General features: G+C 70.5%; 95 protein-coding genes, 1 tRNA gene, 4 pseudogenes and 1 riboswitch (2 of these 101 cut by a window edge). Of the genes and pseudogenes, 45 read left to right on the top strand and 55 right to left on the bottom strand.

Annotated elements, in window-relative coordinates; translation table 11 throughout:
• The 4 genes in view from OG978_RS35435 to OG978_RS35420 are tightly spaced (each overlapping or abutting the next) and all read left to right on the top strand, a layout consistent with a single transcriptional unit that may run on beyond the window.
• A protein-coding gene (locus OG978_RS35435; RefSeq protein WP_326769142.1) for an ATP-binding protein crosses the window boundary here: on the top strand, positions 1–846 show its 3' portion. It extends 291 nt beyond the left edge of the window; 846 of the gene's 1,137 nt are visible here — the last part of the coding sequence; its start codon lies off the left edge, out of view; its stop codon occupies positions 844–846.
• A complete protein-coding gene (locus OG978_RS35430) occupies positions 846–3,215 on the top strand; it encodes a DUF5682 family protein (RefSeq protein WP_326769141.1) in 2,370 nt (789 codons plus the stop codon). Before OG978_RS35435 ends, OG978_RS35430 begins: the two co-directional genes overlap by 1 nt.
• Complete coding sequence (locus OG978_RS35425; RefSeq protein WP_326769140.1) at positions 3,212–4,405, top strand: VWA domain-containing protein; 1,194 nt, start codon at positions 3,212–3,214, stop codon at positions 4,403–4,405. The genes OG978_RS35430 and OG978_RS35425 overlap by 4 nt, the downstream gene beginning before the upstream one ends.
• Positions 4,402–6,423, top strand: a complete 2,022-nt coding sequence (locus OG978_RS35420; protein WP_326769139.1) for a hypothetical protein — start codon at positions 4,402–4,404, stop codon at positions 6,421–6,423. Before OG978_RS35425 ends, OG978_RS35420 begins: the two co-directional genes overlap by 4 nt.
• Before the next feature lie 5 nt (positions 6,424–6,428).
• On the opposite strand, the gene OG978_RS35415 is transcribed toward OG978_RS35420, so the two are convergent.
• The 6 genes from OG978_RS35415 to OG978_RS35390 form a co-directional block, all read right to left on the bottom strand.
• Positions 6,429–7,775 carry a 6-phospho-beta-glucosidase gene (locus OG978_RS35415; protein WP_326769138.1) on the bottom strand — a complete coding sequence of 449 codons (1,347 nt, stop codon included), beginning with the start codon at positions 7,773–7,775 and terminating at the stop codon, positions 6,429–6,431.
• 167 nt (positions 7,776–7,942) lie between these two features.
• The gene (locus OG978_RS35410) at positions 7,943–9,496 is read right to left on the bottom strand and encodes a cytochrome P450 (RefSeq protein ID WP_326769137.1); all 1,554 of its coding nucleotides are present in this window, start codon (positions 9,494–9,496) and stop codon (positions 7,943–7,945) included.
• A 69-nt stretch (positions 9,497–9,565) separates the two neighbouring features.
• Positions 9,566–10,180 (bottom strand): GTP-binding protein, encoded by a 615-nt coding sequence (locus tag OG978_RS35405; protein WP_326769136.1) that lies wholly within the window; start codon positions 10,178–10,180, stop codon positions 9,566–9,568.
• Entirely contained in the window at positions 10,161–10,532 is a 372-nt protein-coding gene (locus OG978_RS35400) for a DUF742 domain-containing protein (RefSeq protein WP_326769135.1), read from the bottom strand. Before OG978_RS35400 ends, OG978_RS35405 begins: the two co-directional genes overlap by 20 nt.
• A complete protein-coding gene (locus OG978_RS35395; protein ID WP_093896207.1) occupies positions 10,529–10,936 on the bottom strand; it encodes a roadblock/LC7 domain-containing protein in 408 nt (135 codons plus the stop codon). Before OG978_RS35395 ends, OG978_RS35400 begins: the two co-directional genes overlap by 4 nt.
• Positions 10,933–12,555 (bottom strand): sensor histidine kinase, encoded by a 1,623-nt coding sequence (locus OG978_RS35390; protein WP_326769134.1) that lies wholly within the window; start codon positions 12,553–12,555, stop codon positions 10,933–10,935. Before OG978_RS35390 ends, OG978_RS35395 begins: the two co-directional genes overlap by 4 nt.
• A 430-nt stretch (positions 12,556–12,985) precedes the next feature.
• Between OG978_RS35390 and OG978_RS35385 the strand changes: the two genes are divergently transcribed.
• Positions 12,986–13,810 (top strand): IclR family transcriptional regulator, encoded by an 825-nt coding sequence (locus OG978_RS35385; RefSeq protein ID WP_326769133.1) that lies wholly within the window; start codon positions 12,986–12,988, stop codon positions 13,808–13,810.
• A 94-nt stretch (positions 13,811–13,904) separates the two neighbouring features.
• Here OG978_RS35385 and thrS read toward each other — a convergent pair whose 3' ends face one another.
• From thrS to OG978_RS35370, 3 genes are all read right to left on the bottom strand, one after another.
• Complete coding sequence (gene thrS, locus OG978_RS35380; RefSeq protein ID WP_326769132.1) at positions 13,905–15,119, bottom strand: threonine--tRNA ligase; 1,215 nt, start codon at positions 15,117–15,119, stop codon at positions 13,905–13,907.
• Between the two features lie 219 nt (positions 15,120–15,338).
• A complete protein-coding gene (locus OG978_RS35375; RefSeq protein ID WP_326769131.1) occupies positions 15,339–15,845 on the bottom strand; it encodes a MarR family winged helix-turn-helix transcriptional regulator in 507 nt (168 codons plus the stop codon).
• Positions 15,842–17,554 (bottom strand): FUSC family protein, encoded by a 1,713-nt coding sequence (locus OG978_RS35370; protein ID WP_326769130.1) that lies wholly within the window; start codon positions 17,552–17,554, stop codon positions 15,842–15,844. The genes OG978_RS35375 and OG978_RS35370 overlap by 4 nt, the downstream gene beginning before the upstream one ends.
• Positions 17,555–17,703: 149 nt before the next feature.
• On the opposite strand from OG978_RS35370, the gene OG978_RS35365 reads away from it, so the two are divergent.
• Together OG978_RS35365 and pcaB are read left to right on the top strand one after the other, a co-directional pair.
• Entirely contained in the window at positions 17,704–18,471 is a 768-nt protein-coding gene (locus OG978_RS35365; protein ID WP_326769129.1) for a VOC family protein, read from the top strand.
• 60 nt (positions 18,472–18,531) lie between these two features.
• The gene (pcaB, locus tag OG978_RS35360) at positions 18,532–19,893 is read left to right on the top strand and encodes a 3-carboxy-cis,cis-muconate cycloisomerase (RefSeq protein WP_326769128.1); all 1,362 of its coding nucleotides are present in this window, start codon (positions 18,532–18,534) and stop codon (positions 19,891–19,893) included.
• Positions 19,894–19,953: 60 nt separating this feature from the next.
• Here the strand turns inward: pcaB and OG978_RS35355 are convergent, their stop codons facing one another.
• On the bottom strand, positions 19,954–20,292 hold the full coding sequence (locus OG978_RS35355) for a hypothetical protein (RefSeq protein ID WP_326769127.1): 339 nt from the start codon (positions 20,290–20,292) through the stop codon (positions 19,954–19,956).
• A gap of 314 nt (positions 20,293–20,606) precedes the next feature.
• On the opposite strand from OG978_RS35355, the gene OG978_RS35350 reads away from it, so the two are divergent.
• Positions 20,607–20,903 (top strand): hypothetical protein, encoded by a 297-nt coding sequence (locus OG978_RS35350; protein ID WP_326769126.1) that lies wholly within the window; start codon positions 20,607–20,609, stop codon positions 20,901–20,903.
• Positions 20,904–20,953: 50 nt separating this feature from the next.
• Here OG978_RS35350 and OG978_RS35345 read toward each other — a convergent pair whose 3' ends face one another.
• Together OG978_RS35345 and OG978_RS35340 are read right to left on the bottom strand one after the other, a co-directional pair.
• Positions 20,954–21,559, bottom strand: coding sequence for a GNAT family N-acetyltransferase (locus tag OG978_RS35345; RefSeq protein WP_326769125.1), 606 nt, complete (start codon positions 21,557–21,559; stop codon positions 20,954–20,956).
• A gap of 7 nt (positions 21,560–21,566) precedes the next feature.
• Positions 21,567–22,049 (bottom strand): cupin domain-containing protein, encoded by a 483-nt coding sequence (locus OG978_RS35340; protein ID WP_326769124.1) that lies wholly within the window; start codon positions 22,047–22,049, stop codon positions 21,567–21,569.
• Between OG978_RS35340 and OG978_RS35335 the strand changes: the two genes are divergently transcribed.
• The 5 genes from OG978_RS35335 (at position 22,024) to OG978_RS35315 (ending at position 25,729) form a co-directional block, all read left to right on the top strand.
• Complete coding sequence (locus OG978_RS35335; RefSeq protein ID WP_326769123.1) at positions 22,024–22,365, top strand: hypothetical protein; 342 nt, start codon at positions 22,024–22,026, stop codon at positions 22,363–22,365. The genes OG978_RS35340 and OG978_RS35335 overlap by 26 nt on opposite strands.
• Before the next feature lie 123 nt (positions 22,366–22,488).
• Positions 22,489–22,911, top strand: a complete 423-nt coding sequence (locus OG978_RS35330) for a hypothetical protein (protein WP_326769122.1) — start codon at positions 22,489–22,491, stop codon at positions 22,909–22,911.
• An 85-nt stretch (positions 22,912–22,996) separates the two neighbouring features.
• Positions 22,997–23,647 carry a DUF3105 domain-containing protein gene (locus tag OG978_RS35325; RefSeq protein ID WP_326769121.1) on the top strand — a complete coding sequence of 217 codons (651 nt, stop codon included), beginning with the start codon at positions 22,997–22,999 and terminating at the stop codon, positions 23,645–23,647.
• Entirely contained in the window at positions 23,644–24,306 is a 663-nt protein-coding gene (locus OG978_RS35320; RefSeq protein ID WP_326769120.1) for a DUF305 domain-containing protein, read from the top strand. Before OG978_RS35325 ends, OG978_RS35320 begins: the two co-directional genes overlap by 4 nt.
• A 169-nt stretch (positions 24,307–24,475) precedes the next feature.
• Positions 24,476–25,729 carry an ROK family protein gene (locus tag OG978_RS35315; RefSeq protein WP_326769119.1) on the top strand — a complete coding sequence of 418 codons (1,254 nt, stop codon included), beginning with the start codon at positions 24,476–24,478 and terminating at the stop codon, positions 25,727–25,729.
• An 82-nt stretch (positions 25,730–25,811) separates the two neighbouring features.
• Here OG978_RS35315 and xylA read toward each other — a convergent pair whose 3' ends face one another.
• Entirely contained in the window at positions 25,812–26,981 is a 1,170-nt protein-coding gene (gene xylA / locus OG978_RS35310) for a xylose isomerase (protein WP_326769118.1), read from the bottom strand.
• A 223-nt stretch (positions 26,982–27,204) separates the two neighbouring features.
• Here xylA and xylB point away from each other — a divergent pair, with 223 nt between their 5' ends.
• From xylB to OG978_RS35280, 6 genes are all read left to right on the top strand, one after another.
• Complete coding sequence (gene xylB, locus OG978_RS35305) at positions 27,205–28,686, top strand: xylulokinase (protein ID WP_326769117.1); 1,482 nt, start codon at positions 27,205–27,207, stop codon at positions 28,684–28,686.
• Positions 28,687–28,749: 63 nt separating this feature from the next.
• The gene (locus OG978_RS35300) at positions 28,750–30,027 is read left to right on the top strand and encodes a VWA domain-containing protein (RefSeq protein WP_326769116.1); all 1,278 of its coding nucleotides are present in this window, start codon (positions 28,750–28,752) and stop codon (positions 30,025–30,027) included.
• Positions 30,028–30,029: 2 nt separating this feature from the next.
• Entirely contained in the window at positions 30,030–30,875 is an 846-nt protein-coding gene (locus tag OG978_RS35295; protein ID WP_326770257.1) for a hypothetical protein, read from the top strand.
• Between the two features lie 264 nt (positions 30,876–31,139).
• A complete protein-coding gene (locus OG978_RS35290) occupies positions 31,140–32,507 on the top strand; it encodes a cytochrome P450 (RefSeq protein WP_326769115.1) in 1,368 nt (455 codons plus the stop codon).
• 242 nt (positions 32,508–32,749) lie between these two features.
• Positions 32,750–33,424 (top strand): hypothetical protein, encoded by a 675-nt coding sequence (locus tag OG978_RS35285; protein ID WP_326769114.1) that lies wholly within the window; start codon positions 32,750–32,752, stop codon positions 33,422–33,424.
• Positions 33,373–33,909 carry a DUF4232 domain-containing protein gene (locus OG978_RS35280; protein WP_326769113.1) on the top strand — a complete coding sequence of 179 codons (537 nt, stop codon included), beginning with the start codon at positions 33,373–33,375 and terminating at the stop codon, positions 33,907–33,909. Before OG978_RS35285 ends, OG978_RS35280 begins: the two co-directional genes overlap by 52 nt.
• Before the next feature lie 50 nt (positions 33,910–33,959).
• On the opposite strand, the gene OG978_RS35275 is transcribed toward OG978_RS35280, so the two are convergent.
• From OG978_RS35275 to OG978_RS35265, 3 genes are all read right to left on the bottom strand, one after another.
• A complete protein-coding gene (locus tag OG978_RS35275) occupies positions 33,960–34,367 on the bottom strand; it encodes a hypothetical protein (protein WP_326769112.1) in 408 nt (135 codons plus the stop codon).
• A gap of 48 nt (positions 34,368–34,415) precedes the next feature.
• Positions 34,416–34,525, bottom strand: a riboswitch (SAM riboswitch).
• 49 nt (positions 34,526–34,574) lie between these two features.
• On the bottom strand, positions 34,575–35,837 hold the full coding sequence (locus OG978_RS35270) for a cytochrome P450 family protein (RefSeq protein ID WP_326769111.1): 1,263 nt from the start codon (positions 35,835–35,837) through the stop codon (positions 34,575–34,577).
• Positions 35,834–37,147, bottom strand: a complete 1,314-nt coding sequence (locus tag OG978_RS35265) for a cytochrome P450 (RefSeq protein WP_326769110.1) — start codon at positions 37,145–37,147, stop codon at positions 35,834–35,836. Before OG978_RS35265 ends, OG978_RS35270 begins: the two co-directional genes overlap by 4 nt.
• Before the next feature lie 241 nt (positions 37,148–37,388).
• On the opposite strand from OG978_RS35265, the gene OG978_RS35260 reads away from it, so the two are divergent.
• A complete protein-coding gene (locus tag OG978_RS35260; protein WP_326769109.1) occupies positions 37,389–37,622 on the top strand; it encodes a hypothetical protein in 234 nt (77 codons plus the stop codon).
• Between the two features lie 69 nt (positions 37,623–37,691).
• On the opposite strand, the gene OG978_RS35255 is transcribed toward OG978_RS35260, so the two are convergent.
• Together OG978_RS35255 and OG978_RS35250 are read right to left on the bottom strand one after the other, a co-directional pair.
• The gene (locus OG978_RS35255; protein WP_326769108.1) at positions 37,692–38,525 is read right to left on the bottom strand and encodes an SAM-dependent methyltransferase; all 834 of its coding nucleotides are present in this window, start codon (positions 38,523–38,525) and stop codon (positions 37,692–37,694) included.
• A 121-nt stretch (positions 38,526–38,646) separates the two neighbouring features.
• Positions 38,647–39,471: an SAM-dependent methyltransferase gene (locus tag OG978_RS35250; protein ID WP_326769107.1), complete on the bottom strand. Its 825-nt coding sequence runs from the start codon at positions 39,469–39,471 to the stop codon at positions 38,647–38,649.
• 235 nt (positions 39,472–39,706) lie between these two features.
• Here OG978_RS35250 and OG978_RS35245 point away from each other — a divergent pair, with 235 nt between their 5' ends.
• Both OG978_RS35245 and OG978_RS35240 read left to right on the top strand, forming a co-directional pair.
• Complete coding sequence (locus tag OG978_RS35245; RefSeq protein ID WP_326769106.1) at positions 39,707–40,210, top strand: GtrA family protein; 504 nt, start codon at positions 39,707–39,709, stop codon at positions 40,208–40,210.
• A gap of 106 nt (positions 40,211–40,316) precedes the next feature.
• Positions 40,317–42,155, top strand: a complete 1,839-nt coding sequence (locus OG978_RS35240; RefSeq protein ID WP_326769105.1) for a hypothetical protein — start codon at positions 40,317–40,319, stop codon at positions 42,153–42,155.
• Positions 42,156–42,175: 20 nt separating this feature from the next.
• Here the strand turns inward: OG978_RS35240 and OG978_RS35235 are convergent, their stop codons facing one another.
• A complete protein-coding gene (locus OG978_RS35235) occupies positions 42,176–44,299 on the bottom strand; it encodes a tetratricopeptide repeat protein (RefSeq protein WP_326769104.1) in 2,124 nt (707 codons plus the stop codon).
• 379 nt (positions 44,300–44,678) lie between these two features.
• Between OG978_RS35235 and OG978_RS35230 the strand changes: the two genes are divergently transcribed.
• A complete protein-coding gene (locus tag OG978_RS35230) occupies positions 44,679–46,511 on the top strand; it encodes an AAA family ATPase (protein WP_326769103.1) in 1,833 nt (610 codons plus the stop codon).
• Between the two features lie 15 nt (positions 46,512–46,526).
• On the opposite strand, the gene OG978_RS35225 is transcribed toward OG978_RS35230, so the two are convergent.
• Positions 46,527–47,363, bottom strand: coding sequence for a maleylpyruvate isomerase family mycothiol-dependent enzyme (locus tag OG978_RS35225; protein ID WP_326769102.1), 837 nt, complete (start codon positions 47,361–47,363; stop codon positions 46,527–46,529).
• Between the two features lie 111 nt (positions 47,364–47,474).
• On the opposite strand from OG978_RS35225, the pseudogene OG978_RS35220 reads away from it, so the two are divergent.
• The 7 genes and pseudogenes from OG978_RS35220 to OG978_RS35190 form a co-directional block, all read left to right on the top strand.
• A pseudogene (locus OG978_RS35220) lies at positions 47,475–47,774 on the top strand (sphingomyelin phosphodiesterase); the annotation flags it as partial.
• A 117-nt stretch (positions 47,775–47,891) separates the two neighbouring features.
• A complete protein-coding gene (locus OG978_RS35215; RefSeq protein WP_326769101.1) occupies positions 47,892–48,089 on the top strand; it encodes a hypothetical protein in 198 nt (65 codons plus the stop codon).
• 80 nt (positions 48,090–48,169) lie between these two features.
• Positions 48,170–48,895 carry a response regulator transcription factor gene (locus tag OG978_RS35210; protein ID WP_326769100.1) on the top strand — a complete coding sequence of 242 codons (726 nt, stop codon included), beginning with the start codon at positions 48,170–48,172 and terminating at the stop codon, positions 48,893–48,895.
• Positions 48,885–50,915, top strand: coding sequence for a sensor histidine kinase (locus tag OG978_RS35205; RefSeq protein WP_326769099.1), 2,031 nt, complete (start codon positions 48,885–48,887; stop codon positions 50,913–50,915). The genes OG978_RS35210 and OG978_RS35205 overlap by 11 nt, the downstream gene beginning before the upstream one ends.
• 131 nt (positions 50,916–51,046) lie before the next feature.
• Positions 51,047–51,484, top strand: coding sequence for a hypothetical protein (locus tag OG978_RS35200; protein WP_326769098.1), 438 nt, complete (start codon positions 51,047–51,049; stop codon positions 51,482–51,484).
• Between the two features lie 134 nt (positions 51,485–51,618).
• A complete protein-coding gene (locus OG978_RS35195; protein ID WP_326769097.1) occupies positions 51,619–52,257 on the top strand; it encodes a class F sortase in 639 nt (212 codons plus the stop codon).
• A gap of 232 nt (positions 52,258–52,489) precedes the next feature.
• Positions 52,490–52,786: a hypothetical protein gene (locus OG978_RS35190; RefSeq protein ID WP_326769096.1), complete on the top strand. Its 297-nt coding sequence runs from the start codon at positions 52,490–52,492 to the stop codon at positions 52,784–52,786.
• 66 nt (positions 52,787–52,852) lie between these two features.
• Here the strand turns inward: OG978_RS35190 and OG978_RS35185 are convergent, their stop codons facing one another.
• Positions 52,853–54,079, bottom strand: coding sequence for a DNA sulfur modification protein DndB (locus OG978_RS35185; protein ID WP_326769095.1), 1,227 nt, complete (start codon positions 54,077–54,079; stop codon positions 52,853–52,855).
• 195 nt (positions 54,080–54,274) lie between these two features.
• Here OG978_RS35185 and OG978_RS35180 point away from each other — a divergent pair, with 195 nt between their 5' ends.
• The 4 genes from OG978_RS35180 to OG978_RS35165 all read left to right on the top strand — a co-directional run bounded on the left by OG978_RS35180 (position 54,275) and on the right by OG978_RS35165 (position 63,127).
• Positions 54,275–56,458, top strand: coding sequence for an N-6 DNA methylase (locus OG978_RS35180; protein WP_326769094.1), 2,184 nt, complete (start codon positions 54,275–54,277; stop codon positions 56,456–56,458).
• 89 nt (positions 56,459–56,547) lie between these two features.
• The gene (locus OG978_RS35175; RefSeq protein ID WP_326769093.1) at positions 56,548–58,662 is read left to right on the top strand and encodes a type I restriction-modification system subunit M; all 2,115 of its coding nucleotides are present in this window, start codon (positions 56,548–56,550) and stop codon (positions 58,660–58,662) included.
• The gene (locus OG978_RS35170) at positions 58,659–59,951 is read left to right on the top strand and encodes a restriction endonuclease subunit S (RefSeq protein WP_326769092.1); all 1,293 of its coding nucleotides are present in this window, start codon (positions 58,659–58,661) and stop codon (positions 59,949–59,951) included. The genes OG978_RS35175 and OG978_RS35170 overlap by 4 nt, the downstream gene beginning before the upstream one ends.
• Positions 59,948–63,127, top strand: coding sequence for a type I restriction endonuclease subunit R (locus OG978_RS35165; RefSeq protein WP_326769091.1), 3,180 nt, complete (start codon positions 59,948–59,950; stop codon positions 63,125–63,127). The genes OG978_RS35170 and OG978_RS35165 overlap by 4 nt, the downstream gene beginning before the upstream one ends.
• Positions 63,128–63,203: 76 nt before the next feature.
• On the opposite strand, the gene OG978_RS35160 is transcribed toward OG978_RS35165, so the two are convergent.
• Together OG978_RS35160 and OG978_RS35155 are read right to left on the bottom strand one after the other, a co-directional pair.
• Positions 63,204–63,410 carry a DUF397 domain-containing protein gene (locus OG978_RS35160; protein WP_326769090.1) on the bottom strand — a complete coding sequence of 69 codons (207 nt, stop codon included), beginning with the start codon at positions 63,408–63,410 and terminating at the stop codon, positions 63,204–63,206.
• Positions 63,407–64,264 carry a helix-turn-helix domain-containing protein gene (locus tag OG978_RS35155; RefSeq protein WP_442817860.1) on the bottom strand — a complete coding sequence of 286 codons (858 nt, stop codon included), beginning with the start codon at positions 64,262–64,264 and terminating at the stop codon, positions 63,407–63,409. The genes OG978_RS35160 and OG978_RS35155 overlap by 4 nt, the downstream gene beginning before the upstream one ends.
• Before the next feature lie 143 nt (positions 64,265–64,407).
• On the opposite strand from OG978_RS35155, the gene OG978_RS35150 reads away from it, so the two are divergent.
• From OG978_RS35150 to OG978_RS35140, 3 genes are all read left to right on the top strand, one after another.
• Positions 64,408–64,887 carry an ATP-binding protein gene (locus OG978_RS35150; protein ID WP_326769089.1) on the top strand — a complete coding sequence of 160 codons (480 nt, stop codon included), beginning with the start codon at positions 64,408–64,410 and terminating at the stop codon, positions 64,885–64,887.
• Between the two features lie 174 nt (positions 64,888–65,061).
• A complete protein-coding gene (locus tag OG978_RS35145; protein WP_326769088.1) occupies positions 65,062–66,660 on the top strand; it encodes a serine/threonine-protein kinase in 1,599 nt (532 codons plus the stop codon).
• Positions 66,661–66,705: 45 nt separating this feature from the next.
• On the top strand, positions 66,706–68,853 hold the full coding sequence (locus tag OG978_RS35140) for a UvrD-helicase domain-containing protein (protein ID WP_326769087.1): 2,148 nt from the start codon (positions 66,706–66,708) through the stop codon (positions 68,851–68,853).
• Here OG978_RS35140 and OG978_RS35135 read toward each other — a convergent pair.
• Together OG978_RS35135 and OG978_RS35130 are read right to left on the bottom strand one after the other, a co-directional pair.
• The gene (locus OG978_RS35135; protein ID WP_326769086.1) at positions 68,841–69,680 is read right to left on the bottom strand and encodes an ATP-grasp domain-containing protein; all 840 of its coding nucleotides are present in this window, start codon (positions 69,678–69,680) and stop codon (positions 68,841–68,843) included. The two genes, OG978_RS35140 and OG978_RS35135, sit on opposite strands and share 13 nt — an antisense overlap.
• Positions 69,677–70,636 (bottom strand): ATP-grasp domain-containing protein, encoded by a 960-nt coding sequence (locus OG978_RS35130; RefSeq protein ID WP_326769085.1) that lies wholly within the window; start codon positions 70,634–70,636, stop codon positions 69,677–69,679. Before OG978_RS35130 ends, OG978_RS35135 begins: the two co-directional genes overlap by 4 nt.
• A gap of 217 nt (positions 70,637–70,853) precedes the next feature.
• On the opposite strand from OG978_RS35130, the pseudogene OG978_RS35125 reads away from it, so the two are divergent.
• Positions 70,854–70,955, top strand: a pseudogene (locus OG978_RS35125) (class F sortase); the annotation flags it as partial.
• Positions 70,952–71,080: an SMI1/KNR4 family protein gene (locus OG978_RS48420; protein WP_442817859.1), complete on the top strand. Its 129-nt coding sequence runs from the start codon at positions 70,952–70,954 to the stop codon at positions 71,078–71,080. The pseudogene OG978_RS35125 and the gene OG978_RS48420, both read left to right, overlap by 4 nt.
• 15 nt (positions 71,081–71,095) lie before the next feature.
• Here the strand turns inward: OG978_RS48420 and rbsD are convergent, their stop codons facing one another.
• Genes rbsD through OG978_RS35100 form a run of 5 tightly spaced genes read right to left on the bottom strand, consistent with a single transcriptional unit; the run spans position 71,096 to position 77,033 of the window.
• Positions 71,096–71,485, bottom strand: coding sequence for a D-ribose pyranase (rbsD, locus tag OG978_RS35120; RefSeq protein WP_326769084.1), 390 nt, complete (start codon positions 71,483–71,485; stop codon positions 71,096–71,098).
• Entirely contained in the window at positions 71,482–72,438 is a 957-nt protein-coding gene (locus OG978_RS35115) for a ribokinase (RefSeq protein ID WP_326769083.1), read from the bottom strand. The genes rbsD and OG978_RS35115 overlap by 4 nt, the downstream gene beginning before the upstream one ends.
• Before the next feature lie 44 nt (positions 72,439–72,482).
• The gene (locus tag OG978_RS35110; RefSeq protein ID WP_326769082.1) at positions 72,483–74,456 is read right to left on the bottom strand and encodes an ABC transporter permease/substrate-binding protein; all 1,974 of its coding nucleotides are present in this window, start codon (positions 74,454–74,456) and stop codon (positions 72,483–72,485) included.
• Positions 74,446–76,020 carry a sugar ABC transporter ATP-binding protein gene (locus OG978_RS35105; protein WP_326769081.1) on the bottom strand — a complete coding sequence of 525 codons (1,575 nt, stop codon included), beginning with the start codon at positions 76,018–76,020 and terminating at the stop codon, positions 74,446–74,448. Before OG978_RS35105 ends, OG978_RS35110 begins: the two co-directional genes overlap by 11 nt.
• On the bottom strand, positions 76,017–77,033 hold the full coding sequence (locus tag OG978_RS35100; protein ID WP_326769080.1) for a LacI family DNA-binding transcriptional regulator: 1,017 nt from the start codon (positions 77,031–77,033) through the stop codon (positions 76,017–76,019). The genes OG978_RS35105 and OG978_RS35100 overlap by 4 nt, the downstream gene beginning before the upstream one ends.
• A 222-nt stretch (positions 77,034–77,255) precedes the next feature.
• On the opposite strand from OG978_RS35100, the pseudogene OG978_RS35095 reads away from it, so the two are divergent.
• The 3 genes and pseudogenes from OG978_RS35095 to OG978_RS35085 form a co-directional block, all read left to right on the top strand.
• Positions 77,256–77,579, top strand: a pseudogene (locus OG978_RS35095) (sphingomyelin phosphodiesterase); the annotation flags it as partial.
• Positions 77,580–77,842: 263 nt separating this feature from the next.
• Positions 77,843–79,315, top strand: coding sequence for an amino acid permease (locus tag OG978_RS35090; RefSeq protein ID WP_326769079.1), 1,473 nt, complete (start codon positions 77,843–77,845; stop codon positions 79,313–79,315).
• A 674-nt stretch (positions 79,316–79,989) separates the two neighbouring features.
• Positions 79,990–80,892 (top strand): RNA repair domain-containing protein, encoded by a 903-nt coding sequence (locus OG978_RS35085; RefSeq protein ID WP_442817790.1) that lies wholly within the window; start codon positions 79,990–79,992, stop codon positions 80,890–80,892.
• A gap of 127 nt (positions 80,893–81,019) precedes the next feature.
• Here OG978_RS35085 and OG978_RS35080 read toward each other — a convergent pair whose 3' ends face one another.
• The 21 genes and pseudogenes from OG978_RS35080 to OG978_RS34980 all read right to left on the bottom strand — a co-directional run bounded on the left by OG978_RS35080 (position 81,020) and on the right by OG978_RS34980 (position 105,620).
• Positions 81,020–81,298 carry a hypothetical protein gene (locus OG978_RS35080; RefSeq protein WP_326769078.1) on the bottom strand — a complete coding sequence of 93 codons (279 nt, stop codon included), beginning with the start codon at positions 81,296–81,298 and terminating at the stop codon, positions 81,020–81,022.
• Between the two features lie 279 nt (positions 81,299–81,577).
• A tRNA-Leu gene (locus tag OG978_RS35075) sits at positions 81,578–81,662 on the bottom strand.
• Positions 81,663–81,977: 315 nt separating this feature from the next.
• A pseudogene (locus tag OG978_RS35070) lies at positions 81,978–82,193 on the bottom strand (succinate--CoA ligase subunit alpha); the annotation flags it as partial.
• A gap of 188 nt (positions 82,194–82,381) precedes the next feature.
• Positions 82,382–83,533 (bottom strand): sugar phosphate isomerase/epimerase family protein, encoded by a 1,152-nt coding sequence (locus tag OG978_RS35065; protein ID WP_326769077.1) that lies wholly within the window; start codon positions 83,531–83,533, stop codon positions 82,382–82,384.
• Positions 83,534–83,582: 49 nt separating this feature from the next.
• Positions 83,583–84,989 (bottom strand): nucleotide pyrophosphatase/phosphodiesterase family protein, encoded by a 1,407-nt coding sequence (locus OG978_RS35060; protein WP_326769076.1) that lies wholly within the window; start codon positions 84,987–84,989, stop codon positions 83,583–83,585.
• Complete coding sequence (gene eboE / locus OG978_RS35055; RefSeq protein WP_326769075.1) at positions 84,986–86,161, bottom strand: metabolite traffic protein EboE; 1,176 nt, start codon at positions 86,159–86,161, stop codon at positions 84,986–84,988. Before eboE ends, OG978_RS35060 begins: the two co-directional genes overlap by 4 nt.
• A gap of 4 nt (positions 86,162–86,165) precedes the next feature.
• On the bottom strand, positions 86,166–87,014 hold the full coding sequence (locus OG978_RS35050) for a TatD family hydrolase (protein ID WP_326769074.1): 849 nt from the start codon (positions 87,012–87,014) through the stop codon (positions 86,166–86,168).
• Positions 87,014–87,679 carry an EboA domain-containing protein gene (locus tag OG978_RS35045; protein WP_326769073.1) on the bottom strand — a complete coding sequence of 222 codons (666 nt, stop codon included), beginning with the start codon at positions 87,677–87,679 and terminating at the stop codon, positions 87,014–87,016. Before OG978_RS35045 ends, OG978_RS35050 begins: the two co-directional genes overlap by 1 nt.
• Positions 87,680–87,700: 21 nt before the next feature.
• A complete protein-coding gene (locus OG978_RS35040; protein ID WP_326769072.1) occupies positions 87,701–88,573 on the bottom strand; it encodes a sugar phosphate isomerase/epimerase family protein in 873 nt (290 codons plus the stop codon).
• On the bottom strand, positions 88,570–89,634 hold the full coding sequence (locus OG978_RS35035) for an SCO3242 family prenyltransferase (protein ID WP_326769071.1): 1,065 nt from the start codon (positions 89,632–89,634) through the stop codon (positions 88,570–88,572). The genes OG978_RS35040 and OG978_RS35035 overlap by 4 nt, the downstream gene beginning before the upstream one ends.
• The gene (locus OG978_RS35030; protein WP_326769070.1) at positions 89,631–90,749 is read right to left on the bottom strand and encodes an inositol-3-phosphate synthase; all 1,119 of its coding nucleotides are present in this window, start codon (positions 90,747–90,749) and stop codon (positions 89,631–89,633) included. Before OG978_RS35030 ends, OG978_RS35035 begins: the two co-directional genes overlap by 4 nt.
• Before the next feature lie 150 nt (positions 90,750–90,899).
• Complete coding sequence (locus tag OG978_RS35025; protein ID WP_326769069.1) at positions 90,900–94,628, bottom strand: ThuA domain-containing protein; 3,729 nt, start codon at positions 94,626–94,628, stop codon at positions 90,900–90,902.
• A gap of 323 nt (positions 94,629–94,951) precedes the next feature.
• On the bottom strand, positions 94,952–95,956 hold the full coding sequence (locus OG978_RS35020; protein WP_326769068.1) for a sugar phosphate isomerase/epimerase family protein: 1,005 nt from the start codon (positions 95,954–95,956) through the stop codon (positions 94,952–94,954).
• 12 nt (positions 95,957–95,968) lie between these two features.
• Positions 95,969–97,207 carry a Gfo/Idh/MocA family protein gene (locus tag OG978_RS35015; RefSeq protein WP_326769067.1) on the bottom strand — a complete coding sequence of 413 codons (1,239 nt, stop codon included), beginning with the start codon at positions 97,205–97,207 and terminating at the stop codon, positions 95,969–95,971.
• A gap of 68 nt (positions 97,208–97,275) precedes the next feature.
• Entirely contained in the window at positions 97,276–98,313 is a 1,038-nt protein-coding gene (locus OG978_RS35010) for a substrate-binding domain-containing protein (protein ID WP_326769066.1), read from the bottom strand.
• A 69-nt stretch (positions 98,314–98,382) separates the two neighbouring features.
• The gene (locus OG978_RS35005; protein ID WP_326769065.1) at positions 98,383–99,432 is read right to left on the bottom strand and encodes an ABC transporter permease; all 1,050 of its coding nucleotides are present in this window, start codon (positions 99,430–99,432) and stop codon (positions 98,383–98,385) included.
• Positions 99,429–100,955: a sugar ABC transporter ATP-binding protein gene (locus tag OG978_RS35000; protein ID WP_326769064.1), complete on the bottom strand. Its 1,527-nt coding sequence runs from the start codon at positions 100,953–100,955 to the stop codon at positions 99,429–99,431. The genes OG978_RS35005 and OG978_RS35000 overlap by 4 nt, the downstream gene beginning before the upstream one ends.
• A 120-nt stretch (positions 100,956–101,075) precedes the next feature.
• Complete coding sequence (locus tag OG978_RS34995) at positions 101,076–102,257, bottom strand: ROK family transcriptional regulator (RefSeq protein ID WP_326769063.1); 1,182 nt, start codon at positions 102,255–102,257, stop codon at positions 101,076–101,078.
• 183 nt (positions 102,258–102,440) lie between these two features.
• Entirely contained in the window at positions 102,441–103,814 is a 1,374-nt protein-coding gene (locus tag OG978_RS34990) for a VWA domain-containing protein (protein WP_326769062.1), read from the bottom strand.
• A gap of 108 nt (positions 103,815–103,922) precedes the next feature.
• Entirely contained in the window at positions 103,923–104,600 is a 678-nt protein-coding gene (locus OG978_RS34985) for a GntR family transcriptional regulator (RefSeq protein WP_326769061.1), read from the bottom strand.
• 69 nt (positions 104,601–104,669) lie between these two features.
• A complete protein-coding gene (locus tag OG978_RS34980) occupies positions 104,670–105,620 on the bottom strand; it encodes a beta-ketoacyl-ACP synthase III (protein WP_326769060.1) in 951 nt (316 codons plus the stop codon).
• Between the two features lie 262 nt (positions 105,621–105,882).
• On the opposite strand from OG978_RS34980, the gene fdhD reads away from it, so the two are divergent.
• On the top strand, positions 105,883–106,731 hold the full coding sequence (gene fdhD / locus OG978_RS34975; RefSeq protein WP_326769059.1) for a formate dehydrogenase accessory sulfurtransferase FdhD: 849 nt from the start codon (positions 105,883–105,885) through the stop codon (positions 106,729–106,731).
• A 75-nt stretch (positions 106,732–106,806) separates the two neighbouring features.
• On the opposite strand, the gene OG978_RS34970 is transcribed toward fdhD, so the two are convergent.
• Positions 106,807–107,835: a bile acid:sodium symporter family protein gene (locus OG978_RS34970; protein WP_326769058.1), complete on the bottom strand. Its 1,029-nt coding sequence runs from the start codon at positions 107,833–107,835 to the stop codon at positions 106,807–106,809.
• 118 nt (positions 107,836–107,953) lie between these two features.
• Here OG978_RS34970 and OG978_RS34965 point away from each other — a divergent pair, with 118 nt between their 5' ends.
• Entirely contained in the window at positions 107,954–108,856 is a 903-nt protein-coding gene (locus tag OG978_RS34965; RefSeq protein ID WP_326769057.1) for a LysR substrate-binding domain-containing protein, read from the top strand.
• Positions 108,857–109,190: 334 nt separating this feature from the next.
• Complete coding sequence (locus OG978_RS34960) at positions 109,191–110,990, top strand: AMP-dependent synthetase/ligase (protein ID WP_326769056.1); 1,800 nt, start codon at positions 109,191–109,193, stop codon at positions 110,988–110,990.
• Between the two features lie 43 nt (positions 110,991–111,033).
• Here OG978_RS34960 and OG978_RS34955 read toward each other — a convergent pair whose 3' ends face one another.
• From OG978_RS34955 to OG978_RS34945, 3 genes are all read right to left on the bottom strand, one after another.
• Positions 111,034–113,097: a PQQ-dependent sugar dehydrogenase gene (locus OG978_RS34955; RefSeq protein WP_326769055.1), complete on the bottom strand. Its 2,064-nt coding sequence runs from the start codon at positions 113,095–113,097 to the stop codon at positions 111,034–111,036.
• A gap of 11 nt (positions 113,098–113,108) precedes the next feature.
• Positions 113,109–114,722 carry a glycosyl hydrolase family 8 gene (locus OG978_RS34950; protein ID WP_326769054.1) on the bottom strand — a complete coding sequence of 538 codons (1,614 nt, stop codon included), beginning with the start codon at positions 114,720–114,722 and terminating at the stop codon, positions 113,109–113,111.
• A 232-nt stretch (positions 114,723–114,954) separates the two neighbouring features.
• Positions 114,955–114,989 carry the final stretch of a Tat pathway signal sequence domain protein gene (locus OG978_RS34945; RefSeq protein ID WP_326769053.1) on the bottom strand. 751 nt of this gene lie beyond the right edge of the window, so the window shows 35 of its 786 coding nt (coding positions 752–786); its start codon lies beyond the right edge, outside the window — the gene reads right to left on this strand; the stop codon is at positions 114,955–114,957.

The raw sequence follows: 114,989 nt of genomic DNA, 5'->3' as shown, positions 1-114,989 counted from the left end.
ACCGCCAAGTCGCTGCTCTCCGAACTGATCGCGGCCGCGGTCAGCGGCGACTCGACGCTGACGGTGCAGGGCGGCGCGGCCACCACCGAGGACCAGATCAAGTACGGCTGGAATTACGCGCTGCTGGTCGCCGAGGGACCCTCCACCCGGTCGCTCGTCCCGGCCCCGATGCTGCGCGGCATGGCGGAGGGCAGGCTCGTCCGGTTCGAGGAGATCACCCGCTGTCCGCTGGAGGTGCAGGACTCGTTGCTGTCGCTGCTCTCCGAGCGGGTGGTGGCCATCCCCGAGCTGACCGGGCCCGACGGCATGGTCTTCGCCAGGCAGGGCTTCAATGTGATCGCCACGGCCAACACCCGGGACCGGGGCGTCAACGAGATGAGTGCGGCGCTCAAGCGGCGGTTCAACTTCGAGACCGTCTTCCCGATCCCCGACCTGGACACCGAACTGGCCCTGGTCGAGGCCGAGGTGACGACCCTGCTGCGGCGCTCCGGCGTGGAGCCTCCGCCGGACCGGGATGTGCTGGAGGTCCTGGTCGGTACGTTCCGGGAGCTGCGTGCGGGGGCCGGTGAGAAGGGCGGGTCCGGTGCCGGTCCGGACCGCCCCTCGGCGGTGATGAGTACGGCGGAGGCCGTGTCCGTCGCCCACGCCGTGGGAGTGCGCGGCTGGTTCCTGCGCGGCGAGCCGGGCAGCGCCGCCGATGTGGTGGCGTGCCTGGCGGGTACGGCGGCGAAGGACAGCCCGGAGGACCTGGCCCGGTTGCGCCGCTATCTGGAGCAGCAGGTGCCGCGCCGTCGCGGACCGCAGTGGAAGGCCCTGCACGACGCACGCCATCTGCTGGCCGACTGATGTCCGCGGTGTTCCTGGGGGTGCGTCACCACTCCCCCGCCTGCGCACGCCTGGTCGAGCGGACCATCGCGGAGCTCCGGCCCGCCCAGGTGCTGATCGAGGGCCCTGCCGAGATGAACGGGCGGCTGGACGAACTGCTGCTCGGGCACGAGCTGCCGGTCGCGGTGTTCAGTCACTACCGCGACGGGCAGCGGGCCGCGACGTCCTGGGCCCCGCTGTGCGACTACTCGCCGGAGTGGGTCGCGCTGCGGGCGGGGCGGGCGGCCGGGGCGGAGGTCCGCTTCATCGATCTGCCGGCCTGGCACCCGGCGTTCGCCGAACGCACCAACCGCTATGCCGACGCGGAGGCCCGCTACGCGGAGGCGACGGAGCGGCTGTGCCGGCACTTCGCGGTGGACTCCTCCGACGCCCTGTGGGACCGCCTGTTCGAGGTCGAGCCGGACGGCGGTCTCGCCGAGCGGCTCGATGCGTACTTCGCGCTGGTACGCGGTGACGCGGAGGCCGACGCGGGCGACCGCGCGCGGGAGACGTACATGGCCGCGTGGGTGCGGGCGGCGGTGGACGCTGCCGGGGACCGGCCGGTGCTGGTGGTCACCGGTGGCTTCCACCAGCCGGCGCTCCGTGCGCTCACCGGACCCGGTGAGCGGAGCGGGGCGGACGGAGACGGCTGGGAGCGAGGCGCGGACGGGTGGCCCCTGGTGCCCGCCCCGCCGGACGACGCCATGGCCGGGAGCTTCCTCGTGCCGTACTCCTTCCGGAAGTTGGACGCCTTCGCCGGGTACCAGTCGGGGATGCCATCGCCCGGCTACTACCAGCAGGTGTGGGAGTCTGGCCCGGAGGCCGCGGCGGACGGCTTGCTGCGCATGGTCGTCGAGCGGCTGCGGGAACGGAAGTTCCCGGTGTCCACCGCCGATCTGATCGCCGCCCGGAGCCTGGCCCAAGGGCTCACGGCGCTGCGCGGCCATCCGAGCCCCGCCCGGATCGATGTGCTGGACGGCCTGGCGGGCGCCCTGATCACGGATGACCTGGACCGCCCGCTGCCGTGGACGAGCCGGGGCACGCTGACGACGGGTTCCCACCCCGCGGTCGTCGAGATGGTGGCGGCCTGCGGTGGCGACCGCACCGGGCGGCTCCATCCCGACACTCCGGCGCCGCCCCTGGTGCACGACGTGGCGGCGCAGCTGGCCGGGCTGGGGCTGGACGGCGGCCCGGAGGCCACGTACCGCCTCGATCTCACGGACGCCGCCGACCTGGAACGCAGCCGGGTGCTTCACCGGCTGCGGGTGCTGGGGATTCCCGGCCCGGTGCGGACCGCCGGTCCCGCGCACGGCGTCGACCCGGTGTTCACCGAACGCTGGGAGGCACAGCCCGTCGTGGGCCGCGAGGCAGCGCTGGTGGAGGCGGGGGCGTACGGAGCCACTCTGGCCGAGGCGGCAGCTGTCGCGCTCACCGGGCGGACGCAGGCTGCCGCGGCGGAGGCGGATGACCTGGCGGGGGCACTGTTCGACGCCGTGCTGTGCGGAATGGGGGGTTTCTCGGAGCAGCTGCTCGGAGACCTCGCCTCCTTTGCACGGGAGTTGAAGGTCACCGGCCCGCTCGGGGACATCCTCGCCACGGCTCTTGGGCTCTGGCGGCACGACCGGGTGTTCGGCATGGCGCGCGGTCCGCTGCTCGCCTCCGTGATCGACGGGGCGACGGAACGGCTGCTGTGGCTCCTGGAGGGTGCGCGCGGCTCATCGGGGGTGGACTTCCCCCGTCTGCGGGCCGTGGTCGCGGTGCGCGACGCGGTGCTGCACGCACCGGAGTTGCTCTCCGTCACCCGGGAGACCGCGGCCGGGATCGCCCTGCGGATCGCCGGCGACCCGGAGGCGCCGATCGATCTGCGCGGGGCCGCCTTCGGGCTGCACCGCTCCCTCGGGCAGGTCCCTGGAGACCCGGGCGCGTCCGGCGATCCGGCCGAGGCAGTGCGTACGGTGGCAAAGGCCGGTACGGATGCGCTCGGCGACTGGCTGGCCGGGCTTTTCGCGCTCGCCCGCGACGAGGTGACGGGCGCGGTGGGGAACGACGACGGCGACGGGACGGGCGGCGGGGCCGAGTCGCTGATCGATGTGCTGGACAGCCTGGTCCGTGCGCTGTCCGACGACGAGTTCCTGTCCGGGCTGCCCGCTCTGCGTCAGGCCTTCGCGTTCTTCCCGCCGCGCGAACGGGACCGGATCGCCGGCCGTCTGCTGGAACGGCGCGGGGTGCGCGGCTCCTCGCGTTCCCTGCTGCGGACCACCGCGGACCCCTTGCTGATCGCACGGGCCCGCGCCCTGGAGGCGTCCGTGTCCCGACTGCTGGCCCGCTATGAACTGGAACCCACCCCATGACCACGCCCGAACAAGCACCCGGCCGGGCACCCCTGCCCGAGGAAGGGCCCGGCACGGCTCCCGACGCGGGGCTGGAACGCTGGCGGCTGATCCTCGGGGCCGCCGCCGAACGGCACACCGGACCGCTTGGCCCGGGAAACACCGGCCGGGACGCCGCCCTCGACTGGCTCTACGGCCGCGACCCCGAGCTCGCCCGCCGAGGGGTGCGCCGATCCGGCACCGGCCCCCGGGAGGGCGGCGACGGCCCGTCCGTGGTGACCGCGGTCGACTGGCTCGACGACATCCACCGGCTCTTCCCGAAGGAGACCATCGAGCGCCTGGAGCGGGACGCCGTCGAGAAGTACGGCATCCAGGAGATCGTCACCGACCCCGCGGTGCTGGAGCGGGTCGAGCCGAGCCAGACGCTGCTGCGCGCCGTGCTGCGCACCAAGCATCTGATGAACCCGCAGGTGCTGCGGCTGGCCCGGCGCATTGTCGAGTCCGTGGTGAAACAGCTCCTGGCCAGGCTCCAGCCGGAGATCCGCCGGGCATTCCATGGCACCCGCTCCCGCAAGCCCAGCCGGGTCCCACTGGCGAGGGACTTCGACTTCCGGCAGACCGTGAAGGCCAATCTCGCCCACTACCAGCCGGCCGAACGGCGCCTTCTCATCGAGCGCGCCCACTTCCACTCCCGCACCCGGCGCCATGTGACGCAGTGGCAGCTGATCCTGCTGGTCGACCAGTCGGGCTCGATGGCCGGATCGGTCATCCACTCCGCGGTGACCGCCGCGTGTCTGTGGGGTCTGCCCGGCCTCAAGACGCACCTGGTCGCCTTCGACACCCAGGTGGTGGACCTGACCTCCGATGTGACCGATCCGGTGGAGCTGCTGATGCGGGTCCAGCTGGGCGGTGGCACCGACATCGCACGGGCCGTGGAGTTCGGCGCAGGTCTCGTGGAGAACCCGAGGCGCACCATCGTCGCGCTGATCACCGACTTCTACGAGGGCGGCGACCCCTACCGGCTGGTGCGGACGGTGCGGGGGCTGGTGGAGCAGGGCTCGACCGTGCTGGGGCTGGCCGCGCTCGACGAGGACGCCAACCCGGATTACGACCGCGCGATGGCTGGGCAGCTCGCCTCGGCCGGGGCGCACGTCGGGGCGATGACACCGGGCCGTCTCGCCGAGTTCGTCGCCGAGAGGCTGGGCCGATGACCGGCACGAGGACCGGCGCGGCCGCGCGCCCCGATCTGCTCGCCCTCACTCCGGAGACGCTCGCGGCACTCGCCAACCGCGGCCTGGTCAAACGCGCCACGAAGGAGCTGGACGCGGGGACGGTGCCCGCGCTCACGACCGATCCGGACACCACGGTGCGGGCCAGGTTCGACGACGGCACCACCACGGCGCTGCCGCCCGGCACCGGTCTGGACGAGGGCAACTGCAGCTGCGCCGCACCGGGTGTGTGCCGCCATCTCATCGCCCTGGTGCTGGCCCATCAGCGCGGCGCCGAGGCCGATCCGGACAGCGCGCCCGCCGCATTCACCGACTGGTCCCCCGGCAGCACCGACGACGCGGCTCTCACCGACGCCGTCGGCGCCCGTCCGGTCGCCGCCGCGCGACGCGCCTTCGAGCGGGGTTATGCCGCCGTTGTGCATCGCCCGTCCCCCGATCACCCCGAGCCCCGGGTCGAACTCCCCACCTGCATGGTGCGTTTCCCGGTCCCCGACGAGATCGCGTACGCGTTGACGGACGCGGCCGCCGCGCTGCGCGGTGAGGTGGTCGCGCTCGCGGTCTGGGCGTTCCGGGCCGCCGACGCCGCGGGTACCGACGAGCGCTCCGTACCTGTCCAGGTCGGCGGCCGGACCACCGCACCGGCCACGGCCCCGCCCGCGCTCGACGCGGCCGTCGGGCTGGTGGACGAGCTGCTGGCGGAGGGCGTGGCCCATGTCGGACCGGTGCACGGCGGAGCCCTGGCGCGTGCCGGTGCCGCGCTGACCGCCGGAGCGATGCACTGGCCCGCGGGCGCGATCGCCGAGCTGACGGACCAGCTCACGGCGTACGCCGACCGCAGCGCCCACTACCGCCCGGAGTCGGTCGCCGCCCTGCTCACCGAGGTGCACGCCCGGCGGCGGGCCGCCGACCATCCCGGCGTGCTCGGCACCCGCGAGGCCGGGGACACCCCGCTGCGCCGGGTCCGGCTCGTCTCGCTCGGCTGCCGCGTCCACGGCACCGGACAGTCCCTGGTCTCCGACGTGTACTTCGCCCACCCCGGCGCGGGCACCGTCCTCGTGCTGCGCAAGACCTGGACGGCGCCCGAGGGCAAGGAGCTCTCCGCCCACCAATTGGCCACCCGTCGTGTCCTCGCCACGCCGCTGGGCTCGCTGGCCACCGGAAGCCTGGTCAGCGAAAGCGTCCGGCGCACCCCGAGCCATGCGCTGACGGTCGCCCGGGGCAGGCTGGGCACGACGACCATCACCCCGGTCGGCGCCGCCTGGACGGAACTTCCCGAACCGTTGCTCGTACGGGATCTGACCGCCCTGACGGCAGGCTGGGACGGCAGGCCGCCCCGGCTGATCCGGCCACGGGTCGAGGCGGAGGCGGTCCATGTCGTCGCGCTGTCGGAGGTGGAGAGCATCGGTTACGACCCCGCGGAGCAGCGCCTCGAAGCCGTGGTGCGCGATGCCGCGGGGACCCGGGCGCTGGTGGCGTCGGAGTACCGGCCGGAGTGCCCCGGTGCGCTGGATGCCCTGGCCGATGCGCTGGAGGACGGCGCCACACACATCAGCGGTTCGCTGCACCGGTCCGGCGGCGGGGTGCGGATCGATCCGCTCGGGGTGCTCACCCCGGCGGGGACGGTCGTGCCGGATCTCGCCGCCGGTGACGGCTCCACGGCCCTGGCGGCGGTGGTGCGACGGCCGTCCGATCCGCTGACGACGGTGCTGGACGAGGCGATATCCGCCATGTCGGCGGTTCCGCACAGCGGGCTGCGCCATCTGAACGTCCCCGCCCGCGCCCGTATCGACGAAGCGGCGACAGCGCTCTCCCGCACCGGCCTGACCCGTGCCGCGACGCTGCTGCGCGCCTTCGTCGAGGCACTGGACGACGGAACCCTGCCGAACGAGGACGCCCTCGCCACCCGTTCCCGGGCATGGCTGGACGCCCAGCTCCACCTCCTGGTCAGCAGCGAACTCCGCTCCTCCGGAGCGGGGTCCGGGACGGACGAAGAACCCTAGGACCTCTACGGGCTGCTCAGATAGGCGAGTTGGGGATGGACCTTGGTGTACCCGTCGACGAGGCGTCCGGCCACGGTCACCGAGTCGACCAGCGGGTGCAGTGCGAACGCCTTCACGGCGGCGGCGCGGGAGCCGCTCTCCGCCGCGTCCAGTACCGCGCGCTCGACGGCCTTGACCGCGGTGACCAGTCCGACGGCGTGGTACGGAAGCGGGTCGGCAGCGACGGGATGGGCGCCGTTGGCGTCGACCAGGCAGGGCACCTCGATGACGGCGTCCGCGTCGAGCACCGAAAGCGTGGTGCGGTTGCGGACGTTGAGGATGAGCGAGGTCCGTTCGTTGCGGGCGACGGCCCGCATGAGGGCGAGCGCCACCTTCTCGTAGCCGCCGGACTCCAGATCGCTCTCGTCCCGCTCGCCGACCCCGGCGACCTCCCTGTTCTCCGACATATAGGTGGCTTCGCGCTCGGCGCGGGTGCGGTCCCAGGCGGACAGGGCGGAGGTGGCGGGGTCCTTCATCCGGGCGTAGAAGCCTTCCTGCTGCTCGCGGAGGAAGGCGCCGCGAGTCTGCTCGGCGTCCTGGTAGGCGCGGACGGCCTCCCGGTTGAAGTAGTAGTAGTGCAGGTACTCGTTGGGGATGGCGCCCAGCGACCGCAGCCAGTTGGTGCCGAAGAGTCTGCCCTCCTCGAAGGAGCCGAGGAGTTCCGGGTCCGCGAGCAGCCTCGGGAGTTCGTCCCGGCCGTCGACGTGCAGTCCCCGGACCCAGCCCAGATGGTTGAGCCCGACGTAGTCGATCCGGGCGCGGTCGGGGTCGGCGCCGAGCACCCGGGCGATGCGCCGGCCGAGACCCACCGGGGAGTCGCAGATGCCGATGACCCGGTCGCCCAGGTAGCGGGACATGGCCTCGGTGACCAGGCCGGCCGGGTTGGTGAAGTTGATGACCCAGGCCTCGGGGGCGAGTCGCGCGATGCGCTGTGCGAGGTCGACGGCGACGGGCACGGTGCGCAGCCCGTACGCGATGCCGCCCGCGCCGACCGTCTCCTGGCCGAGTACGCCTTCGTCGAGGGCCACCCGTTCGTCGGCCGCCCGGCCTTCGAGGCCGCCGACGCGGATCGCCGAGAAGACGAAGTCGGCGCCACGCAGTGCTTCGTCGAGCTCGGTGGTGGCGGTGACGGTGGGGGCGTCCGGGGCGTCGGCGGCCTGTTCGCGGAGCACCCGGGCCACGGCGGTGAGCCGGTCGGCGTCGGTGTCGTAGAGGGTGACCGCCGATACGCGGCCTTCGGCGTGATCGGCGAGCAGCGCCCCGTACACAAGTGGAACCCGGAATCCGCCGCCGCCCAGAATTGTCAGCTTCACGCTTCCGCATGGTACGGGGGCGGGCCCGGTCCGGAGCCGAGCGACCCCGGACGACGGCTGCCGCCCGGTGGCCGGGGACGGCACCCGGCCCGGTGGGCGGGGACCTGCGGGTCCGCGGCCACCGGGCCGGATGCCGGTGCTGCCTTCGCCCCGAGGGGCGTGTCGGGTCAGTTGCCGCTCCACCACCGCGAGACGGCCCGCCACAGCCTCACGGGTGCGGATCCGCCGCGCTGCTGCGGGATCCGGCCCACGGCGGACGGTCCGGGGGCCGTGCTCCCGGAATCGTCGACGGCCGTGGCCGTGGCCGTCGTACCCATCGGGGCGGCGGCCGGGGCGCGTCCGGGTGTGGGTGCGGTGTGCCGGACCGCGGACTGCGCCTCCCAGTCCTGGCGCTGCGGGTTGGGCCTGCCCATGGACGGCGGTTCCTTGTCGTCCTGCGGCGGGCGCGAGGCGAAGTCGGCCGGAAGCTCCACCAGGTGCCGGCCCATGATGTTCCCGATCCAGCTCAGCTCGCTCTCCTCGACGGCGAGCTCGAGGTCGGGCAGTCGCATCAGCAGGGCATCGACACCGACGTCGGCGATGGCCCGTCCGATGTCCTGACCGGGGCATTCGTGGGGGCCGCCGCTGAACGCGAGGTGGGCACGGTTGCCCGCCATGTCGGCGTTCAGATCGGGCCGGACCACCGGGTCGGTGTTGGCCGGTGCGATTCCGACGATCAATGCGTCGCCCGCCTTGATCTGCTTACCGCCGAGCTCGGTGTCACCGACTGCCCAGCGGCCGAAGACCGCGGTGAACGGCGGCTCGTCCCACAGCGTCTGCTCCACCGCTTCGGGGACCGTCATGTGACCGCCGCTGAGCCTGGCCCGGAACCGCGGGTCGGTGAGCACCATGCGCAGGACGTTGGCGATCAGGTTGGCGGTCGCCTCGTAGGAGGCGATGAGGATCAGCCGGAGGTGCTCGCTGACCTCCTGGTCGTTCAGCCCGGCGGGGTGCTCGGTGAGCCAGGTGGCGAAGTCGTCCGCTGGTTCGCGCCTGCGGCGCTGGACGAGCCGGGTCAGCGCGTCGAGCACATAGGCGTTGCTCGCGACGGCGGTCGCCGTGCCCCGGGTCATGTCGCGGGCGGCCTGGACCATCCGGTCGTTGTACTCCTCGGGCATGCCGATGATCGCGCACATCACCATCATCGGCAGCCGCTCGGCGAACTGGCTGACCAGGTCGACACGGCCTTGCTGGCAGAAGTCGTTGACGAGCCGGTTGCTGTAGCGGTTGACGTGGCGGCGAACACCGCGGGTGTCGATCCGGCCCATGCTGTCGGTGACCGCGCCGCGCAGGCGCTCATGGGTGGCCCCGTCGGCGAACACACACATCGGCTGCCAAGTGAAGATCGGGGCCAGCGGGTGGTCCGGGGCGACGCTGCCGTCCTGCAGGGCCCGCCACCGCCGGGAGTCTCGGGAGAACTGCGAGGGCGTACGGGTCATGTGCAGGTTCTCGCTGTGCCCGAGGACCAGCCATGCGGGTACGTCTCCGTGCAGCAGCACGGGGGCCACGGTGCCGTGTTCGGCACGCAGCTTGTCGTAGAGCCCGTGAGGGTCGCGCTCGGCCTCCGGGCCGTAGAACCGGCGCAGTCCGCCGGGGCCGACGCCGAGGCCGTGGGCCGGGCACTCGGGGGGCGGAACCGGCCCCTGGGCCGCGCCGGGCTCGTAGTGGAATGGGGTTGTCACGATCGCTCCAGGGATCAGGATTCCAAGTACCGGACGGATGACAGTGCGCGAGGGGGGTGGGTACTGCGGTCAGGCGCGCGGGAGGGCCAGACTGTGCAGATAGCGCATCAGGGTCATCAGCACGTCGCGGCTGGAGTCGCGCAGTCGGGCGTCGCAGTCGATCATCGGGACCTCTTCGGGGAGGTCCAGGGCGCTCCGCAGCGCCTCGACGGGGTGCTTCGGGGCGTCGGGGAAGGTGTTGATGGCGACGACGAACGGCACGCCGCGCTCCTCCAGCCTCCCGATGACGTCGAAGCTGACTTCGAGTCGTCGGGTGTCGATGAGGACCACCGCGCCGAGGGCACCTTCGAACAGGCCGTTCCACAGGAACCAGAAGCGTTCCTGGCCCGGGGTACCGAACAGATAGAGGATCAGCTCCTCACTGATGGAGATCCGGCCGAAGTCCATGGCGACGGTGGTGGCGGTCTTGCTCTCCACCCCGAAGTTGTCGTCCACGCCGACACCGGCCTGGGTCATGGTCTCCTCGGTGGTCAGCGGCCGGATCTCGCTGACGGAACCGACCATGGTCGTCTTGCCGACCCCGAACCCGCCGACGATCACGACCTTCACCGCGGCTGTCGCCGTGGTGGGAAGGACGTCCTCGCGCCGGGGGCCAGTGATCGTGTCAGAGCTTCTGAAGTCCATGCATCACCGCTTCGAGAAGGGACCTGTCCGGGAGAGTGGCGCGGACGATGGGCGCGCGCGATTCGATCAGTCCGGCAGCGAGGAGTTCGGTGAGGAGCGAGGTCACCACGCTGAAGGGCAGACCGAGGTATGCCGAGATCTCGGCGACGGATAACGGTGCCTGACAGAGCCGCAGGATCACGGCCTGCTCGGGCTGGACCGTCGGCGACGGCTGTGCCTGCGCGACGATCATCGTGACCAGGTCGAGCTGCGCCCGCTCACCGCCTTCAAGATCGCCGGTGATCACGTACAGCCGTTCCGGATCGCTCAGTGTCGGATCGGCCTTTCGGCGTTCTCGTCGGGGAGAATTCATCCGGCCTGCCCGTCGTGGCGCGGCGGACTCGTCAGATGGGCACCGATCCTGACGACCATGTCGCGCATCCGCGATCCGACGAGTCCCGCGTCGACCGTCTCACCGGCGAGCACCGCTAGGTACGCGCCCGTTCCGGCGGCCATCAGGTAGAAGAACCCGCCGGTGACCTCGATGACGACCAGGCGCATGAGCCCGTCGCTGTAAGGGATTTCGGAGGCGACGGCGGCGGCCAGGCTCTGCAGTCCGGCACAGGCAGCCGCCAGGCGGTCGGCAACATCGGGGTCGCCGCCGTGCCGGGCGATGCGCAGACCGTCGGCGGAGAGCACCACGATCTGGTGGATGTCCGGTACGTCGTCGGCCAGTTCCTTGAGCATCCAGTCCATGTTTCCCCGCTGCTGGATCACTTCAGGTCTCCCTTGTCCCACGCATCGTCAGAGTCTTCGTCGGTCTTCGGGTCCTGCGGCACGCCGTTGACCGCGTTGGTGAAGGCCTCCAGCCAGAGTCCGGGTGGCTGCTCCTTGCCGCCGGAGCCGCCGGGTCCGTGACCGTTGGCATGGCCATTGGTGTGGCCGTTGCGCTGGCCTGCGGTGGGGTCGACGGGCTGGGCCGGGAGGTTGTGCGAGCCCAGGGGCGCCCGGCCGCGACTGCGGCGTTGCGGGAGCCCGCCCGCGGTCCACTCGGTCACCACGGGGACGTCGTCCTCCATGGCGGCCGGGGGGAGGACCGGCCGGGTGACGGGTGCGACCGGCCCGGTGGCGGGTCGCTGGGCCACGGGGGTACGGGGCTTGCGGCGGGCCGGCACGACGTGCTTCATGGCCTCCTGATCGATGTCGCTGGTGGGCCTCGACGTGGCGCCGATGCCGTGGGCGATGCCGGGAGCGGGTCCGGTGGTGATCATGGCGCGGGGCACGATGAGCACGGCGCGGACACCGCCGTACGCGGACTGCCGCAGCGAGACCTGGAGGTCGTACATCCGCGCGAGCCGGCCGACGACGGCCATGCCGAGCCGCGGGGACTCGCCGAGGTCGTTCATGTTGGAGCCGGCCTGGGCCCTGGCGAGCATGTTCTCGGCCCGCGAACGGGCCTCCTCGCTGAGCGAGACGCCGCCGTCCTCGATCTCGATGGCGATGCCGGTCTGCACCTCGACGGCGGTGACGTGCACCCGGGTCTGCGGGGGCGAGTAGCGGGTGGCGTTGTCGAGGAGTTCGGCGCAGGCGTGGATGAGCGGCTCGACGGCGGTGCCGATGATGGCGACCTTGGCGATCGAGTGCAGATCGACGCGGGGGTATTCCAGGATCCGCGACATGGCGCCGCGCAACACGCTGAACAGCGGTACGGGCTTGGGCCACTGGCGGCTGGGCCGGGCGCCGCCGAGTACCGCGATGGAGTCGGCGAGGCGGCCGATCAGTGCGGTGCCGTGGTCGATGCGGAGCAGGTCGTCGAAGACGTCGGGGTTGCGCCCGTGGTGCTCCTCCATCTCGCGCAGTTCACTCGCCTGACGGTGGACGATCGCCTGGACGCGCCGGGCGACGTTGACGAAGGCGCGCTGCGCGGAGTCACGCATCGCCTCTTCGTTGTCGATGATGTTCAGCACCGTGTAGACGAGGGTGCGCTGGGCGTCGGGCAGGTCGCGGTACAGCTCGTCCGCGTCGACGACGTCGCGGAGCACCTCTTCGGGCGAATTGCCCACGCGCAGCCGGTGGATGGCGGCCGGCAGGAGCTCCTTGCTGATCCGTACGGTCTCGTCGTCGTGGGTGGCGATGCGCCGCTCCAGGTCGGCGAAGCGCCGTTCGTACACCGCGCGCTGGGTACGCAGATCGCGCGCCCGGCGGGCGAGTTGGACGCTCAGCGCGGCGACCACGACGGTGGCGACGGCACCGCACCAGACGACTGGTATCCGCGCGGCCGTGGAAGCCAGCGCCACCGCGGCGGCGGTGGCGCCGCCCATCAGGAGCACGGGCAGCAACACGGCGCGAGCGACTGGGGTTTCTCGGTCGATCGGCGGTGATTCAACACGAACCATCTAGGACCTCTGGCGGTTGATTCGGGAGGTATGCACGCTTGCAGGACAGTCGCGAACAAGCGCTCGAATTCATATCAACTCGACTTCACTGCGCGTGAGCTTAGTCAGATCGAATCAGTGCTTCGGCACATTCACCCAACCCCCTGCGCGAGCGCTCCAGCGGTAATACACTCACGAGTTTTTGCACGGAACGCCGTCACGCGTGCACATGGAGTGACATCCGACCCGATCCGGCGAAGAGAGGAGCCGTTCGTACCGGAGAGCGGGACAGCATCCGAGGGCGAGCGGAGTGTCGAGCCGGACCATCTGTGGAGCACGTACGGTGAAAGCGGGGGCAGTTGAGCGATTCGACCCGGTCGACTGCTTCACTTCGTCCCGCAGTACGGGACAGACGCACATGTGATCGAACTGGATCGAAAGGAGCACATTCATGACTCATGGGCGGGTGGACGGCCCGGTCACCGAACTGACACCGGAACCGGAAGGGAACGGACACACCATCGGGCCCGGTCGGGGCTACACCATCGAATCGCTGGACACCGGGCTCCGGCTGATGCAGCTCTTCCTCACCCATGACACGCTCACCGTCTCCGGGGCCGCCGAGCTGCTCTCCGTGGGCCGGTCCACCGCGCACCGGGTGCTCAGGACCCTGGAGGGACGCGGCTTCGCGATCCGGGACTTCTCCGGCCGCGGCTACTCGGCCGGCCCGGAGCTGGTCCGGCTCGGCCGCCCGGCGGGATTCGGCCCGGCCGTCCGCGAACAGCTCGGAGCGGTACTGGAGGACGCGGTGCATCGCACCGGCGAGACGGTGCAGAGCACTGCGCTGATCGGCGATCAGATCATCGTCATCGACGGCCGCGAGTCCTCGCAGCCGGTGCGGGTGATGCCGGAAGTCGGCAGTACGCACCCCGCCCACGCCACGTCGGGCGGCAAGCTGCTGCTCTCCCTGATGACGACGGAACAGGTCTGCGCCCTCTACCCGCAGGAGAAGCTGCCCGCGGCCACGCCGGGCACCGTCACCTCGCGCTCCGCGCTGCTCGCCGAGCTCCAGGAGATCCGCTCCCTCGGGTACGCGCTCAGCCGCGGGGAGTCGGTCCGGGGCATGAACACCGTGGCCGTACCGCTGGCCGGATCGAGCTGGCGGGACCGGCTCGCCCTGATGGCAGCGGCTCCCGCCGACCGCGGCGACGACGCAGCGCTCGTCCGCCGCGCCGGAGAACTCCGCCTGTCCGCCGCGCTGTTGAACACAGTCTGAGTGGTCCCGGCCGTGCGGCCACGGACGAGCGTGCGCCGGAGCGGACCGCCGGAGCGCGTCGTCCCGCTCCGGTGGTCCACTTCCCGCGCGGTGCCTACGCCCGGAGTTCGATGCCGTGTGCGTCCACCAGGGCGACGATCCGGGCGAGGGCCTCGTCCGCGGGCTGCGGATCGAGCCGGGTTCCGTCGCGCAGCCGCAGGGCCACCTGCCCCTCGGCCGCCTCCCTGGCCCCGATGACCGCCTGGCACGGCACGAGGCGGGCTTCCCGGACGCGGGCGCCCAGGGTGCCGCGTTCCGGTCCGGCGATCTCGGCCCGCAGTCCCAGGTCGGCGCATTGCCGGGCGAGCGCCTCGGCGTCCGGCAGTTCGGCGTCGGAGATCGGGAGGATCGCCAGCTGGGTGGGGGCGAGCCAGGCGGGGAAGGCCCCGCCATGTGCCTCGATCAGATGGGCGACGGCCCGCTCCACGCTGCCGATGATGCTGCGGTGGATCATGACCGGCCGGTGTTTCGCACCGTCGGCGCCGATGTAGTGCAGGTCGAACCGGCCCGGCTGGTGGAAGTCGATCTGGACGGTGGAGAGGGTGGACTCCCGGCCGGCGCCGTCGGCGACCTGGACATCGATCTTGGGACCGTAGAACGCGGCCTCGCCCTCGGCCGCTTCGTAGGGCACGCCCGAGCGGTCGAGGACTTCGGTCAGCAGAGCGGTGGACTTCCGCCACATCCCGGGGTCGTCGACGTACTTCCCTCCCGGGCCCGGGAGGGAGAGCCGGTAGCGGGCCGCACTGATGCCCAGCGCCCGGTACGCCCCGCCGATCAGCTCCAGAGCGGCCCGCGCCTCCTCGGCCACCTGGTCCGGGGTGCAGAAGATGTGCGCGTCGTTCAGCTGGATGGAGCGCACACGGGTCAGTCCGCCGAGCACCCCGGAGAGCTCGGAGCGGTACATGCCGCCCAGCTCGGCCATGCGCAGCGGCAGTTCGCGGTAGCTGTGCGAGCGGGAGCGGTAGATGACGGCGTGGTGCGGACACAGGCTCGGCCGCAGCACGACCTGTTCCCCGCCCAGGTCCATCGGCGGGAACATGTCGTCGCTGTAGTGCGACCAGTGCCCGGAGATCTCGTACAGCTCCCGCTTGCCGAGCACCGGCGAGTACACATGCCGGTAGCCGGCCCGCCGTTCGGCGGTGCGGATGTACTCCTCCAGGGTGTGGCGCACGGCGGCGCCGTCGGGCAGCCAGTAGGGCAGTCCCGCGCCGATCAGCGGGTCGGTGTCGAACAGGCCCAGCTCGCGGCCGAGCTTGCGGTGGTCGTGCATGGCGGTCTCCTCGCGGTCGTCGGGCGGGTGACCGCAGGACGAAGCCCCGGGGCACTCGCCCCGGGGCTTCTCACTGCACAGCTGTCAGCGCGCCGGGACACTCTCCGGCGTCGTCGTCATGGCAGCGCGTTTCATGCGGTGGACGCTAGCAGCGGCGCACCTGCGTCCGCGCGGCATTTTCCCGGTGCCGTCGGCACGGACCCGCGTGCCCGCCCCGGTTCAGCGTCGGCCGCCGCCGATCCGCCCCTCCAGCTGCACCAGCAGTTCACTGAGCTGGGCGCTGAGCCGGGTACGGGACTGCTCGTCGAGACCGGACAGCACCGTGCGTTCGTACGCGAGCTGCCGGGGCAACAGCATGTCCACCAGTTCGCGGCCCTCCTCGGTGAGGCGGATGTGGTTGACCCGGCGGTCGCGGTCGTCGCTGCGGCGGTCGACGAGACCGCGTTCCTGGAGGACCCGCAGCCGCTTGGTGACCGCTGCGCCGGACGAGAAGGTCTCCCTGGCCAGCTCGCCGGGGGTGAGTTCGCGGTCGGTGCGGCGTACGGCACCGAGCAGGTCGAACTCGGCGCGGGTCAGACCGGCGGCGCGCAGCGGGGCGTCCTCGGCCTGCTGGAGCAGGGCCGCGCAGCGGTTGATACGGCCGATGAGTTCCATCGGTCCGGTGTCCAGTTCCGGGTTGACGGCCTGCCACTGCCGTACCACCGAGGCGACGATGTCGTCGGTCACACCGCTCCGTTCTCCGGGGCGCGGGCGATCGACCCCCGCCGTGTTGCTGTAGCGGCGAGCGTACGGTGTCCGGCCTGCTCGGCCGCGAGGACCTGCTCCTGGGGCAGGGCGCGCTGCCACCATTCGCCCGCCGCCGTTTCGTCCGCCTCGCGCAGTTCGACGAGCGATCCGGTCAGCCTGCGGCGGGCGGCGTCGAGCGCGGCGGGTGTGGGCTGCGGGGCGGCAAGCGCGTGTACGGCGTGGGCGCGGGCCAGGTCGGTGGCGGCCAGTGCCTTCTCCAGGCGGCCGGCGGCGCGGCGGTTGGTCACCAGCATGGCGGCGAGCAGGCCCACCCCGGCGCCGATGACGGTGTCCAGGACCCGGTCGCCGATGAGTTCACCGGCGGCCGGGTGGGTGCCGCCGAACTCCAGGACCAGCAGCGCCATCGGGGTGACGGCTACGGAGCCGAGCCAGTAGTTGCGGGTGATCAGGGCCTCGGCCGCGAAGCCGAAGAACAGGCAGAAGCCGATGAGGGCCAGCGGTCCGGTGCGGCTGACCGGGAGGACGGCGGCGAAGACGAGGACGCCGAGCAGATTACCGAGGGTGCGCTGGAGGGCCCGGTTCCAGGACAGGGTCACATTTGCCTGGTACAGGGAGGCGGCGGTGACGATCGCCCAGTAGGGGCGGCCGACACCGGCCGCCTGGGAGACGTATCCGGCCAGAGCGCAGCCGACGAGCGCGCGGGCGCCGATGGGCAGCAGCGGGGAGCCCGGGGCGAGGCTGCGCAGCAGCGCGCGGCGGGCCTCGCGACGGCTTCCGCCGCGCCGGGCGGCCCGTTCGGCCTCGATGCCCAACAGTTCCTCGGATGCGCCCCGAGCGGACGGCGGAGTGGGGACGGGGCCGCGGGCGCGGGCCTGCCGGGCCCAGGCGCGGAGCCGGTCGGGGGCCGGGACGGGAGCGGAAGCCGGAGCGGGGACGTCCGGGAAGGCGCCGAGGGCGGCTTCGGCGTGGACGACAAGGCGTTCGAGAGCCTGGCGTACGGGCGTGGGGCGTCCGGCGGCGAGCAGGGTCTGCCAGGCCCCGTGCACGGCGGCGGCCGCGGCATGCCGGGTGCGGTGGCCGGGGTCGGCGAGGTATGCCGCGGCCGCGTCGAGGGCGCGGGCCGTCGCCCGGCGCTCCGGGCCCTCCCGGCGGACGAGCGCGGGGCCGGCCGTGACCAGCCAGGCGATCGCGCCCGCGGCAAGGGTCAGCGCGAGATGGCCGGGCACCTGGCTGAGACGCTGTGGAGCGAAGAGCGCGGCGGAGGTGACGAACGTGAAGATCACCGGTCCGGGCGGCCCGATGCGGGTGGCGTCGCAGAGCGTCTTCTGCGCCGCCGCGAGCACGGCCCCCACCGCGATCAGCACGGCGGTCGACCCGGTGAGAGAGGCCGCGACCAGGGATATCGCCAGGCCGATGACCATGGAGACGACGACTCCGGCGACGGCACGGGCGCGACGGGTGTACGGCAGGTTGTGGCCGTACAGCGCACAGAGCGAGCCGGCCATCGTGTACATCACGAGGTCGAGCCGGTCGACGGCGAACAGCACCAGATCCGGTACGGCGGTGGCGACGACCACGCTCAGTGCCGGCTTGAACCACATGTCCGAGGGCCGGGCGAGACGCAGCGGGGCCGCCAGCGGGAGTCTGCGGACGGAGGGCTGCCGGGATCGGATAGTTGCATCGCTCACCAAAATACTTTAGCAGGTATTACACCCGTAAAACATTTTTCCCCGATGGCCGCGCCCCGCGCGAGGTCATAGCGTTCAACTGCGCAAGGACAGGCAGGTACAGGCACAGGTACGCATCCATGCGCCCACCCATCCACGGAGGAACCCGAATGAAGCTCACCGAACCGGTGCCCAGCGGCCCCTGCTGGATCGAGCTGAGCACCCCCGACATCCCGGCCGCCAAGTCGTTCTACGCGGCACTCTTCGGCTGGCGCTCCGAGACCGATCCGCGCGAGGAGGCGGGGGGCTACACGATGGCGCGCCTCGGCGACGCACGGGTGGCCGCGCTCAGCCCGGTCTATCAGCCGGGTCAGCCGACCGCCTGGACGGTTTCGTTCGCCACCGAGGACACGGACGCCACGGTCGAGCAGGTGAAGTCGGCGGGCGGTTCGCTCCTGGTCGACCCGATGGACGTGTTCGACCAGGGCAGGTTCGCGGTCGTTGCCGATCCGTCCGGTGCGGTGTTCTCCCTGTGGCAGGGGCGTGCCTTCGCCGGTGCCGAGCGGCTGAACGACCCCGGTGCGCTCGGCTGGGTCGAACTCGTCACCCGTGAGGCCGACTCGGCGCTCGCTTTCTACCCCGCGGTCTTCGGGTGGACGGTGAATGCCGCATCGGATCGGTACACGCAGTGGGGTGTGGCCGGTGAGGACTTCGGCGGGATGCTGATCATGGACGACAGGTTTCCGCCGGAGGCAGCGCCGAGCTGGCTGCCATACTTCGCCGTGACGGATGTCGACGCGACGGCTGCCACGGCTCAGGGGGCCGGCGGCGAACTGCTGATGCCGCCGACCGATATCCCGGACGGGCCGCGGATCGCGGTCGTACGGGACCCGCAGGGTGCGGTGTTCGGCATCCACCGGGCACGCGGCGAGGGCTAGGTCGCGTCGCGGCAGACGGTAGTTCGACGACACGACCTAGGGTCTCCTGGAGTTCAGCCGATGTACGAGAGCGATGCCGGACTGCTCGCCCCCGGGCGGGCCGGCTCCCCCGCCGAGGCGGCCACCGGCGACGGTGCCTTTCTGCAGGCGATGCTCGACGCCGAGGCGGCGCTCACCCGTGCCCAGTCCGGCTGCGGACTCGCCCCCGCCAAGGCGGGGCGGGCGGTGACCGCGGCGGCGGCCGACGCGGGCCGGTTCGACGTACGGGACCTGGCGCTGCGGGCACGCGCGGGCGGCGATCCGGTCATCCCGCTGGCCATGGACCTCGTCGTCGCGGTGGAGCAGGACGTCCGCCCGTATGTGCACCGGGGCGCGACCAGCCAGGACATCCTCGACACGGCCGCCATGCTGGTCGCCGCGCGGACCCTCGCGCTGGTGCTCGACGATCTGGCGCGGGCCGCGGACGCGGTGGCGCGGCTCGCCACCGCTCATCGCAACACCCCGATGGCCGGCCGGACGCTCACCCAGCACGCCGTGCCGACCACCTTCGGACTCAAGGCGGCGGGGTGGCGGGCGCTGATCCTCGACGCGAGAGACCGGCTCTCGGCCGTACGGGAATCGCTTCCCGCACAACTCGGCGGTGCGGCAGGAACGTTGGCCGCCTTCGAGGCGTACGCGCCCACCGAGGACATCGACGGGATCGATCCGGGGCTGCCGCTGATCCAGGCGTTCGCAAACGAACTCGGTCTGGCCGAACCGCTGTTGCCGTGGCACACCCTGCGTACCCCGGTCGCCGATCTGGCGGGCGCGCTCGCCTTCACGGCAGGTGCGCTCGGCAAGATGGCGGCCGATGTGCTCAACCTGTCCCGTACCGAGATCGGCGAGGTCATCGAGGGGCAGGGCGACGGTTCGTCCGCCATGGCGCACAAGGCCGATCCGGTGCACGCCACACTGATCGCGGCGGCGGCCCGCCGCGCCCCCGGTCTGGCGGCGACACTGTACGGCTCGCTCGCCGCCGAGGACGAGCGGCCGGCCGGGGCGTGGCACGCCGAGTGGGAGCCGCTGCGCGAACTGCTGCGGCTCGTCGGCGGGGCCGCGCACGGCGCCGCCGAACTCACCGGCACACTGCGTGTCGTCCCGTACGCCATGCGGGAGAACCTCCAGCTCACCGACGGGCTGATCGTCTCCGAGCGGCTGGCCGCCGTGTTCGCCGAACGGATCGGCCGCAAACGCGCCAAGGAGGTCCTGCTGAGCGCCGCCGACCGGGCCCGCGCGGAGACCACCGACCTGGCCGACGTACTCGCCGATGTGCTCGACGAGGAACCCGAACTCGCCGGTCTCGACCTGGGCGAACTGACCGACCCCGCCCGGTACACGGGCTGCGCGGGCCCCCTCACCGACCGCGCGCTCGACCGCGGCTGACCGGCCCCGCCATGTCGCGCGGACCCGGCGCGCCCAGGCGCCGGCCCCGCCCCGTACGCCTCAGGTCAGCCGGCCCTCGCGGGCGATGACCCGGCCCGCGCGTACGACCATGGGCGGGACCGGGCGGTCCACGACTGCCTCGGGCAGCGAACCGACGGCCACCACAACGAAGTCGGCCGGGTCGCCGGTCTCCAGCCGGGAGGCGGGCAACCCGAGCAGGGAGGCACCGCCCTGGGCCACCGCCTCGTAGCAGGCGGCGAGTTCGGCATCGGTGCGGGCATCCGTGTGGGCATCCGTGCGGTACGCGAGCAGATGCGCCCGGGCGAGCATGTCGCCGTCACCGAACGGCGTGGCGGCCGCGCCGCTGACCGTGCTGGCCGGTGTCGCGCCGTTCGCCATCGGTATCGGCGGTCCGGGCACCCCGCTCGGCTATCTGGCAATGAGCCGCTACGTACGCAATGCCGGAGCCTTCTACGCGTACGTCGCCCGAAGCCCCGGCCGTACGCTCGGTGTCGCCACGGCCTACCTGGCGACACTCTCGTACAACCTCGTCGCCCCCGGTGTCGCCGCCGGGTTCGGCTACTTCGCCTCGACGACCCTGAGCGATCTCACCTGCGCGGAACTGCCCTGGCGGCCGCTGTCGACCCTCTGCGTGCTGGGTACCAGGGGTACTGGGCCGGCTGCGGGTCACGCTGAGCGCGAAGGTGCTGGGGGTGGCACTGGTCCTGGAGGTCCTGGTGCTGCTGGTGATGGATGCCGGGGTGCTGGCGGACCGGGGGACCACCGCCCTGGACATCACGTCCTTCGATCCGTCCGTGCTGGCCTCCTCAGGCGGTATGGCGGGGATGTTCGTCCTGGTCATCGCCGGGCGCACGGGTGCGGTCAATGCGGCACTGCTGGTGCCGCTGCCGGTGGTGCTCGTGGCCGGGGTCGTGGTGGCTCTGCGCATCCGTCGCACCGACCCCGGGCGTTATGCGCGGCTCACCGAGGTGGACGTCGAACGGGACTGAGCGTCGCGCCTCCCGGACGACGCGAACGGCCGGCACCGCCTCCGTCGCGGTCAGCCGTTCGCGTCGTCGCGGAGCCGCGCGTGCAGGTGCATGTCGTGCCAGCCGTCGGCATGCAGATGGGAGTGGCGGCGGGTGCCTTCCAGGGCGAAGCCCGTCTTGGCAGCCACCCGGCAGGACGCCTCGTTCAGCACGGAGTGCGCGAGTTCGAGCCGCTCGAACCCGATCTCGTCGAAGGCCCAGTGTGTGAGCGCCGAGACGGCCCGGGGTGCCACGCCCCGTCCGCGGGCGGCCGGCAGCACCCAGTAGGCGCATTCCGCCAGACCGATCTCCGGCACCAGGGAACGGAGCGAGACCCGGCCGAGCACTTTCCCGATCCCGTCGCTCGTTCCCTCGGGGCGTACGACGGCCCAATGGGCCGCGGTCTCGCTGTACCAGGCGTTCTGCCACTGCTCGATCCAGTCGCGCGCCTCGTCCTCGCTGTCGGCCCGGCGCAGATGCCAGTGCTGGATCGCCGGATCGGAGAAGGCGGCGACGACCGCCGGTGCGTCCTCCTGCCGCCACGGCCGCAGAAGCAGGTCGTCGGAGACGGTCAGAGCCGGTTGGGCGGAGTCCGCGAGGCGACCCGGAGGAAGGTGGGGCGGCACCAAGTACGGCATGGGCGCATCATCGCACGGGGACGGAGCCCATCGAGGCCGCTTCTCGCACCGGGCGCACACGCCGGTCGGCCGACCCGCCCGTCGGGCGACCGGTCCGTCGGCCCACCTGCTCGTCGGTCGCCTGGACGTGGTCGGCGATACCGAAGACGAGGACCCGGGTGTTCGGTTCGACGGGCCGCCACCGGTGCACCAGGCCGCCCGCGCAGTAGAGCGTGTCGCCCTGTTCGAGACGGTAGAAGTTGCCGTCCGCCTCGACCTCCGCCGAGCCGTCGGCCACGTACAGAATCTCGTCGTTGCGGTGCCGGAACTCGCGTCCCCAGTCATGCGCACCGGTGAACTCCAGGGCGTGCAGCCGTTGATGGCCCCGGACCAGCGGGCGCATCCGGCCGTCGCTCTCGCCCTCCGCCCCGGTCTCGCTTCTGATCACGCCGCTCACCCGGCTGCTCGCCGCCATTCCGGAGCCGGTGGTCGGCGCCGCGGGGCTGATCATCTACGCGGTGATCGCGACGATGGGGTTCGGCATGCTCAGCCGCGAGAACCTCAGCCACGGCACCAACGGCATCGTGGTCGCGCTGGCGCTCCGTGTCGGTCTGCTGCCGGTCCTCGCGCCGGAGATGTACGCGGGCCTGCCGGTGCGGGCCCGCACGATCTTCGGCAGCGGCGTCGCTGCCGGGGCGCTGGCCGCGGTGATCCTCGCGGCCGTTTTCGGCCGACTCGGCCCGAGCGAGGAAAAGCCGGAGGAGAAGCCCGAGACGAAGTCCGAGGCGAATCCCGCGGTGAAGTCCGAGGTCGGCTCCGCCCCGTAGGGACCGGCTGCCGCAGACCCGGGTGCCCCCTTGCACGGTCGATCGTGCAAGGGGGCACCACTTGTACGGCATCCACCCCATCCACCCCTCATTGAAACTTCACACACCGCGTACGATGACGGGATGAGCGGGCTGAACGAACGGACACACCGACGAAGGCAGGGCATCTGCGCGTCGGCCGTGCTCGGCTGGCTGGTCGTGCTGCTCGCCATGGTCTCGTGCTGCTCGATCACAGCCCCCGCCGCGCACGCCTCCGGCGCCCGGCCGGCGACCGTCGCCCGGACCATCACACCCACGCACCAGGCACTCGCGCGGATCGTGGTGGTCGACTCCCCCGAGGACCGGGGCATGGGCAGCTCCTGCCACGGAACCTCCGAGCACTCGACCCCGGTCGTGCTGCCGGGCCAGAGCGCACCCGCGGCCGTTCCCGGCACGACCGTGACCGCTCCTGTCGCCCCGCTGACCGGCGCGGCCGCGATCCGCGGCCCGTCCAACGACGCCGTGCGGGAAGTCGACCATCTCCGTCTGCAGGTTCAACGGATCTAGAGGCAGGACCCGTTCCCCGGGACACCGAGGAACGGACTCCGCATGCCCTCCGCTCCATCAACTCTGTTGAACCGAAGGACTCTCCATGGCATCCGCCAAGCAGCAGAACACCCCTGCCTCCGCACGTCGCGCCAAGCTGGAGGAGGCCCGCCGCAAGGAGCGGGCCCGCGAGCGGCGCAGCCGCGTCATCACCATCACCGCGTCCGTCGCCGTGGTCGCCGCGCTCGTCGCGGGCGGCGGCTATCTGATGTCCGCCGCCGACGGCAAGGAGAAGGCAGAGGTCGAGGCCAAGTCCTCGCCGGTGAAGGGCGAGCAGACCTGGGACAAGCTCGCCCAGAACCATGTTCAGACGAAGGTCGACTACCCGATGAACCCGCCGGTCGGCGGCGATCACAACCCGATCTGGATGAACTGCAACACCGACGTCTACACCAAGGCGATACCGAAGGAGAACGCCGTCCACTCCCTGGAGCACGGCGCGGTCTGGGTCACGTACACGAGCAAGGCGAAGCCGGCCGACATCCAGAAGCTCCGTGACCGGGTCGAGTCGACGCCCTACTCCCTGATGAGCCCGGTCGAGGACCAGGCCGCCCCGCTGATGCTCAGCGCCTGGGGCAAGCAGGTGACGGTGACCGGCGCCGCCGACGCACGCGTCGGGCAGTTCTTCACCAAGTACGTGCAGGGCCCGCAGACCCCGGAGCCGGGCGCGGCCTGCACGGGCGGGGTCGCCCAGTGACGTCCGCGTCCCGCTCCTCGCGCCCGATGGTGCTGGCCGGCGGTGTGGTGCTGCTGCTGGCGCTGGGCCTGGTCGTGCTCATGCTCGTACGACCGTCCTCGTCCGCGGGCTCGGCCTCCGCTGCGGACTCCGCCTCCGCCGCGGCCGCACCATCGGACACATCGGTCGATGTCGGGTTCGCCCGCGACATGTCGATCCACCATCAGCAGGCGGTCGAGATGTCGTTCATCGTCCGGGACCGCACGTCCGACGAGGCGGTGCGCCGGCTCGCGTACGACATCATCAACACGCAGGCCAATCAGCGCGGCATGATGCTCGGCTGGCTGGAGATGTGGGGTCGGGCGAAGTCCTCCTCGGCCGTGCCCATGAAGTGGATGAATCATCCCTTCACACCGAGGGGCGACGGTTCGCTGATGCCCGGCATGGCGACCGACACCGAGCTCGACGCGCTGCGGGCGGCAAAGGGCAAGGAAGCCGAAGTGCTGTTCCTGAAGCTGATGACCCCGCACCACCAGGCCGGCGTGGAGATGGCCGCGGCCGCGGCCGACTCGGCGGACACGGATGTGATCAGGAACCTGGCGGCGGGCATGGTGCGGGGCCAGCAGCCGGAGATCGCGCTCATGGCGGACATGCTCAAGGAGCGCGGCTCGACGGCCTGAGCATCGGACGCCCCCGCAGTACGCGCAGGCGTTCCCGGGTTCACCGGCGGTCCGTTCGCGGCGGGCACTCCCCCGCGAACGGGCCGTCGCCCGACCGGCCCCGGTCCCCGCACGGGCAGAAGTCCGGCACGCCGGGTCGCACAAGGGATCGCATAGGCTCGGCTCCGACATGAAGAGCAACGTCACACCGCTGGGGCCCAAGGCCGACAAGGACACCGTGCGCCGGAGCAACCTCAGCCTGGTGCTGCGGGCCGTCCGCGACGAGGCCGAGGGCGGGGCGACCAGGGCCACGGTCGCCGCACGGGTGGGACTGACCCGGGCCGCGGTCTCCTCACTCGTCGAGCAGTTGCTCGGCATCGGTTTCCTCACAGAGTCCGGCAAGACCTTCAGCGGGCAGGCGGGCCGTCCCGGGACCGCGCTCAAGGTGGCACGCACCGGGCCTGCCGGGCTCGGCGTGGAGGTCAACATCGACTACGTGTCGGTGTGCGTCGTCGACCTGGCGGGCACCGGACGGGTGCGGCTCACCGAGCACCTCGACAACCGCGGCGCACCGCCCGCGGAGGTCCTGGCGCGGGCGGCCGGGGTCGCCGCGCGCACCCTGGAGTCGGCGCGCGAGCAGGAACTCTTCCCGGTCGGGGTGGCGCTCGCGCTGCCCGGACTGGTTTCCGGCGGTGCGGTGCGCCAGGCGCCCAACCTGGGCTGGAACCGGGTTCCGGCCGATGAGCTCTTCGCCGCCGCGCTCGCCGCCGAGCGTCCCGGCCGTGCGGTACTGGCGGTGACTTCGGAGAACGAGGCCAACCTGGCGGCGCTGGCCGAGCTGTGGTTCGGCGGACTCGGCGCTCTGCGCAGCTTCCTCTATCTGACGGGCGAGATCGGTGTCGGCGGCGCGCTGGTCATCGACGGTGAACTGCTGCGCGGGGCGCACGGATTCGCCGGGGAGATCGGGCATGTGGTGGTGGACGCCGAGGGACCGGAGTGCCGGTGCGGCTCGCGCGGCTGTCTGGAGCAGTACGCGGGACAGGCGGCGCTCCTGCGGGCCGCCGGCATCGAGGAGTCCGGCGGCGGAGCCGGAGTGGCCGAGCTGGAGCGGCGCGCCCGGTCGGGGGACGAGCGGGCGGTGGCCGCGGTCGCGGAGGCCGGCCGGATGCTGGGGCGGGTGCTGTCCGGGGCGGTGAATCTGCTGGACCCGGACGCGGTGGTGCTCGGCGGGATCTACCGGAACCTGATGCCGTGGCTCTCGCCGTTGGCCGACGAGGAGCTGACCGGCCGTGTGGTGTCGGGGCTCTGGTCCCCGGGGAGCGGGCGGCTGCGCGCCTCGCACGTCGCGGGTGACGCGGCACGGGGCGCCGCGGCGCTGGTGTTGACGGGGGTGCTGGCCGACCCGGTGGCGTATGCGGGCCACGCGGCCGGCGGACCCGGGTGAACGGGCACGGGCGACCGGAACATCCGGCCGCCCTCTCGCACACCCCCGTGGCGCTGCGGCCCCGCGATCCTGTGACCCGGGTTCAGTGGACCCCGAGCAGGTGGTCCATCGCCAGCTGGTCCAGGGCCTCGAACGCCATCCCCCGTTCCGCCGCCGCGTTCACATCGAACTCCTCGTACGCCGACCGGTCGGCCAGCAGCCCGGTCACGCCGTCCTCGGCGGTGGGGCGGGCCAGCTCGTCGAGCCGGGACGCGCGCAGCGCCTCCTGCACGGCGGGGTCGGCGCGGAACGCCGCGGCGCGCTCCTTGAGGATCAGATAGTTGCGCATGCAGCCCGCGGCCGAGGCCCAGACCCCGTCGTGGTCCTCGGTCCGCGGCGGCTTGAAGTCGAAGTGCCTCGGGCCCGCGTAACCGGCCGTCTCCAACAGGTCGACGAGCCAGAACGCCTGGCGCAGATCGCCCGCGCCGAAGCGCAGGTCCTGGTCGTACTTGATGCCGGACTGACCGTTCAGGTCGATGTGGAAGAGCTTGCCCGCCCACAGCGCCTGCGCGATGCCGTGCGGGAAGTTCAGCCCGGCCATCTGCTCGTGCCCGGTCTCCGGGTTGACGCCGACCAGCTCCGGGCGTTCCAGGCGCTCGATGAAGGCGAGGGCATGGCCGATGGTCGGGAGCAGGATGTCTCCGCGCGGCTCGTTCGGTTTGGGCTCGATGGCGAACTTCAGGTCGTAGCCCTGCTCGGTGACGTAATCGCCGAGCAGGTCGAAGGCTTCCTTCATACGGTCGAGGGCGACCTGGATGTCCTTGGCCGCGCCGGACTCGGAGCCCTCGCGGCCGCCCCAGGCCACATAGGTGGTGGCGCCCAGTTCGACGGCGAGGTCGATGTTGCGGAGGGTCTTGCGCAGCGCGTAGCGGCGTACGTCACGGTCGTTGGCGGTGAACGCGCCGTCCTTGAACACCGGGTGGGTGAACAGGTTCGTCGTCGCCATGGGGACGACGAGTCCGGCCGCGTCCAGCGCCTGCCGGAACCGCTTCACGATCCCTTCGCGCTCGGTGTCCGTCGAGCCGAACGGAATCAGGTCGTCGTCGTGGAACGTCACACCGTACGCACCCAGCTCCGCGAGCCGCCGCACGGAGTCGGCCGGGTCGATCGCCGCGCGGGTCGCATCGCCGAACGGGTCGCGCCCCTGCCATCCCACCGTCCAGAGTCCGAAGGTGAACCTGTCGTCGGGGGTGGGCGTGAAGCGTTCCGTCATCGTCTGGCCGCCTTCGGTGCAGTCGGGCCCAGGACCTGTCGAGGTGCCCGTAGCTCATTTGTTCACTGTCATGACTAATCATGCACGGACCACCGCCGACAGGTAAACCCCTCCGTCACACAACCCATCACCACGGGACTCTGTTCGACACGGACTCGGTCACGTAATTTGTTTTGCGCACGACTAAATCCTGCACCGCACCCAGCACAGGAATGAGGGCGCCATGCCGCCGCGTACCGTCGTCATCGGCGTGGACAGTTCCACCCAGTCCACCAAGGCTGCCTTCGTCGACGCCGCGAGCGGCCGGCTGCTCGCCGTCGGTCGCGCGCTGCATGTCGTCCGTGGTGAGGCGGGGGCCCGCGAGAGCGACCCGGAGATGTGGTGGCAGGCACTGCGCGACGCCGTCGCCGCCGGCCTGAAGGAGTCCGGGGTCGCCGCGTCGGCCGTGACCGGCATCGCGATCGCCGGTCAGCAGCACGGACTGGTCGTCCTCGACCGGTCGGGCCGCCCGCTGCGCCCCGCGATGCTGTGGAACGACACCCGCTCAGCCCCGCAGGCCGCCGCACTCACCGAGGCGCTCGGCGGCCCGGACGCCTGGACCGCGCGGACCGGATCGGTTCCGGTGGCCGCCGTCACCGCGTCGAAATGGCGGTGGCTGCGGGAGAACGAGCCGGACCACGCCGCCGCGACGGCGGCCGTACGCCTTCCCCATGACTTCCTGACCGAGCGGCTCGCGGGCACCGCCGCCACCGACCCCGGCGACGCGTCGGGCACCGGCTGGTACTCCACCGCGACCGGCGCCTACGACCCCGGGCTCCTCGAACTCCTCGGCCTGGACGCCGCATTGCTGCCCGAGGTGGCCCGGACCGGCGCGACCCGCGTCGGCTCGCTGACCGCCGAAGCGGCCGACACGCTCGGCCTGTCCACCATGACCGCCGTGGCCGCGGGCACCGGGGACAACATGAGCGCCGCCGTCGGCCTCGGGCTGGGCGGCGCCGGGCTCCTCGACCACCCCGTCCTCAGCCTCGGCACCTCGGGCACGGTCTTCGCGGCCTCCCGGACCCGGCCCGCGTCACCGGCACTCTCCGGCTTCGCCGCGACGGACGGCACGTACCTCCCGCTGGCCTGCACCCTCAACTGCACGCTCGCCGTGGACAAGGTGGCCGCACTGCTCGGCCTGGACCGCGACGACACGTCCCCCGGCGGCGAGGCCGTGCTCCTCCCCTACCTGGACGGCGAACGCACCCCCGATCTGCCCACTGCCGCCGGACTGCTCACCGGGCTCCGCCACGACACCACGCCCCGGCAGCTCCTCGGCGCCGCCTACGAGGGCGCCGTCTTCACCGTGCTGCGCGCCCTCGACGAACTGCTGCGGGCCTGTGGCCTCGACCCGGCCGATCCGGACGTGGCCGCCCGGCCGCTGCGCCTGATCGGCGGCGGCGCTCGGGGGCGGGCCTGGTTGGAGACCGTACGGCGGCTCTCCGGCCGTCCCGTGATCGTGCCCGGGAGCAACGAGCATGTGGCTCTGGGCGCCGCGGCACTGGCCGCAGCCGCGGCCACCGGCGCCGACCCGGTCGCGATCGCCACCGGCTGGAGCACCGGCGAGGACACCCGACTGCCGCCCGTCCAGCGGGACTCGGCCGCCTGGGAGCGGGTCGGATCGGTACTGGAGCGGGCCTCGGGCCCATTGCTCGGGGGTTTCTGACGGTCCCCCAATCACCTACGGACCGGTTTGGGGAAGCGAAGCGATCTTCACTAGTATCCGGCGATGATCATAAGAAAAAGGCTGACGGCCGGGGTGGCCATCCTGCTCGCCACCCTGACCGCCGGGCTCGGTTCGGCGCTTCCCGCCGCCGCCGGCGAAGCCCCCGCCAAAGCCTCCCCCAAGGTCGAGCTGGTGCTCGACGTCAGCGGCTCCATGCGGACCCGTGACATCGACGGCCAGTCCCGGATGACAGCCGCCAAGCAAGCGTTCAACGAGGTCCTGGACGCGGTGCCCGAGCAGGTGCAGCTCGGCATCCGGACGCTCGGCGCCGACTATCCGGGCGACGACCGCAAGGTCGGCTGCAAGGACACCAAGCAGCTCTACCCGGTCGGCCCGCTGGACCGCACCGAGGCGAAGACCGCGGTCGCCACCCTGGCCCCCACCGGCTGGACCCCGATCGGCCCGGCCCTGCTGGGCGCCGCCGACGACCTCGAAGGCGGTGACTCCACCCGCCGGATCGTACTGATCAGTGACGGCGAGGACACCTGCGGCCCGCTCGACCCGTGCGAGGTGGCCCGTGACATCGCGGCCCGCGGCATCCACCTCGTCATCGACACCCTGGGCCTGGTGCCGAACGCGAAGATCCGTGAGCAGCTGACCTGCATCGCCGAGGCCACCGGCGGCACCTACACCGCGGTCCAGCACACCGATGAACTGTCCGGCCGCGTCAAGCAGTTGGTCGACCGGGCCGCCGAGCCCGTCGTCACCCCCGTGGCGACGAAGGGCGCGGACAGCTGCTCCACGGCGCCGCAGCTCAAGGCCGGCCTGTACACCGACCGCGAGAAGTTCGGGGAGCACCGCTGGTACCGGGTGGATGTGCCGCCCGGTCAGGAACTGCGCGCCTCGGTGAGCGTCTTCGCCGACCGCGCCGTGAACAACGACTACGGCGTGCTGCTGCGGGCGCTGACCGTGCACGGCCGGGAAATCGTGCGGGGATCGGAGTCGGGCACCGGCCGCACGGATGCGATCTCCTCCGGCCTGCGCTACCCGAAGGCCGAGGAGGACGACACGGACAGCGGTGACAAGCCGGCCGCCGAGACCGTGTGCCTCCAGGTCAGCAACTCCTTCTCGGCCCCCGCCTCGGTGAAGACCTCGCCCGGCATGCCGGTCGAGCTGACCGTGGACCTGGTGGACGCCCCGGACGAGGCCGCCGACGCCGCCGCGTTCGGTCTCGGCCGCGGCTGGTGGCTGCTGGGCGTTCTGGTCCTCACCGGACTGGTCGCGGGCCTGCTCTTCGGCTGGATCTCGCGCTGGCGCGTCGCCGTCTGGAGGACGAACTGATGATGCGTACGACACGTGTACTCGCGGGCGCCCTGCTCGCCGGGATCGCCCTGCTGACGTCGGCGGGCGCTGCGGTGGCCGACGACCCGTCGGCGAGCCCGAGCCCGAGCGCCTCCGAGGACGGGTCCGGCCCCACCGAGGCCGGCACCACCTTCCGTACGGCAACGGCCGTCCAGCAGAACCAGCGCGCCACCGCCGGCGCGTCCACGGGTGACTACCTGTACTGGGTGTTCCCCGCCGACGCGGGCCAGCGGGCCACCGTGAAGGCGAAGATCACCCTGCCCGAGAGCGCCGCACGGCATGGTGCGTCGACCTGGCAGGTCGATGTGTACGACGGGCTGCGGCGCCGACAGGCCTGCATGTACGGCCGCCAGACCGGCAAGGCCGGGGCCGACGCGTCGGCGGTCGAGCTGACCTGTGTCCTGCGGACCGTCCGCGCCTGGTCCGAGCCGTGGGCCAACGACCCGCTGCCGGGCAGCTACTACGTACGCCTCACGGTCGTCGATCTGCCGTCGGCAGACCTCGGTCTTCCGGTGCAGACCGAGGTCGAGGTCACGGCGGCCGACAAGGGCGGCGCCGGCGATGTGGACGGCACGCTCGCCGAGCCGCTGGTCCCTGGTGTGTCCTCCGTCGAGCAGGCCTCGGACGGCTCGTCCGCCGGTGACGACAGCGCCTCGCCCGCGGTCTCGCTCGGCAGTGAGCCCGAGGACGGCTGGGCCTCCGGCTGGTGGACCGATCGCTGGCTGTGGACGGTCGGCGGCGGCGTGCTCGGGGCGCTCGCGGCCGTCTTCGGCTACTCCCTGACGCGCGGCAGCGGCCGTCCGTCCCGGGTCCCACCGGGCGTCTGACCCGCGCACTTCGCGGGACGGGCTCCGGACCAGGGGCCCGGCACACCGCAGGACGGGGCCCGAGCCCCCGGGCCCGTCCTGCGGTGGCGGACAGCATCTCCTCCGCCACTGGCCGCCCGCATGCTCCTTGGGCGGCTCCGCGCGACTACATTCGACAACTCACGTACCGTGCAAGGCCGATGACATGTTCCAGGGCGTGCGGTACCGCTGAAGTCAGGTCGCCGCGCACCGAATCGGGTGCGCCACAAGGGAGCGGAGACTTTCATGTCCACGGAGACCGGCCCGGCCATCGATGCCGAGCCGCGGAGCCACCGGATCGTGCCGGGCCCGAAGGGGCTGCCGTTTCTCGGGAACCTGCCGCAGTTCGGAAAGAACCCCCTCGCCTTCTTCGAGCGACTGAGCTCCCACGGGGACATGGTGGGCTGGCGGTTCGGCCCCAACTCATGTGTGTACATAGCTGATCCGGACTGCATAGGCGAGCTGCTCACCGAGACGGAACGCTCCTTCGACCAGCCGGCACTGGGCATCGCCTTCCGAACGGTGATGGGCAACGGCGTGGTGGTCGCCCGCGGCAGGGACTGGCGGCGGAAGCGCTCGCTGGTGCAGCCCTCAGTACGGCCCAAGCAGGTGCGGTCGTACGCGGCGACGATGGCGAGCAGCACGGTGGAGCTGGCGGACACCTGGTCGGGCGGTGAACGCATCGACGTCAAAAGGGAGATGGCGGCGCTGACCCAGCGCATCGCCGTGCGCACCATCTTCGGCGTCGACACGGCGGCCGACGCCGAGGCGATGGGCCGGGCGATGGATGTGGCGCAGCAGGAGATCGGCAAGGAGTTCGCCGGCATAGGCGCGTTGTTGCCGGACTGGGTGCCGACTCCGGGACGGGCCAGGATCAAGAAGGCCGCCGCGGTCATCGACGCCGAGGTGGGCCGGGTCGTCGCTCGTCATCGCGACGGCGGGAACGAGCGCCCCGACCTGCTGAGCCGGCTGTTGACCGCGGTCGACGAGACGGGCGCGCACCTCACCGACCAGGAGATACGCGACGAGACGGTCACGCTGTACATCGGCGGGCACGAGACGACCAGTTCCACGCTGGTGTGGGCCTGGTATCTGCTGGCCCGCAATCCGCGGGCGCGTGCCGCGCTCACCGAGGAACTGGACCGGGTCCTCGGTGACCGGGAGGCGGGGTTCGACGACTACGCGCGGCTGACGTACACCCAGTCCGTGGTCAAGGAGACCCTGCGCCTCTACCCGACGATCTGGCTCGTGACCGGTGTCGCGAAGGAGGGCGCGCGGATCGGCGGTGTTCCGATGCCGGAGGGCACCCGGGTGTGGACCAGCCAGTGGGTGACGCAACGCGATGCGCGGTGGTTCCCCGAGCCGGAGGAGTTCCGCCCCGAACGCTGGGATCCGGAGGCGGGCGACGACATCGCGGAGTACGCCTGGTTCCCGTTCGGCGGCGGCCCACGGGTCTGCCTGGGCACCCGGTTCGCGATGGTCGAGGCGGTGCTGATCCTGGCCGTGCTGGCACGCCGCTTCGAGCTGGACGTGGACCCGGGCGTCATCGAGCCGGTCCCGTCGCTCACGCTGCAACCGGACCGGGAAGTGAGGGCGACGATCCGCACGCGGTGAGGCCGGTGACCGCTTCGGCCCCCCTCTCCCCCGCCCCGTAAGCTGCGCTGCGATCCGAAACGCCGCACGCCGTCCGCGTCGGCCCGGTCCCCGGCCGAGGAGGCTGAAACCTGTGGGCGGTTTCCAGGAAGCCCGGTCGGCGCAGGGCCGCGTCCGGCTCGCCGGCGTACACCGCACGCCCACCGCGCGGGTCCGCCGCTCCGTCCGGCCGCCGCCGGGACACCGTGCTCGGCTGCGGCTGCATGGTGGCCGTGGTGATCGGCCTCGTCGTCCCGGCCGTCGGATCCACACTCGGCGGCACCGTTCTGTGGAGGTGGGCGCGGGACAGCTTCCCTGGTGGGGGTTACGGCTTCGCCGTGGCTGTCGGCGCGCTGATACCGGTGACGTTCATGGCCGGGGCGATATCGGTCGGCACGATGAACCGGGCGGCCGGCAGAGCCCGTTCGGTGCTCAGGGCCGTCGCGGCGGTCCTGAGCTTCGCACTGCTGATGCTGCTCGGCACGGCCTGCGTGGAGATGATGGGCCCGAGCCCCAAACACCATGACCGGACAGGCGGCTGGGCCTATGAGCACTACGCATGGATCTGGGCCGTGGCGCTCCTGGCGGCACTCGTCACGGGAGCGCTGCTGGTGACCGCTCTCGTCCTGCGGACCCGCGGTCGCGCGAAGCGGGACGGCTCGACAGCAACCGGGGAGCGCGTCCTGGTCCAGATGCGCGGCCCGTCCCAGCACCAGACATACCGAACCGATATGTCCGATCTGTCGCGGAGATCAGGTCATGCGGTTCACACTGTCCATGTCGGCCGCCCCGGCCGACGGGCCGTCCGGCCGCACCCGCAGGCTGTCGATCCAACGGGAGAAACACCATGCGTCTCCGCTCCGCTCTCACCGCCGCGCTCTCCGCCGCAGCCGCCCTGACACTGACCGGCACCGCGGCATCGGCACCGGCCGACGCCGCGTCCGCCGGCACCGCGAGCCGCCTCGGAACCTGCCAGGAGAAGGCCCTCGAAGTGCACGCCGCACCCGGCGGACAGCGGAACGTCGCCCATATCGACGTCATCAACAACGGCGCCAGGGCCTGCATGATGGACCGGATCCCCACGATCACCTTCAGGGGCCTCGACGGCTCCGCCGAGACCGTACCGCCCGCCGAGAGCGGTCCCTACGTACTGTCCCCGGGCGAGCGGGCCTACGCCGCCGTACGCACCGCGGACCCGGCGGCCGCCGAGGGCCACGTCGTCGGCAGCCTGTCCGTGGCGGCAGACCCCTCCCATCTGGGTGTCACCTTCGGCGCGGCCACCGTAGGCATGCCCGAGGGAGTCCATGTGTGGGTGCCGGTGACCACGCTGTGGCAGGAGTCGCGCGCCGCGGCGGACCGCGCACTGGCGGACACGCTGGGCTGACGGGCGGCTACGGAACGTAGGCCGCGCCCCGCAGGTCCGCCGGACAGGCCCTACAGGCCGTAGGTCGTCCCGTCGGCGGTCCGCCGCGGGTCGGGAGCCGTCGTCGCGCAGAGCGGACCGCCCTCGAAACCGGCGTTGACCAGGGCAGTCGCACGGCCGGCCGAGTCCACCAGCTTCAGGGCGTGCCACCGTGGCAGCCAGAACACACGTCCGCGGTGCTCCGTGAGCAGTTCCGTGAGGGCTGCCGGAGCATGCGTCCACACCTTCGGCAGGTCGTCGGCGTGGTCGAAGGCGGGACGCAGCTCGATCCAGCCGTCGGCGCCGACGTCACCGGAGGTGAGCAGGAGCTCCACGGCCTGGCCGGGCTCCTGGTGGCACTTCTTGGCATGGATCCAGTGCACGTGGTGACCGGGGCCGTGGCTGGGGCAGTCGTCGTTCTGGATGAGATGGGGGAGCATGGTTCTTCGCCTTCCCGAGGTCATGGACCCCAGGTGCTCTGCCCCGATGGTCCGCTGTTCCCCATACGCCGCGTACGGGGCCGGTCGTCACCCGGAGCACCCGCAGCGGAGCGGGGTGCCGTCCAGTCAGCCGGGGCTGTGCACTGGAACTCATGACCTGCGAGAACCGTATCCCACGGACGACGTTGCCCGACGGGTGGTCAGGTCTCAGCCGTGCAGCAGGACCGGGAAGGCCTCCATGTCGTTCTGCGTCATCACCGGCAGCTTGCGGACCTCCTCGTCCGCGATGGCCGCCCGCAGCCGGGGGAAGCGCGCGAACAGTGCGGGCAGGGCGATGGCGGCCTCGACGCGGGAGAGTGCCGCTCCGGGGCAGATGTGGGGGCCGTGACCGAAGGTCATGTGACGGATCGGGGTCGGCCGGGTGATGTCGAAGGCGTCGGCGTCCGTCCCGTGCTGCTCGATGTCACGGCCGATGGCGCGATAGGAGATCACCACTCCTTCGCCCTTCGCGATCACGTCGTCGCCCACGTGGATGTCCTCCGTGGCGAACCGCATCAGCAGATGGGTGGTGGGGGTGTCCCAGCGCAGGGTCTCCTCGATCACCGTATCCCACGGGATCTCACCGTCGAGGACCCTGTTCAGCTGGTCGGGGTGGGTGAGCAGGGCCCGTACGGCGTTCAGGATCAGCCCGATGGTGGTCTCGTGCCCGGCGGCCACCATCGCCTTGAGATTGCCCACCACCTCTTCCTCGGTGAGGGGTTCGCCGCCTTCCTCGGCAAGGATGAGCGCGCTGGTGAGGTCGTCGGTGGGATGCGCGGTCTTCTCGCGTACGAGAGCGGCGTAGAACACGTCCAACTCGGCGAGCAGCGCCAGGCGTTCCTCATGCGGCGTGAGCATGGAGAAGAACGCCTTGTACCGCTTCATCAGCATGGGGTGCTCGGCCTCGTCCACGCCCATCAGCATGCCGACGACCCGCATCGGCAGCGGCTGGGCGAACACGGACTTGAGGTCGACCACACCGTTCTCGCTCCTCTCGCCCTGTTCGGCGAGGGCATCGAGTAACTCCGCGGTGAACTTCTCGATCTCCGGGCGTATTTCCTCCAGCCGACGCGGCGTGAGCGCCTGGGAGGTCTTGGTACGCAGTCGTCGGTGCTCGGCACCGTCCACGGTGAACATGGAACGCCCGGCGTCGATCATGCCGATCAGTGGCCACTCGTACGTGACCTCGCCGCTCTGCCAGAGCCCCCAGACATCGATGTCCTTGACCAGGCGGGGATCGACGAGCAGTCGGCGGGCCAGGGCGTGCCGGGTGACGGTCAGAGCGGGGACGCCGAGCAGTTCGATCCTGGCGAGCGGACCGGCGTCACGCAGGCATGCCGTCTCTCCGTCCAGGTCCTGGACCAGCGGGTCGATGACGACGACCCCGCCACTCGAAGCGGCTTCCCGGGCGGCGGCGTGCGGGCAGTTCAAGACGGGGCTCCTGTCGGACGGACGGGGGCGAAGCGGACGGGCAATGCGGTCATCCCCCGCAGGAAGGCGGACTGCCGCCGGACCAACTCGGATACGGGAACGGACAGTTCCAGGTCGGGGAGCCGGTCGAGCAGCACCTCGATCCCGGTGCGGGCGATGATTTCGGCGATCTCCTGCGCGGGGAAGGGGCAGCGGTATTCGCCATGGCTGAACGCCAGGTGGGCGCTGTTGCCGCGCTGGCCGGACGGTCCTCCCGAGGCCGAGAGGTGCTGCCGGATGTGCGGATCGGCGTTGGCGGCGCCCAGGCCCAGCAGCAGCATGTCCCCGGCACGGATGCTCCGGCCTCCGAGCCGGGTGTCGCGGGCCGCCCAGCGACCGGCGAGGATCTGCGTCGGGCCTTCCTCCCAGAGCACCTCGTTCATGGCTTCGGCGACGCTGTGCCGGCCACCGGTGAGCGCGACGGCGAACTGGTCGTCGGTGAGCATCAGCCGGAGCGAGTTCCCGATCCAGTCGGCGGTGGTGAGGTGCCCCGCGGCCGTGATGGCCATCAGGTCGAGTACGTACTCCTCGTCGGTGAACTCCCCGGCGTACGCCAGCATGCGCGAGGTCACGTCGTTTCCGGGCGCGCCCCGCCGGGCCGCCAGCAGCCGCTGCATGTGTTCGCCGAACCGCAGATGGGCCTCCTGCGCGCCCGGTCCGCCGTCGGCCAGATCCCTGAGCACCTCGGCGATCCGCGGCCCGTCCGCATCGGGGAATCCGACCAGCCGGGCAAGGACGAGCACCGGCAGCGGAATGGCGAAATCGGCGATCAGGTCCGCCGTGCCGCGGTCACAGAACCCGTCGACTAGGCGATCGGCCAACTCCTCGCAGTCCCGGCGGAGTTCGGAGTGCTCGACCTCCTCCAGCGCCTGCCCGACCATCGCGGCGTGACGCCGGTGCTCGGCCCCGGCGGTGAAGTAGATGGACGGCATCGGGCGGCCGACCATCGGTAACAGCGGCCAGTCCTCGGGGATTTTCCCCCACTGGTTCCACAGCCCGACGTCCCTGGGGAACAACCCGCCGTCGCTGGTGACCTGGTGGAGTTCGCGGTAGCCGATGACCAGCCAGGCCGGAACCCCGCCGGGCAGCTCGACGGGCACGACAGGTCCGTGTTCGCTCCGCATGGCGCGGTAGACGGCATGGGGTTCGGTGTGGAACTCGGGTCCGCTGAGTGGCACGGCGGACACACCGGCACCTGCCGGACAGCGTCCGGCGGTGGTCGCCGGGGACACGGACGGGCGTTCGGGCACCGCGGATGCGGGCGTCGTCATCGTACGGAATCTCCTGTGACGAAGGCTTCGCTCGTTGCGGTGGTCGGTTGATCAACGCGGCTTCACTATAGGGAAATTCGGTGAGCCTTCAGGCACTATTCGCGACCGTTCTCGCCACTTTTCCGATCCGGATGGCCCGATTTCTGATCACGATTGATCAAAAGGGCGGGGATGCGCCACACCCGGCCGCGAAGCGCCACCGAACACTGCCCGTAGCGCTGCCTTCAAGATCGGTGCGAGCGTGGGCAGTTACGAGGGCAAGGTGTCCGCCCGTTCGTACGATCTCACCGTGCACGGCAAGAACGCACCGTCGCAGGTCGTCATGGACCACAGCCGCCTGCACCGGCTGAACTCGGCGGCGGAGTTCGCCGCGGCCGGTTCCGGCTGGTTCACCGACCCCGCGACCGGGATCACGGAGATCAAGACACCGCCCGTCTCCACCGGGCGCGGCTTCACGGTCGAGCTGCGGAAGTAGCCGACGACCCCGGCAGTGCAGGGGCCGGGGGCCGTCTCCGGACGGTCCTCGGCCCCTGCGCCCGCCCCGCTACGGCTTGCGGGCGACCGCACCGTAGATCGGCACCGGCTGCGTCTCCACCGGAAGCCCGCCGAGGCTGAGCTCCGGATGCCAGTCGACGACCTGGACGAGGCCCGGCTCCATCACTTCCAGCCCGTCGAAGAACCGGCTGACACCGCGATGCGATCTCGGTACGAGCGTCACACCGCCCGCCGCGTACGAGGCCACACCCTTTTCCACATTCTCTGGGTCGAAGTCACCGGTGAGCTGTGACAGCACAAGAAAACTCCCGGCAGGGAGCTGCTCCACCAGCCGCTCCACCAGGGCGTACGCCCCCTCGCGGTTCCCCTCCCCCTCGCCGCCGTCGCCGACGAAGTGCAGCAGAGCGATGAGGGAGAGCGCGACGGGCCGGTCGAAGTCGATCACGTCGGCGGCGAGTTCGAGGATCCTCTCCGGCTCCCGCACATCGGCGTCGAGGTACGCCGTCACTCCTTCGGCGGTCCCGCTCAACAGTGCTTCGGCGTGGGCCAGGACGATGGGGTCGTTGTCCACGTACACGACCCGTGCGTCGGGAGCCGCGCTCTGGACGATCTGGTGCAGGTTGGGCTCGGTGGGAATGCCGGAGCCGATATCGAGGAACTGCCGTATCCCCGCCTCCCCCGTGAGCCAGCGCATCGCACGGTGCATGAACCACCGGTTGTGGCGTGCGATGCGCTTCGTGTCCGGCGAGAGCCCGGCGATCTGTCTGCCGAGCTCCTCGTCGACGGGATAGTTGTCCTTCCCGCCGAGGAACCAGTCGTACACCCGCGCGGGATGCGGCCTGGTGGTGTCGATGCGGTCCGCACCGGATCCGTACCCTGTCATACGGCACTCCCCCCTGGTACTGATCGGCTTCCTGCCTCAGCATCTTGCAGCATCGCCCGGCCGGCCGCGCGGGCATCCATGATCCCGGCGGCCCGCAACAGGCATCAGGCTCGGGAGCGCTTCACTCCTTGACGCCGATCCCCCCGAAGGCGTCCACATCCGCGGGAACGGTCGCGCTGTCGGCGTCGGGCATCCACTCACTGAGCCGGACGAAGCCGGGGTCGAGGATCCGCAGCCCGTCGAAGAGCGTGACGATCTCGTCCGGCTCGCGCACGTAGTACGGCACCGCGCCGCTCTCGATGTACGCCTTCTCCGCGGCGATCATGCCCTCGCTGGTACGCGTTCCGTCGTATATCACGAGGTAGCTGCCGACCGGCAGCCCCGCCATCAGTCGGCCGACCACCTCGCGGGCCTTGGCGAAGTCGCCCGCGTGACCGAGTATGCCGAGCAGCATCAGGGCCACGGGCCGGTCGAAGTCGAGTGTCTTCGCCGCCTCGGCCAGGATGGCGTCCGGATCGTAGAGGTCGGCGTCGATGTAATCGGTGACACCCTCGGGCGAACTGGTCAGCAGCGCACGGGCATGCGTCAGCACGAGCGGGTCGTTGTCCACATACACGATGCGCGACTCGGGCGCGATGTCCTGGGCCACCTGGTGGGTGTTGTCCGCGGTGGGCAGACCTGTCCCGATGTCCAGGAACTGCCGTACCCCCCGCTCCTCCACGAGGTGGCTCACCGAACGCCGCAGGAACTGCCGCCCCGCCACCGCCACGTCGACGAGCCCCGGGAAGAAGGTCTTGATCTGGTCACCGATCTCACGGTCGACCTCGTAGTTGTCCTTGCCGCCCACGAAGTAGTTCCAGAAGCGGGCGGAATGAGGCCTCGTGGTGTCGATCCGGTCCGACACCGGCTGGGCGGGAGGGGTGACGGACGACTGATGCTCACTCATGGAGACCTCCGGACGCGAAAGTGATCAAGCTATGGCCTTAACCTACCTGGGCGTCACGAGAGTTATGGCCGTATACGTCACAGAGCGCGTCTCCCGTGGTCGGCCCAGGGTTGTTTCCGGGTTGTCCCCCACTCAAGTCGGGGTTTATCGGGTCGCTCGAACGACGCCGACTCCGTAGGTTCTGGGGTGGAATCGAATCACCGTTCCCCACCCTCACTTTCCCGGAGGCCCACCAGTGACCGCCCCAACGCGTCGGCAGACGCGCGCCATTCGCCCTCTCGTCGCGGCCTTCGTACGGTTCGTCGTGTGTGGTGGCGGGGTCGGACTGGCGTCGAGCGCGGCGGTCGTGCTGCTCAGCGCGCGAATACCGATGGCCGTCGCGAACGCGCTGGTCACCGTCGTCTCCACGGTCGTCGCGACCGAATTGCACCGACGGATCTCCTTCCAGAGCGAACGCAAGGGGTGGGGGGTCCACCTCCGGTCGGGGGTGACGGTCGCCGTGAGCTATGCGTTCACCACGGGGGCGCTGCTCTGTCTGTTCGCCGTGCGACCCGATCCCTCGCCCCTGATCGCGCAGACGGTCTATCTGTCGGCTTCCGCTCTGGCGGGGGTCGGACGGTTCGTGTTGCTGCGGGTCGTCGTCTTCGGGAACCGGGACCGGGGCCGGGGCCGGGTTCGGAACCGGAACGCTTCGCACGAGGACGCGCTCAACAAGACCTCGGTGGCGATGGCTGTGTGACGCCCCCTCGGTGATCGGCGCGGCGATCGTGCTGGTTGACTGGCGTGGCCGGTCGTGTGGGCGGCACGGAGCCGGCGGGTGGCCGGAGCGGACGAGGGGCGTGCGGATGGAGTTCAGGCGGGCCGGGTGGGTGCGGGTGCCGGTGGGGGACGATGCGGCGCGGTGGGCGACCCGGGGGAAGTGCCTGCGGGTGCTGGTCGTCGTGCACAACGTGACCGCCGCGACGCGGCTGCTCGATGTGCTGCCGCTGTTCGATGACGACCTGCGGGTCCAGCTGCTGGTGACCTGCACGGGCTCCTCGGCGTTCGCGGCCGGCACTGCCGAATTGCTGGCCGACACGGGGGTGCCGGTGCTGCCGTGGGAGCAGGCGGCCGAGACGGAGGTGGACCTGGTTGTCTCCGCCAGCTTCGGCGGTCAACTGGACGTATTTTCCGGGAAGTTGGCCATCCTCTCGCACGGTGTTGGATACACTAAGAGGCTGGCGACACCGGACACCGGACACCGGACACCGGACACCGGATCGGGGGCGGGGGCTGCGGCGCCTGCGCCCGTGTTCGGGCTCGCGCCTCCGTGGCTGCTGTCGCCCCGGGGCACTCCCATCGCGGACGCCCTCGTGCTCTCCCACCCCGAACAGTACGAACGGTTGCGCATCGCCTGCCCCGAGGCCGCGCCGACCGCCGTTCTCGCGGGGGATCCCTGCTACGACCGGATCCTCGCCGCACGGCCCTACCGCGAACGTTTCCGCCGCGCATTGGGGGTCCGGCCGGGTCAGCGGCTCGTCCTGCTCAACTCGACCTGGAACTCCGAATCGCTCTTCGGTGACGGCGGGGAGGGCCCGTCCGGCGGCGGGGGCGATGTCGTCGCCGCCCTGCTGAACCGGGTCGCCGACGAGTTCCCCGTGGACGAGTACCGGTTCGCGGCCGTACTGCACCCCAACATCTGGCACGGGCACGGCCCCGGTCAGATCCGTGCCTGGCTCGATCGCGCGCGGCGCGGCGGGATGGCGCTGATCGATCCGCTGACGGGGTGGCGGCAGGCCCTGCTGGCAGCCGATGCCGTGATCGGTGACCACGGATCCGTCACCTATTACGCGGCCGCCCTCGGCACCCCGGTGCTCCTGGGCGCCGTGCCGCTCCACGCCCTGGACCCCGACGCGCCGATCTCGGCGTTCATGCGGGAGGCGCCGAGGCTCGACCCCGACGCGTCCCTGGCGGCACAGATCGATGAAGTCATCCGCTGCCACCGGCCGTTGCCCGGCCCCGCCGAGTTCACCACCTCCGTGCCGGGCGAATCCGCGGTCCGGCTCCGGAAGCTCTTCTACTCGATGATGGGGGTGTCGGAGCCCGGCGGGCCTGCCTCGCTTGAGCCGCTCCCGCTGCCCGGGTACGAGGCCGGAACGGTCACCGTGCCGTTGCGGGTTCTGACCCGGGTGCTCGGGCCGGGAGAGGTCGCGGTCAGCCGCTGGGCGGGCACGGGGCCGGGGGCCGGCTCGGATCCCGACGGCGAACTGCACGTCGCCGTGCACGAGGACACCCGCGAGGTGGACCGGTTGGAGCTGGCCGACGTCATCTTCCGGGACGGCGAACCCGACGATCCGCGCTTCGGCTCGCCGTCGATCTGGACCGCCGAGGTGCTCCGCCGCCATCGGGGCTGCTCCCTGGCGGCCTATGTGACCGGCCCGTCCGAGTGCGTGGTCCGGGTACGTGGCGAGGAGCCGCTCCGGATGATGGCGGTGCCCGACGCCGATCCGGAAGACGTGTCCGGCGCGGACCCCGCCGCGTACGCCTCCGCCCTGCACGCCTGGCTGGCCACGGACAGCCGGGAGGCGGTCACTGCCCGGGCGCGGCTGGCGCGGGCAGTGACCGACGGACTCGTCCTGCGGACGGGCGACCGGCTCCACCGCGTACGCGTCGATCCTCTGACGCCGCCTGACTCGGCCGGCTGAGGAGGACCGCGACTACGCGGTCAGGGGGCCACGCAGCGCTCCTGCATGCTTCGCAGATGCGCCAGGTGGTACGTCGCGCGCTGGCCGTCGAGGGTCGTGATCGCCGCCTCGACCAGCGGGAGCGCCGCCTCGGTGTCCCCCTCGTCCAGCCAGGTCTCGGCGAGATCCGTGAGGGTCCGGGCCGTGTTGTACGTGTCGCCGCTCGACCGGAAGTACGACAGCGCGGTCTCCAGCTTCTGCCGGGCCTCCTCGCGTCGCCCCAGCCCGCGCAGCGCCCGCCCGCGATGGCGCTCCAGCAGGGCATCGGCACGCGGCACGTCGCGAGTCCCCTCGTCCTGCCCGCCCATGGTGCCCAGGATGGCGCCGGCCTCCTCGTAGCAGTCGTACGCCTCCTGGTACCGCCACTGCCGCAGTCTCAGCAGCCCCAGGAACTCGACGGCCGAGGCATGGCCCCGCTTGTGGCCCGCCGCCTCCTCGGCCCCCGCCGCTGCCCGCGCCTCCGCCCCCGCCTCCTGCCAGCGCTTCAACTCGGTCAGTGAGTGGGCGAGTTGTGCGTGCAGCGCTCCGGCGTCGGGACTCGTGGGCCGATGGGTGTCGACAAGGCGCGTGCCGATGCGGAGCGCCGGCAGCAGCATCTCGTGGTGGCCGGCCTTGAGCTGTAGTGGCCACAGGGCACGGCACAGGCGTACGGCGGTGTCCGGGTCGCCGGACTCCTCGGCGCAGCGCACCGCCTCGACCAGGTTGCCCGACTCCGCGAGCAGCGCGTCGAGGGCGGCGCCCCGGTCCGCGTACGTCTGCCCGGCGCGGTCCTCGGCGGGTGCGGGGACACGCCAGCTCTCCGGGAGCGCCTGGTGGGCGGCCGATGCGGCCAGGTCGGCGTAGGCGCTCAGGGTGCGGGCGAGCGCCGCGGAGCACGCCGCGATCCCGTCGTCCCGGATCGCCGCCGCCTCGGCGTGCGCACGGACCGCGTGGCGGTAGTGGTAACGACCGCTGCCCGAGCCGCGTTCCAGGAGCATCCGGTCGGCCAGGTCTTCCAGGAGTTCGGCCGTTGCGTCGGGGTCCTGGCCGGTGGTCCGGGCGGCCGTGGCGGCGTCGAAGGCGGGCCAGTCGCGCAGTGCCATCAGTCGGTACAGCCTGGCGGATTCCGGGGCCAGGAGCCGGTAGTTGTCCTCGGCGGCGCCCCGGACCGGGTCGCCGTCCGCCTCGGCGCGGCGTGGCGGAAGCGTGGGCGCGGAGAGCTGGTACGCCGCGGCACGCAGGGCGTACGGCGACCCGCCGCAGCGCTGGAGCAGCGACGGCAGGGTGGCACGGGCGGCGGCGACCGTGGACTTGTCGGTGATGTCGGTGAGCAGCCGCACCGCGTCCCGGTCCGAGAGCGGGCCGACGGGCACCCGCACGGCGTCGATGCCGGGGAAGGGAGCGCGGGCGACCAGGATCGTGAACACCCCGGGTGCCGAGGTGAGGAACGGCCGCACCTGCGAGGCGGAGTACGCGTGGTCGAGCACGATCAGGAGTCTCAGGTCTGCCGCGCGGTGGCGGAAGAACTCGCCGAGTTCATCGGTCCCGGTCGGCATCTCTTCGTCCGGCACCCGCAGTTGACGCAGCAGGGCACGCAGTACGGTTCCGACGTCGCGCGCGCCACCGGCGCCACGTCCCCCGAGGTCGGCGTAGATCTGGCCGTCCGGGAAGAGGCGGGTCGGCTGTGCGCCGAAGTGCACGGCGAGGGTGCTGGAACCCATGCCGTCCGGACCGTGCACCAGGGCGAGCCGGGGCCGCCCGTCCGCGCGGCGGGACGCCTCCCGCTGGAGTTGCTTCATCGCCTCCTTGCGATCCGTGAAGAACCTTATGGAGGCGGGGAGGTTCGACCGCGCGGCCCGGACCGGGGCAGGGTCGCGGCGCAGCCGGGTGGCGAACGCGGTCCAGGAGGCGGCGAGTTGCGGATCGGTGCGGATCCGGTCGTGAACCATGCGGGCCACGTCGTCCCGTTCGTCCGGGGCCACGGGCGCGGGGACCTCGCGGCCGACGATTCTCCGCACGACACCACCGGTGGATTCCCAGGCCCATTTGCCGGCCTCGTTGGCCATCCCCGAGCCGACCGCACCGAGTACCGCCGAAATCGCCGCCACCGAAGTGGGATCGAGCATGTCGCGCACTCCTCGTTCCCGGTGTTCCGCGCGGTGCGCCCTCCCCGGCACCGTCGCTGTCACCGTGCGGATCAACGTTAGCGTCAGACGGGCCGATCTCCCCCGGACATCGCGGGGTGATCGCCCGGTCCTGGCGTGTGCCGACCGCCCAACCGTCCGGAAAGCGACCTTTTCATCGACGTCCGGCCGGATCAGGCACATCGGCATCACTGCCTTGTCGCCGCCCTTCCTGCTCCTTTCACCGACGCGGTCGAAGGGGCGTCGAGTGTGTTCACCGGCCGACACGTCATGTTGGATATCCTGACGGTTGTTCCAGGTCGTCACGGCGAGCCCCGTCGGCCGTCGGCGCGCGGGCCGGGGCCCGTCGAGGGGAGTAACTGTGCAGGGAACAGCCGCAGGCCGGGGTTCGCCCAGGAGGGCCGAGCAGGCTTGGCAGCAGGCAGTGGCCCTGCTGAACCAGGGGAACAATGCGGCCGCCGCCGAACAGTTCTCGTTCGCCGCCGCACACGATCCCCTGGCCGCAGACGCATGGCTGGGCCTGCATGCGACCGGACAGCGTCAGAAGGAGGCGCTGGACGGCATGGTCCGGGCTTCCGGCTCCTTCGGCGCGTTGCGTTCGAAGTTCGGGATGCCGCTCCGTTCCCGGTTCCAGCTCGGCCACTACGTCACGTTCCGGCTCGAGAACGCCCGTGACCTCTGGGTGGCGGCCATGACCTCGCTGCTGGACGCCGGGAAGCTCGACGAGGCCTGGGCCGGGTTGTCCACGGCCCAACTGGATTGCGACGAGACCCGGTTCGTCTGTACGCGGTATGCCTTCCTCAAGGAGGACTGGGCCCTCGTGCTCCGTTTCGCCCCGAACATCCGTGACGCCTTCCTGCACGACGAGGCACAGCTGTACGTGGGGGCGGCGCTGTTCGCGCAGGGGGTCTGTCACGAGGCCCTGAACGTGCTGGCGGAGCTGCCGAAGAAGCTGGAGCCGGGGAGCCGTTTCGACGCGGAGGTCAAGTACTTCATGGGCCGGTCCCTGGAGTCGCTGGGCCGGCCGGAGGAGGCGCTGAGGCGGTACCAGTACGCGTTCCGGTGTGCGCCAAACCTCTTGGACGTGAACGTACGGGCGCAGGCACGTTCCACGGCGCCGACGGCTTCGTCCGTGGCCGGGGAGGCTCCCGCGTCCTCCCCCACCCCTTCCTCCCCGTCCCCTTCCCCGGCGGGGCCCCCGCCGCCCCGCACGGCCGCGCCTCCCTCCGCACCCTCTGCCCCGGTGGCCGCTCCGGGCGCCGGGCCGGACTCGGGGTCGGCGGAGACGGACGGGACGGACGGGCTGTCGCGGGAGGAGATGGCGCGCCTGCTCGCGGAGGCTCAGCAGGCACTGGACGGCATGATCGGTCTGGAGCCGGTGAAGCGCCAGGTGCTCACGCTGATCGCGCAGCTGCGCATGGCGGCGCTCCGCGAGGAGCAGGGCCTGCCCAGCGGCGCCCGGCCCCGGCACTTCGTCTTCGCGGGACCGCCCGGCACCGGCAAGACCACCGTTGCCCGCATCATCGGCAAGGTCTTCGCCGGTCTGGGGCTGCTGCGTTCCGGCCATGTCATCGAGGCCCAGCGCGTCGACCTCGTCGGGCAGCACCTCGGCTCCACCGCGATCAAGACCAGCAAGGTCATCGACTCCGCCTTGAACGGCGTGCTGTTCATCGACGAGGCGTACGCCCTGTCCAACAGCGGGTACAGCGGTGGCGACGCGTTCGGTGACGAGGCGCTCCAGGTACTCCTGAAGCGGGCCGAGGACGACCGGGACCGGCTCGTCGTCGTACTCGCCGGATACCGCGAGGAGATGACCGGTCTGCTCGCCGCCAACCCGGGCCTGGTGTCCCGGTTCAACACCCGCGTCGACTTCCCCTCGTACTCCGCACAGGAACTGCTCCTGATCGCCCGGTCCGTCCTGTCCGGTCAGGGCGACGAACCCGACGAGGAGGCGGCGGCCGCACTCGGCGCCTTCTTCGCCTCGGCCGTGGACGAAGGTATGGCCGACACCCTGGGCAATGCCCGCTTCGCCCGCGAGCTCTGCCAGAAGGCCTCCGCGCAACGGGATCTGCGTCTGTACGCCGAACACTCGGGCGGGACGACGCCCACCAGGCAGGAGATCGTCACCGTACTCGCCCAGGACGTGATGGAGGCCCACCAGGAGCTCATGGAGTCCCACGGGAATCCGGTGTAGGGCCTGTCCGGCGGATCAGGGTGCCTTGAACAGCCCGGGGAATCGGGGGGCGAGCCAGGGCTTGCGGCCCCAGGCGAACACCCGGCCCCGGGCCATGGCGCCACGTGGGTCGATGCGGCCGAGCGCCATCAGGAAGAAGGTGACCGGCTCGATGAGGATGGTGCAGTCCGGGCGGGCCGGCGGTCGGGGGGTGACGGTCACGGCGCCGTCGGTGAACGTGACGCCGAATCGGGCGCCGCCCCACAGACGGATCGTGTAGCCAGCAGTGAGCCCGGCGGTGGTGGTGGCGTCGGTGACCCTGGGCATCGCCGTGATCAGGAACGGCAGGGACAGTTCGACGCGCGTGCGGTCGATCATGTGGCTGCGCCCCCGCGCACGGGCGAGGTCGTAGCCGTGGCCGAGCATGTGCGTCAGCAGGTACGAGCCCAACACCGCCCGGCTCATCGGCCCCAGCGGCGTGACCACGGTCCCGGCCGCGCCATCGGCCCCGGTGCTGTCCGTCGCGCACCGCTCGACGGCGGCGAGGTAGCCGTCCGTGTGCGCCACGATCAGGTCCGCCAGCGGCTCGGCAGCCCGCTCGTCGAACTCCGCGAGCGCACGCTCGTTGGCGGCGGCCAGACCCTGCGGCGTCCCGTCCCCGTAGCGACGTTCCCGTCCGGCCGCGAGGTCGGCCATCAGCTCGTTGGCCTGCGCCAGATGTGCCGCGGCCTCCCCGACGGTCCACTCCGAGCAGGGCACCGGAACGCTGGTGTCGGCGAACCCGCGCAGCACCGCCGCGATCTCCTCGGCGGTGGACCGCAGGGCGTCGCCGAGCCCTTCTGGCAGCGTGTCCCGTGCGTCGCGTCCGGTCACTGATTCCACGTTTCTCCCCGCTTCGGCCGAGCCTGCCCGCCCCGGATGTGAACAGCCCACCCGTGGGCTCCGTTCCGGGTCGCCCCACGGCGCTCGTGGTACAGAAGACCACACTCCTCCGAGTACGCCTCGATGCTCTCCGACGCAGGACTGACCGCGGCCGCCGCCCGTACCGGGCACCCGTACTCGTTCGACACCCAGGACAACTCGATCGCCGCCGACCGCTACCCCGACGACCCCCGCGAGGACCTCGACCACGTGCTGCACCGCGCCGGACACGCGAAGCCGTCCGGGTGGACGAACGACGTGGTCAAGGAGGAGAGCGCACCCTGGACCGTGTCCAGTTGGGGCACGAGCTACACGTACACCAACCTCTCCGACCACTACCCGGTGGTCGCGTCGGTGCGGTAGCGCTCCGGAGCAAGGTCGATCTCGGCCGCGATGCGGACTCCCCGCACCGCGTTCGTCCGGTGTTCCGCCCCAGGACGCCGGACGAGCGTTGTCAGTGCCCCGCCATACGGTGCATTCATGGACATGAAAGACCCGCAGGAGGTGGGCATCGCGTTCGGCGCGATGATCCTGGGCGCCACCGTCAGCACCGATCCGCCCGACCCGTCGTCCCCGCTCGGGCGCATTCGGGCGTTCACCGCCGAGCACGGCGAGGAGGCGCTCAGGCCCGAGCATTTCGATGCCGCCCGCGCCGGACTCCCACTGCCGCCCCCATGAGCGGCGCGAGCAGGCATGAGGCCGGACCGCGCCATCCGGTGCCATGAGTGGTCTCCGTGTGGTCATCTACGATCAACCGCGTGTGCGCAAACGTCATAGTCGCGGAAGACGACGAGAAGCAGGCCGAACTCGTACGCCGCTACCTCGAACACGAGGGCCACGCGGTCACGGTCGTCGGTGACGGCCTCGCGGCGCTCGCCGAGGTCCGGCACCGGGAGCCCGATCTGCTGGTGCTCGATGTGATGATGCCGCGCGCGGACGGTCTGGACGTGGTACGGGTGCTGCGCGCCGAGCGCCGGGAGGTGCCGGTGCTGATGCTGACGGCCCGCAGCACCGAGGACGACCTGCTGCTGGGTCTGGATCTCGGCGCGGACGACTACATGACGAAGCCGTACAGCCCGCGTGAGTTGATGGCCCGCGTGCGGACCCTGCTGCGGCGCAGCCGGCGGGGCACGCAGGGCGCCGAGCCTGTCGCGGATCAGGCGCTGCGAGTCGGTGCGCTCGTCGTCGACCCGGACCGGCACGAGGTGTCCGTGGAGGGCCGGCCGGTTGATTGCACACCCGGTGAGTTCCGGATCCTCGCCGCCATGGCGACCGAGCCCGATCGGGTCTTCACCCGGCAGCGGCTCCTTGAGGAGTTGCACGGCTTCGACCGGTACATCAGCTTCCGCACGGTCGACGTGCACATCATGAACCTGCGCAAGAAGATCGAACCCGCACCGCGTCGGCCGGCCCGCCTGCTCACCGTTTTCGGTGTCGGCTACAAACTGACGGACCCGGCGAGGAACGCTCCGCGTGCGTCGTGAGCAGCAGCGGACCCGGCCGCCGCTCCGCAAGAGCCTGTTCGGTCGTCTGCTGGCGGTGTCCGCGCTGGTGGCCGCCTGCTCGGTGGCCGCCACCGCCTGGCTCGCCGTACAGACCACTTCCGGTGCCATCAAGCAGGAGCAGGGCCAGAATCTGACCGCTGACGCCCGGATCTACAACACCCTGCTCGGATATGCGGCGGGCCACCCCACCTGGGACGGCGTCGAAAGCACCGTGCGCGACCTGGCACGGCAGTCCGGACGGCGGATCGCGCTCACCACCGAGCAGCGCCGGCCCCTCGCGGATTCCGCTTCCCTGCCGTCACCGCCCGCGCTGCCGCCCCGGTCGTCGGCGATCGTCGACCCGCTGTCCGTGGACACGGCCCTTTCCCGGACGGTCGATCGGGCGGGTGCCGCAGCCGACCGTGTCGACCCGCGCGCGGTCGGTCCCTTCCGCTTGCCCAACGCCGAACGTACGGCGTTGCAGCGCGCTGCCGACCGGAACGCGGAGTGCCTGAGCCGGGTCGGGGTCGCGGCGGATGTGGTCCGCGGTCCGAGTGGACGCCCGCGCGTGCAAGTCGTGGGCAATGACCCGGACCGCGTTCAGGACACGCGGTGCACGTCCGACGACCTGGACTCCCCGACCTCGACCGAACGGAAGGCTCTGGACACACTCAATGAACTCGCCAATGCCTGCCTGAAACGTCAGGGCCGCTCGGCCGTACAACTCAATCTGGACCTGTCCTGGGGAGACGGCTCCGTACCGAAGGTCCCCGCCGAGGTCGGCGCCGGGGCTTCCACACCCGCGCCGGCACCGAGCATCCGCACCGGCGAGGACGACCGGGCCACCGCCTCCTGCGTGGACACGGCCCGCCGGGAACAGCTCAGCTCCTATGTCGCCTCGCCCGCGCTGCTGTTCATCGGCGACGAGGGTGGCACGACCGTTCCCGGTTTCGACCTCTCACCCGCGAACACCGCGAAGATCGCGGGCGCCGCGGCGCTCGTCCTGGCGCTCACCGTCGGAGCCACGGTGCTCGCCGGATCCCGGCTCGTACGGCCGCTGCACGCCCTGACGGGCGCGGCACAGCGGATGCGGGACGGGGAGGACTCCGCGCCCGTGCTGGTCACCGACGACAACGAGATCGGCCGGCTCGCCGCGGCCTTCAACGACATGGCCGACCACCGCGCGCGTCTGGAGGCGCAGCGCAAGGACATGGTCAGCGACGTCGCCCACGAACTGCGCACCCCGCTGAGCAATATCCGGGGCTGGCTGGAGGCGGCGCAGGACGGCCTCGCGGAGCCCGACCCGGTGTTCATCGCCTCGCTGCACACGGAGGCCGTGCAGTTGCAGCACATCATCGACGACCTCCAGGATCTCGCCGCGGCGGACGCGGGTGCGTTGCGCCTGCACCCCGAGCCGGTACGTATCGAGGACGTGCTCGCACAAGTCACCGCGGCACACCAGGCACGGGCCGAGACCGCGGGGGTCGCGCTCGCGGCGCTTCCGGCGATGGCCAAGGCCCCCTCCCCCGTGTTGTGGGCCGACCCGGTCCGGCTGCGCCAGGCCATCGGCAACCTGGTCTCCAACGCCGTACGTCACACCCCGTCAGGTGGACGTGTGACGGTGCGCGCGTACGGCGCAGGGGCATCGGCGGACGAGGCGGCGGCCGACGGAGAAGTCGTGGTCGAGGTCGCCGATACGGGCAGCGGCATCTCCGCGGAGAACCTGCCGCATGTCTTCGACCGCTTCTGGCGCGCCGAGAAGTCGCGCAGCCGCCGCACCGGGGGCAGCGGACTGGGGCTGGCGATCGTCCGGAAACTCGTGGAGGCACACGGGGGCTCGGTGAACGCGGTCAGCGTCGAGGGGAAGGGGTCGGTGTTCACGCTCCGGCTGCCGGCGGGTCAGGTCGGCCCGCAGGGACCCACCGGCCCGGCACGAGCCCGGCCGGAAGGGGCGGGCGACGGGGCTCCGAACGGCGCGGACCAGGGCCTGTCCCGCGGATCAGGGTCGGACAGGTCCTAGGCCTGATGCGATGACCACAACGTTCTGACAGCTTCTTCATAACTTCACGCCAGCCTGTCGGCATGCCTCATGCCCCGGTGCGAACCGGCACCCGGGCATTACCGAGGCCGACCTGGAATGGAGCGATGTCCATGCCCCACCGACTGTCCCTGCGTACCGCCGTCCTCGCCGCTGTCGCGGCGGGCGCGGTGCTCGTACCGTCCGCCGCGGCCTTCGCCGACTCCGCGCCCTCGCCTTCGGCCCCGTCCGTGAGGAAGTCCGCCGCGGCAGCCCGGGCGGACGGCGGCGCCACCGCCGTGCCCAAGGAGCGCGCACAGCCGTCGGTGGCACCCCGTGGCGGTGTCGCCGCGGGCGACAGCCCGGCTCCGGCTCCGGCCAAGACCGCGGCCACCGTCAAGCGTCCGGGTGCCGCCGCTCCGCGCGGTGGTGTAGCCGCCGGTGAGCGACCGGTCGGGACCGCCGGTGACCGGACCACCGCCGTTGCCGGATCGGCCGCGGCCGCCCTGCTGGTCGCCGGAGCGGGAACGATCGTGCTGCGCCGCCGCTCCGCCGCGCAGCGCAACGGCTGACCGGCCGGCAGCAACCGCACCAAGTCGACTGACGCCGCGCACCAGTTGATCCCAGGCGACCGTTGACGCCCTTTCGTGGCGCCGTCCGTCCCCGGGCGGCGCCACTGCCGATTCCGCCCAGACCTGGAGCCCCAATGTTCCGCACATCACCCTCGCTCCGCCGCGCCGCGCTGCCGCTGCTCGCCTGCCTCTTCCTCGTCGGCTGCTCGTCCGACGCCACAAACAACGCGTCCGCCGCCGCGCCCGGCAGCAGCGCGACCGCCACGATCGACGCTCCGGAACAGACCGGTTCGACGGGGACCGGAAAGTCCGAGGGTTCCCGCCCCCTGGCAGCCTCCCCCGTCCGCGTCAGCATCCCGTCGCTCGGGATCGACAGCGAGCTGATGCGCCTCGGCCTCAACCAGGACGGCACCGTCGAGGTCCCGCCCGCCGAGAAGGGCATGACCGCCGGCTGGTACACCGGCGGCGCCACTCCCGGCGAGCGCGGCGCCGCGGTCATCATCGGACACAACGACACCCGCTTCGGGAAGGCCGTCTTCCACGACCTGAAGAAGATCGGCAAGGGAGCGGACATCGCCGTCCACAACGACCGCGGCGCGGAACTCCACTTCCGGGTCACCGCCACCGAGACGGTCAGCAAAAAGGCATTCCCGACCGAGAAGGTCTACGGCGCCACCGATGCACGCACCCTGCGCCTCATCACCTGCGACGGCGCCTTCGACGCCCAGGGCCACCCGGTGGACAATCTCATCGTCTACGCGAACCGGAGCTGACGGCGGCGGCGAGAACCCCGTATGGGCGCAGCCCCACAATCACGCACGGCAACCCCCGGGGGCATCCGGAGCGGGCCCGCGCAGGCCTTCCAGGCCGCCCGCCGCGCGCTGCTGGCCGATGCTGCCAACAATTTTCTCCAGGCTCTCCACGACGGCCCCTCGCCGGTCGAGCTCCAGGTGCCGACCGCTCTCGCCACCACGCGAACGGCCGTGTCGGTGGCCGACTCGGACGATGACGAGGACATCCCGGGCCTGGCCGCTCTGTTCGGAACTCACGGAGGCGGACCTGGCGGCACCGGAGCTGGACAGCGAGGTGAGCGACCCCCGTACGGGAGCCGCCATCACCGTCGCCGCCGCCTACTGGCCCCAGGGCCTTCATGGAGAGGTCGGCGTACCCGTGGTCCAAGCCCCGGACACCACGCCCCAGGAGCAGGCTGCGCTGGAAGCCGGCGACTACCGCGTGTTCCACAGTACGGACGCCTTGCGCCGCTTCATCTACAACGCGCGCGTGGAACAGGCGGCGGTCTGAACGGACACGGGTGTATGCACGAACACCCGATTCCGCCGCAGGAACGGGGCGGGCGTGGTCCGGCGTCTACTGGCCGCGGATCCGGCGCCCGGCTTCGGTACCGGGGTAGAGGATCGCGTCGGCGACCCGGCCGCCGGAGTCCTTCACGCCGCCGCTGAAGTTGAGGCGTCCGGAGGCACCCGACTTCGCTGCCACGCCGTCCCAGTAGCGGGCCTCGCGCTCCCACCGGATGTCGGAGAGCAGCCGCTGCAGTTCGTCGGCGCCCAGGGCGTTCACCGGGTCGGCCCACGGCGCGGTGTGGTGCACGGCGATGCCGAGCCCGGCGAGCACGGCCGGTGCGGTGAGGGCGCTGCGTGATACGAAGTGCTCGCTGCGGTCGGCAATCAGGCGGGCCAGCAGCGGCACCACGCTCTGCTCGACCTGCTCGGCGCTCGTCCCCGCGGGCAGTTCGTCCTCGTGGACCGTCTCCGCCGAGCGGGACAGCCCACCGCGGCCATAGATCGCCGTGATCACGAGCGCCCGGAGCGCGGACAGGGTGATGACCTCGGCATCGGTCTTCCCCACCTGCCGCTTGCTGGCGTTGACGAGCTTGGTGAACGGTACGAACCTGCCGTCGACATCGACCTTGACGGCTTCGGCGACGCGGTGCGCGAGACGGGTGGCGAAGTCCCGCTGGTCCATGGACATGGCCAGGTTCTTCGCGACGACGACGCCCTGTACGTTGCGGTCGTAGAAGATCTGCCGCGCATCGGCCACGGTCAGGTCCACGTACAGCTCGAACGGCACACGTACCTGGGCGAGTTCGGCGTAGGTCAGCCCGAACCTCTCGGGGTCGTCGTACAGCTCGTGCCATGCGGTCGTCTGCGTCTCGCCGTCGATGGCGACCACGCACGTGCCGGGTGTGATGGTCAGGGTCCGCAGGCCGGTGCCGGGCAGCAGTTCGTCGCTGAGTGCGGCGAGCGGTCCGGCATGCCAGAAGGTGATCGGCGGAGTGGACCAGCCTGCGCCCAGCTCGCCCTTCACCCCGTCGGCGATGTACTCGGCGTACGAGCCGACGTTCTTCCCCTTCTGCGTGGACTTCAGCGCCCGCTGCACGAGGGCTCGCAGTTCGGCGTGGCGACGCACGGCGCCGGACGCGGCCTTGAGCGTCTTCGCATCCTCCTCGCGGCGGGGCGAGGGCACGAGCTGGACGAGCGTGGGTACGGACATGGTCCCGATCACGGCGTCCGCACGGAACGGCATGACGGTGAGCTGGGTTCCCTCGACGACGGCGGTCGGCATGGTGAGGCGCATGGCAGTTCCCCCAAAGGATCGGTGAGGCGGCGGACAGGCAGGCCGCAGGGATCGCTTGTCGTTCGGATGGCGGTCACCATCCGGAAGCAACGACAGATAAGCACTACCGTGAAAGCACTGTCAAACAGCTTGCGGGATTTGACGGCTGGTGTAGCTTGTTAACAGCTCCCTACCGAGAGGCTCAGGACTCGCGCCATGCCCCAGCCATCCGCACAGGTGACAGCCGCCGAGATCTCACGCATCGCGGGGGTCACACGCGCCACTGTCAGCAACTGGCGCCGACGTCACGACGACTTCCCCGCCCCTTCGGGAGGCACCGAGAGCAGCCCCCTGTACGACCTACCGGCCGTGCGCGCCTGGCTGGACGCCCGGGGGCATACCGCGGCAGTCAGCCCGCTGGAGGAATTGCGCACCTCGCTGCGGCTGCACCCGCAGAGCAGTGGCGCAGCAGCACACCTCCTCCCCCTCGTCCTCACCACCGCCCGTCGCACGCCGGACGAGCTGACGGCCCTGACCGAGTTGCCGGACGCCGATCTCGCCGCCCACGCGAACGGCGCGGTCTCGGCGCTCGCGGAGACCGTCCCCGGCGCGGAGGCCGCCCGCTTCTCGGCCGGTGACGCCCCGGCGCTGCGGGCTCTGGTCCGGTGCGTGCGTGACGAGGGCGGCGAAGCGGCGCTGAGTGTGCTGGCGGAGCGGGAGCTGGAGGACAGTGCCACCAGCGGCACCTATCGGACCCCCGTCCCGCTCACGGATCTCGCGGCCCGGCTCGTGCCAGGTCCGCTGTCCCGCGTTCTCGACCCGGCCTGCGGCAGTGGAACGCTGCTCACGGCGGCCGCCAGGCGGGGCGCGACGGAGCTGTACGGCCAGGACAGCGTGCCGGTCCAGGCCCGGCGCAGCGCGGTGGCCCTGATGCTGACCGCCCCGGACGCCACGGTGACCGTCCGCACCGGCGACAGCCTCCGCGCCGACGCCTTCGGGGGGCTCGCCGTCGACGCCGTACTGTGCAACCCGCCCTACGGCGACCGGGACTGGGGCCACGACGAGCTGGCCTATGACCCCCGCTGGGCATACGGTGTGCCGGCGCGCGCCGAGTCCGAGCTGGCCTGGGTCCAGCACGCACTCGCCCACCTCGTCCCGGGCGGTCACGCCGTCCTGATCCTGCCGCCCGCCACCGCTTCCCGTGCGTCGGGCCGCCGCGTACGGATGGAACTGGTACGCAGCGGAGCCCTGCGCGCGGTCATCGCCCTGCCGGCCGGAGCAGCGGCCCCGCTGCACGTGGGGCTGCAGATCTGGGTCCTGCAACGGCCGGACCCGAGCGGCCCGGAGCGAAGATCCGTACTCTTCGTCGATACGTCCGAGGACCCCGACACGGTGCGGGCCGGGGGCGTCATGGAGGCCGACTCTCGCGGGAGCGGGCCCCGCTCGGCCACACGGGGCGGCAGCCGGGCTTCCCTGGACTGGTCGGCCCTGACGGACCGGGTACTCACCGCGTGGGCAGCCTTCACGGACGCCCCGGACGAGTTCACCGACGACCCTGGCATCGCGCGCGCGGTCCCGGTGGTCGACCTCATCGGTGACCTCGTCGATCTCTCCCCCGCCCGGTATGTACGTCTCTCCCGCACCGACATCGAACCGGCGGAGCTCGCCCGGGAAACGGACGACAGCCGCCGGCGTCTCATCGCCTCCGCCGAGTCCCTGGGCAGGGCCGCGGGTCACGCCGACTGGCAGGCTGCCGGACCGGCCGCGCGGGAGTGGCGTACGGCAACGGCGTCCGACCTGGCACGGGGCGGCGCGCTCGCCCTGCTGCGCACGGCCCCCGACGCGAAGGAGCCCAAGGAGCCGCAGGACGCACCCTCCGTACCGACAGCCACCGCCGTCCTGACGGGCGCGGACATCGCGCGCGGCACGGGCCCGACCGGCGACCCGTCCGGGCTGCGCCCGGACTCCACCCCGGTGATCATTGCGGGCGACGTACTCGTCCGGTCGGTCGCGGGCGGCAGCGGGCCGATGGTGCGGGTGGCGGGCAAGTCGGACGAGGGGGCACTCCTCGGTCGGCAGGTGCACCTCTTCCGGCCCGATCCCGCGCGGCTCGACCCGTGGTTCCTCGCGGGCTTCCTGGGCGCGGAGGAGAACATCGCCGGCGCGTCGACAGGCAGCACGATCCTGCACGTCAGTCCGGGGCGGCTACGCGTGCCCCTCCTGCCGTTGGAGGAACAGCGCCGGTACGGGGAGGCGTTCCGCCGCGTCCACGAGCTGCGGGCCGAGGCGCAGCGCGCGACGGAGCTGGCCGAGCAGACGGCACGCCTGCTGGCGGGCGGGCTGACGGGGGGCGGGCTGGTCCCGTCGTCGCCCGGTCATGCCTCCATCGATTCGGCCTGAACGACACTACGACCTTCACGCATCCATCACACTTGTCCGAACCCGCTCCGGTTGGGGTGGGCGGGTCCGAAAGGAAACCGGGGAATCCCTTGAACAGCAGCAAGCACACGGAGCTGGCGAACCACGCCTGGTCCGTCGCCGACCTTCTGCGCGGCGATTACAAGCAGTCGGATTACGGAAAGGTCATCCTTCCGTTCACGGTGCTGCGCCGCCTGGAGTGCGTGTTGGAGCCGACGCGCGACAAGGTCGCCGAGACGGCCGCCCGCTTCGAGGGCCAGGACATCGACACGGACCACTTCCTGCGCCGGGCGTCGGGGCACTCGTTCTACAACAAGAGCGACCTGACTCTGAAGAAGATCGTCGGCGACCCTCAGGGCGCGGCGGCGAACCTTCAGCGGTACGTCGGCTCCTTCTCGGACAACGCCCGCGAGGTCCTGGAGAAGTACGAGTTCAATCAGCAGGTCAGAAAGCTCGACAGCGCAAACCTGCTCTATCAGGTCATGGGCAAGTTCACCGACCTGGACCTGCACCCCGAGGTCGTGCCCAACCACAACATGGGCTACATCTTCGAGGAGCTGATTCGTCGCTTCTCCGAGCAGTCCAACGAGACCGCGGGTGAGCACTTCACCCCGCGCGAAGTCATCAAGCTGATGGTCAACCTGCTGATCGCCCCGGATGGCGACGCGCTGAGCCTGCCTGGCGTCGTGCGTACGGTCATGGACCCGGCGTGCGGTACGGGCGGCATGCTCAGCGCGGCCGAGGAGCACATCAAGGCCCTGAACCCGGACGCCACGGTGGAGGTGTACGGGCAGGAACTCAACCCGGAATCCTGGGCAATCTGCCGGTCCGACCTGATGATCAAGGAACAGGACCCGGAGAACATCGCCTTCGGCAACTCCTTCTCGGACGACGGTCACTCGCGGGAGAAGTTCGACTACCTCCTTGCGAACCCGCCGTTCGGCGTGGAGTGGAAGAAGGTCAAGGAGGACGTCGAGTACGAGTACAAGAACCTCGGCGACTCCGGCCGCTTCGGCGCGGGCCTGCCCCGCATCAACGACGGCTCGCTCCTCTTCCTCCAGCACATGATCTCGAAGATGAAGCCGGTGGACGTGAACGGCGGGGGCGGCTCGCGCATCGCCATCGTCTTCAACGGCTCCCCCCTCTTCTCCGGCGCGGCCGGCTCGGGTGAGTCGGAGATCCGCCGCTGGATCCTGGAGAACGACTGGCTGGAGGCGATCGTCGCCCTGCCGGACCAACTCTTCTACAACACAGGCATCTCCACGTACTTCTGGATCCTGACCAACCGGAAGGACGCCCAGCACAAGGGCAAGGTCGTGTTGCTGGACGCGCGCGACCAGTGGGTGAAGATGCGCAAGTCCCTCGGCGACAAGCGCAAGGAACTCGGCGACGGAACCGGCAACAAGCCCAACCACATCGCCGACATCACCCGCCTGTACGGGGACGCGGTGGCAGCTGCGGCGGATGCGGAACACCCACTGCACGGCAAGGTGAAGGTCTTCGAGAACTCGGCGTTCGGCTACCAGCGCATCACGGTGGAACGGCCGTTGAAACTGCGGTTCGAGCTGACGGACGAGACGCTGGCGGCGCTGCTAGCGTCGAAGCCGGTGCAGAAGTGGGCGGAGGAGCGCTTCCTGCCGCGCGAGCCGGAGCTGGCGGCGAAGGCCAAAAACCGGCGCAAACTGACGGATGAGGAAGAGGCGCAGTTCCTGGAGCTAGCCGCGGTCGAGGCGAAGCTGCTCGCGGACGCGCTGAGCCCGCTGCTGGGCTCGAAGTGGGCGACCAAGTCCGAGTCGCAGGTGGCGGTACGGAACGCGATGGCGGAAGCCGGCGTGCAGGGCCCGACCGGTGCGCCGTTCACGAAGGCACTGCGGGACACGGTGGGGGTACGGGACCCGGAGGGCGAGGTCCAGACCGTCAAGGGCCAGCCGGAACCGGACGGCGAACTGCGGGACTACGAGAACGTGCCGCTGGGCGAGGACGTCGAGGATTACCTGAAGCGGGAGGTCCACCCGCACGTGGCAGATGCGTGGATCGACCACACGAAGACGAAGGTGGGGTACGAGATTCCGTTCACGCGGCACTTCTATGTGTATGAGCCGCCACGGCCGTTGGGTGAGATCGACGCGGAACTGAAGGCGCTTGAGGCGGAGATCCAGGAGCTCCTCGGGGAGGTAACGGAATGACAAGCATTCCCTGGCTTGGCGAGGTCCGGTATCCCGTTACAGCAGCGAAGTACGCCTTTGAGATCACGCTCGGCAAGATGTTTCAGGCATCTCCCTCCAGTGAGACAGATACCGAGGTTCCCTACTTTAAGTCTGTGTCGATCCAATGGAAGGGGATTCAGCCCAATCACAGCATTCGCATGTGGGCAACGCCAATAGAGCGCCGCGAATTGGCAGTTCACCCCGGAGACCTGCTGATCTGTGAGGGAGGCGACGTCGGGCGGGCGGCTATCTACGACGGCCCTAAAGGCTTCATCTTCGAAAAGTCGGTGCACCGGGCGCGGCCGATCGACGGCTCCGATACTCGTTACCTCGGGTACGTCGTGCGTGCTCTCCATAGCAGTGAGTGGCTGGACGTCCTGTGCAACAAAGCCACGATCCGGCACCTTACAGGCGAGAAGCTCGGCGCTTTGGAGATCCCCGTGCCGCCGCAGGAGGAGCAGCGCCGCATCGCCGATTTCCTCGATGCCGAGACCGCCCACATGTCAAAGCTCACCGCTACACTTCAGCGCTTCGAGCAGGATGTACGGGAGCGCGAGCGCGCCGTTCTGGCGAGGCTACTCAACGCGGGTGCCCAACAGGCGCAAGGCGACCTGCCCTCAGGGTGGGGATGGACTCCACTCATGTATCTCACAAACCAACTCCGGCAGATCATGTATGGGATCGTGTTGCCTGGACCGAACGTGGCTGACGGCGTACCTATCGTGAAGGGCGGGGATGTCGCCGCGAACCGCCTTTCAATCGAAACCCTAAACCGGACGACTCATCAGATCGAGTCCGGATATGCAAGATCGCGACTTGCAGGTGGAGACCTAGTCATTGCCATTCGCGGGAGTGTCGGTGAAGTTGCAGTAGTCCCGACCGAGCTGACCGGCGCCAACCTCACCCAAGATGCAGCCCGAATCTCCATCGGACCTTCCACGAACGCCAACTGGCTGCGACTTGCTCTCGAATCCCCTCTAGTCGTTCATCAAATCCAACGGCGTGTGACAGGCGCCACAATCAAGGGCATCAATATTTGGGACCTAAAGCGGGTTCTGGTACCCACCCCCAGCTCATCCCGCCAGCGAGACTTGGCCGAGGAAGCTGGCCGAGCGATGGCAACGCACGAAACCTTGAGGTCCCGCGTGGCGCAGCATCGCAAGTTGGTGACTGAACGCCGCCAGGCCCTCATCACCGCCGCCGTAACCGGCCAGTTCGACGTCTCCACCGCCAGTGGCCGCAACGTAACGGACGGAGTCCACCCGTGAGCCCCATCCACAGCGAATCCGCCTTCGGGGACGCCATAGTCGCCGCGATGACCGAGCGCGGCTGGCGCGAGGCGCAGCCCGAGGACTACCAGGCCGATATCGGGCTGGACACCAACGAACTGTTCACCTTCCTCGGCGAGACGCAGATCAACGAGTGGAACGAACTGCTCGCCGTCTACGGCAACAACGTCAACGACGCCCAGTACGGTTTCGCCCGGCGCCTGGACAAGGCGATCAACGAGGACGGCCTGCTCAACGTCCTCCGCAACGGCGTCAAAGACCGGGGCGTCCGTCTCCGCGTCGCCTACTTCAAGCCAAACCTCGTCGCCGATGACTCCGTCCTCGACGGATACCGCGCCAACCGCCTCACCGTCGTACGCGAACTCGTCTACGCCACCAAGCAGGCCGACTGGGGCAACAAGCTCGACCTGACTCTGTTCCTCAACGGAATCCCGGTCGCCACGGCCGAGTTGAAGAACCCGCTCACGCGGCAGGGCGTCGAACAGGCCAAGGAGCAGTACCGCACCGACCGTGATCCCACCGAGCTGATCTTCACCCGCCGCGTCATCGCGAACTTCGCCGTGGACCCGGATCTCGTCTTCGTGGCGACGCAGCTCCGGGGCCAGAACACGCGCTTCCTCCCCTTCAACACCGGCTCCAACGGCGCTGGCCTGCCCGGTGGCGCCGGAAACCCGGCCCCGACCGCGTACGGCACGTACGCCACCTCCTACCTGTGGGAACAGGTCTGGGCGCGCGACAACTGGCTCGACCTGCTCCAGCGCTACGTGCATCAGCAGAAGACCAAGACACCCGGCGGCGGCACCACCAAGTCGACGATCTTCCCGCGCTTCCACCAGTGGGACGTAGTGAAGAAGCTGACCGCGCACGCGGCGACCCACGGCGTCGGCCAGAACTATCTCGTCATGGCCTCCGCCGGCTCCGGCAAGTCCAACACCATCGGATGGCTCGCTCACCGCCTCAGCGATCTGCACGCGGACACCGATCCGCGCGTACTCGACCCGGAAGCCGTGGAGAAAGGCCGCCTCAAGCCGGGCGCGCCCGTCTTCGACAAGGTCATCGTCATCACCGACCGCCGCAACCTTGACGCCCAACTCCGGGAAACCGTCGGCAGCTTCTCGCAGACCGAGGGCCTGGTCGTGAAGGTCGACGAGAGGAACGGGGCGAAGAGCGAGCAGTTGGCCCAGGCCCTGTCACGCGAGGCCGGGAAGATCGTCACGGTCACCCTGCACTCGTTCCCGGCGCTCATCGACTACATCGTGCGCAACCCGACCGAGATCAAGGGCACCAACTTCGCGATCGTCGTGGACGAGGCGCACTCCTCGCAGTCCGGTGGTGCCGCCACGGACGTGCGGGCCGTGCTCCGTGACCTCGGTCTGGACTCCGATTCGGCGGATCAGGGCGCAACCGCCGTCACCGTCGACGAGAAGCTGAGGAAGAAGGCCACCGAGCGCTCGCAGGCCGCGAACCTCTCCTACTTCGCCTTCACCGCCACACCGAAGGCCAAGACGCTCGAACTCTTCGGCACGGAACACACCGCGGACGGCAAGGATGTCTACCGCCCCTTCCACACGTACTCCATGCGCCAGGCGATCGAGGAAGGCTTCATCCTCGACCCGCTGCGGAACTACGTCACGTACAACACGTACTGGAAGCTGGTGAACCAGAACCCGGACGAGCGCGAGGTCGACCCCTCCAAGGCCAACGGACTGCTCGCCCGGTACGCGCTGACCCACGAGCACACCGTTTCACAGCATGCCACGGTGATCGTCGAGCACTTCCTCGCACACTCCCGCGGCCGGCTCGGAGGCCGCGCCAAGTCCATGGTGGTGACGGCCTCGCGGCAGTCCGCCGCACAGATGGCACGGGCGATCAAGAGCTACATCAAGGATCAGGAGTACGACACCCAGTACCCGGACCTGGGGGTCCTGGTCGCGTTCTCCGGCTCGCTCACCATCGACGACGAGGAGACGACCGAGCCGAAGGAGAACGGCGGGATCGCCGAGAGCGCGCTACCGAAGGCGTTCGCGTACACCCGTGCCGACGACAAGGCCGTGGCGGCCGGTGGGCGCGGGCAGCAGGAGTACAAGATCCTGGTGGTCGCGGAGAAGTACCAGACCGGCTTCGACCAGCCGCTTCTGACGACCATGTACGTCAACAAGAAACTGACCGGCATCTCCGCCGTGCAGACACTCTCCCGTCTCAACCGCACCGCCGATCGCAAGTCCCAGGCCGACCTCGCGGTCCTGGACTTCGCCAACGACGCTCAGGACATACAGGACGCCTTCCGACCGTACTTCGAGGAGGCGACGACGCTCCCCTCCGACCCGAACCTGCTCTACACCGCGCAGAGCCGAGTCATGTCGGCGCCGATCATCTCCGAGACGGAGATGGACGAGTTCGCCGCCGCGTACTTCGGCGCGAAGGAGAAGGCGGCCGGTTCGCAGGCCAAGTGGGAGAAGCTGCACGCCGAGTTGTACCGGTTGCTGTCCCCCGCAGTCGCACGGTTCACGCCACTCCTTGAGAGCGAGGAGGACGACGATGTCGAGACTGCCGAGGACTTCCGCGCCGACCTGAACGACTACGTGCGCAAGTACGGGTTCCTCGCCCAGATCGTGCCCTACCGCGACACCGAGCTGGAACGGCTGCACCTCTACGGCCGTTACCTCCTCAACCGGCTTCCGCGCCGCGCCGACGGTGGCGTCGACATAGGCGAGGTCGACCTCAGCCACCTGCGAGTGGAGAAGACCGGCGAGCACGACAAGTCGCTCACTTCCGAAGGTCCGGCAGAACTCAAGGGGTTCGGAGAGGGCACGGGTGGCGCCGCGGAGGCCGAGAAGTCGCTGCTGTCGGAGCTGATCGAGAAGTTCAACGCCAAGTTCGGCACCGACTTCACCGAGCAGGACGTCATCCAGCCTTTCAACGAGGCCAAGGCCGACAAGAAGGTCCGGCTGGCAGCCGTCGCCAACGACGAGGACAACTTCGGCAAGGTCTTCGACAAGGTCTTCGCCGACAAGATGGCCGACCACATCGACACAATCGCCGGCATGGGGCGGCAGTACTTCGGGCCCGACAAGGGGTTCAAGTCCAGCCTCGACCGCAGCGCCCGCCGGGCTGCCTGGCGGATGATCCGCCGCGAAGAGGGCGTGGACGAGTAGCCCCCCGCCACACACGGGAGGGTCCCGCCGTTACGCCTGTGCGGCGCGGTCGGGACCCTCCTGCTGGCTCGGGGCCTCAGCTGGTGGTCCGGGCCAGCTCCACCAGCCCTGCCCACGCCTCGGTTCGCACGGTCAGCACGGGGCCACTGAGCTGCTTCGAGTCACGGATGTGCACGTGTGTGGCTGCGGCAGCAACCTCAACGCAGTCGCCACCCTCCGCCCCGCTGTAGCTGCTCTTGAACCAAGCCAGCTCCCGCGTGGCAGGAGTATCGGGGGTGTTCATAGATCTCCCAGCAACTTCTCGATGAATCCCAGAGTCTCTCGCGGAGTGAGAGCCTGACTCCGGATGATCCCATAGCGCGCTGCGGCCAGCCGCGTCTCGTCCCGATCAGTCAGCAGGCTGCTGCGCCCCTGGACCTCCATGTACACGAACTGTTCCCCGCCTTTGCGAGTGATCACGGTGTATGGCCCGTCCACACCCGCGTTGTCCTCTCGGTCGAGCGGCATCACTTGGATCTCTACGTTGCGATTCCGGCCGAGCAAAAGGAGTTGTTCGAGCTGCCCTCGCAAAACCTCCCTGCCTCCGAGTGGCCTTCGAAGGACTGACTCCTCCATCACAAAGCTCAGAAGAGGAGCAGGCCAACGGTTGAAGATCTCCTGTCGCGCCAGGCGTGCAGCCACTCGCAGTTCGATGGTTTCCTCGTCCAGCAGCGGTCGACGCATGGCGAGCACCGCGCGCATGTACTCCTCCGTCTGCAGCAGGCCCTTGACCATGTGCGTGTCGTACGCACACAGCTCCACAGCCTTCTTCTCCAACTGTGCCGCGTCCCGGAAGAACGGCGGATACTGCGCCCGCTCAACCTCCTTCTTCAACGCGATCAACAAGCCGCCAGCGTCCAGCACCACGTCCGCCTTGTCGATGAACTCAGGCTGCGGAATCCGCCGTCCCTGCTCGAACGACGCAATGGACTGTGCCGCGTAACCCACCCGCTTGCCGAACTCCGTCCGGTCCAGCCCGGCCCGCAGACGTAACAGCTTCAACTGCTGCCCGAACGCGATCATCACTCCGGACCCCGGCTCGTCCTCCGGCCGCTTCCCGGACTCCGCACCCCAGCCCGGTCCCGAGCATGCCCCCATGTCCGCGTCCTCGTCGCCCCGCGTCACCGTCATCGCCACCACCTGTCCCACGCACGTACATGCCGAACGCCCCCGCGTACAAGCAGTCCGCGACGGCGCGTCACCTCTGGTCACGCTACGCCGCCGAACGGCACCGTGGCCCCATGACCAGCAATTCGCCAATCCCCGTGCGCCCCCTTCGCACCAACCAACCCCGGTTCCCCTGGCACCACTTCTCGATGCGCTTCAGCTCCACGCCGCGTGGTGCCCGTCTCGCCCGGCGCCTGGCCGGTGAGCGGCTCGACGCGTGGGGCATCCCGTACGGCAGCGACACCCACGACATGGTGACGCTGGTCGTCGCCGAGCTGAGCGCCAACGCCGTACGTCGCGGCCTGGTGCCCGGCCGCGACTTCCGGCTCCGCCTGTCCGCCGAAGGCGCCACCATCCGCGTCGAGGTCACCGACACCCGCGGCGAAAGGGCCCCTGCCCTCGCCGACCCGTCGGACTCGTCAAGCGGAGGCCGCGGCCTGCTCCTGGTGGCCGCACTCGCGGATCGCTGGGGCTGGTATCCGCGCACGGACGGGCCGGGCAAAACAGTGTGGGCCGTGTGTTCCGTGGGCGTCCCGGTGGCGCCCTCGCCGTAGGCCGACCGTTGCACCCCGCCCCGGGCGCCCCATGACCGGAAAGAGGCGCCCCGAGCGCGTCCGTGCCGCCGCCGCTGGACTGAAGATCGCCCCACCAGGGACACTTGCCCTCCACCACGCCGAAAGCCGGTCCAGCCGTGCACACCGGCCAGCACACGCACACACGGGGGCAATGTGCCGCAGCAGCAGCCGATCGCAGGTCGGTACGAGCTCCTGGAGCCGCTCGACAACGGCGGCATGGGAGACGTGTGGCGCGGCTACGACGCCGTGCTCGACCGGCCCGTCGCCGTGAAGCTGATCCGGCAGCAGGCCGTCGGCGGCTCGCCGCAGCTGGCGGAGGAGTTCGCCAAGCGCTTCCGCCGTGAGGCCCGTATCACCGCGCGTATCCAGCACCCCGGCGTGCCTCAGGTGTACGACGCGGTGCTCGACGACACGTACGAGCGGCTGTTCCTGGTCATGGAGCTGGTGGACGGGGTGTCACTGTCCGCGTACATCCACCCGGATCGGCTGCTTCCGGTCAGTTGGGCGGTGGCGGTGGCGGCGCAGGTCGCCACCGTACTGTCGTACGCGCACGACGTGCCGGTCATCCACCGCGACCTCAAACCCAGCAACGTCCTGGTCGCCCGCGACGGGACGGTGAAGGTCCTCGACTTCGGGATCGCGGCGATCCTGCGGACCGACGTCACCAAGCTGACCGCGACCGGCACCCCCATCGGCACCTACCAGTACATGGCGCCCGAGCAGGTGCGCGGCGGGCGGACCACTCCGCAGACCGACCTGTACGCGCTCGGCTGCGTGCTGCACGAACTGCTCGGCGGACGTCTGCTGTTCACGGCGGACAGCGAGTACATGGTGATGTACCAGCACGTCAACGCCGCTCCCACTCCGCTGCGGGTGCTGCGTCCCGAGGTGCCGCAGGAGTTGGAGGACCTCGTCCTGCATCTGCTGCTCAAGGCCCCCGAGGCCCGGCCCGCCGATGTGCAGGAGGTGTACGAGCGGCTGCGGCCGTTCCTGCCGCCGCCCGGCCGGATGCCCGGGCCCGGCGAAGCCGGACCGGCGGGGGTGCCCGACCCGACCGGGCTCTTCCGCAACCCGTACGCGCCCCGCGCCCGCGCGGGTGCGGGCCGGTCCGCGCCGGTGGCCGCCGATCCGGCTGCCGGACTGGCCGCGCCCGTTCCCGTACCCGTACCCGCACAGTTGCGTGCGGAGATCGACGAGGCGTACGCGCACTCCGACGCGCTCCTGGACGAGGAGCGGTTCGCGCAGGCCGCCGAGGTGCTGGGAGAGATCATCGAGCCGGCCGCACGCGCGCTCGGCGCAGAGAACCGGAAGGTCCTGGAGCTGCGGACCCGCCGGGCCGCCATCCAGCTGCTCGGCGGGGACTACCGGGCGGCGCTCCCCGAGTTCGACGCGCTGGCGGACGCGTACGCACGCACCGACGGCCCCACCGGCGAGCCCGCACGCGCCTGCCGCGCCCAGGCCGCGCGGTGCCGAGCCGAACTCGGCCAGGTCACCGACGCGCTCTCCGCGCTGCGGGGCCTCCTCGACGTCGTGCGGACCGTTGACGGCGATCTCAGCGAGGAAGCCGTCGAGCTGCGTCGCGACATCGGGATGCTGCTGCTCGCCCAGGGGCAGGCGGTTGAGGCACATCGGATTCTTCGGCCGTTGCACGACGACCTGTGTCTGGTCTTCGGACCCGGCGACGAGATGACCGAAGAGGTCGGCGAGGCGCTGGCACTGATAGGCCTCGATCTCGACGGCCCGGCCGCCTGACCCCTGTCTCCGCCATCCCGCCCGCTTTCCCGGAGAGTCCGCCCCATGCCCCACCTCGCGTTCGACGTCGGTTTCTGCGCCCAGCTCGGCAAGCTCCAGGGCAGTGTCAAGCAGGGGGTGTTCGACGCATGGGAGAAGTTCGAACGCCTCACTCTGGACCAGCTGTTCAAGGATCCCGGGCTCAAGCTGGAGAGCTTGAAGCGCGCCCGTGATCCTCATATCCGGACCATCCGTATCGACCAGGGGACGCGGGGTGTCGTCCTCGCACCCGACAGCGGCGACACCTACGTGCTGCTGCGCGTGATGCCGCACGACAAGGCGATCGACTGGGCCGTCAAGCAGAAGGCCAGCATCAACACGGTCACCCGGGCCGTCGAGATCCGCGACATCGCGATGCTCGACGAGCTCACCCCCGCATACGAACGCATCGCACCCGCTCCCGACCGGCGGCTGTTCGCGAAGGTGTCCGACGGGGACCTGGCGGCGCTCGGCATCGACGAAACCACCCTGCGCCAGGCCCGTGCCCTCACCGACCTCGAACAGCTGGAGGTCTTCGCGCCGTACTTCCCGCAGGACCAGCGTGAAGTCCTCGAGTATCTCGCCGCGGGCTTCACCGTGGAGGAGGTCTGGCGGGACGTGGTGTCCGTCAGCCTCTCCGCCGCACCCGCCGACACCACGCCCGTGGACACCGGCGACTTCGCGACCGCCATCCACCGCACCCGCACCCGAATCGCACTCGTCACCGCTTCCGAGGAGCTGCGCGACATCCTCGACAAACCGTTCGCGGCCTGGCGGGTCTTTCTGCACCCCTCCCAGCACAAGGTCGCCTACCGGGCCTCGTACTCCGGGCCCGCACAGGTCACCGGCGGTCCCGGGACCGGCAAGACTGTCGTCGCGCTGCACCGGGTACGCCATCTGCTGGGGTACCTGCGTGACGGCGACCGCATCCTGCTGACCACGTACACCAACGCCCTGGTGGGCGCGCTGCGGAACGGGCTCGCCACCCTGGTGGAGGACGAGACGCTGCGCGACCGGGTGGACATCATGACTGTCGACGCGTTCGCAGGCCGTGTCGTGTCCACCTCGCGGCGGCCGCTCCGGGGCGGTGAGGAGGAGACTCGGTGGGCGCAGGCCGCGAAGGCCACCGGGTACACCGGCACGGCGCAGTTCCTCGGGCAGGAGTACAAGCACGTCGTCCTCGCGCAGAATCTGCGGACCCTGAAGGAGTACGAGGGCTGCGAGCGGCGCGGACGAGGCAGCGGGCTGCCCACGTCGGCCCGCGCCCTGGTGTGGCGCACGATCGAGGAGTTCACCGATCGGCTCACCGTCGACGGGCTCCGCACCTACCTCGGCACGTGCGCGGAGGCAGCGGATCTGCTGGAGGCCGGTGGTCCGCGATACCGGCATGTGGTCGTCGACGAGGCGCAGGACCTGCACCCCGCGCAGTGGCGACTGTTGCGTGCGGCGGCTCCGGCCCGTCCCGACGATCTCTTCATTGCGGGCGACCCCCATCAGCGCATCTATGACTCGAAGGTGTCGCTGAAGGCCGTCGGGATCAGGGTGGCCGGCCGGTCGGCGAAGATGCGCAAGAACTACCGCTCCACGCACGAGATCCTCTCCTGGTCCACCGCCCTGCTCGTCGGCCGGCCCTTCGAGCAGCTGGCGGACGACTCCGCGAACGAGACCCTGTTGGGCTATCGCTCGGCCCTGCACGGCAAGGGACCCGAGGCGTACGGGGCGGACTCCGAGGAAGCCGAGATGGACGCGCTCGTCGCACGCGTCCGTGGTTGGCTCGACAGCGGGATCTCCCCGGGTGAGATCGGGGTGAGCGCCCGCTTCAACAAGAACTGCGACAAGGCGGTGCAGTGTCTCAAGGCCGCGGGTATCCCGGCCGCGCGCCTGCGGGGCGATGCGCCCTCCGACGCGGACGCCGTACAGGTCGGCACGATGCACTCCTTCAAAGGGCTGGAGTTCCGGTGCGTCGCGGTCATCGGCGTGAGTAGTGGTGCGCTGCCGTACCCGCGTGCGGTGACCCCGGCCGACATCGACCGGCTCCAGCACGAATCGGACCTGCTGGCGGAACGCTGCCTGCTGTTCGTCGCGTGCACACGGGCCCGGGACGGACTGCATGTGTCGTGGTCGGGTACGCCGAGCGAGTTCCTGGTGGAGGCCGGGGTGTCTCAGGCCTCGTAGGCGGGAGAGCCGGGGCGGGGGCGCCCCAGTGCCAGGGCTGCCAGCGCCTCTGGGGCGCCTTTCGGGCCGCGGATGCCGGGGAAGGCGTTGATGTCGACGACGACGGGCGCCCCCGCGCGGTCCAGCAGGTCGACACCGTAGACGTCCAGGCCGAAGACGTCTCCCGTGCGCAGGGCGAGACGGGTCCAGGTCCGCGGCAGGTCGCGGACCAGCGGCGTGGACCGCGCTCCGTCCGGCGGTGCGCCCACCGGTGCGGGGCGCACGCCCGCGAATACCTCTCCCGCGATCACCCAGAGCTTGTGGTCCCAGCCGCTGTTCGCGACGAACTCCTGCAGCACGACGGGCTCGTCGGACCACTCTGCCGCAAGGGCCCGGAGCCCGGCCGGGCCGTCCACGCGGGCGACCAGGTCCGCGCGGCGGCTGTGGCGGCTCTTGACCATGAGCGGATAGCCGCTCTCCGGCAGCTCCGCTCCGTGGAGGACTTCGGACAGTGTGTCCAGGGTCCGTGTCCGGGGCATCGGCAGACCGGCGCCTTCCGCCACGGCGGCGATCCGGCTTCTGTCCTGGCACAGCCCGGTCGCGGCAGCGGAGTTCACCGTCCGGGCGCCGAGCCCTTCGAGGAAACGGGCCAGCGCGAGTGCCCGGGGGGTGTGGGCCTTGAGGAGGTAGACATCGGCGAGATCGTCCGGGGCCACCAGTTGCGACGGGGATCCGGTTCCGGTGTCCGGGTTCAGGAACGTCACCCGGTGTTTCGCCTCGGTCAGCGCGGAGGCGGCCGCGGCGAGCAGCGGATGATCCGGCTTGTCGGTCAGGACACAGACCCTCATATCTGCGCGCCTTCCGGCACGGCTGCCACCATCCCCGCTCCGGTCCCGGGGCCGAGGCCGGCGGCGGGGTGCGGATGGGGCCGCCCATGCGAGATCTCCGGCTGCATGGGAATGCGCGGGGCAGGGGCGAACGCGCCCTTCCGGTCCGCGCCGCCGGTCCTGGCCAACTCAAGGACGGCTCCGGCCAACCGGGACGCGGCGTCCGGGACCTGGCGGAAGCTCGGGAAGTCGTTGATGTCGACGATCACGGGGCCGTCCGGGCCGAGCACCACGTCGATGCCGTACAGATCGAGGCCGAAGACCGCTCCCACCTTCGCCGCCACCGCGGCCACCTCGGCGGGCAGGGGGACGGCCCGCGCGTCGACCGACGCGTCCGGGTGGAGCGGGGAGCGGCGCACGGTTGCGTGGAACTCGCCGGCGAGGCAGTAGACCTTCAGGTCGAAGCCCGGATTGGACACGTAGGGCTGTGCGATGAGCTGGCCCTCGTCCGCCTGCTCCGCCTCAGCCAGCCGCCCGGGGGCCGACACGAGCCGCACCCCGCGCCCCGAGCTGCCGTCGGCGGGCTTGACCACCAGGGGGAAGAGCTCCTCGGGCACGTCCGCGAAGAGCGTGGCCCTCGGTGCCGAATAGGTCACCGGGACCGGCAGCCTGTGCTGTCGCGCGATGACCGAGGTGAGGACCTTGTCGCGGACCGCGCGGATCGACCGCGCGTCGTTCACCGTGGTCAGGCCCACCGACGCCGCGGCCTCCAGCAGGGTGAGCCCGGGGCCGCCGGACACGGTCTTGAGTACCCAGGCGTCGTGGGTCCCCGCCCGCACCTCCTCCGATATCCGCAGGAGTGAGCCGCCAGGGCGCACCACGTCCACCTGGTGTCCCCACGACGTCAGTTGCCGGACGACGTCGAGCGGCATGCCGTCATGCCGGTACAGCTCTTCGACGAGGAAGCAGAGCTTCATCCCAAAACCCCTCGGTGCCCCACAGCTGATGGGGGCACAACGGTGCCTCGCGGTGCTCCTTCGAGCACCGCCAAAAGGTCAACGCTACGTCACGCCCGCCCCAAAGCGACCTCGGCCGTGCGTTACTGATCGTCCGTTCCTTCGCCGGCTGTTCTCGTCAGAAGAAGACCCGCACCGCAGCAGCACCTTCGCGTACGGCCGTGCCTCCCCCGTCCGCGCCACCGACGCACGCACCCTGCGCCTCATCACCTGCGACGGCGCCTTCGATGCCCAGGGCCACCCGGTGGACAATCTCATCGTCTACGCGAACCGGAGCTGAAGGATTTCGAGGAACAGTTTCGGTGTTCGCTGCCCGAATCATTCCGCGACTTCTATCTGGAGCAGAACGGTGGAGAGGTGACCGACGAAGAAATCGTCGGTCAGAAACTGGTTTCATCGTTCTGAGGGCAGCTCGGGCAATCAGAAAAAGACCCCGCACCGCAGGAGCACGTTCGCGTACGGCCTCGCCTCCCCCGTCCGTACCACCAGCCGGGCTCCCGCCGAGAGTGCCTTGAGCTCGTCGTGGGGTACGTGGACGAGTCCGGGGAGACGGTCGTCCAGGAGATGCGCGGCCTCCGCGTTGGCCTCCGTGATCTCGTATGCTGCTGTCGCACCCTCCACCACGAGTTCGTCGAGCAGGCCGTCGAGCACCTCGGCGAACGACGGGACGCCGGCGCGGAAGGCCAGGTCGACGACGCGGGGGCCGGCCGGGATGGGCATGCCCACGTCGCAGATCAGCACTCCGTCGCCGTGGCCCAGTTCGGCCAGGGCCCCGGCGAGGTGGCGGTTGAGAATTCCTGCCTTCTTCACGGGGCCGGGACTTCCTCTGCGGTCGCGACTACCTCTGCGGCCGGGACTTCATCCGCCGTGGGGAAGGACGCCTGCGCGCCCTGCCTGGTGACGGCTGCCGCCCCCACCCTCACGGCGAACGCGGCCGCATCCGTGAGCTCTTCGCCCAGGCCGAGCCGCCAGGCCAGGGCGGCCGTGAAGGCATCGCCCGCCCCGGTCGTGTCCACGGCTTCGACCCTGAGGCTCGGTACGGGTACGACATCGCCCGTGCGGCCGTCCGCGACGAGCGCTCCGGCTGCCCCCAGCGTGACCACGACCGACCGCGGACCGAGTCCGAGCAGTGCTCGCGCCCACTCCTGGGGCGTGGTGCCTGCGGCTTCGCCCAGCATGTAGCGCGCTTCGTGCTCGTTGACCACCAGCGGGTCGCAGGCAGCCAGCACGTGGTCGGGCAGGGGCGCGGGCGGGGACGGGTTCAGCACCAGCCGGGTACCGGGTGACATCGCACCGGCCACCTCGGCGACCGTCTCCAGCGGAATCTCCAGCTGTACGGAGACGACCCGGGCCGCACCGAACAGCGGGCCGGCCGCCCGGATGTCCTCCGGGGTGAGGCGGGCGTTGGCCCCCGGCGACACCACGATGCTGTTGTCACCCGAGGGGTCCACGGTGATCAGCGCGACGCCGGTAGGGGCCCCGCCCACGAGGACGCCGGTGGTGTCGACGCCCGCCTCTCGTTGTGATTCCAGCAGCAGGCGGCCATGGGCGTCGTCACCGACCCGGGCCAGCAGTGCCGTGCGGGCCCCGAGGCGGGCGGCGGCGACTGCCTGGTTTCCGCCCTTGCCGCCCGGGTGGACGGCCAGATCGGAGCCGAGCACGGTCTCACCGGGTACGGGGCGGCGTTGGACGCCGACGACCAGGTCGGCGTTGGCGGAGCCTACGACCAGCAGGTCGTACCGGTCGTGGTCGTTGAGGTGCATTGTTCCTGCTTTCCGAGGTCGGACGCTGCGCGAGGGGGCGCTGTTCAGGAGAAGTCGGCGACGTTGTTCTTGGTGACGACCTTGACCGGCACCTTCACCATGCTGTCGACCTTCTTGCCCTCTGCGGCCTTCACCGCGTTCTGCACGGCGATCTTTCCCAGCTCCTTCGGCTGCTGGGCCACGGACGCGTAGAGCGTGCCCGCTTCGACCGCCTTCAGGCCGTCCGGGGTTCCGTCGAATCCGACGACGGACACCGACTTGCCCGCCTTGCTGCCGAGTGCCCTGACCGCACCGAGCGCCATCTCGTCGTTCTCGGCGAAGACACCGGTGATGCCGGGGTGGGACTGGAGCAGGTTGGTCATGACGTCCAGGCCCTTCGTACGGTCGAAGTCCGCCGGCTGCTTGGCCACGACCTTGATTCCCGGGTACGCCTTGAGGCCCTCGGCGAAGCCCGCGCCGCGCTCGCGACTGGCCGAAGTGCCGGCCGTCCCCTGCAGAATGACGATGCTGCCCTTGCCCCCGAGCCTGTCGGCCAGTGCCTTGGCCGCGAGCCGGCCACCGGCGACGTTGTCGGACGCCACGAGCGTGGCGGTCTGTGCCTTGTTGACGCCCCGGTCGGCGGCGATCACCGGGATGTCCGCCTTGTTGGCGCCGCGGACGGCGGGGCCCGCCGCATCCGAGTCCACCGGGTTGACGATGATCGACTTCACGCCCGAACTCGTGAAGTTCTGGAGCTGGTTGGCCTGCTGCGAGGCGTCGTTCTGCGCGTCGGTGACGGTGAGGTCGACCCCGGCCGTCTTCGCTTCCGCCTGCGCGCCCGCCTTCATCTGCACGAAGAAGGGGTTGTTGAGCGTGGAGAGCGACATGCCCACCTTGGTGTTGCCGCCGGAGGAGCCGGAGTTGAAGTAGGACACCGCGCCCACGACGACGGCCACGCACAGTGCGGCGATTCCGAACTTGACCGCTCCCGCTCCCTTGCGGCCGGATCCTGGCGAGCCCGGTGCGGCGGACGAACCGCCCGGTGTGGCGGCTCCGGAACCGGCCTTGCGGCGGAGGGTGTCCAGCAGCACCGCGAGGGCGATGACGACACCGATGACGACCTGCTGCCAGAAGGCGGACACGGAGAGGAGGTTCAGCCCGTTGCGCAGCACGGCGAGGATGAGCGCGCCGATCAGCGTGCCGGACGCCTTGCCGACACCGCCGGCGAGGCTGGCGCCGCCGATGACGACCGCGGCGATCGCGTCGAGCTCGTACCCCTGCGCGGCCTGCGGCTGCGCGGAGGTCAGCCGGGACGCGAGGACGATGCCCGCGACCGCGGCGAAGAGCCCGGAGAGGGCGTAGATGGCCAGCTTCTGCCGCTTGACCCGCAGTCCGGAGAGCCGGGCCGCCTCCTCGTTGCCGCCGATGGCGTACATCGAACGGCCGATGTAGGTGCGGGCCAGGATCAGCGCCGCGATCAGTCCCATCACGACCATCACGAGGACCGGCACGGGCAGCCAGCCGCCGAGCGTGTCGCCGAGCACGGAGACCGAGCCGGGGAAGTCGATCGGCTTCCCCTGGGAGATGACCAGGGACAGGCCTCGCGCGATGGAGAGCATCGCCAGGGTCGCGATGAACGGCGGCAGTTTGCCGTACGAGACGAGGGCCCCGTTGACGAAGCCGCAGGCGATGCCGGTGGCGATGGCGAGGACGAGCGCCAGCCAGACCGGCAGCCCTTCGGAGGTTGCCGACCAGGCGAGGACCGTCGCGGAGAGCGCGGCCACCGAGCCGACGGACAGGTCGATGCCCGCCGAGACGATGACGAAGGTGACACCGAACGCGAGGATCGCGGTGACGGCGGCCTGTACACCGACGTTCAGCAGGTTCTGGGTGGTCAGGAAGTCGCCGGAGAGCAGCGACATCGCCACCAGCAGTACGACCAGGGCGCTCAGGGCGCCGTTGTCGAGCAGGAGCCGGCGGACCGTGCGCCCTGCGGCGCCACTGGCGCCCGTATTGCTCTTGAGCGTGTCAGTGGCCACGGGGGCTCTCCTCTTCGTTCACAGTCGGATCTGCTGCCGTAGTTGTTGTGGGCGATGCTGCGGAAGGTGTTGTGGGGGCCGCGCTCACGGCGAGGGCCATTACGGCGTCCTGGGTTGCTTCGTGCGCGGGGAGCTCTCCGGCGATCCGGCCCTGGGACATGACCAGCACCCGGTCGCTCATGCCGAGGACTTCGGGCAGATCGCTGGAGATCATCAGAACCGCGTGGCCCGATGCTGTCAGTTCGTTGATGAGCTGGTAGATCTCGACCTTGGCGCCGACGTCGATACCGCGGGTCGGTTCGTCGAGGATCAGCACTCTGGTGTCGGCGAGCAGCCACTTGCCGATGACGACCTTCTGCTGGTTGCCACCGGAGAGCGTACGGACGTGCTGACCGAGACCCGCCATCCGTACGCCGAGCTGTTCGGCGATCCGGGCGGCGGCCAGGCGCTGCCCCTTGAGGTCCACCAGCCCGGAGCGGCTCGCCGAGCGCAGGGTGACCAGGCCGAGGTTCTCCTGCACCGAGGCGTCGAGCACCAGGCCCTGCCCCTTGCGGTCCTCGGGCACGAGGCCGATTCCGGCGCCCATCGCGGCAGTGACGTCATGCTTGGCCAGCCGCTCGCCGAGCACGTCGACGGTGCCGCCGTCGTAGGGGTCGGCACCGAAGACGGCGCGGGCGACCTCGGTGCGGCCCGCGCCGACGAGACCGGCGAGACCGACCACCTCTCCGGCCCGCACCTCGAAGCTGATGTCGTGGAAGACGCCGTTGCGGGTCAGTCCGCGCACGGACAGCAACGGGCTCCCGGTTTCGGGGCGTTCACGGGGGTACTGCTGGTCGATGCTGCGTCCCACCATCAGCTGTACGAGCTCCGCCTCGGGGGTCGAGGCAGGCACCTGGTCGATGCTCCGGCCGTCGCGCAGTACCGTGACCCGGTCACCGAGTGCCGCGATCTCTTCGAGGTGGTGGGTGATGAAGACGACCCCGACCCCGTCCTGACGCAGCTGCCGCACGATCCGGAAGAGCTTGTCGACCTCATCCGAGGTGAGCACCGCGGTCGGCTCGTCCATGATCAGGACGCGTGCGTCCAGGCTGAGCGCCTTGGCGATCTCCACCATCTGCAGTCGGGCGATGCCCAGTTCACGGACCTTGGCCTTCGGCGAGACGTGCAGGCCGACGCGGTGCAGGAGCACCTCGGCGTCCGCCTCCATGCGACGCCGGTCGATCATCCCGAAGCGGCGCGGCTGCCGGCCGAGGAAGATGTTCTCGGCGACCGTGAGATCGGGTACCAGGTTGAACTCCTGGTAGATCGTGGCGATTCCGAGCCGTTCGGCGTCCTGTGCGCTGTGGATCCGTACCTCGCACCCCTGGGCGAAGATCCGGCCGCTGTCCGGGCGGTAGGCGCCGGAGAGCATTTTGATGAGTGTGCTCTTGCCCGCTCCGTTCTCGCCGAGCAGGACATGTACTTCACCACTGCGCAGGTCGAAGTCCACACTGTCCAGCGCGACCACGCCGGGGAAGGTCTTGCGTACGTCTTCGATGCGCAGCAACTCGTCCGGATTGCTCACAAGTTGCTCCTCTGGTCCGAAGCGGGCTCGCCGCAGGAACGGCGTACGACGAGGCGGGCGGGAAGGGTGACGGACTGCGGCGACCGGCCCTCGACGATGTCGACCAGTGCGCGGACGGCGGCGCGGCCGAGTTCGCCGGTCGGCTGGGCGATCGCCGTGATCGGCGGGTCGGTGTGGACGAACCACGGTATGTCGTCGAAGGCGGCGAGCCCGATGTCCTGCGGGACACGCAGGCCGGCCGCACGGATGGCGTCCAGCGCGCCGAGCGCCATCAGGTTGTCGGCGGCGAAGACGACCTCGGGCGGCTCGGGCAGTGCGAGGAAGCGCTCGGTGACGCGTCGGCCGCTGTCCGCCTGGAAGTCGCCCTGGCCGATGTAGACGTCGGGCAGGGCGAGTTCGTATGCACGCAGTGCCTCGCGGAAGGCCTCGACGCGCTCGTTGCCCGTGGTGGTGGCCGCGGGGCCGGCGATGATGGCGAGCCTGCGGCGGCCCAGCGCGTGCAGATGGGCGACCAGGTCCCGGATCGCGTGGCGGCCGTCGGCGCGTACGACGGGGACGTCGACACCGGGCATCCAGCGGTCCACGAAGACCATCGGGGTACCGCCGCGTGCCACATCCGCCATCAGCGGGGAGTCGCCGTCCGCGGGAGAGACGAGAAGCCCGTCGATCCTTCGGTCGAGGAGCGTGCGGACGTGGTGGTCCTGCAGCTCCGGCCGTTCGTCGGCGTTGCCGATGATGACGCTGTAGCCGAGGGCGCGGGCCTCCTCCTCGACAAAGCGGGCCAGTTCGGTGAAGTACGGATTGAGCACATCACTGATGACCAGGCCGAGGGTGCGCGTCTGATCGGTGCGCAGCGAACGGGCGACGGCGTTGGGCCGGTAGCCGAGGGCGTCGACGGCGGCGAGGACTCGTGTCCGCGCGTCCGGGCTGACGGAGGGATGACTGTTGAGAACACGGGAGACCGTGGCGACGGAGACTCCCGCCTGTGCCGCGACGTCCTTGATGCTCGTCATGTCCGGACCACCTCCTTGTGGTTTCCGTGAGCCTCGAAACCAGCGACCCAGAGCCGTGGAATCGATTACAGCGATGATTGGAATCGATTACATGGCCGAAAACAAGACCTCACAGGGCACCAGGGACCGGATCGTGACGAAGGACACAGAGGGAGCCGGGGCACGGTCCGGGGCGGCACACCCGGCGCCGGGCGGGGCGGCTCGGGGCAGCGGCACCGGCCCGCCTCGGACGCGCCGACACGGAGCGCATCCGCGCAATACCCGTACCACCGGACACCGGTGATGGGCTGGAACAGGAGCGGCCGGGGCGCCACGGGCGGCGCCTGCTCGGCCACCACTCCGGAGGACGGTGGCGTCACCGTACTGAGCAAGTGGCCGATCGTCCGCAAGGAGCAGTACATCCACAAGGACGCCTGCGGCAGCGACCGGTGGCCCAACAGGGGCTTTGTCCATGCCGAGCTGAACGTGGGCCCCTTTGGTGGGGACGGACGCGCAGGTGACCGAGCGGGGTTGCGGGGCGGGGGTGAGGCGGCGCAGATGCGCACCGGCACCGGCACCCCGACGGCCCCTCCCCCACGAGCTCCCCGGTCGGCGGCACCCCCACTGCCCCGGCCGCACCGGGACACGCCCCCTTGATTACCAGCCCGTAACCTCTGAAGTACCTCAGATTCACTCCTCAGTGTTGTGGGGCACTGACAGAATCGCAGGAATCCCGGATGATGTGTCGTCGAGCCGCGCCACGGTGACGACTCTCTGGCCGGTCATGGCCGGGACCGCCCACCCTCCCCTCACAAAGGCGAATCTCCTTCATGAGTGACCGCACCACTGCGGCCGATACGCTCGCCGCCGCCCCACCGGCGACGAGCTCCCCCCACCGGGACGCCGGCGACGCCGGTTACAGCAAGGACCTCAAGTCCCGTCACATCAACATGATCGCCATCGGCGGCGCGATCGGCACCGGCCTGTTCCTGGGCGCGGGCGGGCGGCTGGCCGGTGCGGGTCCCTCCCTCGCCATTGCCTACGCGGTCTGCGGTGTCTTCGCCTTCTTCGTCGTCCGCGCGCTCGGCGAGCTGGTCCTCTACCGGCCCTCCTCCGGCGCCTTCGTCTCGTACGCCCGGGAGTTCATGGGCGAGAAGGGCGCCTTCGCGGCCGGGTGGCTGTACTTCCTGAACTGGTCGACCACCGCCGTCGCCGACATCACCGCGGCCGCCACCTACGCCCACTTCTGGGCGATGTTCAGCGACATCCCGCAGTGGATCCTCGCGCTGATCGCCCTTGCCGTCGTCCTCACCGCCAACCTCATCTCGGTGAAGTACTTCGGTGAGATGGAGTTCTGGTTCGCGATCATCAAGGTCTCCGCCCTGGTGGCCTTCATGCTCATCGGCATCTTCCTGGTGGTCACCCAGCACCCGGTGGACGGTCACACGCCGGGCATATCCATCATCTCCGACAGCGGCGGCATCTTCCCCACCGGCATGATCCCGTTGCTGATGGTGATCCAGGGCGTCGTGTTCGCGTACGCCTCCGTCGAGCTGTGCGGCGTCGCCGCGGGTGAGACGCAGAACCCCGAGAAGATCATGCCCAAGGCGATCAACTCGATCATGTGGCGTGTCGGTCTCTTCTACGTCGGTTCGGTGGTGCTGCTGGCCCTCCTGCTGCCGTACACCTCGTACTCGGCGGACCAGAGCCCCTTCGTCACCGTCATGGACAAGCTCGGTGTCCCGGGCGCGGCCGGTGTGATGAACCTGGTCGTGCTGACCGCGGCGCTCTCCAGCCTGAACTCCGGTCTGTACTCCACCGGGCGCATCCTGCGCTCCATGGCGCTGGCGGGCTCCGCGCCCAAGTTCACCGGCCGGATGAACAAGGGCCAGGTGCCCTACGGCGGCATCCTGCTGACCGCCGGTTTCGGTGTACTCGGCGTCGTGCTCAATTACGTCATGCCGGGTCAGGCGTTCGAGATCGTCCTCAACTTCGCGTCGATCGGTATCCTCGGCACCTGGGGCATGATCATGCTCTGCTCGCTGCTGTTCTGGCACCGCTCGCAGGACGGCAGGGTCACCCGCCCCTCGTACCGGCTGCCCTGGGCCCCGTACACGCAGATCGTCACGCTGGCATTCCTCGCCGGTGTCGTGTTCCTGATGTGGTGGGGCGGCGGAGTGGGCCGTACGACCGTGCTGTGCCTGCCGCTGATCGCGGCGGCGCTGGTCGGCGGCTGGTTCGTGGTCCGTGGACGGGTGAATGACCTTCGCGGGCGCGCCAGGATGCTTGATCTTCGTCAGTGAAAGGCGCCGGTTTCGGCCCCCATGGAAGCGCGAACACGCTCCCACGGGGGCCTTACGCAAAAGACCCCGGGCTCTGCGACGGTATGAAGCTTCTGGCCCGGTACGTCACCCGCCCAGGCTGGAGGCCCAATCCGTTGCTTTCGTAATCGACTGCGCTTACGCCGATCGCCTTCCCGGTCTCCATGACGATCCGCACACCCCTCACGGAACTCCGCATCGTAGTCGCTCGCGCCTACCTGCCATGACCCCAACTTCCCTTGCAGGCACGCTCCGAGAAGAGGCTCAGGGTTCGACGTGCTTCGGGAAGTGCGTGTTCAGCAACCCGCACCATGCGGCTCTGTGCCGCCTCCGGACTGCTGCCACAGCTCAGCAGCCATCTGACCGCAGAGGCGGAAGGACAGCGCCGAAACCGAGGGGCCGTCGCCCCCGACAACCCAATCCTCAGCCGCCGCCACCACATGGACCGGGCCCCACGGCGGCCCCAGGCGCCGCGCTGCCCTCACCATGCTCCAGGAACACGCCCTCGCGCCCCGCCCGCTCGGGCCACGCCGCGCAGCTGCCGCAGGACCGGTGACCGGCTGGCCTGCTCCCGCAGGACGCCATCCGGGAGCTGCGGCTCGGGGTGGGCGGCACCCTGGAGGAAGAGAAGGTGTGCAGGCGGGAGAGGAGGAGAGATGCGGACCAGCGACGAGATCTATCACCGGGTCCGCTGGGACCCGCGGTTCGACCCGGCCCGGTTCGTGCTGGGGATCAGCCAGCGAGGGGACGCCCTCAAACGCATCCCGCTGCCTTCCTTCGTGCCCGGGGGCGACATCCCGTGGCAGCGGGTGGTGTTCATCGAGGCGGACGGCGAGGTGGTCTGGGACCGGTCCACGGGTGTGGACCGCATCGACGCGTCGGGCGCCGGCCGGTTGCGGGACCGGCAAGCGGACCTGAGCTCCGGCAGGGGCGAGCCCGCCGGCGTCCTCGACGTGCCCCCGACGGCCCGCACGGCGGTGGCCTGGATCCCGCCTGCGGAGCTGTGGCCGCCGATCCAGGACATCCGCCGCGATTACGATCCGCAGATCCACCGCTGGCCGCCGCACATCAATGTGCTCTTCGGCTTCGTGCCGGAGTCCGACTTCGAGCGAGCGGCCCCGCTGCTCGCCGCGGCGACGGCCGAGACGCCGGTCTTCACCGCCCGGCTGGACGGGGTGCGCACCTTCCGGCACAGGGCGTACTTCACCGTGTGGCTCGACCCGACGGCGGCCGGCAAGGCGCCGTGGGCGGACCTGTACCGCGTACTGCAGCAGCGGTTCCCGCGCTGTCGTGGGCCCGCCAAGAACTTCACCCCACATCTGTCCCTGGGCCGTTCCCGGGATCCGCGGAGAGTAACCGCCGACTGCGCCATCCGGCTCGACACCATGACGGCGACAGTCTGGGAACTCGTTCTGCTCTCACGCAGGGGCGACGGGCCCATGCGGCCACGGGCCACGGCCGCCCTGCGCACGGGCGAGATCCGCCGGCTGCCCGCGCCCGGCCCCGAAGCGCCGGGCCCGGAGGACGCTGCCTGGCTCTCCGAGATCACCGACAGGTGAGGCACATGGCCAGGTGAGGCAAAGCGCCGCCCGGGATTCAGGTCGCACGGGCGGAGTGTTCTGACGCCTGCCAAAGATGCGTCAGCGCCTGCCCCTCCCAGTAACCAACGGTGGCTCGCCCGGCAGGTCACCGGCGCCTCTTGTCTCCCTTGCGAGCAACCCGGCCCTTGTTCATGTTCTTGCCGTGCAATCGCTGTTGGACGACACGGCCGATGCGTGCGCTCGACTTGCGCAGCGCTCGCTCGGCGACGGTCTTGAGTTCCGCGATGCGCACCCGGTCCGGATGGCCGGAGGCCAGGGCGGCCTCGAATGCCTCCTCGGCCCGGGAGCCCTGGTCGCGCAGCATCTCGCTCACCCCGTTGGGACCGACCGTTTCCAGGAGCCGCAGCAGGCTCTCGGCGACCATGAGGAGCGCCTCCGCCTCGGTCAGGTCCTGCGGGGCGCCCCCGGCACACCTGGTCCCTCAGTGGGGTGGGAGTCGGCGCCGGATCCGTACGCTGGTTTCGCAGCAGGGTTCACATGGATCGGCAGCGCCGATCGCAAAGCAGACCTCACAGCACCACCGCCTCATCGCGCCAGCTGCAGGGCTGGCGGGCCCTCTACGCAACGACCTGTGGCCCCAGTGCAAGCACTGGAGCCACATCTCTTGAACGGACGAGGGACGATCTCGTGAACGTTCGTGCTGTGTCCGAGGGGGGACTTGAACCCCCACGCCCGATAAAGGGCACTAGCACCTCAAGCTAGCGCGTCTGCCATTCCGCCACCCGGACTAGGTGATCGGCCCCGGTCTCCCGCGGCGACAGACAAAACAATACCAGGGGTTTGGGGTGCCTCTCACCTGCATATTCGGTGGTCAGGGTGGGGTGACGTACACATCCGGAGGGTGGACCGGGGGCGTTACGCACAGTCCGTTGTCGGACCGGTACGCGTAGTGCGCCGGAATGGCCGCCGCACGCTCCTGGTGCGGGTTCCGCATGTACGGGCGTCGAGCATCCGGTCGATGTTGTCGACGTATCAGCGCACGCCGTCGATGGCGCGGTCGACGTCGGCCCGGGCGAGGCGCCGGGGTTTGCCGATCTCCCGGATGAGGGCGTGATCACGCCGGGGCAGTTGGGGCCGATGATGCGGGTGCTGCGGGCGCGGGCATGGGTGTGGGTGTGGAAGGCGACCGCGTCATGGACCGGGATGCCTTCGGTGATGACCACCGTCGGGTCGATCCCCGCGTCGGCCGCCTCGATGACGGCAGACTTGGCGAAGGGCGGCGGGACGAAGACGACCGTGATGTCCGCTCCCGTCGCGTCCCGGCGGATTCCCGGCCGGCCCCGGGGTTGGTCGCGCAGTTCGGGGTGCCGGCCAGGCACCGTACGCTCCTGGTGACTGCCGTGGAGCGTACGGTGCCTGACGTCACCGGGCGGGCGTTTGCGCTGTTCCCCGGTCTTCAGGAATTCGGGGTGAGGCGCGGACCGCACCTCCGGTACCGCCGGTGGTCCTACTTGCGCAGCGCCGCCAAGTTGTCGTAGCCGATCCGCGCATGGTTCAGGGACTGCGCGGGGACGGTCGAGCTCGGCGCGTTGTCCTGCTCGACCATCGGGTTGTGGTAGTTCTTCGCCCCGACGCGGCGGAAGAACGTCCGGTAGTCGATGACCCCGGTACCGAAGGGGACCATGTCGTAGCCATTGCCGCTGGTTGTGTTGACGATGCCGTCCTTGGCGTGGAACAGCGGGTAGCGCTTGGTGTTGCAGCGGACCAGTGCCGCCGGGTCGAAGATGTTCTCCTGCTGCGATCCGTCGTGCGCGGTGTAGGTGTGGAACTTGTACTGAGCGACGTGCGCCCAGAAGATGTCCATCTCCAGCCATACGGACTTCGGGTCGGTGACCTGAAGGAAGTACTCGAGCTTGCGGATGCCGGAGCTGCGGGTGGGGCGGCCCTGTGCGTCCAGCGGACCGCCGTCGAGCAGGAAGCCATAGGCCGCGTCGTGGTTGTGGGTGTACAGCTTGATGCCCGCGCCCTGAGCGATCCGTCCCAGCGTGTTCCACTTGTCGGCCGCCACGTCCCAGTCGGCACGGTAGGCGCTGCCGGTGGGGTCGCCACCGGTGCCCATGTGTTCCATGCCGAGGATGTTCGCCATCTCGAGGTGGCGCTTGAACTGGTCCAGGTCGCTCTGGTCCAGCGGCCAGGATGACGGGATGAAGCCGTGGTTGCCCTGGGCGCGCAGACCGTAGTCGTCCAGCCACGAGCGCAGCAGCTTCGCGCCTTCCACCGATTCGAGGTTGCTTCCGCCGGGTGCGTTGGCGTGCTGGCCGTACCCGGCGAACTCGACCTGCTGGTAGCCGTAGCGGGCCAGCTCCCTGAAGACCTCACGGAAGCCCGAGGGAAGGTCGGTGCTGAGTGGATCCCGGCCCGTGGCGTCGCGCACGGTGTACAGGATGATTCCTCGTCGCTCCGCCGGGACCAGAGCCTGGCCGACGCCCCGCTCCCTGCCGGAGGAGGTCTGGGCGAGGGCCGGCGAAGCGCCGAAGGCGGGCGCGGCGATCGCCGCTGCCGCAGCAGCCGTGCAGGTGCTCAGAAAACGGCGGCGGCTGACGCCGAGGCTGCGGCGCAGGTCGCCGTCCGTTCCGGGTTCGTCGTTGTACGCGATCACGGTCTCTCTCTTTCTCGAAGATGCTCGAAACGCTGTGCACGAACCGATCTCATGCGAGGCCGGCAAGCGTGAGGAGCAAGGACTTCACTTCGGTGGCCCGGACGGGGCCGGTGAACGCGTGGGGGGTGGAGCACAGGATGAGCGGACCTTCTTCGTCGCTCTGCGGAAGGCGGCCGTGGCTGCCGCGAATAGGTGACGGGTCCAGCGGCACGACCGCCATGCGGTAGCGCATGCCCAGCTTCTTGCGGGCGACGGCCGTGGCCGCCTTGACCCGGACGTACGGATCCTGGGGGTCCAGGAAGAGTTCGACGGGGTCGTAGCCGGGTTTGCGGTGGATCTCGACGAGCTGCGCGAAGTCGGGCGCGCGGGCGTCGTCGAGCCAGTAGTAGTACGTGAACCAGGCATCCGGGTCCGCGACGGCGACCAGCTCGCCCGAGCGCGGGTGGTCCAGGCCGTGTGCCTTCTTGCCCTCGTCGTCGAGGAGCTGCTCGATGCCCTGGAGGTCCTGGAGTGCACCGCGGGTGGCTTCGAGGTCCTCGGGGCTGCGTACGTAGACGTGGGCGAGCTGGTGGTCGGCGACGGCGAAGGCGCGCGAGGCCATCGGGTCGAGGTACTCCATGCCGTCCTGGGTGTGGACCTCCAGGAGGCCGGCGCGGCGCAGGGCCCGGTTGATGTCGACGGGCCGGTCGACGCGGGTGATGCCGTATTCGGAGAGGGCGACGACGGTGCGGCCTTCGCGGCGGGCGTCGTCCAGGAGGGGGGCCATGGCGCGGTCGAGTTCGGCCGCGGCCCGGTAGGAGCGCGGGTCGTCGGGGCCGTAGCGCTGCAGGTCGTAGTCGAGGTGCGGGAGGTAGCACAGGGCCAGGTCGGGGTGGCGAGTGTCCAGGATGTGCCGGGTCGCGTCGATGATCCACTGCGAGGAGACGAGGTCCGCGCCGGGGCCCCAGAAGTGGAAGAGGGGGAATGTGCCGAGTTTCTCGGTGAGTTCGTCGTGCAGGGCGGGCGGCCTGGTGTAGCAGTCGGGTTCCTTGCGGCCGTCGGCGTAGTAGACGGGGCGCGGGGTGACGGTGATGTCGGTGTCGGCGCCCATCGCGTACCACCAGCAGATGTTGGCGACGGTGTAGCCGGGGTGGGCGCGGCGGGCGGCGTCCCAGAGTTTGTCCCCCGCGACCAGTCCGTTGTGCTGGCGCCAGAGCAGGACCTCGCCGAGCTCGCGGAAGTACCAGCCGTTGGCGACGATGCCGTGCTCGGCGGGGGTGGTGCCGGTGAGGAAGGTGGACTGGGCGGCGCAGGTGACGGCGGGAAGGACCGTGCCGAGGGGGGCGTGGGTGCCGGACTGCCCCAGGGCCTTCAGGCGCGGCATGTGGTCGAGGAGGTGTGGGGTGAGGCCGACGACGTCGATGACGAGGAGAGGGGTGGGTGTCATGGGCCCGGTGGGCTGCTCGGCTGTGGTCATGGGAGCTCCTTGAGGCCGAGGTCGACCAGGAGGTCGCGGGCGAGGGTGAGTTCGGCGGCGATGCCATCGGCGAGCTGGGTGCGGGTACGGGGGCGCAGCGCGGCGGGGAGCGCCTGCCAGGTGTACGTCTCGACCTCCAGGTGCCTGGTGAGGGGGCATGCGCCGCCCACCAGTCGGGTCAGTGCGGAACGGAGCACGGGAAGGGTGGAGGTGAGCGGTGGTGCGGGGGGTGCGTGCAGGGGGACGTGGAAGTGGGCGCGCCAGGGGGCTCCGTCCGGCAGGGCCCGGCCGGTGACGGCCTCGTGGAGGTCGTCGGTGCCGCGCAGCCCGGCGGCGGTGCCGGTGCGGGTCTGGTGCAGGAAGCGGGGCTCGGCGAAGGCGGCGAGTGCGGCGCGCACCTCGGGGAGGTGGGGGTGTTCGGCGTGCAGGGCGGCGGAGAGCTGTGCCTTCGCGATCGGGATGCCCGCCGCGCCGAGCGCGTCGACGGCGGCGTCGGGGTCCTCGAAGGAGGTGGCCAGGTGGCAGGTGTCGATACAGATGCCGATGCGTGGGTGTCCGACGGCGGTGAGGGGGGCGATGGCGTCGGCTGTGGTCTCGACCGTGCAGCCCGGCTCGGGTTCGAGGCCGATGCGGATGGACTTGCCGGTGAGTTCGGCGAGTGCGTCGAGGCGTTCGCCGAGGGCGGTGAGCGCGGTGTGTGCCGTACGGGCCGCCTCCGGGTCCGAATCGAAGGGCGTGCGCCAGGCGATCGGGAGGGTGGAGATGGTTCCTTCGGTTACGTCGTCGGGGAGCAGGCCGGTCAGGAGGCGGGCGAGATCGGTGGTGTGGGCGAGCCGCTCCGGGTCCGTCCAGTCCGGCTTGTACACCCGGTACTTGACCTCGTCGGCGCCGAATCCCTCGTACGGGAAGCCGTTGAGGGTGACGACCTCCAGGCCGCGGCGGTCCAGTTCGGCGCGCAGGGACCGCAGCTCGGCCGGGTCGTTGATCAGGGTGCGGGCCGCGTCCCTGGCGAGCCAGAGGCCGATGCCGAGCCGGTCTCGGCCGAGGCGTTTGCGGACCGGTTCGCAGTGGTCGCGCAGTTGGGCACGGACGCCGTCGAGCGTCTCGGCGGGGTGGACGTTGGTGCAGTACGAGAGGTGGACGGTGGAGCCGTCGGGGTGGCGGAAGCGCATCGCCTCACTCCCCGCCGCGCAGGATGGAGTTGCCTTCGTGGAGTGGTTCCGGCGCCGCGGTGTCGAGCTGGAGCCGTCCGCTCTGCCCGTAGAAGGCGACGGGGTTGCGCCAGAGCACCTGGTCGACGTCGTCGTCGCTGAACCCGGCGGCGAGCATCGCGTCGCCCACCTTGCGGGTCTTGAGCGGATCGCTTCTGCCCCAGTCGGCAGCCGAGTTGACCAGGACCTTCTCGGTGCCGTGGATCCTGAGGATCGCGATCATGCGGTCCTCGTCCATCTTGGTGTCGGGGTAGATGGAGAAACCTGCCCAGCAGCCGCTGTCCCTGGCGTCCTTCACGGTCGTCTCGTTGAGGTGGTCGAGCAGGACCCGCTCCGGGGGAAGGTGGGATTCGCGGATGACGTCGAGGGTGCGGTGCAGCCCGGCGAGCTTGTCCCGGTGCGGAGTGTGCACGAGGGCGGGCAGGCCGTGGTCGGCGGCGAGCTGGAGCTGGGCGGCCAGCGCGGTGTCCTCGGCCGGGGTCATGGAGTCGTAGCCGATCTCACCGACGGCGACGACGGAGTCCTTGACGAGATAGCGGGGCAGGGCGTCCAGGACGGGGTGGCAGCGCGGGTCGTTCGCCTCCTTGGGGTTGAGGGCGAGCGTGCAGTGGTGGGCGATGCCGTACTGGGCGGCGCGGAAGGGTTCCCAGCCGAGCAGGGCGTCGAAGTAGTCGAAGAAGCTGGCGGGCGAGGTGCGGGGCTGGCCGAGCCAGAAGGAGGGTTCCACGAGGGCGCGGACGCCCGCGTCGTACATCGCCTGGTAGTCGTCCGTGGTGCGGGAGGTCATGTGGATGTGCGGGTCGAAGATACGCATCAGGACTCCTCCGTGGGGGCGACAGCGCCGGGGGTGGTGAGTTCGAGGACGCGGGTGAGGTCTTCGGGGACGCTGCGCCCCGCTGCGATGCGTTCGGCCGCGAAGTCGCCGAGCATGCGGGCGAGTTCGGCGTCGCCGCGGGCGCGCCGGGCCAGTCCGTCGACGGCATCGATGTCGACCCCGGTGAAGAGACACTTGAGAATCGCGTGGCGCCAGTTGTGCGGATCGAGATGAGTGGCGGTGTACGGGCCGACGGCCGCGGCGACCAGCCGGGTGTCATTGGTGCGCAGGGCGTCCTCGACGAGCGGAAGGGCGGTGGGGCCGAGGTCCAACCGGTGCAGGGTGAGCAGGACGGCTCGTCGTTCGGCGGCAGTGCCCTGTTCGTAGAGCCTGGTCAAGGCGGGCAGTGCGGCTCGGGCCTCGATGAGCAGCAGGGCGCGTACGGAGTCGGCGTGTTCGAGTCCGCAGTGCCGGCCGGCCGCGGCGTAGCGCAGTTCCCACGGCGGGGCGGCGTACGGTCCGCCGGGCGGTTCGGTGTCCTGGTGGGAGGCGGCGTGCTCCGCCTCGGCGAGCGCCTCGTCGAGCCAGGCGCGCGCGGCTCCGCCGAGCTGTGCGTCGAGTTCCTTGCGGGTCAGCAGCGGGGTGTTCGTCGGGGCCATCGGCATGGCGTCGCTCCCTTCGGCGTTTCAGCGGCTCGACGGACTGTGGCCCGACGGACTGTGCTTGCGGAGGAACTCGATGGAGGTGCGGGCGAGTTCGGGGCCGGCGTGGGAGTGGCGGGGCAGTTCGACGACGGTGAGGCCGCGGTAGCCGGTGTCCGAGAGGGTGTCGAGTGCTTCGAGTACGGGCGGGAAATCGATCTCGCCCTCGCCGAACGGGAGGTGTTCATGGACGCCGCGGCGCATGTCCTCGATCTGGACGTGGCGCAGCCAGGGCGCGGCCTCACGGATGCAGTCGACGGGCAGGGCGGGTTCCAGGCACTGGCAGTGGCCGATGTCGAGGGTGAGTCCGAGCGGTGCCGGATCTCCGCTGAGGACCCGCAGATGGTGGAAGTCGGCGAGGTTGGCGAGGAGGTGTCCGGGCTCGGGTTCGATCGCCAGGGAAATGCCGGACCGGTCGGCGGCCTCCAGGACCGGGGCGAGGCATTCAGTCAGCCGCTGCCAGGCGGTGTCGGGGGTGGTGTCTGGTGGGGTGATGCCGCTGAAGCAGTGCACGGCGTGGGCGCCGAGGTCGGCGGCGATGCCGACGGCCCGTACGAGCAGCCGGGTGCGGGCGGCGCGGGCGTCCGGGTCGGGGTCGAGGAGGGACGGACCGTGCTTGCGGCGCGGGTCCAGGATGTAGCGGGCACCGGTCTCGACGGTGACGCCGAGTCCCAGCTCCTGGAGCCTGGAGGCCACGTGGCGGGTGCGGGCGGCGAGGTCGGGGGAAAGGGGGTCTAGGTGCATGTGGTCGAGGGTCAGGCCGACCCCGTCGTACCCGAGGTCGGCGAGGAGCCCGAGGGCGTCGTCCAGGCGGAGATCGGTGAGCCCGTTGGTGCCGTAGCCGTAGCGGATCGTCATGTCGGGCTCACCTTCCGGGCGAGGTTGCGGGCGATCGGTACGAGTCCCATGACGGCGAGCCCCGTGCCGACCGCTCCCGCGCGGGCTGCGAGGGCGGCCTGGAGCGGGATCATCGCCCGGATGCCGCCGCCGACGGCGCGCTGGGTGAGCGGTGGGGACGGGTTGAGCGCGGCGTGGAGGAGGGGGACCGCGGCGGTCCGGAAGTAGGAGCCGGTGAGCGCGGTGCGCACGAGACCGGTGGCGGTGCGGGTGGGGGTTGCCGGTGAACGGTGCGAGGGGTGCGGCCGGGGCGACTCGTCCTGCCCGCCGCATCCCGTGGGCGGGTCCGTCTCCCGGTCTCCGCGCCGCCCGCGCTGTTCGTGCACGGCCGCTGCGCCCAGTGCGGCGACGGCCGCGAGCGCGGCGAGGGGTGCGGTGGTGGATCCGCCGTGCGCCTCGTGCCGGGAGACGGCGGTGACGGCGTAGGTGTGCGCACCCAGCAGACCGGCGGCCGGAAGGGCGCCGCGAACAAGGCCACGCGCGGCCGGGTCCGAGCCCGGCCCCGGCCTCGACTGCCACCCCGCCCCCGGCGCCGCCCCCGGCCCCCGCCCCGGCCCGGGCCCCGTCCGCTTCGTCGCCCCGGTGGCGGTGGCTCCGAGGAGCAGGTCCAGCCCGCGAGCCGCGGCCATCGCCGCGGGCCCAGCCGGGGTGTGCTTCAACCGGAGGTCGTAGGCCCACACGGTCGCCGCCAGCCCCGTGGCCACCGCGAGGGCCGGGCGGCCGGCCCGGGCGGCGAGACCCAGCCCCGCGGCCGTCAGCGCGCCCGCCGCCGCGAGGGCCGCACCGGGTGCGATCCGGCCCGAGGGGATCGGCCGGTGCGGGCGGTCGATGGCGTCCTCTTCGCGGTCGGCCCAGTCGTTGAGCGCCATGCCCGCCTCGTACAGGCAGAGCGAGGCTCCGACGGCGAGCACGCTTCCGCGGTCGGGTCGCCGGCCGCTCGCCGCCGCCCCGGCCAGCGCGTCGCCGGGGACGGTGAACAGCGCGGACACCCGTAGCAGTTCCGCCCAGGCGCGTACCGTCACCGTTCCCCCCGCAGTGTCTCGGCGAAGGCGAGCAGCGCCAGGTACTGCTCGAAGAGCGCGGCCGGGCCGCCGTCCGGGTCCTTGAAGTAGAAGCCGAGCTGGGGCAGGGGGCCGCTCATGCCCTGCTCGTGGGCGCGGGCCACCAGCCTGGCGAGGTCCAGGACGAGGGGCGCGGCCAGTGCCGAGTCGCAGCCCTGCCAGGTGGTCTGGAGCACCATCCGCGCGCCGAGGAATCCGTCGAACGCGATGTGGTCCCAGGCGGTCTTCCAGTCGCCGAGGGCCGGTACGTCGTCGATGTGGACCTCGCCCTCCGGCGCGGTGCCCAGTGTGTCGGCGAGGACGCGTTCCTTGCCGGCGTTCTTGGCGGCCGCCGCGCCCGGGTCGGCCAGCGCCGCTCCGTCCCCGCCGCCCAGCAGGTTGGTGCCCGACCAGGCCCGGACGGGCAGGGCGCGTTGCACGAACATCGGGGCGAGCACGGAGCGGAGCAGCGTCTGGCCGGTCTTGCCGTCGCGGCCCGCGTGAGGAAGTCCGCAGCCCGCGACGGCGTCCTGGAGGGCGGGGGTGCGCAGCCCGGTGGAAGGGGTGAAGTTGATGTAGGGGCAGCCGGCCCGCAGCGCCGCCGCCGCGTAGAGCGAGCTGGCGGGCAGCCTCTGTTCGCCGGGGTCCGGGACGGGTTCTGTGGATGCCACGTTGATGACGACCGTCCTGGCCAGGCCGTGCCGGTGCGCGAAGTCGGTGAGATCGGTGGCGAACGCGGTGATGAGTTCCTCGTCGCTGCGGGTGTCGCCGGGCAGTGGCCCGCCGGGCCGTATCCCGGCATCCGCGGCCGCGAGTTCGGAGTGCACGGCCGAGGGCAGTCCGTGCGGCAGCACTCCCCCGGCCGCCAGCGCCTCGGCCCGCTTCGGCAGCGGGCAGCCGGCCGTGTCGTGTCCGCCGAAGACGAGTGAGCTGAGTGCGGGCAGCCCGCTGTCGGTGAAGGGCGGGGTCTCGGTGACCATGCCTGCCCCCGGGTGGAGCCCTGCCGCGACCGCCGCGCACCCCGCGGTGGCGGTGGCGGCGACGGAGCCGCGTGCTCCGATGAACCAGACTCCGGTACGTACGGCGGGTGCTGACACGGGCTGCCTCCCTGGCTGGGGGTGCTGGCTGGTCGGTACGAGTGGCACTGCGTACGAGTGGCACTGTGCGACGAGGGGGAAAGGACCGGCCGGTGACGGCGGGCGGGGACGATGCCTGCTCCCCCACCCGCCGTCGCCGCGGTGGGCGCCCTACGCCGAGGGCAGTTCCTTCAGCTCGATGTTGCGGAACGACACATGGTCATTGGCACCGTGGTTCTGGATACCGATGTAGCCGCTCTTCAGGCTCCGTACCGGATCGGTGTTGGTGAAGTCGTTGATCTTCACTCCGTTGAGGAAGACCTGGAGACGTTCGCCCTGGACCCTGATCTCGTAGCTGTTCCACTGGCCGGGCGGCCGCAGGACCTGGTCACGGGCCTTGGCGTTCGCCGCCTTGAAGGTGTAGACGGAGCCCGTGGTGCGGTCGGGCGCGTCGCTGGCGTCGATCTGGACCTCGTAGCCGTTGTTCACCGCGGACCAGGGGTCGTCGGACTCCGGGAAGCCCACGAAGATGCCGGAGTTGTCGTCGCCCTGCATCTTCCAGTCGAGCTTGAGCGAGTACGAGCCCAGCTCCTTGGCCTGGTAGGTGAGCAGGCCCATGCCGCCCTCGGAGCGGAGTTCACCGTCGACGACGTCGAACTTCCCGGGGCCCGCCTGCTTCCAGCCTTCGAGCGTCTTGCCGTTGAAGATCGACCGGTAGCCGGTGTCGGGCCTGCAGTCGGCCTTCACCTGACCGGCCGCGTACCGCATGCCGCCGAGGAGCAGCTTGCGGAAGGCCGGTTCGGCGTAGGACTCCTTGGTGTGGCCGAGGCCGGTGTAGAAGGAGCGGCCGCCCTGGTAGGTCTGGCACCAGGTGATGGGGTGGTCGCCCTTCATGGTGCCGCCGGTGTAGGTGGTCTCGTCGAGTGTGGCGAGGACCTTGGCCTGACTGCGCGGATTGGTGCGGTAGTTGTACCACTCGTCGGTGCGGTTCCATTCGCCGTCGAGGTGCGCGGTGGCCGGGTGGTCGTGGTCCTCGACGCGGACGGTGGCGGGCTGGATGGCGGGGTGCGAGGAGAAGTGCGCCCCGACGAGTCCCCCGTAGAACGCCCAGTCGTACTCGGTGTCCGCCGCCGCGTGGACGCCCATGTAGCCGCCGCCGGTGGCCACGTAGTTCTCGAAGGCCTTCTGCTGGTCGGCGTCGAGGACGTCACCGGTCGTCGAGAGGAAGACGACGGCGTCGTAGCGGGCCAGGTTGCTGGTGGTGAACTGGCCGGCCGTCTCCGTGGCGTCGACGGTGATGTTGCTGTCCTTGCCGAGTTCCTTCAGCGCCGCGATGCCGTCGGGAATCGCGTCGTGGCGGAAGCCGGCCGTCTTCGAGAAGACCAGGATCCGCTTGGCGGTCTTGTCGGGGGCGCTGTTGGAGAGCTCGAAGTCGTCCACGTCGTAGAGCGCTCCGGCCCCTCCCTTGAAGACCAGGAAGAGTTCGGTGGACGTCTTCGGGACTCCGCGCAGCGGTACGTCGATGTCCTGGAAGTTGTCCCAGGCGCCTGTCACCGGGACGGGTGCGGAGCCGAGGATCTTGCCGGTCGGCGAGCCGGTCCGGACTTCGAGGAAGCCGCCGGCGCCGCCGGAGGAGATCCGCGCGGTCAGCTTGGTGGAGCCGGTGAGGAGGTACGGCTTGAAGGAGATCCAGTCGTCGTTGTGGATGTCGCCGACCGTCTTGCCGCCGTGGGCGGTCGCCTTGTTCTGCGGTGCGACGCCGTGGGAGTCGCCGTAGTGCTCGGCCTGCCGGTGGCGCGGCTGGAGCTCGGACTGGTCGTGGCCGGACAGGGGGGCCTGGCCGCCTCCGCCGCCGTCCGTGTACGAGGCGTCGATGACACCGAATATGTTGGCGTTGGGGTCGTGCCCGCCGTCCATCTCCGTCTTGATGGTGCCGGTGCAGCCGTGCGCCGAGGTGATGGGGTGGCCGTGGCTGTCGTGTCCGAGGATGAAGCGGACCTCGACCTTCGAGCAGTCGATGGTTCCGTCCTCGGGGTCGGTGACGGTCACCTTGAACGGGATCTCGTCGCCGAAGGAGAACAGGTGTCCGTCACCGGGGAGTTCCAGCTTCACCTTGGGAGCGGTGTTGCCGACCGTGACATGGACGTTCGCCGAGCCGGTGCGGCCGGTGGGGTCCTTGGCGGTGACGGTGGCGGTGTAGGTGCCGTTCTTCTTGTACGTGTACGTGGGATTGGCCGCGGTCGATGTGCCGCCGTCACCGAAGTCCCAGCTGTAGCTGAGCGTGTCTCCGTCGGCGTCGGTGGTTCCGGCCGAGGAGAAGGCGACCTTGAGGGGTGCGGTGCCCGAGGTCTTGTCGGCGGTCGCCTCGGCGATCGGCGAGCGTCCGCCGGTGGCGTTCTCGATGCGGTAGAGCGCCGAGTTCTGGTCGCCGCCGAAGTAGCCGGTGCCGTAGTCCAGGACGTACAGCGCGCCGTCCGGGCCGAAGGTCATGTCCATCACCTGGGTTCCCGACCACGGGAAGGCGTTGATGGACTTCACCGTGCCGTCGGTGTCCTGGTCGATGCGCTTGATCCAGCGTCGGCCGAACTCACCGGCGAAGAAGTTGCCGTCGTAGGCCTCGGGGAACTTCACGGGCGAGTCGAGGGCGGCGTCGTAGTGGTAGACGGGTCCGCCCATCGGGGACTCGGAGCCGCTGCCGAACTCGGGCACGGACCCGCCGTCGTACGGGATCCAGGCGGGCTGGGCCGGCGGCAGGTCGACCAGCCCGGTGTTGTACCGGGAGGTGTTCTTGGGGGCGGCGCAGTCGAAGGCCGCACCGGAGGTCTTGGTCGCGAAGTCGTAGTCGACGAACGGGTCGTTCTTGCCGGTGCAGAACGGCCAGCCGAAGTTGCCGGCCTTGGTGATGCGGGCGAATTCGACCTGACCGCCCGGTCCGCGCTTGGGGTCTGCCGCACCGGCGTCGGGCCCGTAGTCACCGACGTAAACGATGCCGGTGGGCTTGTCGACGGTGAGGCGGAACGGGTTGCGGAAGCCCATCGCGTAGATCTCGGGGCGGGTCTTGTCCGTGCCCGGGGCGAAGAGGTTGCCCTCGGGGACGGTGTACGTGCCGTCGTCGGCGACCTTGATGCGGAGGATCTTGCCGCGCAGGTCGTTGGTGTTCCCGGAGCTGCGGCGGGCGTCGAACACGGGGTTGCGGTCGGGCCGGTCGTCGATCGGGGTGTAGCCGTCGGAGGCGAACGGGTTGGAGTCGTCGCCGGTCGACAGATACAGATTGCCCTGCGCGTCGAAGTCGATGTCGCCGCCGACATGGCAGCAGATGCCGCGCGAGGCCGGGATGTCGAGGACCTTCTTCTCACTGGCGGTGTCGAGCGTGCCGTCCTCCTTGAGGACGAAGCGCGAGAGCCGGTTCACTCCGTCGAACTTGGCGAAGTCGGCGGCGGTGCCGTTCTCGGGGGCGTCGCCGGACGGGGTGTCCAACGGGGGTGCGTAGTAGAGGTAGATCGCCCGGTTCTTGCTGAAGTCCGGGTCGACGCCGACGCCCTGGAGGCCTTCCTCGTCGTGGGAGTAGACGGGCAGGACACCGGCGAGCGTGGTGTCGCCGCCGCTGTCGGTGAGCCAGAGCTCGCCGCCGCGCGCCGTGTGCAGGACGCTGCGGTCGGGGAGCACCGCCAGTGTCATGGGCTCGCCGGTCTCGGCCGCGCCCTTGGCGAGGGTGACCTGCTGGAATTCGTCTGCCGCCGCATCGGTGGCGGCCGGCGAGGACGGTCCCGTAGCGGCTGCTCCGGGGGTGGCGCCCAGGGCCAGGGTGGCCGCGGCGAGCAGCCCGCCGGTGAACAGGGCGAGGGATTTGCGGACGCGGAGCCGTGTTCGGCTCCTGTTTCGGGTTGTGGTTCTGTGCACGAGTGTCCTCCGGAGAGTGCCGGTTGTACGGGCGGGGTGCTGCCGTGCGTTCTGCGCGGGGACTGCCGCGCGGGTCGTCCGGGGTGTGTGGGACACCGGCGACCGAGTCATGTCATGTACACGTCGTGGACCGTAGACCTGTTCGTCCGGGACGGAAAGCCCTTGCACAGCGGTCCGGTCGAACTTTTTCCTGTGCCAGGACAAAGCGGGACGAGGGCAGGGGTGGGCCCGGGACGGCCGCGGAGCACTCCCGCGGCCCACCCGGCCTCGGCGCTCTCCCCGGACCGGAGGCCCGGGGACCCGCCACCCCTGACGGGGAACCGTCAGTCGCCACCCCCGAACGCCGCGTCGAACGACGCCGACGGCGGATCGAAGTCGTACCGCTTCAGCGTGGCCAGCGCTTCCGGCGCACCCGCCAGCCGGTCCATCCCCGCGTCCTCCCACTCCACGGAGACCGGCCCCTCGTAGTCGATGGACCGGAGCATCCGGAAGACGTCCTCCCAGGGCACGTCACCGTGCCCGGCCGAGACGAAGTCCCAGCCGCGCCGTGGATCGCCCCAGGGCAGGTGCGAGCCGAGCCGGCCGTTGCGGCCGTCGAGGCGCTTGCGCGCCTCCTTGCAGTCCACGTGGTAGATCCGGTCCCGGAAGTCGTACAGGAAGTTGACCGGATCCAGGTCCTGCCAGACGAAGTGGCTCGGGTCGAAGTTCAGCCCGAACGCTGCCCGGTGGCCGACGGCCTCCAGCGCACGATGCGTGGTCCAGTAGTCGTACGCGATCTCGCTGGGGTGCACCTCGTGGGCGAACCGCACGCCCTCCGCGTCGAAGACGTCCAGGATCGGGTTCCAGCGCTCGGCGAAGTCCTCGTAGCCCCGCTCGATCATGTGCGGCGGAACCGGTGGGAACATCGCGACCAGGTGCCAGATGGACGAGCCGGTGAAACCGATGACGGTACGCACCCCGAAGGCGGCGGCCGCCCGCGCGGTGTCCTTGATCTCCTCGGCGGCCCGCCGGCGGACCCCTTCGGGTTCGCCGTCGCCCCAGATGCGCGCGGGCAGGATCCCCTGGTGCCGCTCGTCGATCGGGTCGTCGCAGACGGCCTGGCCGACGAGGTGGTTGGAGATCGCCCAGCACTTCAGCCCGTACTTGTCGAGCAGCTGCCGCCGGCCGTCCAGATAGCCGGGGTCGGCCAGCGCCTTGTCGACCTCGAAGTGATCGCCCCAGCAGGCGAGTTCGAGCCCGTCGTAGCCGAAGTCCCGGGCGTGCCGGCAGACCTCCTCCAGCGGCAGGTCGGCCCACTGGCCGGTGAAGAGTGTGAAGGGACGGGGCATGAGTGGGGCCTCCTAGAGAGCCACGGGGGTGTGTACGGAGTTCTTCTCGGCGCTCTCCTCCACCGCTGCGAGCACCCGCTGCACCTGCAGTCCGTCGGCGAACGACGGTGCGGGGGCGGTCCCTTCGGCGATCGTCCGCACCAGGTCGCGGGCCTGGTGGACGAAGGTGTGCTCGTAGCCGAGGGCGTGGCCCGGCGGCCACCACGCCTCCAGGTAGGGGTGTTGGGTTTCGGTGACGAGGATGCGCCGGAATCCTGCTGTGGCGGCGGGTTCGGTGTGGTCGTGGAAGGACAGTTCGTTGAGCCGTTCCAGATCGAAGGCGAGCGAGCCGCGCTCCCCGTTGATCTCCAGCCGCAGCGCGTTCTTCCGCCCGGCCGCCATCCGGGTCGCCTCGAACGAGGCCAGCGCCCCGGAGGCGAGCCGGCCGGTGAACAGGGCCGCGTCGTCGACGGTCACCGCTCCTCGCGCCCCCGCGTCCGCCGCTCCGGAGAGCCCGGCCGAGGGGCCCGCGAGCCGCGGCCGTTCGCGTACGAACGTCTCGCTGACCGCCGACACCCCGACCAGCGGCTCCCCCGCCAGATACTGGGCCAGGTCGACGATGTGCGCCCCCAGGTCGCCGAGCGCGCCCGAGCCGGCGCGTTCCCGCTCCAGCCGCCAGGTGAGCGGCGATTCGGGGTCGACGAGCCAGTCCTGGAGGTAGGCGGCGCGGACATGGCGCAGGGTGCCGAGCCGTCCCTCGGCGATCAGCTGCCGGGCGTAGGCGATCGCGGGCACCCGGCGGTAGTTGAAGCCCACCATCGCGACCTGGCCGCGGGCCGCCGCGCGCTCCGCGGCCTCGGTCATCGCCTCGGCCTCGGCGACCGTGTTGGCGAGCGGCTTCTCGCACAGCACGTGCTTGCCCGCCTCCAGGGCGGCGATGGCGATCTCGGCATGGCTGTCCCCGGGGGTGCAGATGTCGACGAGTTGCACATCGTCCCGGGCGATGAGGGCGCGCCAGTCGGTCTCGGCCGCCGCCCAGCCGTGGCGGGCGGCCGCCGCGTCGACCGCCGCCCGGTCGCGTCCGCAGATCGCGGCGAGAGCCGGTCTCATCGGCAGCTCGAAGACGTGTCCCGCGGTGCGCCAGCCCTGCGAGTGGGCGGCGCCCATGAACGCGTATCCGACCATGCCGACTCCGAGCACCGGCACACTCGTCGCCGGCCGGTGCGTCGGCGGCGCTGCGGCCTCCTGATCCGTCTCTTCCCTACGGGCCATCGGGGCTTCCTCCTCGTCGGTCGTTCGATGGGTGCGGCAGGAGGGTCAGCACCCTCCTGCGGGGCGGATCAGCTGAAGCCCGTCGGCAGGTACTGGTCGATGTTCTCCTTGGTGACCACGGCCGAGTAGAGGGTGAGACTGGTCGGGATCTCCAGCTCGGCCAGGCCACCGACGCCCTTGCCCTGGGCCAGCGCGCGGGCCAGGTCGATGGCGGACGCGGCCATCGTCGGCGGGTAGAGAACGGTGGCCTTCAGGACACTGTTGCCGGCCTTGATGGCGTCCATCGCGGACTTTGCCCCGGCGCCGCCGACCATCAGGAACTCGTCACGTCCCGCCTGCTGGATGGCGCGCAGCGCGCCCACGCCCTGGTCGTCGTCGTGGTTCCACAGCGCGTCGATCTTCTTCTGCGCCTGGAGGAGCTGGGCCATCTTCGCCTGGCCCGACTCGACGGTGAAGTCGGCGGCCTGACGGGCCACCAGTTTGATGTTGGGGTAGTTCTTCAGCGCGTCGGCGAAGCCCTGGCTGCGCTGCTTGGTGAGCTCCAGGTTGTCGATCCCCGCCAGCTCGACGACCTTGGCGTCCGCCTTGTCCTTGAGCTGTTCGCCGATGTACGTACCGGCGTTGAGGCCCATGCCGTAGTTGTCGCCGCCGACCCAGCAGCGGTAGGCCTGCGGGGAGGCGAAGATCCGGTCCAGGTTGACGACGGGGATGCCCGCCCGCATGGCTTCCAGGCCGACCTGGGTGAGCGCCTTGCCGTCGGCGGGGAGGATGACGAGGACGTCGACCTTCTTGTTGATGAGGGTCTTGACCTGGCCGATCTGGGCGGCGGTGTCGTTGGAGCCCTCGGTGGACTCCAGTGTCACCTCGGAGTACTTGGCCGCCCGTGACTTGGCGTTCTCGTTGATGGCGTTGAGCCAGCCGTGGTCGGCCTGCGGACCCGCGAAGCCGATCGTGACGGGCTTGCCGGGCTTGTCGTCGGCGGCGGGTCCGGTGTTCTTGGCGGTGTCCTCGGTCTTGGGGTCGTTGCTGGTGCAGGCGGTGAGGAGGGCGCCCGCGGAGACGGCTGCGGTGCCGAAGAGCAGTCGTCTGCGGCTGGTTTCTGGCATGGCTGTCGTACCCTTCATCCGGTGCGTGGCATGTGGCGTGGCGGGAGGGGTGGTGGGTGCGGTGGTGGGTCAGGTCTCGCCGTGCGCCGATGTGCGGCGCTGGACCAGGACGGCGGCGACGATGATCGCGCCCTTGGCGATCTGCTGGACATCGCTCTGCAGATTGTTGAGCGCGAAGATGTTGGTGATGGTGGTGAAGACCAGCACACCGAGTACGGAGCCGACGATGGTGCCGCGCCCGCCGCTGAGCAGGGTGCCGCCGATGATCGCGGCCGCGATGGCGTCGAGTTCGTACAGATTGCCGTTGGTGTTCTGTCCCGAGCCGGACAGGATGATCAGCATGAAGGCGGCGATGCCGCAGCACAGCCCGGAGAGCAGATAGAGGAAGAGCCGCTGGCGCCGTACGTCGATGCCGGCCAGCCTGGCGGCCTCCGCGTTGCCGCCGACCGCGACCGTGCGCCGTCCGAAGGTCGTACGGTTCAGCACCAGCCAGCCGACGACGGTCACCGCGGCGAACATCATCACCAGCGGCGGAATGCCGAGGACGTAGGAGTCGGGCAGGCCCAGGTCGAGGACCGACTTGACGGTGACGATCTGGGTCTTGCCGTCGGTGATCTGGAGGGCGAGCCCGCGGGCCGAGGCGAGCATGGCCAGCGTCGCGATGAACGGCACCATCCGCCCGTACGCGATGAGCAGCCCGTTCACCAGCCCGGCACCGAGTCCGACGATCACCGCGGTGAACAGGATCCCCGCGAAGCCGTACTCCTGGGTGGCGACCGTGGTCGCCCAGACGGAGGCGAGCGCGACCATCGCGCCGACCGACAGATCGATGCCGCCGCTGGTGATGACGAAGGTCATCCCGACGGTGACGACACCGATGACGGACGCCTGCGTCAGGATCAGCTGAAGGTTCCCGGTGTCCAGGAAGGCGTCGGGCTCGGTGAATCCGCCGACGGCGATCAGTACGGCGAGGACGCCGAGGAGCGAGAGGTTACGGACGTCCACGCGCGGGCCCGAGGTGCGCGCCGGTCCGTCCTTCTTCCGGGGTCCGGAGACCGGGGCGGCGGCGGCCCCCTTGTCCGGCCCGCCCTGTTGCGCCGAGGAGACGGGCTGTGTCATGACGTCGGGCTCCCTTCCATCACGAGGTCGAGTACACGGTGCTCGTCGAGCTCCCGGGCGTCCGCCGTGTGCACGACGCGGCCCTCTCGGAGCACCAGCACCCGGTCGGCGAGGCCCAGCACTTCGGGCACCTCGCTGGAGACGAGCAGGACGGCGAGGCCTTCGTCGGCCAGCCGGCGGATCACGGCGTACAGCTCGGCGCGGGCGCCGACGTCGACACCGCGGGTCGGTTCGTCGAGCAGCAGGACCCGGCAGCCGCGCAACAGCCAGCGGGCCAGGACCGCCTTCTGCTGGTTGCCGCCGGAGAGCGTGCGGACGGGGGTGTCCGGGTTGTCGGGACGCAGCGAGAGTTCGCGGGTGGCGTCGCGGGCCGCCCGGCGTTCGGCCCCGCGGTCGATCCAACCCGCCCTGGAGAAGCGGGACATCGAGGAGACGGAGACATTGCGGGTGACGGATTCGAGCATCAGCAGGGCCTGCGCCTTGCGTTCCTCGGGGGCGAGGCCGATTCCGGCGGCGACGGCCGCGCGGACGCTGCCGGGTCTCAGCTGCTTGCCGGCCACGGTCACCCGTCCGGCGCTCGGCTTGCGGGCGCCGTAGACGGTCTCCAGGATCTCGGAGCGCCCCGAACCGACGAGTCCGGCCAGGCCCACGATCTCTCCTGGCCTCAACTGCAGGTCCACCGGGGCGAATTCACCCTTCCTGGTCAGACCCTCGACCTTCAGGACGGGCTCTGCCGCGATCTCTCCCGCACGGTCCGTAGTGCGCGGCGGGAAGACGTACTCGACGTTGCGGCCGGTCATCATGGCAACGATGTCGCGTGTCGGTGTGGACTCGGCCGGCAGCCCTACGGCCACGGCGCGGCCGTCCTTGAGCACGGTCACCCGGTCGCCGATCCGGCGGATCTCCTCCAGGCGGTGCGAGATGTAGACGACGGCGACGCCGTCGGCGGTGAGGGAGGCGACGATGCGGAAGAGGTTGTCGACCTCGTCCGGGTCGAGCGCCGCGGACGGCTCGTCCATGACGATGAGCCGTACGTCGTGCGAGAGCGCCCGTGCCATGGAGACGATCTGCTGCTGGGCGGCGGAGAGGTCGCCGACCGGGCGGGCCGGGTCGATCTCCGGGTGGCCGAGCCGTGTCAGCAGCGCCGCGGCGGCCGTGCGGCCCTCGCGGGTGCGGACGACGAAGCGGGCGGTGGTGGGTTCATGGCCGAGGAAGATGTTCTCGGCGACCGACAGGCCCTCGACCAGGTCGAGTTCCTGGTAGATGGTGGCGATGCCCAGCCGCATGGCGGCGATGGGTGACTTCAGCGCGGCCGGTTCGCCGCGCCAGGTGATCTCGCCGTTGTCGGGCTGGTGGGCCCCGGCGAGCACTTTGATGAGGGTGGACTTGCCGGCGCCGTTCTGTCCGAGGAGACAGTGAACTTCGCCGGCTTGGACCTCCAGGTCCACGCCGTCGAGGGCGCGCACTCCGGGGAACGACTTGGTGATGCCGGACATGGTGAGCAGGGGTGGATCTGGTGCCATGACGAATCCCCTCGGCGGGTGCGGGCCGGTGAGCGGGCAGGGCTGTACCAGGTGCGGTGGTGCGGTGTTTCCGGCGCTCCCGGTGTTTCCGGCGTGCGCCCCTGTGCTGCCGGCCCGGGGTCAGGCCGGTGAGAAGAGGTGGTCGCTGATGAGCCGGGCGGCGCCGATCACTCCGGCAGCCGGTCCCAACTCGCCCAGCACGATGGGGAGATTGCCGGTGGCCAGCGGCAGCGACTGCCGGTAGACCTGGGTCCGGACACTGGCGAGGAGCGTGTGGCCGAGGCCGGTCACACCGCCGCCGATCACCACCAGGCCGGGGTTGAAGAAGCTGACGAGTCCCGCGATGACCTGGCCGACCCGGTTGCCGCCTTCGCGGATCAGGTCGAGCGAGGTGGCGTCACCGGCGGCCGCGGCGGCCGCCACATCGGCGGCGGTGAGTCTCCCAGCGGCCTCCAGACGGCCGGCGAGTTCCGCCGACCGTCCGGTGCGCGCCGCGTCCTCGGCGTCGCGGGCGAGCGCGGCACCGCTGAAGTGGGCCTCCAGGCAACCCCGGTTGCCGCAGGCGCAGGCGCGACCCTCGGGTTCCACCTGGATATGGCCGATGTCGCCGGCGCTGCCCGTCGTACCGCGGTGGACCTCGCCGCCGACGACGATGCCGCAGCCTATTCCGGTGCCGATCTTGACGCAGAGGAAGTCGCCCACGGAACGTGCGACGCCCGCGTGCTGCTCCCCCATCGCCATCAGGTTCACATCGTTGTCGACCATGACGGGGCAGCCCAGTTCCTGGCTGAGCGCCTCGCGGACCGGGAAGCCGTCCCAGCCGGGCATGATCGGCGGTGCGACCGGTACGCCTTCGGGGAAGCGGACCGGGCCGGGTACGCCGATGCCCGCGCCGTCGAAGCCCTCGGCCAGACCCGAGGCCCGGAGCTTGGCCGCCATGGACAGCACCTGCTCGAAGATGGTGACGGGACCTTCGCGTACGTCCATCGGGTGGTTGAGGTGGCCCAGGACCTCCAACTCGGCGTTGGTGACAGCCACATCGACGGATGTGGCACCTATGTCGACGCCGAGGAACCGCAGTTGTGGTGCGAGCCGGATGTTGTGCGAGCGGCGTCCGCCGCGGGATGCGGCGAGGCCGTCGGCCACGACGAGCCCGGTCTCCAGCAGTCTGTCGACCTCGACGGCGAGCTTGGAGCGGGAGAGATCGACCTGATCCCCCAGCTGTGCCCGTGAGTTGGGCCCGCCGTCGCGCAACAGCCGCAGCAGTCGCGCCTGATGCGCATTCGCGGGTCGTGCCGTCATACGTCTCACGCGCCCCTCCCCGCCACATCGGTCTGTCCGTCGGGCTTTCGAGGGGAACGTAGCAGCGGTTGCCCGGAGTGGGAAGAAGTTGCGCAGGAATCCACTACAACTTTCTCCACACCGAGGACAAAGCCGGTCGGTGGAGGCCGCTCGATAGAGGCCGGCCGATGGGGGCCGGCCGCCTCAGCGCAGGATTCCGGCCTGCCGGGCGGCCCAGAGCCAGGACGGGAACTCCGACAGGACCCTGTCGTACAGCTCCTGGTCGGAGATCCTCTCGATGTCGTCGACGGCGAAGAAGCCGACGTTGTCGACCCGGCGGCCCGGCATGGTGTCGAACCGTTCCAGCACCCCGTACCGAGAACTGCCGAGTCCGACGAACTGCCAGAACACCGGCTCCTCGGCGGCTGCCCGCAACTCCTGCTCGATCTCCCTGTTGCGGTGCACACCACCGTCCGAGAAGAACAGGACCAGCGTCGGATCGGGCACCGGCCGGTCACGCACGAAGGCCCGCACCTCGGCGATGACCTTCTGTTCCTCGTTCTGGATTCCGACCGTACGCATGTCGATCTGGCCGGGAACCAGTCCCTTGGGCGGCTTCCTGCGGCCGAAGCCGAAGCTCTGCCCCACGCGTACGTGCAGCCTGAGCCACTCGGGCAGGTCACCCACGGCAAGGTCGGGCAGCCGGGCCGGGTTGGTGGCGAACGTCCACGCCTGCATCTCGCCGTCGTCGTCGAGTTGTGCCGCGACGGCCACCATCCGCTCGGCGACACCCGCCACCGTGCCCCGCCGGTAGAGACCGCTCATCGAACCCGACGCGTCGAGGACGAGGACGACGCGTGCGCGCAACTCCGGTACGCCGTGTTTGCTCAGGCTGACCAGAACCTGTTGCTTGCGCAGCGACAGGCGCTTGCGCATGTCCACGGGCAGGTTCTCCTCGCCCTTGGTGAGCCGTGGGCGGGGCCCGCCTCCGGTGTGCTCCGGCGAAGCCGGTGCGGGGGCCGGAGTCGGCATGGGCAGCGGGCCGGGCCCGGCCTGGGGCGGTTCCTCGTCGACGCTGATCCCGAAGTCGGTCGCCAGTCCCGCCAGCCCGTTCGCGTAGCCCTGGCCGACCGCGCGGAACTTCCAGCCGCCGTCGCGACGGTAGAGCTCGCCGCCGACCAGGGCGGTCTCCGTCGCGGCGGCGATGTCGAAGCGTGCCAGCTCGGCACCGGACGCCGCGTCGAACAGCCGCAGACACAGCCCCGGCACCTGGCCGAACGTACCGCCGTCGGCGGACGCGCAAAGTGCGACGCGTTCGATGTCCGGCCCCAGCGCACCGAGGTGGACGTCCAGCGAGTCGCTGCCGGACCGTTTACCGAGGTGGCTCACGGCGCCCGAGGCGTGCCGCGGCTGGTTGTAGAAGACGAAGTCGTCATCGGATCGCACCCGTCCGCCGCTGGTCAGCAGCAGGGCGGAAGCGTCCACATCCGGCACTCCGGACCCTGCCGACCAGTCAAGTACGGCCCTGACCGCGGGAGCCGCGACCGGCACGTTGGCGCCTTTGCTCAGTATCGTCACAACAGCAAGTCTGCCTGCTGCCCGGCGCGGACGCGGTGGGGAACGCACAGCCCCGTGAACCGGCCCCGGGGAGCGGGCCCCGAGGAGCCCCGATCCGGAGGAGCGGCCCTACCTCTCGTCGCGCTGGTGGTACGTCCTGCGCGTGTGTTCCGTGTGGGCCCGCATGATCTCCGTGGCCCGCTGTTCGTCGCGCGCGGAGATCGCCGCGATGAGCGAGCGGTGCTCGATCCAGGACCGGGTGCCGCGCCGACGGACCACCGGGGTGCAGTACCAGCGGACCCTGCGGTCCACCTGGCCCGCGAGCTCGGCAAGGACGACGTTGCCCGCCAGCTCCATGACCTTGGCGTGGAAGGCCGCGTCGGTGGCGACCGCCAGGTCCTCGTCGTCCTCGGCGAAAGCCTGCTCGCCCTCGGCGCAGAGCTCCTCCAGGGCCGCGATGCCGGCGGGGCCGGAGTCGGCCGCGGCAAGACGCGCCGCCTCGGCCTCCAGAAGGGTGCGGACCGAGAGCAGCTGGTCCGCCTCCTCCTCCGTGGGCTCGTGCACGAACGCGCCCTGGGCGGGCCGGAGATCGACCCAGCCCTCGGTGTTCAGCCGCTGCAGCGCCTCGCGCACCGGCTGGCGGGACACCCCGAGATGGCCTGCCAGCTCGCTCTCGACCAGGTGCTGGCCCGGCTGGAGCACGCGCGTCGCTATGAGTTCGAGCAGCGCCTCATAGACGCGTTCGCGCAGCGGACCGGGCCGCTCCAGCTTCGGCACAGCCCCTTGTGGCAGTCCTGTGGACACCATCGCGGTCCCCCTCCGGCCGACGAGCACCCATTGCCTATCGTCTACAGACTACCGAGCACAACACCCCCCTCAGGGGCAGCGGATCACTTGGCCCGCGTACGAAAGATTCCCGCCGAAGCCGAAGAGCAGAACCGGCGCGCCGCTGTGGACCTCGCCGCGTTCCACCAGCTTGGACAGGGCCATCGGGATCGAGGCCGCGGACGTATTGCCGGAATCCACGACATCCCTGGCGATGACCGCGTTGACCGCGCCGATCTTCCTGGCGACCGGCTCGATGATCCTCAGATTGGCCTGGTGCAGCACCACCGCCCCCAGATCCTCGGGCGCCACACCGGCCTTCTCGCACACCTTGCGGGCGATGGGCGGCAGCTGCGTGGTGGCCCAGCGGTAGACGGACTGCCCTTCCTGCGCGAACCGCGGCGGCGTCCCCTCGATCCGTACCGCGTTCCCCATCTCCGGCACCGAACCCCACAGAACGGGACCGATCCCGGGCCGGTCACCCCCGTCCGGCTCCGCGACGACGACCGCCGCACCGGCTCCGTCGCCGAGCAGGACGCAGGTGCTGCGGTCGGTCCAGTCGGCGATGTCCGCCATCTTGTCGGCGCCGATGACCAGCACGCGCTCGGCGGCCCCGGCCCGGATCGCGTGGTCGGCGGTGGCGAGGGCATGGGTGAAACCGGAGCAGACCACGTTGATGTCCATCACCGCGGGCGAGCCCATCCCGAGCCGTGCGGCGACGCGCGCCGACATGCTCGGTGAACGGTCGATCGCGGTCGAGGTGGCGACCAGGACCAGATCGACCTCGGCCGGCCGCAGCCCCGCCGCGGCCAGCGCCTTGGCCCCCGCGTGCGCTGCCATCTCGTCCACCGGCTCGTCCGGCCCCCCGACGTGGCGGGTCCTGATGCCGACGCGACTGGTGATCCACTCGTCGCTGGTATCGACCAGGGCCGCCAGATCGTCGTTGGTGAGCACCTTGGCGGGCTGATAGTGGCCGAGCGCCACGACACGTGAGCCGGTCATGTACGGGGTCCCCTCGCTACGTATGGCAGGAACCATCCAGTCTTGGTCGCTACTGCCCGGTACAGGGGCACGTGTTCCCACAGGAATAGCGCCCGGCCGTTGGAGGCTTGGCAACAGCTTTGAGGCGCAGAAAGCATTCTGTAGACAATATCCTTTCGGCGTGGCATCATCTCCGCCCTCGCCCGGTCCGCTCCGTACAGGACAATGAAATCCTCAGAGGCCGGTTCGGCCTCCCACACGTACAGAATCGGGTTTAACCGCTATGGGACGGGTCACCGAGCGTCGCCGCACCATCCGCATCCGGGACGGGGCCGTCGCCACCCGCCCCGACACGCTCGTCGCCGAGGAGCCCCTGGAGATCCGGCTCAACGGCAGGCCGCTCGCCATCACGATGCGCACACCGGGTGACGACTTCGCGCTGGCGGCGGGGTTCCTGGTGAGCGAGGGCGTCATCGGTGACGGCTCCGAGGTGCAGTCGATCGTCTACTGCGCCGGTGCGACGGCGGAGGGCGTCAACACGTACAACGTGGTGGATGTGAAGCTTGCCCCCGGTGTCGCGGTCCCCGACATCACGCTCGAACGCAATGTGTACACCACCTCGTCCTGCGGGCTGTGCGGCAAGGCGAGTCTCGACGCGGTACGCACCACGACCCGGCACCCCATCGCCGACACTCCCCCGGTCCGGGTCGAGCCCGCCCTGCTCTCCGCCCTCCCCGACCGGCTGCGCGCCGCACAGCGGGTCTTCGACCGGACCGGGGGGCTGCACGCGGCGGCGCTGTTCTCCGAGACCGGCGAACTGCTCGACATCCGGGAGGACGTCGGCCGGCACAACGCGGTCGACAAGCTGGTCGGCCGGGCCCTGACCGACCACCGGCTGCCGCTGTCCCGGGCGATTCTGCTGGTGTCGGGGCGGGCCTCGTTCGAGCTGGCCCAGAAGGCGGTGATGGCCGGGATCCCGATGCTCGCGGCAGTCTCGGCGCCGTCGTCCCTCGCCGTCGATCTGGCGGCCGAGACCGGACTGACCCTGGTCGGCTTTCTGCGGGGTCCGTCGATGAACGTGTACGCGGGCGAGCACCGCATCGCCGTGGAGGCGCCGGTCGGCCGGGGCTGAGGCGCCCCACCCGTCGTCCGTACGGGTACCCGGCCCGGCCGGCGGGGAGTGGCCCCTGCGCCGGCCGGTCCCGCCTCAGCTCACCGCGGCGGGCTCCCGTGACACCGCTCCGCTCGCCGGACTCGCCTCCTGCGCGTCGCGCGACCGACGCTTGGCGATCACCGCGCACACCATCAGCTGCATCTGGTGGAAGAGCATCAGCGGCAGTACGGCGAGGGACGCCTGCGCCCCGAACAGCACGCTCGCCATCGGCAGCCCCGAGGCCAGGCTCTTCTTCGACCCGGCGAACTGGATGGCGATCCGGTCCTCCCGGTCGAAGCCGAGCCGCTTCGCCCCGTACCAGGTCAGCACGAGCATCAGCGCGAGCAGCAGCGCCTCGGCGCCGAGCAGGGCCCCGAGCCGGGCCGGGGTGACCTGGTGCCAGATGCCCGCGACCATGCCCTCGCTGAAGGCCGTGTAGACGACGAGCAGGATCGAGCCGCGGTCGACGTAGCCGAGGACCTTCTTGTGGCGGGTGATGAAGCCACCGATCCAGCGGCGCAGCAGTTGCCCGGCGACGAACGGCAGCAGCAGCTGGACCCCGATCCTCAGCAGCGCGTCCGCCGAGAATCCGCCGCCGCTGTTGCCGAGCAGGGTGGCCGCGAGCAGCGGGGTGAGGAAGATCCCGGCGATCGAGGAGAAGGAGCCCGCGCAGATCGCCGCGGGCACGTTGCCGCGGGCGATCGAGGTGAAGGCGATCGACGACTGGATGGTCGACGGGACGAGGCAGAGGAAGAGGAAGCCGCTGTAGAGCTGCGGCGTCAGGACGTACGGAACGAGCCCCCTGCTTGCCAGCCCGAGCAGCGGGAACGCCACGAAGGTGAAGATCAGCACGGTGAGATGGAGCCGCCAGTGCTTGAGTCCGTCCAGTGCCTCGGCGGTGGAGAGCCGGGCGCCGTACAGGAAGAAGAGGAAGGCGACCGCTCCGGTGGAGGCACCGCCCGCCACATCCGCGGCGGTCCCCGACGCGGGCAGTATCGCCGCGAGCACGACGGTGCCGATCAGCGCCAGGATGTACGGGTCGAGCGGCAGCCAGGACGGCAGCTTCAGGGTGCGGCGGCTCATGTGCTCCACATGTTCTCTTGGTTCCGGTCGTGCCCTCTCCATGCTGCTGCCGATCGGCGCAATCGGGAATCCCGCACACCGCTCTCACTGTCATCACGCTGCGCGATAGCCTGGTGTCATGTACGACCCCGCGCAGCTCCGTACCTTTCTCGCCGTCGCCCAGACGCTGAGTTTCACCCAGGCCGCCCGTCGGCTGGGGGTGCGGCAGTCCACGGTGAGCCAGCATGTGCGGCGCCTGGAGGATGCGGCGGGGCGGCAGCTGTTCACCCGGGACACGCACCGGGTCGATCTCACCGTGGACGGCGAGGCGATGCTCGGCTTCGCCCGGACGATACTCACGGCCCATGAACGGGCCGCGGCCTTCTTCACCGGCACCCGGCTGCGCGGGCGGCTGCGGTTCGGGGCCTCCGAGGACTTCGTGCTGACCAGGCTGCCGGAGATCCTGGAGTCGTTCCGCCGCGATCACCCGGAGGTCGAACTGGAGCTGACGGTGGAGCTCTCCGGGACACTGCATCAGCGTCTCGCGGCCGGCCGGCTCGATCTGGTGCTCGCCAAGCGGCGCGCCGGTGACACACACGGCGAGCTGGTCTGGCAGGACGCGCTGACCTGGATCGGCGCGCCGCAGCTGCGGATCGACCCGGACCGTCCGGTTCCGCTGATCCTCTTTCCGCCGCCGGGCATCACCCGGGCCCGCGCCCTGGAGGTCCTGGAGGAGCACGGCCGGTCCTGGCGGATCGCCTGCACCAGCACCAGCCTGAGCGGGCTGATCGCGGCGGCCCACGCGGGGCTGGGCGTGATGGCCCACAGCCGGGGGCTGATCCCGCCGGGCCTGGCGCCGGTGCCGGCCAGGGCGGGTCTGCCGGAGTTGGGCGGGGTGGACTTCGTCCTGTCGCACGGACGGCGCCACGACGGTGCGCATGAGGCCGCGGATGCCCTGGCGGCAGCGATCCTGGCAGGCGGCGACCGGCTGATCCGGGGCGTCGGCGCGATGGGGTCGATCAGCGGCCGGGACGGCGCATGACCGCCCGCGCGTACGGGAAGCAGGGACGGCGACGGACGCAGACCCGATCAGCCCGATTCGGGCAATCGAGGTCGGATCCCCGCGCATGAGCCCGAAACGGGAGTGGTAGCGGCGTACAGATTCGGTGGAGATTCCGGCGCCCGCCGGTTACTCCGCGGTCCCAGCCGCGCCCGAGCCTTGCCCATCTGGCCGGATTTCGGTGGCTGACCTGTGCATATGCCACATTGTCCGCCGGTACGGGCCCCTCCCGCCGCGCCGCCCGGTGGGGTAGCGTCACGGCGCTGTGCGGAGCGCCACAAGGAGCAGGTCATTGCGCGAGTTCACTGTCCCACCCATGGCGGCCGCGCCCCTCGTGGGCGGCCTGGCCGATGTGGTCTTCGACCATGCCGAGGAGGACCCGCACCAGGTCGCGCTCGGCCGCAAGGACGCGAACGGAAACTGGCGGGATGTCACCGCTGCGGCCTTCCGTGACGAGGTGCTGGCGCTGGCCAAGGGGCTGATCGCCCACGGCGTCAGGTTCGGCGACCGGGTGGCCCTGATGTCCCGTACGCGCTACGAGTGGACGCTCTTCGATCTCGCGCTGTGGACGGTCGGCGCCCAGTCCGTACCCGTCTATCCGACGTCCTCCGCCGAGCAGGTGCTGTGGATGCTGCACGACGCCGAGGTGTCGGCCGTCATGGTCGAGCACGAGGACCACGCGATGACGATCGCCTCGGTGATCGACCGGCTGCCCGGACTCAAGCGGCTCTGGCAGCTGGACGCCGGCGCGGTGCCCGAGCTGATCGACGCGGGGGCGGACGTCGAGGACGCGGTGGTGCACCGCCACCGCCGCGCGGTGACGCCCGAGTCCGTGGCGACCGTCATCTACACCTCGGGGACGACGGGACGCCCCAAGGGCTGTGTGCTCACGCACGCCAATTTCATGTTCGAGACGGACACCATGGTCGCCCGCTGGAAGTCGGTCTTCCGCTCCAGGCCGGGTGACGAGGCGGCGACCCTGCTCTTCCTGCCGCTGGCCCATGTCTTCGGCCGGATGGTCGAGGTCGCGGCGATCCGCGGCCGGGTGAAGCTGGGCCACCAGCCGGAGCTGTCGGCCAAGGCGCTGATGCCGGATCTGGTGTCCTTCCGCCCGACGTTCATCCTGGCGGTTCCGTACATCTTCGAGAAGGTGTTCAACGCCGCCCGGCGCAAGGCCGAGGCAGAGGGCCGGATCGGGCCGTTCGACAAGGCCGTGGACATCGCGGTGAAGTACGCCGAGGCGATGGAAGCGCGGGCGTTCGGGACCGGTCCGGGGCCGTCCGCCGGGCTGCGGATGCAGCACCAGTTCTTCGACAAGGTCGTGTACAAGAAGGTGCGCGAGGCGATGGGCGGCCGGATCCGGCACGCCATGTCCGGCGGTTCGGGGATGGAGCGGCAGCTGGGACTGTTCTTCGAGGGCGCGGGCGTCACGGTGTACGAGGGGTACGGGCTGACCGAGTCGACCGCGGCGGCCACGGCCAATCCGCCGGAACGCACCAGGTACGGCACGGTCGGGCTGCCGATCCCGGGGACGACCGTGCACATCGCCGAGGACGGAGAGGTGTGGGTGCACGGCGGCAACGTGTTCGCCGGCTATCTCGGCGACCCGAAGGCCACCGAAGCGGTGCTGCGCGAGGGCTGGCTGGCCACTGGGGATCTGGGCTCGCTCGACGAGGACGGCTATCTGACGATCACCGGGCGGAAGAAGGAGATCCTGGTGACGTCGGGCGGCAAGAGTGTGGCGCCGGCCGGTCTGGAGGAGCGGGTGCGGGCGCATCCGCTGGTCGCGCAGTGCATCGTGGTCGGCAACGACCGGCCGTACATCGCGGCCCTGGTCACGGTCGACCAGGAGGCGGTGGACCACTGGCTCTCGATGCAGGGGCGGGCACCGCTGAAGCCGGAGGACCTGGTGCGCGATCCGGACGTGGAGATGGAGGTCCGGCGGGCGGTGGTGGCCGCCAACACGGCGGTCTCCCAGGCCGAGTCGATCCGTACGTTCCGGATCCTGGCGCATCCCTTCAGCGAGGAGCACGGTCTGCTCACCCCGTCGCTGAAGCTGAAGCGCAGGGCGATCGAGACGGCGTACGCGGCGGAGGTCGACGCGCTGTACCGCTGAGACCTGGTGTGCCCCGGCGGTACAGCGCGTACGGCGTCCCGCGCTACGTGATCGAGACGCGGAACAACTTGTCCGAGCCGTCGGGTTCGTTGCCCTTGTTGTCGCAGTTGGTGGTGGAGAGCCAGAGCTGGTCCTGGCCGGGCACCTTGGTGACCGTGCGCAGCCTGCCGTACGTACCGACGTAGTACGCGCTCGGTGTGCCGAGGTTCTCGGTGTCACCGTTGATCGGCACCCGCCACAGCCGTTCGCCCTTCAGAGCGGCCATGTAGATGACATTGCGGACGATGGCGATCCCGCTGGGCGAGGCCTCGGAGATGTTCCAGGTCTTCTTCGGGTTGGTCATGCCCTCGGTGGTGCAGGTGCCCTCGCAGATCGGCCAGCCGTAGTTCTTGCCCGGCTTGATGAGGTTGAGCTCGTCCTTCTTGCTGTCGCCGAACTCCGCCTCCCACAGCCGGCCGTTGCGATCGAAGGCGAGACCCTGGGGGTTGCGGTGACCGTAGCTGTAGACGTAGTTGCCGAACGGGTTGCCGGGGGCGGCCTTGCCGTCCGTGGTCATTCGCAGAATCTTGCCGTTCAGCGAGTTCTTGTCCTGGGCGAGGTCGGGGGTCTGCGCCTCGCCGGTCGACGCGTACAGGTAGCCGTCGGGGCCGAAGGCGAGCCGCCCGCCGTTGTGGTACCTGCTCTTCTTGATCCCCTGGAGCAGGACCGTGTAGCCGCTGAGCGAACTGCCGTCGTAGGTCATGCGTGCGACGCGGTTGCCCTCGGACGCGGTGTGCATGAAGTACACGTAGTGGTTGGTGGACCACTTCGGGTCGACGGCGACGCCGAGCAGGCCGCCCTCGCCGTCGGTCGTGACGGCATTGGGTACGGTCCCGACCTGGGTCCTGGTGCCGTCGGGGGTGGCCTTGAGGACCTTGAAGCTGTCCCGTTCGGTCACCAGCGCGGTCTTGCCGTCGGGCATCCAGTACGTGCCCCAGGGGATGGACCAGCCGCCGGAGACGGTGGCGATGCCGGACGGCACACCGCCGTCGGTGGCGCAGTCCGGGGTGGTGAAGGTGACCGTGTTGCTCGGCGGTGAGGCGTTGCCCGCCGCGTCCTTGGCGACGACGTCCAGGGTGTACGGGCTGGCGCAGGCGAGCCCGGTGAGCGTGCTCGTGGTGGCGGGCGGAGTGCCGGTCACGGTCTTGTAGACGGTGCTGCCGCTGCGTACCTCGTAGCCGGTGACGGCCTTGTCGTCCGTCGACGCCCCCCAGTTCAGGACGGCGCTGTTCGCGGTGAGGCCCGAGGCGGACAGGGTGCCGGGTGCCGAGGGTGCGGTGGTGTCGGAGCTGCGCAGGGTGGTGCAGTCCACGATCGGGCTGACCGATGAGACGTTGCCGGCCGCGTCACGCGCGAACAGTGTGAGGTTGTACGTGGTGTCGGGGGTGAGCCCGGTCAGGTTCTTCGTGGTGGTGGCGCCCGGTGCCTCGCCGAGATTGTTGCCGTGTTCGTAGATGTCGTACGCGACGACACCCACGTCGTCCGTGGCGGCACCCCAGTTGAGCGTGAGGCTGTTCTCGGTGATCTCCGAGCAGCTGGGCGCTGTGGGTGCGGTGGGTGCCTCGGTGTCGGACGAGGTGACGGTGACGTCGAGGTAGTCGAGGTTGGGCAGCCCGTTGGCCGTCGTGGACGTCAGCCGGATCTTGTTGCTGCCCGCCTTGACCGGGGTGGTCAGGGTAGAGGTGGCCCAGGTGTTCCAGTCGGTGGTGGCGTTGAAGGCGCGGGCGGCCGAGACGACCGTGCCGCCCACGGCGACGTCGGCGGGCCGGGCGTCCGCCGTGCCGTTGGAGTACCGGATGGCGATCTTGCCGGTACCGGCGGAGGCCGCGGTGACGGTGAACTCCACATAGCTGCCGACGACGTTGTCGCCGTTGACGAATCCGGTGCCCGAGTAGCCGGAGTGGTTGGACTCGGCGGCGCCCTCGACGATCGTCGCGGACTCCGCCTCGTACCGGGTGGCGGCCGCGGCGGCCGACTGCGGGACGGCCTGCACCAGGGTGGTACAGAGCAGCACGGCCGTGAGGGCGGCCATTCTGCCTCGTGGCGTGGTGAGCGTTCCGGTCTGCATCTGAACCTCCGTCAGGGAACCCAGTAGTTACCGGATGCGACGATCATCGACTGGAGCTGGACGCTCCCGCCGTAGTAGAGATCCGGGTCGATCGACGTGGTGGCGAGCTTGTTCCAGAGCGCGTCGAGCCAGGCCTGGGAGCCGGAGTCGGTCAGCGCGGTCACGGCGAACGGGGCGGTGAACGCCATGTCGTTGCCGCTGTCGAACACCGAACCGTTCAGGTGGTAGCCACTGGCGATCTTGTCCGGGTCCCCGCCCGTCTTGGCCTTGATCCAGGAGTTGAGCTTGCGGGCCGAGGCGAGCGAGGCGCTGTCCCCGCTGGTGACGGCGTCGGCGCCGATGCGCCACGGGTCGCGGCAGGCGTTCCAGGAGTAGTCGCCGTCGTTGGGGCTTTCGAGCACCTCGCCCGGGGCGGGCTTGGCCGTGGTGTTGGTGTTGACGACGAAGTCCGCCAACAGGCCCGTACCGGAGGCGTACTTGGACTGCTGGGAGGTGATCAGGTTCTGATGTGCCGTGCGCACGGTGTCCCAGGTGCTGTCACCGGTGGCGGTCCTGAAGGCGCGGAAGTGGTCGATCATCCAGTCCGAGGAGCGGGTCATCCAGTAGTGGGATTCACCCGAGTCCGACCAGTCACCGAACAGCATCAGGTGCGTGGTCGGGTTGACCTCGCTCTTCTTGATGGCGTTGATGTGTTTGACCGCGAGGTCCTTGTAGTCGTACGTGCCGGTGGATCCCCACTGCTTGTCGGCGAGGAGCAGCCCGTAGGCGACGTCGAGGTCCCCGTCGGTCGCCGAGTCGGAACCGTCGACGCTCTTGCAGGAGGCGTCCTGCTCGGCGGCGAGGAGGTTGGCGTTGTTCACCGAGGGGTGCGCGAGCATGTACTTGACCAGGCCGTCGAAGACGGTCTTCGCCTCCGGGTCGGCCCCCGCCATCGTCGCGGTGACGACCATTCCGTAGCCCTGGGCCTCGGCGACGTAGGGGTGGTCGGCGTCCGGCGAGATGACCTCGTACCAGCCGTTGCCGCAGTTCTTCCTGACGAACGCGGACTTCCAGGCGTTGTATGTCTTGAGCACGGCCTGGTCGATCGTCGACTGCGAGCCCGAGGGCTTCAGCATCCCTGCGGCGTAGGGGAATGTGTGACTGCCGAAGGGCACCGCGGGACCACCGGTGGCGGGAGTCCCAATGTCGAGGTGGTCGAGGTTGGGGCCGCCGTTCGCCGTGGTCGCGGACGCCCGGACGGTGTTGGTCCCGGCGACGAGCTGTGCGCTGATGGTCTTCGTCGCCCAGGTGTCCCAGGACCCTGTCCCGCCGAACGAGACGCCGGAGGCAACGACCGTACCGTTCACACTGATGTCCAGCGGGCGGTCGGTGGTGGTTCCGTTGGCATAGCGGACGGCCAGCGATGTGCTGCCCGCGGTGGCGTTCACCGTGAACTCCACCGAGGATCCGGCCACGTTGGTGTAGTCGACGAAGCCGGTGCCGGAGTAGCCGGTGCGGTTCGTCGCAACGGCGGCCTGGGACAGGGTCGCGTTCTCGGCCTCGTACGGGTCCGTGGCGGCATAGGCCTTCGGGAGGTGGCCCAGCAGGGGCAGGAACAGACAGCTGAGGCCTGTGAGGGCGGCCACCAAGCGGCGTGGGGGTGCGGCAGGGTGCACGGTGATCCCTTCCGAATTCGGTGTTAGGAAAGGTTCCTAACCGACACTGCATAGGATTCCCTGCGGTGCTTTCTGTCAATGCCCCGCGCGGGCCCAAATCCCGTGCGGGCCAGCCGGGTTGATCGGAGTGCGGGCAGCCCTCCGGGGCGACGGGGGTCACCCCACCGCCCCTGGTTCGCAAGGGCTTACTGCCTCCTGTTTCTCAGACCAGTTGGTACCCGCGCATCCGGGTGAGCA

Source organism: Streptomyces sp. NBC_01591 (genome assembly GCF_035918155.1).
Lineage (GTDB): Bacteria > Actinomycetota > Actinomycetes > Streptomycetales > Streptomycetaceae > Streptomyces.
The sequence above is the reverse complement of the archived record's forward strand: the minus strand, read 5'-3'. Positions and strand labels throughout refer to the sequence as shown.

What these genes read in the sequence shown, in the direction of transcription:
- OG978_RS35150 (WP_326769089.1), top strand. Translation starts at nt 64,408, where the DNA reads ATGACCAGCAATTCGCCAATCCCCGTGCGCCCCCTTCGCACCAACCAA.
- OG978_RS35215 (WP_326769101.1), top strand. Translation starts at nt 47,892, where the DNA reads ATGGACATGAAAGACCCGCAGGAGGTGGGCATCGCGTTCGGCGCGATG.
- OG978_RS35400 (WP_326769135.1), bottom strand. Translation starts at nt 10,532, where the DNA reads ATGAATTCTCCCCGACGAGAACGCCGAAAGGCCGATCCGACACTGAGC.
- OG978_RS35200 (WP_326769098.1), top strand. Translation starts at nt 51,047, where the DNA reads ATGCCCCACCGACTGTCCCTGCGTACCGCCGTCCTCGCCGCTGTCGCG.
- OG978_RS35420 (WP_326769139.1), top strand. Translation starts at nt 4,402, where the DNA reads ATGACCGGCACGAGGACCGGCGCGGCCGCGCGCCCCGATCTGCTCGCC.
- OG978_RS35250 (WP_326769107.1), bottom strand. Translation starts at nt 39,471, where the DNA reads ATGAGTGAGCATCAGTCGTCCGTCACCCCTCCCGCCCAGCCGGTGTCG.
- fdhD (WP_326769059.1), top strand. Translation starts at nt 105,883, where the DNA reads ATGGGACGGGTCACCGAGCGTCGCCGCACCATCCGCATCCGGGACGGG.
- eboE (WP_326769075.1), bottom strand. Translation starts at nt 86,161, where the DNA reads ATGCGCTTCCGCCACCCCGACGGCTCCACCGTCCACCTCTCGTACTGC.
- OG978_RS35005 (WP_326769065.1), bottom strand. Translation starts at nt 99,432, where the DNA reads ATGACACAGCCCGTCTCCTCGGCGCAACAGGGCGGGCCGGACAAGGGG.
- OG978_RS35045 (WP_326769073.1), bottom strand. Translation starts at nt 87,679, where the DNA reads ATGCCGATGGCCCCGACGAACACCCCGCTGCTGACCCGCAAGGAACTC.
- thrS (WP_326769132.1), bottom strand. Translation starts at nt 15,119, where the DNA reads ATGCACGACCACCGCAAGCTCGGCCGCGAGCTGGGCCTGTTCGACACC.
- OG978_RS35235 (WP_326769104.1), bottom strand. Translation starts at nt 44,299, where the DNA reads ATGCTCGATCCCACTTCGGTGGCGGCGATTTCGGCGGTACTCGGTGCG.
- OG978_RS35130 (WP_326769085.1), bottom strand. Translation starts at nt 70,636, where the DNA reads ATGAAGCTCTGCTTCCTCGTCGAAGAGCTGTACCGGCATGACGGCATG.
- OG978_RS35325 (WP_326769121.1), top strand. Translation starts at nt 22,997, where the DNA reads ATGGCATCCGCCAAGCAGCAGAACACCCCTGCCTCCGCACGTCGCGCC.
- xylA (WP_326769118.1), bottom strand. Translation starts at nt 26,981, where the DNA reads ATGACGGAACGCTTCACGCCCACCCCCGACGACAGGTTCACCTTCGGA.
- OG978_RS35080 (WP_326769078.1), bottom strand. Translation starts at nt 81,298, where the DNA reads ATGGTCGCCGAGAGCCTGCTGCGGCTCCTGGAAACGGTCGGTCCCAAC.
- OG978_RS35185 (WP_326769095.1), bottom strand. Translation starts at nt 54,079, where the DNA reads ATGCGCCTCACCATGCCGACCGCCGTCGTCGAGGGAACCCAGCTCACC.
- OG978_RS34970 (WP_326769058.1), bottom strand. Translation starts at nt 107,835, where the DNA reads ATGAGCCGCCGCACCCTGAAGCTGCCGTCCTGGCTGCCGCTCGACCCG.
- OG978_RS35345 (WP_326769125.1), bottom strand. Translation starts at nt 21,559, where the DNA reads ATGCCGTACTTGGTGCCGCCCCACCTTCCTCCGGGTCGCCTCGCGGAC.
- OG978_RS35240 (WP_326769105.1), top strand. Translation starts at nt 40,317, where the DNA reads ATGGAGTTCAGGCGGGCCGGGTGGGTGCGGGTGCCGGTGGGGGACGAT.
- OG978_RS35100 (WP_326769080.1), bottom strand. Translation starts at nt 77,033, where the DNA reads ATGACGAGCATCAAGGACGTCGCGGCACAGGCGGGAGTCTCCGTCGCC.
- OG978_RS35170 (WP_326769092.1), top strand. Translation starts at nt 58,659, where the DNA reads ATGACAAGCATTCCCTGGCTTGGCGAGGTCCGGTATCCCGTTACAGCA.
- OG978_RS34960 (WP_326769056.1), top strand. Translation starts at nt 109,191, where the DNA reads ATGGCGGCCGCGCCCCTCGTGGGCGGCCTGGCCGATGTGGTCTTCGAC.
- OG978_RS35285 (WP_326769114.1), top strand. Translation starts at nt 32,750, where the DNA reads ATGGTGGCCGTGGTGATCGGCCTCGTCGTCCCGGCCGTCGGATCCACA.
- OG978_RS35015 (WP_326769067.1), bottom strand. Translation starts at nt 97,207, where the DNA reads ATGGCCCGTAGGGAAGAGACGGATCAGGAGGCCGCAGCGCCGCCGACG.
- pcaB (WP_326769128.1), top strand. Translation starts at nt 18,532, where the DNA reads ATGTACGAGAGCGATGCCGGACTGCTCGCCCCCGGGCGGGCCGGCTCC.
- xylB (WP_326769117.1), top strand. Translation starts at nt 27,205, where the DNA reads ATGCCGCCGCGTACCGTCGTCATCGGCGTGGACAGTTCCACCCAGTCC.
- OG978_RS35195 (WP_326769097.1), top strand. Translation starts at nt 51,619, where the DNA reads ATGTTCCGCACATCACCCTCGCTCCGCCGCGCCGCGCTGCCGCTGCTC.
- OG978_RS35390 (WP_326769134.1), bottom strand. Translation starts at nt 12,555, where the DNA reads ATGGTTCGTGTTGAATCACCGCCGATCGACCGAGAAACCCCAGTCGCT.
- OG978_RS35365 (WP_326769129.1), top strand. Translation starts at nt 17,704, where the DNA reads ATGAAGCTCACCGAACCGGTGCCCAGCGGCCCCTGCTGGATCGAGCTG.
- OG978_RS35060 (WP_326769076.1), bottom strand. Translation starts at nt 84,989, where the DNA reads ATGACCACAGCCGAGCAGCCCACCGGGCCCATGACACCCACCCCTCTC.
- OG978_RS35330 (WP_326769122.1), top strand. Translation starts at nt 22,489, where the DNA reads ATGAGCGGGCTGAACGAACGGACACACCGACGAAGGCAGGGCATCTGC.
- OG978_RS35275 (WP_326769112.1), bottom strand. Translation starts at nt 34,367, where the DNA reads ATGCTCCCCCATCTCATCCAGAACGACGACTGCCCCAGCCACGGCCCC.
- OG978_RS35020 (WP_326769068.1), bottom strand. Translation starts at nt 95,956, where the DNA reads ATGCCCCGTCCCTTCACACTCTTCACCGGCCAGTGGGCCGACCTGCCG.
- OG978_RS34980 (WP_326769060.1), bottom strand. Translation starts at nt 105,620, where the DNA reads ATGACCGGCTCACGTGTCGTGGCGCTCGGCCACTATCAGCCCGCCAAG.
- OG978_RS34985 (WP_326769061.1), bottom strand. Translation starts at nt 104,600, where the DNA reads ATGGTGTCCACAGGACTGCCACAAGGGGCTGTGCCGAAGCTGGAGCGG.
- OG978_RS35000 (WP_326769064.1), bottom strand. Translation starts at nt 100,955, where the DNA reads ATGGCACCAGATCCACCCCTGCTCACCATGTCCGGCATCACCAAGTCG.
- OG978_RS35425 (WP_326769140.1), top strand. Translation starts at nt 3,212, where the DNA reads ATGACCACGCCCGAACAAGCACCCGGCCGGGCACCCCTGCCCGAGGAA.
- OG978_RS35355 (WP_326769127.1), bottom strand. Translation starts at nt 20,292, where the DNA reads ATGGCGAACGGCGCGACACCGGCCAGCACGGTCAGCGGCGCGGCCGCC.
- OG978_RS35010 (WP_326769066.1), bottom strand. Translation starts at nt 98,313, where the DNA reads ATGCCAGAAACCAGCCGCAGACGACTGCTCTTCGGCACCGCAGCCGTC.
- OG978_RS35290 (WP_326769115.1), top strand. Translation starts at nt 31,140, where the DNA reads ATGTCCACGGAGACCGGCCCGGCCATCGATGCCGAGCCGCGGAGCCAC.
- OG978_RS34995 (WP_326769063.1), bottom strand. Translation starts at nt 102,257, where the DNA reads ATGACGGCACGACCCGCGAATGCGCATCAGGCGCGACTGCTGCGGCTG.
- OG978_RS35280 (WP_326769113.1), top strand. Translation starts at nt 33,373, where the DNA reads ATGCGTCTCCGCTCCGCTCTCACCGCCGCGCTCTCCGCCGCAGCCGCC.
- OG978_RS35430 (WP_326769141.1), top strand. Translation starts at nt 846, where the DNA reads ATGTCCGCGGTGTTCCTGGGGGTGCGTCACCACTCCCCCGCCTGCGCA.
- OG978_RS35190 (WP_326769096.1), top strand. Translation starts at nt 52,490, where the DNA reads ATGACGAGGACATCCCGGGCCTGGCCGCTCTGTTCGGAACTCACGGAG.
- OG978_RS35300 (WP_326769116.1), top strand. Translation starts at nt 28,750, where the DNA reads ATGATCATAAGAAAAAGGCTGACGGCCGGGGTGGCCATCCTGCTCGCC.
- OG978_RS34955 (WP_326769055.1), bottom strand. Translation starts at nt 113,097, where the DNA reads ATGCAGACCGGAACGCTCACCACGCCACGAGGCAGAATGGCCGCCCTC.
- OG978_RS35255 (WP_326769108.1), bottom strand. Translation starts at nt 38,525, where the DNA reads ATGACAGGGTACGGATCCGGTGCGGACCGCATCGACACCACCAGGCCG.
- OG978_RS35090 (WP_326769079.1), top strand. Translation starts at nt 77,843, where the DNA reads ATGAGTGACCGCACCACTGCGGCCGATACGCTCGCCGCCGCCCCACCG.
- OG978_RS35140 (WP_326769087.1), top strand. Translation starts at nt 66,706, where the DNA reads ATGCCCCACCTCGCGTTCGACGTCGGTTTCTGCGCCCAGCTCGGCAAG.
- OG978_RS35340 (WP_326769124.1), bottom strand. Translation starts at nt 22,049, where the DNA reads ATGATCAGCCCCGCGGCGCCGACCACCGGCTCCGGAATGGCGGCGAGC.
- OG978_RS35295 (WP_326770257.1), top strand. Translation starts at nt 30,030, where the DNA reads ATGCGTACGACACGTGTACTCGCGGGCGCCCTGCTCGCCGGGATCGCC.
- OG978_RS35315 (WP_326769119.1), top strand. Translation starts at nt 24,476, where the DNA reads ATGAAGAGCAACGTCACACCGCTGGGGCCCAAGGCCGACAAGGACACC.
- OG978_RS35160 (WP_326769090.1), bottom strand. Translation starts at nt 63,410, where the DNA reads ATGAACACCCCCGATACTCCTGCCACGCGGGAGCTGGCTTGGTTCAAG.
- OG978_RS35405 (WP_326769136.1), bottom strand. Translation starts at nt 10,180, where the DNA reads ATGGACTTCAGAAGCTCTGACACGATCACTGGCCCCCGGCGCGAGGAC.
- OG978_RS35265 (WP_326769110.1), bottom strand. Translation starts at nt 37,147, where the DNA reads ATGACGACGCCCGCATCCGCGGTGCCCGAACGCCCGTCCGTGTCCCCG.
- OG978_RS35180 (WP_326769094.1), top strand. Translation starts at nt 54,275, where the DNA reads ATGCCCCAGCCATCCGCACAGGTGACAGCCGCCGAGATCTCACGCATC.
- OG978_RS35155 (WP_442817860.1), bottom strand. Translation starts at nt 64,264, where the DNA reads ATGGGGGCATGCTCGGGACCGGGCTGGGGTGCGGAGTCCGGGAAGCGG.
- OG978_RS35135 (WP_326769086.1), bottom strand. Translation starts at nt 69,680, where the DNA reads ATGAGGGTCTGTGTCCTGACCGACAAGCCGGATCATCCGCTGCTCGCC.
- OG978_RS35115 (WP_326769083.1), bottom strand. Translation starts at nt 72,438, where the DNA reads ATGCACCTCAACGACCACGACCGGTACGACCTGCTGGTCGTAGGCTCC.
- OG978_RS34965 (WP_326769057.1), top strand. Translation starts at nt 107,954, where the DNA reads ATGTACGACCCCGCGCAGCTCCGTACCTTTCTCGCCGTCGCCCAGACG.
- OG978_RS35385 (WP_326769133.1), top strand. Translation starts at nt 12,986, where the DNA reads ATGACTCATGGGCGGGTGGACGGCCCGGTCACCGAACTGACACCGGAA.
- OG978_RS35040 (WP_326769072.1), bottom strand. Translation starts at nt 88,573, where the DNA reads ATGACGATCCGCTACGGCTACGGCACCAACGGGCTCACCGATCTCCGC.
- OG978_RS35050 (WP_326769074.1), bottom strand. Translation starts at nt 87,014, where the DNA reads ATGCGTATCTTCGACCCGCACATCCACATGACCTCCCGCACCACGGAC.
- OG978_RS35085 (WP_442817790.1), top strand. Translation starts at nt 79,990, where the DNA reads ATGCGGACCAGCGACGAGATCTATCACCGGGTCCGCTGGGACCCGCGG.